125 protein-coding genes, 5 pseudogenes and 1 riboswitch (2 of these 131 cut by a window edge) are annotated in these 115,343 nt (G+C 32.0%); of the genes and pseudogenes, 86 read left to right on the top strand and 44 right to left on the bottom strand.

Features of this window, described 5'->3' with window-relative positions:
* The 8 genes from L987_RS01910 to L987_RS01875 form a co-directional block, all read left to right on the top strand.
* Positions 1-379 carry the 3' portion of a hypothetical protein gene (locus L987_RS01910; RefSeq protein ID WP_047502646.1) on the top strand. It extends 239 nt beyond the left edge of the window, so only the last 379 of its 618 coding nucleotides appear in the window; its start codon lies beyond the left edge, outside the window; it ends in the stop codon at positions 377-379.
* An 11-nt stretch (positions 380-390) separates the two neighbouring features.
* Positions 391-864, top strand: a complete 474-nt coding sequence (locus L987_RS01905; RefSeq protein ID WP_047502643.1) for a hypothetical protein — start codon at positions 391-393, stop codon at positions 862-864.
* A 1,152-nt stretch (positions 865-2,016) separates the two neighbouring features.
* Positions 2,017-2,490: a phage terminase small subunit P27 family gene (locus L987_RS01900; protein ID WP_047502640.1), complete on the top strand. Its 474-nt coding sequence runs from the start codon at positions 2,017-2,019 to the stop codon at positions 2,488-2,490.
* Positions 2,491-2,531: 41 nt separating this feature from the next.
* A complete protein-coding gene (locus L987_RS01895) occupies positions 2,532-3,068 on the top strand; it encodes a hypothetical protein (protein ID WP_047502638.1) in 537 nt (178 codons plus the stop codon).
* Positions 3,065-3,391 (top strand): hypothetical protein, encoded by a 327-nt coding sequence (locus L987_RS01890; RefSeq protein WP_197050267.1) that lies wholly within the window; start codon positions 3,065-3,067, stop codon positions 3,389-3,391. The genes L987_RS01895 and L987_RS01890 overlap by 4 nt, the downstream gene beginning before the upstream one ends.
* A complete protein-coding gene (locus tag L987_RS01885) occupies positions 3,388-3,726 on the top strand; it encodes a hypothetical protein (RefSeq protein ID WP_047502635.1) in 339 nt (112 codons plus the stop codon). Before L987_RS01890 ends, L987_RS01885 begins: the two co-directional genes overlap by 4 nt.
* A gap of 255 nt (positions 3,727-3,981) precedes the next feature.
* On the top strand, positions 3,982-5,034 hold the full coding sequence (locus L987_RS01880) for an Abi family protein (RefSeq protein ID WP_047502632.1): 1,053 nt from the start codon (positions 3,982-3,984) through the stop codon (positions 5,032-5,034).
* Positions 5,035-5,140: 106 nt separating this feature from the next.
* Positions 5,141-5,551, top strand: a complete 411-nt coding sequence (locus tag L987_RS01875) for a YolD-like family protein (protein ID WP_047502629.1) — start codon at positions 5,141-5,143, stop codon at positions 5,549-5,551.
* A 28-nt stretch (positions 5,552-5,579) separates the two neighbouring features.
* Here the strand turns inward: L987_RS01875 and L987_RS14000 are convergent, their stop codons facing one another.
* Positions 5,580-6,278 carry a hypothetical protein gene (locus L987_RS14000; protein WP_047502627.1) on the bottom strand — a complete coding sequence of 233 codons (699 nt, stop codon included), beginning with the start codon at positions 6,276-6,278 and terminating at the stop codon, positions 5,580-5,582.
* A 240-nt stretch (positions 6,279-6,518) separates the two neighbouring features.
* Here L987_RS14000 and fosB (L987_RS01865) point away from each other — a divergent pair, with 240 nt between their 5' ends.
* From fosB (L987_RS01865) to L987_RS01855, 3 genes are all read left to right on the top strand, one after another.
* Complete coding sequence (gene fosB / locus L987_RS01865; RefSeq protein ID WP_047502624.1) at positions 6,519-6,938, top strand: FosB/FosD family fosfomycin resistance bacillithiol transferase; 420 nt, start codon at positions 6,519-6,521, stop codon at positions 6,936-6,938.
* Positions 6,939-6,948: 10 nt separating this feature from the next.
* The gene (locus L987_RS01860) at positions 6,949-7,491 is read left to right on the top strand and encodes a GNAT family N-acetyltransferase (protein ID WP_047502621.1); all 543 of its coding nucleotides are present in this window, start codon (positions 6,949-6,951) and stop codon (positions 7,489-7,491) included.
* A 208-nt stretch (positions 7,492-7,699) separates the two neighbouring features.
* Positions 7,700-8,272, top strand: coding sequence for a hypothetical protein (locus L987_RS01855; protein ID WP_047502618.1), 573 nt, complete (start codon positions 7,700-7,702; stop codon positions 8,270-8,272).
* A gap of 306 nt (positions 8,273-8,578) precedes the next feature.
* Here the strand turns inward: L987_RS01855 and L987_RS14325 are convergent.
* Positions 8,579-9,577: pseudogene (locus tag L987_RS14325) on the bottom strand (tyrosine-type recombinase/integrase); the annotation flags it as partial.
* Between the two features lie 205 nt (positions 9,578-9,782).
* On the opposite strand from L987_RS14325, the gene L987_RS13995 reads away from it, so the two are divergent.
* Complete coding sequence (locus tag L987_RS13995; protein ID WP_225791497.1) at positions 9,783-9,974, top strand: hypothetical protein; 192 nt, start codon at positions 9,783-9,785, stop codon at positions 9,972-9,974.
* Positions 9,975-10,339: 365 nt separating this feature from the next.
* Here L987_RS13995 and L987_RS01835 read toward each other — a convergent pair whose 3' ends face one another.
* Entirely contained in the window at positions 10,340-10,741 is a 402-nt protein-coding gene (locus L987_RS01835) for a hypothetical protein (RefSeq protein WP_047502612.1), read from the bottom strand.
* A gap of 492 nt (positions 10,742-11,233) precedes the next feature.
* On the opposite strand from L987_RS01835, the gene L987_RS01830 reads away from it, so the two are divergent.
* On the top strand, positions 11,234-11,758 hold the full coding sequence (locus L987_RS01830; protein ID WP_047502609.1) for a hypothetical protein: 525 nt from the start codon (positions 11,234-11,236) through the stop codon (positions 11,756-11,758).
* Positions 11,759-11,873: 115 nt separating this feature from the next.
* On the opposite strand, the gene L987_RS01825 is transcribed toward L987_RS01830, so the two are convergent.
* Positions 11,874-12,053, bottom strand: a complete 180-nt coding sequence (locus L987_RS01825; RefSeq protein ID WP_047502606.1) for a hypothetical protein — start codon at positions 12,051-12,053, stop codon at positions 11,874-11,876.
* 119 nt (positions 12,054-12,172) lie between these two features.
* Between L987_RS01825 and L987_RS01820 the strand changes: the two genes are divergently transcribed.
* The 7 genes and pseudogenes from L987_RS01820 (at position 12,173) to L987_RS01790 (ending at position 16,245) form a co-directional block, all read left to right on the top strand.
* Entirely contained in the window at positions 12,173-12,364 is a 192-nt protein-coding gene (locus L987_RS01820; RefSeq protein WP_002455580.1) for a hypothetical protein, read from the top strand.
* Between the two features lie 9 nt (positions 12,365-12,373).
* Positions 12,374-12,694 carry a YolD-like family protein gene (locus L987_RS01815; protein ID WP_225791496.1) on the top strand — a complete coding sequence of 107 codons (321 nt, stop codon included), beginning with the start codon at positions 12,374-12,376 and terminating at the stop codon, positions 12,692-12,694.
* A gap of 211 nt (positions 12,695-12,905) precedes the next feature.
* Positions 12,906-13,373 carry a GNAT family N-acetyltransferase gene (locus L987_RS01810; protein WP_080983410.1) on the top strand — a complete coding sequence of 156 codons (468 nt, stop codon included), beginning with the start codon at positions 12,906-12,908 and terminating at the stop codon, positions 13,371-13,373.
* Between the two features lie 35 nt (positions 13,374-13,408).
* Positions 13,409-13,828, top strand: coding sequence for a FosB/FosD family fosfomycin resistance bacillithiol transferase (gene fosB / locus L987_RS01805; RefSeq protein ID WP_047502600.1), 420 nt, complete (start codon positions 13,409-13,411; stop codon positions 13,826-13,828).
* A 57-nt stretch (positions 13,829-13,885) separates the two neighbouring features.
* A pseudogene (locus tag L987_RS01800) lies at positions 13,886-14,306 on the top strand (GNAT family N-acetyltransferase).
* Positions 14,307-14,567: 261 nt separating this feature from the next.
* On the top strand, positions 14,568-15,266 hold the full coding sequence (locus tag L987_RS01795; RefSeq protein ID WP_107636899.1) for a DUF4396 domain-containing protein: 699 nt from the start codon (positions 14,568-14,570) through the stop codon (positions 15,264-15,266).
* A 277-nt stretch (positions 15,267-15,543) separates the two neighbouring features.
* A complete protein-coding gene (locus L987_RS01790) occupies positions 15,544-16,245 on the top strand; it encodes an alpha/beta fold hydrolase (protein ID WP_231558558.1) in 702 nt (233 codons plus the stop codon).
* Between the two features lie 343 nt (positions 16,246-16,588).
* Here L987_RS01790 and L987_RS13860 read toward each other — a convergent pair whose 3' ends face one another.
* The 4 genes from L987_RS13860 to L987_RS01775 all read right to left on the bottom strand — a co-directional run bounded on the left by L987_RS13860 (position 16,589) and on the right by L987_RS01775 (position 18,233).
* Positions 16,589-16,759, bottom strand: coding sequence for a hypothetical protein (locus L987_RS13860; protein WP_002483874.1), 171 nt, complete (start codon positions 16,757-16,759; stop codon positions 16,589-16,591).
* Between the two features lie 231 nt (positions 16,760-16,990).
* Positions 16,991-17,218 carry a CsbD family protein gene (locus L987_RS01785; protein ID WP_047502594.1) on the bottom strand — a complete coding sequence of 76 codons (228 nt, stop codon included), beginning with the start codon at positions 17,216-17,218 and terminating at the stop codon, positions 16,991-16,993.
* 141 nt (positions 17,219-17,359) lie between these two features.
* Positions 17,360-17,632, bottom strand: coding sequence for a hypothetical protein (locus tag L987_RS01780; protein ID WP_011303569.1), 273 nt, complete (start codon positions 17,630-17,632; stop codon positions 17,360-17,362).
* Positions 17,633-17,735: 103 nt separating this feature from the next.
* On the bottom strand, positions 17,736-18,233 hold the full coding sequence (locus L987_RS01775; protein WP_047502591.1) for a MepB family protein: 498 nt from the start codon (positions 18,231-18,233) through the stop codon (positions 17,736-17,738).
* A 153-nt stretch (positions 18,234-18,386) separates the two neighbouring features.
* On the opposite strand from L987_RS01775, the gene L987_RS01770 reads away from it, so the two are divergent.
* Together L987_RS01770 and L987_RS01765 are read left to right on the top strand one after the other, a co-directional pair.
* Entirely contained in the window at positions 18,387-19,202 is an 816-nt protein-coding gene (locus L987_RS01770) for an alpha/beta hydrolase (RefSeq protein WP_047502588.1), read from the top strand.
* Positions 19,203-19,309: 107 nt separating this feature from the next.
* The gene (locus tag L987_RS01765; protein WP_047502585.1) at positions 19,310-19,492 is read left to right on the top strand and encodes a hypothetical protein; all 183 of its coding nucleotides are present in this window, start codon (positions 19,310-19,312) and stop codon (positions 19,490-19,492) included.
* A 70-nt stretch (positions 19,493-19,562) separates the two neighbouring features.
* Here L987_RS01765 and L987_RS01760 read toward each other — a convergent pair whose 3' ends face one another.
* Positions 19,563-19,763, bottom strand: coding sequence for a helix-turn-helix domain-containing protein (locus L987_RS01760; protein ID WP_047502582.1), 201 nt, complete (start codon positions 19,761-19,763; stop codon positions 19,563-19,565).
* 210 nt (positions 19,764-19,973) lie between these two features.
* Here L987_RS01760 and L987_RS01755 point away from each other — a divergent pair.
* Positions 19,974-20,359, top strand: a pseudogene (locus L987_RS01755) (VOC family protein).
* An 80-nt stretch (positions 20,360-20,439) separates the two neighbouring features.
* The gene (locus L987_RS01750; RefSeq protein ID WP_047502579.1) at positions 20,440-20,880 is read left to right on the top strand and encodes a GNAT family N-acetyltransferase; all 441 of its coding nucleotides are present in this window, start codon (positions 20,440-20,442) and stop codon (positions 20,878-20,880) included.
* Between the two features lie 227 nt (positions 20,881-21,107).
* Here L987_RS01750 and vraX read toward each other — a convergent pair whose 3' ends face one another.
* Positions 21,108-21,272 (bottom strand): C1q-binding complement inhibitor VraX, encoded by a 165-nt coding sequence (gene vraX, locus L987_RS13855; protein ID WP_002483865.1) that lies wholly within the window; start codon positions 21,270-21,272, stop codon positions 21,108-21,110.
* Between the two features lie 408 nt (positions 21,273-21,680).
* Between vraX and L987_RS01745 the strand changes: the two genes are divergently transcribed.
* Positions 21,681-21,911, top strand: coding sequence for a hypothetical protein (locus L987_RS01745; protein WP_011303563.1), 231 nt, complete (start codon positions 21,681-21,683; stop codon positions 21,909-21,911).
* A 76-nt stretch (positions 21,912-21,987) separates the two neighbouring features.
* Here L987_RS01745 and L987_RS13850 read toward each other — a convergent pair whose 3' ends face one another.
* The 5 genes from L987_RS13850 to tsaT all read right to left on the bottom strand — a co-directional run bounded on the left by L987_RS13850 (position 21,988) and on the right by tsaT (position 25,082).
* Positions 21,988-22,164: a hypothetical protein gene (locus L987_RS13850; protein ID WP_002483863.1), complete on the bottom strand. Its 177-nt coding sequence runs from the start codon at positions 22,162-22,164 to the stop codon at positions 21,988-21,990.
* A 572-nt stretch (positions 22,165-22,736) separates the two neighbouring features.
* Entirely contained in the window at positions 22,737-23,702 is a 966-nt protein-coding gene (locus L987_RS01740; RefSeq protein ID WP_047502577.1) for an arsenic resistance protein, read from the bottom strand.
* 116 nt (positions 23,703-23,818) lie between these two features.
* Positions 23,819-23,953 (bottom strand): hypothetical protein, encoded by a 135-nt coding sequence (locus L987_RS14275; protein ID WP_011303560.1) that lies wholly within the window; start codon positions 23,951-23,953, stop codon positions 23,819-23,821.
* Positions 23,954-24,074: 121 nt separating this feature from the next.
* Positions 24,075-24,323 (bottom strand): hypothetical protein, encoded by a 249-nt coding sequence (locus L987_RS01735; RefSeq protein WP_011303559.1) that lies wholly within the window; start codon positions 24,321-24,323, stop codon positions 24,075-24,077.
* 576 nt (positions 24,324-24,899) lie between these two features.
* Positions 24,900-25,082, bottom strand: coding sequence for a type II toxin-antitoxin system toxin TsaT (gene tsaT / locus L987_RS01725; protein WP_011303557.1), 183 nt, complete (start codon positions 25,080-25,082; stop codon positions 24,900-24,902).
* A 255-nt stretch (positions 25,083-25,337) separates the two neighbouring features.
* Here tsaT and L987_RS01720 point away from each other — a divergent pair, with 255 nt between their 5' ends.
* The 3 genes from L987_RS01720 to L987_RS01710 all read left to right on the top strand — a co-directional run bounded on the left by L987_RS01720 (position 25,338) and on the right by L987_RS01710 (position 26,694).
* Positions 25,338-25,835, top strand: a complete 498-nt coding sequence (locus tag L987_RS01720; protein ID WP_011303556.1) for a hypothetical protein — start codon at positions 25,338-25,340, stop codon at positions 25,833-25,835.
* Positions 25,836-25,903: 68 nt separating this feature from the next.
* The gene (locus tag L987_RS01715; protein ID WP_002483856.1) at positions 25,904-26,110 is read left to right on the top strand and encodes a TM2 domain-containing protein; all 207 of its coding nucleotides are present in this window, start codon (positions 25,904-25,906) and stop codon (positions 26,108-26,110) included.
* 368 nt (positions 26,111-26,478) lie between these two features.
* Positions 26,479-26,694 carry a YozE family protein gene (locus L987_RS01710; RefSeq protein WP_047502576.1) on the top strand — a complete coding sequence of 72 codons (216 nt, stop codon included), beginning with the start codon at positions 26,479-26,481 and terminating at the stop codon, positions 26,692-26,694.
* Positions 26,695-26,706: 12 nt separating this feature from the next.
* Here L987_RS01710 and L987_RS01705 read toward each other — a convergent pair whose 3' ends face one another.
* From L987_RS01705 to L987_RS01685, 5 genes are all read right to left on the bottom strand, one after another.
* A complete protein-coding gene (locus tag L987_RS01705) occupies positions 26,707-26,943 on the bottom strand; it encodes a hypothetical protein (RefSeq protein ID WP_011303554.1) in 237 nt (78 codons plus the stop codon).
* Between the two features lie 540 nt (positions 26,944-27,483).
* On the bottom strand, positions 27,484-28,779 hold the full coding sequence (locus L987_RS01700; protein WP_047502573.1) for a CitMHS family transporter: 1,296 nt from the start codon (positions 28,777-28,779) through the stop codon (positions 27,484-27,486).
* A 183-nt stretch (positions 28,780-28,962) separates the two neighbouring features.
* Complete coding sequence (locus tag L987_RS01695; protein WP_011303552.1) at positions 28,963-29,229, bottom strand: hypothetical protein; 267 nt, start codon at positions 29,227-29,229, stop codon at positions 28,963-28,965.
* A gap of 231 nt (positions 29,230-29,460) precedes the next feature.
* On the bottom strand, positions 29,461-29,997 hold the full coding sequence (locus L987_RS01690; RefSeq protein ID WP_002483853.1) for a GNAT family N-acetyltransferase: 537 nt from the start codon (positions 29,995-29,997) through the stop codon (positions 29,461-29,463).
* Positions 29,998-30,473: 476 nt separating this feature from the next.
* Positions 30,474-30,899 (bottom strand): organic hydroperoxide resistance protein, encoded by a 426-nt coding sequence (locus L987_RS01685; protein WP_011303551.1) that lies wholly within the window; start codon positions 30,897-30,899, stop codon positions 30,474-30,476.
* Between the two features lie 158 nt (positions 30,900-31,057).
* Here L987_RS01685 and aroD point away from each other — a divergent pair, with 158 nt between their 5' ends.
* Both aroD and L987_RS01675 read left to right on the top strand, forming a co-directional pair.
* Positions 31,058-31,777: a type I 3-dehydroquinate dehydratase gene (aroD, locus tag L987_RS01680; RefSeq protein WP_011303550.1), complete on the top strand. Its 720-nt coding sequence runs from the start codon at positions 31,058-31,060 to the stop codon at positions 31,775-31,777.
* A 66-nt stretch (positions 31,778-31,843) separates the two neighbouring features.
* Positions 31,844-32,383, top strand: a complete 540-nt coding sequence (locus L987_RS01675; protein WP_002483850.1) for a nitroreductase family protein — start codon at positions 31,844-31,846, stop codon at positions 32,381-32,383.
* A 99-nt stretch (positions 32,384-32,482) separates the two neighbouring features.
* On the opposite strand, the gene L987_RS01670 is transcribed toward L987_RS01675, so the two are convergent.
* Positions 32,483-32,803, bottom strand: a complete 321-nt coding sequence (locus tag L987_RS01670; RefSeq protein ID WP_011303549.1) for a thioredoxin family protein — start codon at positions 32,801-32,803, stop codon at positions 32,483-32,485.
* Positions 32,804-32,945: 142 nt separating this feature from the next.
* Here L987_RS01670 and L987_RS01665 point away from each other — a divergent pair, with 142 nt between their 5' ends.
* From L987_RS01665 to L987_RS01635, 7 genes are all read left to right on the top strand, one after another.
* Positions 32,946-33,302 (top strand): arsenate reductase family protein, encoded by a 357-nt coding sequence (locus L987_RS01665; RefSeq protein WP_011303548.1) that lies wholly within the window; start codon positions 32,946-32,948, stop codon positions 33,300-33,302.
* Between the two features lie 172 nt (positions 33,303-33,474).
* Complete coding sequence (gene gcvH, locus L987_RS01660) at positions 33,475-33,855, top strand: glycine cleavage system protein GcvH (RefSeq protein WP_011303547.1); 381 nt, start codon at positions 33,475-33,477, stop codon at positions 33,853-33,855.
* A 265-nt stretch (positions 33,856-34,120) separates the two neighbouring features.
* Positions 34,121-34,513 carry a toprim domain-containing protein gene (locus L987_RS01655; protein ID WP_047502571.1) on the top strand — a complete coding sequence of 131 codons (393 nt, stop codon included), beginning with the start codon at positions 34,121-34,123 and terminating at the stop codon, positions 34,511-34,513.
* The gene (locus L987_RS01650; protein WP_011303545.1) at positions 34,510-34,809 is read left to right on the top strand and encodes a thioredoxin family protein; all 300 of its coding nucleotides are present in this window, start codon (positions 34,510-34,512) and stop codon (positions 34,807-34,809) included. The genes L987_RS01655 and L987_RS01650 overlap by 4 nt, the downstream gene beginning before the upstream one ends.
* 54 nt (positions 34,810-34,863) lie before the next feature.
* A riboswitch (SAM riboswitch) is annotated at positions 34,864-34,971 on the top strand.
* A gap of 89 nt (positions 34,972-35,060) precedes the next feature.
* A complete protein-coding gene (locus tag L987_RS01645) occupies positions 35,061-36,086 on the top strand; it encodes a methionine ABC transporter ATP-binding protein (RefSeq protein WP_011303544.1) in 1,026 nt (341 codons plus the stop codon).
* Positions 36,079-36,774, top strand: coding sequence for a methionine ABC transporter permease (locus tag L987_RS01640; RefSeq protein WP_037538908.1), 696 nt, complete (start codon positions 36,079-36,081; stop codon positions 36,772-36,774). Before L987_RS01645 ends, L987_RS01640 begins: the two co-directional genes overlap by 8 nt.
* Positions 36,775-36,797: 23 nt before the next feature.
* Positions 36,798-37,613 (top strand): MetQ/NlpA family ABC transporter substrate-binding protein, encoded by an 816-nt coding sequence (locus tag L987_RS01635; RefSeq protein ID WP_011303542.1) that lies wholly within the window; start codon positions 36,798-36,800, stop codon positions 37,611-37,613.
* Between the two features lie 368 nt (positions 37,614-37,981).
* Here the strand turns inward: L987_RS01635 and L987_RS01630 are convergent, their stop codons facing one another.
* From L987_RS01630 to L987_RS01620, 3 genes are all read right to left on the bottom strand, one after another.
* On the bottom strand, positions 37,982-38,404 hold the full coding sequence (locus tag L987_RS01630; protein WP_048787520.1) for a hypothetical protein: 423 nt from the start codon (positions 38,402-38,404) through the stop codon (positions 37,982-37,984).
* Between the two features lie 133 nt (positions 38,405-38,537).
* On the bottom strand, positions 38,538-39,560 hold the full coding sequence (locus L987_RS01625; RefSeq protein WP_047502569.1) for a hemolysin family protein: 1,023 nt from the start codon (positions 39,558-39,560) through the stop codon (positions 38,538-38,540).
* Positions 39,561-39,705: 145 nt separating this feature from the next.
* Complete coding sequence (locus L987_RS01620; protein ID WP_047502566.1) at positions 39,706-40,551, bottom strand: DUF368 domain-containing protein; 846 nt, start codon at positions 40,549-40,551, stop codon at positions 39,706-39,708.
* A 353-nt stretch (positions 40,552-40,904) separates the two neighbouring features.
* Between L987_RS01620 and sufC the strand changes: the two genes are divergently transcribed.
* The 5 genes from sufC to sufB all read left to right on the top strand — a co-directional run bounded on the left by sufC (position 40,905) and on the right by sufB (position 46,498).
* The gene (sufC, locus tag L987_RS01615; protein WP_002483838.1) at positions 40,905-41,666 is read left to right on the top strand and encodes a Fe-S cluster assembly ATPase SufC; all 762 of its coding nucleotides are present in this window, start codon (positions 40,905-40,907) and stop codon (positions 41,664-41,666) included.
* Between the two features lie 101 nt (positions 41,667-41,767).
* Complete coding sequence (sufD, locus tag L987_RS01610; protein ID WP_002483837.1) at positions 41,768-43,075, top strand: Fe-S cluster assembly protein SufD; 1,308 nt, start codon at positions 41,768-41,770, stop codon at positions 43,073-43,075.
* Between the two features lie 158 nt (positions 43,076-43,233).
* Positions 43,234-44,472: a cysteine desulfurase gene (locus tag L987_RS01605; RefSeq protein ID WP_037538939.1), complete on the top strand. Its 1,239-nt coding sequence runs from the start codon at positions 43,234-43,236 to the stop codon at positions 44,470-44,472.
* Positions 44,462-44,911 (top strand): Fe-S cluster assembly sulfur transfer protein SufU, encoded by a 450-nt coding sequence (sufU, locus tag L987_RS01600; RefSeq protein ID WP_011303539.1) that lies wholly within the window; start codon positions 44,462-44,464, stop codon positions 44,909-44,911. The genes L987_RS01605 and sufU overlap by 11 nt, the downstream gene beginning before the upstream one ends.
* Positions 44,912-45,100: 189 nt before the next feature.
* Positions 45,101-46,498, top strand: a complete 1,398-nt coding sequence (gene sufB, locus L987_RS01595; protein ID WP_002483834.1) for a Fe-S cluster assembly protein SufB — start codon at positions 45,101-45,103, stop codon at positions 46,496-46,498.
* A 286-nt stretch (positions 46,499-46,784) separates the two neighbouring features.
* Here sufB and L987_RS13355 read toward each other — a convergent pair.
* Positions 46,785-46,937: pseudogene (locus L987_RS13355) on the bottom strand (zinc ribbon domain-containing protein); the annotation flags it as partial.
* A 265-nt stretch (positions 46,938-47,202) separates the two neighbouring features.
* Here L987_RS13355 and L987_RS01590 point away from each other — a divergent pair.
* From L987_RS01590 to L987_RS01560, 7 genes are all read left to right on the top strand, one after another.
* Complete coding sequence (locus tag L987_RS01590; protein ID WP_047502562.1) at positions 47,203-48,222, top strand: hemolysin family protein; 1,020 nt, start codon at positions 47,203-47,205, stop codon at positions 48,220-48,222.
* 116 nt (positions 48,223-48,338) lie between these two features.
* Positions 48,339-49,406, top strand: a complete 1,068-nt coding sequence (locus L987_RS01585) for an NAD(P)H-dependent flavin oxidoreductase (RefSeq protein ID WP_047502559.1) — start codon at positions 48,339-48,341, stop codon at positions 49,404-49,406.
* 198 nt (positions 49,407-49,604) lie between these two features.
* Positions 49,605-50,453, top strand: coding sequence for a DUF72 domain-containing protein (locus tag L987_RS01580; protein WP_011303535.1), 849 nt, complete (start codon positions 49,605-49,607; stop codon positions 50,451-50,453).
* Positions 50,454-50,463: 10 nt separating this feature from the next.
* Positions 50,464-51,288: a sulfite exporter TauE/SafE family protein gene (locus tag L987_RS01575; protein ID WP_011303534.1), complete on the top strand. Its 825-nt coding sequence runs from the start codon at positions 50,464-50,466 to the stop codon at positions 51,286-51,288.
* 22 nt (positions 51,289-51,310) lie between these two features.
* Complete coding sequence (locus L987_RS01570) at positions 51,311-52,630, top strand: bifunctional metallophosphatase/5'-nucleotidase (protein WP_047502557.1); 1,320 nt, start codon at positions 51,311-51,313, stop codon at positions 52,628-52,630.
* Positions 52,631-52,711: 81 nt separating this feature from the next.
* Positions 52,712-53,653 (top strand): lipoyl synthase, encoded by a 942-nt coding sequence (lipA, locus tag L987_RS01565; protein WP_002483827.1) that lies wholly within the window; start codon positions 52,712-52,714, stop codon positions 53,651-53,653.
* A gap of 152 nt (positions 53,654-53,805) precedes the next feature.
* Entirely contained in the window at positions 53,806-54,195 is a 390-nt protein-coding gene (locus tag L987_RS01560) for a YutD family protein (RefSeq protein WP_037538900.1), read from the top strand.
* Positions 54,196-54,321: 126 nt separating this feature from the next.
* Here the strand turns inward: L987_RS01560 and L987_RS01555 are convergent, their stop codons facing one another.
* Entirely contained in the window at positions 54,322-54,588 is a 267-nt protein-coding gene (locus tag L987_RS01555) for a DUF3055 domain-containing protein (RefSeq protein ID WP_011303531.1), read from the bottom strand.
* Positions 54,589-54,736: 148 nt separating this feature from the next.
* Here L987_RS01555 and L987_RS01550 point away from each other — a divergent pair, with 148 nt between their 5' ends.
* The 8 genes from L987_RS01550 to dltD all read left to right on the top strand — a co-directional run bounded on the left by L987_RS01550 (position 54,737) and on the right by dltD (position 61,535).
* Positions 54,737-55,168 carry a DUF86 domain-containing protein gene (locus tag L987_RS01550; protein ID WP_002483824.1) on the top strand — a complete coding sequence of 144 codons (432 nt, stop codon included), beginning with the start codon at positions 54,737-54,739 and terminating at the stop codon, positions 55,166-55,168.
* A 6-nt stretch (positions 55,169-55,174) separates the two neighbouring features.
* Positions 55,175-55,954 (top strand): TIGR01457 family HAD-type hydrolase, encoded by a 780-nt coding sequence (locus L987_RS01545; RefSeq protein WP_002483823.1) that lies wholly within the window; start codon positions 55,175-55,177, stop codon positions 55,952-55,954.
* 10 nt (positions 55,955-55,964) lie between these two features.
* Positions 55,965-56,924 carry a 2-hydroxyacid dehydrogenase gene (locus L987_RS01540; protein ID WP_011303530.1) on the top strand — a complete coding sequence of 320 codons (960 nt, stop codon included), beginning with the start codon at positions 55,965-55,967 and terminating at the stop codon, positions 56,922-56,924.
* A 374-nt stretch (positions 56,925-57,298) separates the two neighbouring features.
* Positions 57,299-57,445 carry a teichoic acid D-Ala incorporation-associated protein DltX gene (locus tag L987_RS01535; protein ID WP_011303529.1) on the top strand — a complete coding sequence of 49 codons (147 nt, stop codon included), beginning with the start codon at positions 57,299-57,301 and terminating at the stop codon, positions 57,443-57,445.
* Positions 57,446-57,459: 14 nt separating this feature from the next.
* The gene (gene dltA / locus L987_RS01530) at positions 57,460-58,923 is read left to right on the top strand and encodes a D-alanine--poly(phosphoribitol) ligase subunit DltA (RefSeq protein WP_047502554.1); all 1,464 of its coding nucleotides are present in this window, start codon (positions 57,460-57,462) and stop codon (positions 58,921-58,923) included.
* Positions 58,920-60,134: a D-alanyl-lipoteichoic acid biosynthesis protein DltB gene (gene dltB, locus L987_RS01525; RefSeq protein ID WP_047502552.1), complete on the top strand. Its 1,215-nt coding sequence runs from the start codon at positions 58,920-58,922 to the stop codon at positions 60,132-60,134. Before dltA ends, dltB begins: the two co-directional genes overlap by 4 nt.
* Positions 60,135-60,153: 19 nt before the next feature.
* Positions 60,154-60,390 carry a D-alanine--poly(phosphoribitol) ligase subunit 2 gene (gene dltC / locus L987_RS01520; protein WP_002483818.1) on the top strand — a complete coding sequence of 79 codons (237 nt, stop codon included), beginning with the start codon at positions 60,154-60,156 and terminating at the stop codon, positions 60,388-60,390.
* Entirely contained in the window at positions 60,387-61,535 is a 1,149-nt protein-coding gene (gene dltD / locus L987_RS01515) for a D-alanyl-lipoteichoic acid biosynthesis protein DltD (RefSeq protein WP_047502549.1), read from the top strand. Before dltC ends, dltD begins: the two co-directional genes overlap by 4 nt.
* Positions 61,536-61,782: 247 nt before the next feature.
* Here the strand turns inward: dltD and L987_RS01510 are convergent, their stop codons facing one another.
* The gene (locus L987_RS01510) at positions 61,783-62,025 is read right to left on the bottom strand and encodes a NifU family protein (RefSeq protein ID WP_002483816.1); all 243 of its coding nucleotides are present in this window, start codon (positions 62,023-62,025) and stop codon (positions 61,783-61,785) included.
* 107 nt (positions 62,026-62,132) lie between these two features.
* Here L987_RS01510 and L987_RS01505 point away from each other — a divergent pair, with 107 nt between their 5' ends.
* Positions 62,133-62,444, top strand: coding sequence for a YuzD family protein (locus L987_RS01505; RefSeq protein WP_002483815.1), 312 nt, complete (start codon positions 62,133-62,135; stop codon positions 62,442-62,444).
* Positions 62,445-62,589: 145 nt separating this feature from the next.
* Here the strand turns inward: L987_RS01505 and L987_RS01500 are convergent, their stop codons facing one another.
* Positions 62,590-63,654 (bottom strand): NAD(P)/FAD-dependent oxidoreductase, encoded by a 1,065-nt coding sequence (locus tag L987_RS01500; protein WP_002483814.1) that lies wholly within the window; start codon positions 63,652-63,654, stop codon positions 62,590-62,592.
* Positions 63,655-64,074: 420 nt separating this feature from the next.
* Between L987_RS01500 and L987_RS01495 the strand changes: the two genes are divergently transcribed.
* The 6 genes from L987_RS01495 (at position 64,075) to L987_RS01470 (ending at position 69,823) form a co-directional block, all read left to right on the top strand.
* Positions 64,075-64,311 carry a YuzB family protein gene (locus tag L987_RS01495; RefSeq protein WP_002483813.1) on the top strand — a complete coding sequence of 79 codons (237 nt, stop codon included), beginning with the start codon at positions 64,075-64,077 and terminating at the stop codon, positions 64,309-64,311.
* Between the two features lie 12 nt (positions 64,312-64,323).
* Positions 64,324-64,683: a HesB/IscA family protein gene (locus L987_RS01490; RefSeq protein WP_011303524.1), complete on the top strand. Its 360-nt coding sequence runs from the start codon at positions 64,324-64,326 to the stop codon at positions 64,681-64,683.
* Between the two features lie 234 nt (positions 64,684-64,917).
* Positions 64,918-66,126: an NAD(P)/FAD-dependent oxidoreductase gene (locus L987_RS01485; RefSeq protein ID WP_037538897.1), complete on the top strand. Its 1,209-nt coding sequence runs from the start codon at positions 64,918-64,920 to the stop codon at positions 66,124-66,126.
* Positions 66,127-66,367: 241 nt separating this feature from the next.
* Positions 66,368-67,849 carry a M17 family metallopeptidase gene (locus L987_RS01480; protein ID WP_047502546.1) on the top strand — a complete coding sequence of 494 codons (1,482 nt, stop codon included), beginning with the start codon at positions 66,368-66,370 and terminating at the stop codon, positions 67,847-67,849.
* 249 nt (positions 67,850-68,098) lie between these two features.
* The gene (locus L987_RS01475; RefSeq protein ID WP_011303521.1) at positions 68,099-69,415 is read left to right on the top strand and encodes a Na+/H+ antiporter family protein; all 1,317 of its coding nucleotides are present in this window, start codon (positions 68,099-68,101) and stop codon (positions 69,413-69,415) included.
* Between the two features lie 30 nt (positions 69,416-69,445).
* Positions 69,446-69,823: a hotdog fold thioesterase gene (locus tag L987_RS01470; protein WP_002483808.1), complete on the top strand. Its 378-nt coding sequence runs from the start codon at positions 69,446-69,448 to the stop codon at positions 69,821-69,823.
* A gap of 168 nt (positions 69,824-69,991) precedes the next feature.
* On the opposite strand, the pseudogene L987_RS01465 reads toward L987_RS01470, so the two are convergent.
* The 9 genes and pseudogenes from L987_RS01465 to kapB form a co-directional block, all read right to left on the bottom strand.
* Positions 69,992-71,149: pseudogene (locus tag L987_RS01465) on the bottom strand (NAD(P)-binding domain-containing protein).
* 556 nt (positions 71,150-71,705) lie between these two features.
* Entirely contained in the window at positions 71,706-72,062 is a 357-nt protein-coding gene (locus L987_RS01460) for a Na+/H+ antiporter subunit G1 (RefSeq protein WP_011303519.1), read from the bottom strand.
* Positions 72,040-72,333, bottom strand: a complete 294-nt coding sequence (locus L987_RS01455) for a Na(+)/H(+) antiporter subunit F1 (protein ID WP_047502543.1) — start codon at positions 72,331-72,333, stop codon at positions 72,040-72,042. The genes L987_RS01460 and L987_RS01455 overlap by 23 nt, the downstream gene beginning before the upstream one ends.
* On the bottom strand, positions 72,330-72,812 hold the full coding sequence (locus L987_RS01450) for a Na+/H+ antiporter subunit E (RefSeq protein WP_011303517.1): 483 nt from the start codon (positions 72,810-72,812) through the stop codon (positions 72,330-72,332). Before L987_RS01450 ends, L987_RS01455 begins: the two co-directional genes overlap by 4 nt.
* Position 72,813: 1 nt before the next feature.
* Positions 72,814-74,310, bottom strand: coding sequence for a Na+/H+ antiporter Mnh1 subunit D (mnhD1, locus tag L987_RS01445; protein WP_047502542.1), 1,497 nt, complete (start codon positions 74,308-74,310; stop codon positions 72,814-72,816).
* On the bottom strand, positions 74,297-74,644 hold the full coding sequence (mnhC1, locus tag L987_RS01440; RefSeq protein WP_002483802.1) for a Na+/H+ antiporter Mnh1 subunit C: 348 nt from the start codon (positions 74,642-74,644) through the stop codon (positions 74,297-74,299). Before mnhC1 ends, mnhD1 begins: the two co-directional genes overlap by 14 nt.
* The gene (mnhB1, locus tag L987_RS01435) at positions 74,644-75,072 is read right to left on the bottom strand and encodes a Na+/H+ antiporter Mnh1 subunit B (protein ID WP_011303515.1); all 429 of its coding nucleotides are present in this window, start codon (positions 75,070-75,072) and stop codon (positions 74,644-74,646) included. Before mnhB1 ends, mnhC1 begins: the two co-directional genes overlap by 1 nt.
* On the bottom strand, positions 75,053-77,470 hold the full coding sequence (locus L987_RS01430; RefSeq protein WP_011303514.1) for a Na+/H+ antiporter subunit A: 2,418 nt from the start codon (positions 77,468-77,470) through the stop codon (positions 75,053-75,055). The genes mnhB1 and L987_RS01430 overlap by 20 nt, the downstream gene beginning before the upstream one ends.
* Positions 77,471-77,598: 128 nt before the next feature.
* The gene (kapB, locus tag L987_RS01425; RefSeq protein WP_100217402.1) at positions 77,599-77,982 is read right to left on the bottom strand and encodes a sporulation phosphorelay system protein KapB; all 384 of its coding nucleotides are present in this window, start codon (positions 77,980-77,982) and stop codon (positions 77,599-77,601) included.
* A 64-nt stretch (positions 77,983-78,046) separates the two neighbouring features.
* Between kapB and L987_RS01420 the strand changes: the two genes are divergently transcribed.
* The 5 genes from L987_RS01420 to L987_RS01400 all read left to right on the top strand — a co-directional run bounded on the left by L987_RS01420 (position 78,047) and on the right by L987_RS01400 (position 83,610).
* A complete protein-coding gene (locus L987_RS01420; RefSeq protein WP_002483798.1) occupies positions 78,047-78,640 on the top strand; it encodes a peptidylprolyl isomerase in 594 nt (197 codons plus the stop codon).
* A gap of 304 nt (positions 78,641-78,944) precedes the next feature.
* On the top strand, positions 78,945-79,325 hold the full coding sequence (gene ygs / locus L987_RS01415; protein WP_002483797.1) for a S1 domain-containing post-transcriptional regulator Ygs: 381 nt from the start codon (positions 78,945-78,947) through the stop codon (positions 79,323-79,325).
* A gap of 233 nt (positions 79,326-79,558) precedes the next feature.
* The gene (locus L987_RS01410) at positions 79,559-80,692 is read left to right on the top strand and encodes an NADH-dependent flavin oxidoreductase (protein WP_047502537.1); all 1,134 of its coding nucleotides are present in this window, start codon (positions 79,559-79,561) and stop codon (positions 80,690-80,692) included.
* A 372-nt stretch (positions 80,693-81,064) separates the two neighbouring features.
* Positions 81,065-82,255: an ornithine--oxo-acid transaminase gene (locus L987_RS01405; protein ID WP_002483795.1), complete on the top strand. Its 1,191-nt coding sequence runs from the start codon at positions 81,065-81,067 to the stop codon at positions 82,253-82,255.
* A gap of 110 nt (positions 82,256-82,365) precedes the next feature.
* A complete protein-coding gene (locus tag L987_RS01400; protein WP_047502534.1) occupies positions 82,366-83,610 on the top strand; it encodes a Glu/Leu/Phe/Val family dehydrogenase in 1,245 nt (414 codons plus the stop codon).
* 103 nt (positions 83,611-83,713) lie between these two features.
* Here L987_RS01400 and L987_RS01395 read toward each other — a convergent pair whose 3' ends face one another.
* From L987_RS01395 to L987_RS01385, 3 genes are all read right to left on the bottom strand, one after another.
* Positions 83,714-84,703, bottom strand: coding sequence for a glycerophosphodiester phosphodiesterase (locus L987_RS01395; RefSeq protein ID WP_011303511.1), 990 nt, complete (start codon positions 84,701-84,703; stop codon positions 83,714-83,716).
* A gap of 320 nt (positions 84,704-85,023) precedes the next feature.
* Positions 85,024-86,403 carry an argininosuccinate lyase gene (gene argH / locus L987_RS01390; protein ID WP_011303510.1) on the bottom strand — a complete coding sequence of 460 codons (1,380 nt, stop codon included), beginning with the start codon at positions 86,401-86,403 and terminating at the stop codon, positions 85,024-85,026.
* Positions 86,393-87,598, bottom strand: a complete 1,206-nt coding sequence (locus L987_RS01385; RefSeq protein WP_047502531.1) for an argininosuccinate synthase — start codon at positions 87,596-87,598, stop codon at positions 86,393-86,395. Before L987_RS01385 ends, argH begins: the two co-directional genes overlap by 11 nt.
* A gap of 341 nt (positions 87,599-87,939) precedes the next feature.
* Here L987_RS01385 and L987_RS01380 point away from each other — a divergent pair, with 341 nt between their 5' ends.
* The 9 genes from L987_RS01380 to L987_RS01340 all read left to right on the top strand — a co-directional run bounded on the left by L987_RS01380 (position 87,940) and on the right by L987_RS01340 (position 101,401).
* On the top strand, positions 87,940-89,271 hold the full coding sequence (locus L987_RS01380) for a glucose-6-phosphate isomerase (protein WP_011303508.1): 1,332 nt from the start codon (positions 87,940-87,942) through the stop codon (positions 89,269-89,271).
* A 239-nt stretch (positions 89,272-89,510) separates the two neighbouring features.
* A complete protein-coding gene (locus L987_RS01375) occupies positions 89,511-90,086 on the top strand; it encodes a TVP38/TMEM64 family protein (protein ID WP_011303507.1) in 576 nt (191 codons plus the stop codon).
* Between the two features lie 4 nt (positions 90,087-90,090).
* Entirely contained in the window at positions 90,091-90,609 is a 519-nt protein-coding gene (gene lepB / locus L987_RS01370) for a signal peptidase I (RefSeq protein WP_011303506.1), read from the top strand.
* 18 nt (positions 90,610-90,627) lie between these two features.
* The gene (gene lepB / locus L987_RS01365; RefSeq protein ID WP_011303505.1) at positions 90,628-91,203 is read left to right on the top strand and encodes a signal peptidase I; all 576 of its coding nucleotides are present in this window, start codon (positions 90,628-90,630) and stop codon (positions 91,201-91,203) included.
* Between the two features lie 310 nt (positions 91,204-91,513).
* Entirely contained in the window at positions 91,514-94,975 is a 3,462-nt protein-coding gene (gene addB / locus L987_RS01360) for a helicase-exonuclease AddAB subunit AddB (RefSeq protein ID WP_047502528.1), read from the top strand.
* Entirely contained in the window at positions 94,975-98,634 is a 3,660-nt protein-coding gene (addA, locus tag L987_RS01355) for a helicase-exonuclease AddAB subunit AddA (RefSeq protein WP_081979837.1), read from the top strand. The genes addB and addA overlap by 1 nt, the downstream gene beginning before the upstream one ends.
* A gap of 15 nt (positions 98,635-98,649) precedes the next feature.
* Positions 98,650-99,786 carry a DUF418 domain-containing protein gene (locus tag L987_RS01350; RefSeq protein WP_011303502.1) on the top strand — a complete coding sequence of 379 codons (1,137 nt, stop codon included), beginning with the start codon at positions 98,650-98,652 and terminating at the stop codon, positions 99,784-99,786.
* A gap of 117 nt (positions 99,787-99,903) precedes the next feature.
* The gene (locus L987_RS01345) at positions 99,904-100,809 is read left to right on the top strand and encodes a fumarylacetoacetate hydrolase family protein (protein WP_011303501.1); all 906 of its coding nucleotides are present in this window, start codon (positions 99,904-99,906) and stop codon (positions 100,807-100,809) included.
* A 202-nt stretch (positions 100,810-101,011) separates the two neighbouring features.
* Complete coding sequence (locus L987_RS01340; protein ID WP_011303500.1) at positions 101,012-101,401, top strand: YisL family protein; 390 nt, start codon at positions 101,012-101,014, stop codon at positions 101,399-101,401.
* 69 nt (positions 101,402-101,470) lie between these two features.
* On the opposite strand, the gene L987_RS01335 is transcribed toward L987_RS01340, so the two are convergent.
* Together L987_RS01335 and L987_RS01330 are read right to left on the bottom strand one after the other, a co-directional pair.
* A complete protein-coding gene (locus L987_RS01335; protein ID WP_011303499.1) occupies positions 101,471-102,793 on the bottom strand; it encodes a CoA-disulfide reductase in 1,323 nt (440 codons plus the stop codon).
* 26 nt (positions 102,794-102,819) lie between these two features.
* Positions 102,820-103,668, bottom strand: coding sequence for a Cof-type HAD-IIB family hydrolase (locus L987_RS01330; protein ID WP_011303498.1), 849 nt, complete (start codon positions 103,666-103,668; stop codon positions 102,820-102,822).
* Between the two features lie 113 nt (positions 103,669-103,781).
* Here L987_RS01330 and L987_RS01325 point away from each other — a divergent pair, with 113 nt between their 5' ends.
* From L987_RS01325 to clpB, 3 genes are all read left to right on the top strand, one after another.
* On the top strand, positions 103,782-104,090 hold the full coding sequence (locus tag L987_RS01325; RefSeq protein WP_002483779.1) for a metal-sulfur cluster assembly factor: 309 nt from the start codon (positions 103,782-103,784) through the stop codon (positions 104,088-104,090).
* Positions 104,091-104,314: 224 nt separating this feature from the next.
* Positions 104,315-106,147 carry an acyltransferase family protein gene (locus L987_RS01320; protein ID WP_047502525.1) on the top strand — a complete coding sequence of 611 codons (1,833 nt, stop codon included), beginning with the start codon at positions 104,315-104,317 and terminating at the stop codon, positions 106,145-106,147.
* A gap of 387 nt (positions 106,148-106,534) precedes the next feature.
* Positions 106,535-109,144, top strand: coding sequence for an ATP-dependent chaperone ClpB (gene clpB, locus L987_RS01315; protein WP_047502522.1), 2,610 nt, complete (start codon positions 106,535-106,537; stop codon positions 109,142-109,144).
* A gap of 294 nt (positions 109,145-109,438) precedes the next feature.
* Here the strand turns inward: clpB and L987_RS01310 are convergent, their stop codons facing one another.
* The gene (locus L987_RS01310; RefSeq protein WP_011303495.1) at positions 109,439-109,633 is read right to left on the bottom strand and encodes a YjzD family protein; all 195 of its coding nucleotides are present in this window, start codon (positions 109,631-109,633) and stop codon (positions 109,439-109,441) included.
* Between the two features lie 228 nt (positions 109,634-109,861).
* Between L987_RS01310 and L987_RS01305 the strand changes: the two genes are divergently transcribed.
* From L987_RS01305 to L987_RS01295, 3 genes are all read left to right on the top strand, one after another.
* Entirely contained in the window at positions 109,862-110,803 is a 942-nt protein-coding gene (locus L987_RS01305; RefSeq protein WP_047502520.1) for a beta-ketoacyl-ACP synthase III, read from the top strand.
* 11 nt (positions 110,804-110,814) lie between these two features.
* Positions 110,815-112,059 (top strand): beta-ketoacyl-ACP synthase II, encoded by a 1,245-nt coding sequence (gene fabF / locus L987_RS01300; protein ID WP_002483774.1) that lies wholly within the window; start codon positions 110,815-110,817, stop codon positions 112,057-112,059.
* A gap of 307 nt (positions 112,060-112,366) precedes the next feature.
* Positions 112,367-113,599, top strand: a complete 1,233-nt coding sequence (locus L987_RS01295; RefSeq protein WP_011303493.1) for an MFS transporter — start codon at positions 112,367-112,369, stop codon at positions 113,597-113,599.
* Positions 113,600-113,654: 55 nt separating this feature from the next.
* Here the strand turns inward: L987_RS01295 and L987_RS01290 are convergent, their stop codons facing one another.
* Entirely contained in the window at positions 113,655-114,029 is a 375-nt protein-coding gene (locus L987_RS01290; RefSeq protein ID WP_011303492.1) for a DUF3899 domain-containing protein, read from the bottom strand.
* A 246-nt stretch (positions 114,030-114,275) separates the two neighbouring features.
* Between L987_RS01290 and opp3b the strand changes: the two genes are divergently transcribed.
* Positions 114,276-115,202, top strand: a complete 927-nt coding sequence (opp3b, locus tag L987_RS01285) for an oligopeptide ABC transporter permease (protein WP_011303491.1) — start codon at positions 114,276-114,278, stop codon at positions 115,200-115,202.
* Positions 115,202-115,343: the 5' portion of an oligopeptide ABC transporter permease gene (opp3C, locus tag L987_RS01280; protein ID WP_002483770.1), read on the top strand. 926 nt of this gene lie beyond the right edge of the window; the window shows 142 of its 1,068 coding nt (coding positions 1-142); it begins with the start codon at positions 115,202-115,204; its stop codon lies off the right edge, out of view. The genes opp3b and opp3C overlap by 1 nt, the downstream gene beginning before the upstream one ends.

The raw sequence follows: 115,343 nt of genomic DNA, 5'->3' as shown, positions 1-115,343 counted from the left end.
GAATCATAAATTGTTAGATGAAGATATTAAATCATTTAACGATGCATACGATAAGGAAGTAAATGAATTACGTAATACGAATGACAAATTGATTCAAGAGTTCAATGATAAATTAAATGGTGCATATGAAGTATATGAAAAGATTGCAGCTAACAAAGTGGAAGCTATGCGTAGAGCAACAAGACGCAATTATTTGAACACAGCAATCAGTAATCCTGACCAATGGAGATTAAGTTTACAACGTAATACAAGTTTAGTTGATGATCCATTTAGAACTAATACAGACCCTAGAATAATAGCTAATAAATTTGAACAGAAGTTATTTAACATTAATGGTCGCGCAGATTCAGAATTTAACAACGGAAATAAAAAATGGTAGGGGGAATTTAAATGAGTTACACAGTTTTAAGTCCATTAGAACAAGATTACGCATTAGGGTTTGATGAAAAGAAAAATACTATTATTTTAAAACCACTATATTCAAATACGAAAGTTGGAATAGCTACGTCCGATGGTGTTGCAAATTCTAGTATTAATTATAAGAATGGTTCACTTACAAGAAGGGTGTTCAAAAACTTTAAAGATACTGACGGTATAAACATAGTATTGAATAACAGTGAGAATTCATTCGTTGCTAATAGTAAAGATAAGGGCGTGCTTACTGTTATTAATGAAGAATATATTGGCTTTGGTATTCAGGTGGATAAAGTTGAAGATAAAGGCGAAGGATTACAAGAATTAGTAGATATAGCCAAGAATAAAAAATCGGTATCAGTACAAAGCTATGCAAGTAAAATAGGGATGGATAATACAACGATAGGGAACATTGATAAGATAGAATTAATATCTGTTAATACAAAATAAATAACTTATAAAATAGTATTGTTATAATATGATTTATGTAGTATAATGTAAGTAGGTAGAAATCTACCATTGAATGCTTTATAAATCATTCAGTTAATTCTTCTGGTAACAATTTATTAAAACGCTTGTTCTTGAAAGTTGCACGTTTCCTTATACGCCATCATCACTTGTCCTACTCTTGTACTTGTGGTGGTGGCTATTTTAATATCAAGAGTTTGTGCATACTTATATAATTCAATAGACCATTCAGTCATCATATATAACTTATGATTGATGTGTGATTAACATATTGATATTGAACATAGTTAAAGCAAGAGAAAGAATATAAGTTGTTGTGATATTGATAATAGAAGTATTCAAGATAGAGAATATTATAAGTTGTATTGAATGATGAATAACAGATTGATTCATTGATGATTAAAGAATAAATAATTAGTTCAATAATGATATTGAGATAAGTAATTGTATTTAATTAAATGATTAGATCATATTAATCCTTTTACAATATCAATAGAAGATTGATTAAGTAAATAACTTTGATGAACATATTTAAAAGATAAATGATTTGTTCTTTTATTTGAAATTAAATTTAAAATAAATTATAAAAATAAAAATTAATAAACAATTATAAATAAACATTCAACATGAACATGAATACAAGAAGTATCTTCATACTAATTCATAGGTTAAATGCTAAATAGTGTTAATAGCTTTATAGCAAACAGTTTGCTAATACAAAGGTTATAAATTATTAAATAAGTATGATGTATTTAGAGGTTAAAAGAATCATATAATGTGGCTATTTGTAGATCTAAATAGAATCATGATAAATAACAAGTTACATGATGAATAAGACGATAAACACTTGAAAATCATACTTCATACAAGCCATTTAGAGCTTGTTTTAGAGCGTGTAACAACAGTGTGATAAAGGCGTTAAAAATAATAAATGCACGTCATTTTAGTGCTGCTATTACCAACTGAACAGCATCAATTTAAAAAAAGGGAGGCATCTATTAGCCCCCACTTGTTTTGAAGTTGTTTGTTATCGGTCGACAGGTAATCTCGCTAGAATGTTGAAAATGAAAGTTGAAAATGTGTAAAGAAAAGTAGCTTTACATAGTGGAAATAATTTAGAAAAGGGGAAATTGAATGGCTCAAAGAAAATTATTGTCGCAACAAAAGAGTAGATTAACTACAGAAGCACAAGAAAATAAACAAGCTACAGAAGAAGCATTACAGCAATTAACAAAACTACCAGCAGAACCACCAGAATGGTTAGATGATACAGCTACAAATGAATGGCATAGAATATTTCCTTTATTAGAAGAATTACCGATTGCCAGTTTAGATTTAGCGCTAGTTTCTGCATATTGCACAGCTTATTCAGATTATATCAATGCCACTATTCGTATGAAGAATGAAGATGCAATTATTGTCACTGAACGTGGTACAAAACTCAATCAAAACCATGCTATAAAAAGGGATGCATTATCGCAGTTAAATAGCATTGCGCCCAAATTAGGACTCACGATTGAATCAAGATTAAAGATATTAGATCCTTCAAAAGAAAAGACAAATGAGAAATCAGTTTTTGACATATTCGGTATGGATGATGATGAATAAAAAATAAATCTGTTTCATTATAAGAGTCTAGGAGGGCTACTATGAAATTAAAACGTTGTAAATCAGTTTTGTTGTATAAGGAAGAAATGAAAATTACTGAATACGAATTGTTAACTAGTTATAATCCTCAATTCATTAACAGTAAGATAAGAGCAATACAGGAACAAATCGATGCAATGTATCATTTAAACACGTCACATATGATGTGTGATGATGTAGCAGGCGTTATTACTGTTTCTTATCCATTAGAGAAATTAGTTATATGGATAATAGACCAAAAAGAAGAATTGAATCGTTTTAAAACTAATAGTACCAAGAAACTTAATTTATTAAAGAAACTTATCAGTAACTATACGGCAAAGGAACAAAATGAAGTGATGAGATACTTCAAATCTAATGGCAATAACAAGCCGATTAAGACGATTGATAAGTTACAGGTAGATTTATATAAAGTGCATCATCATAAGCGTTTAGAACGTAATAAACAACGTCAAAAAGAGAGTGGAATTATATATCAAAACTTTGTAGTAGAAGTTAAAGAATCCCTGAATAATGAGCGTGAGGAGTTGGTTGTGTGATTAAAAGTTTAGGAAAAGAAGATTATCCAATTTTAGAAAGATACATTCGAAACTACCGTAGTATGGTTGATACTTATAAGAATAAGCCTAGTGACATGAATGAACTTCAATATATGAATCTAGAATCAATTGTTAAGGGGATTACACAGGTGTATAACGATAGTGAAGTCAAAATACAGCAGATTATAAAGCTCACATGGTGGGATGATAAGAAGTATACAGATGAAGTGATTGCTGATGTAATAGGTGTGAGTGAGTTAACATTAAGACATGCTAGAGAGGTTATATTAAAACGTGTTGCAAAGGCAGTAGAATATATATGAAGTATGATAAAGCTACTGTAAAAAAATTTATATTAAACTACCATAAGACAATTGATAATAGCGAAACACTTGATGAAGATGTTGGAATAGATGACTTCTTTAATGTAAGTGATCAACCTGTAAATAATATGATAGATAATAGTAATTTTGAAGATGCGATATTTTTCAATGAATTAGAAACTATTGTTGAAAGGGTAGGAACTGATAGAGAGTTTTATTTGTTTCTACTGCTGTGTAAGGGAGTTAGTTATGAAAAGATAGGAAGTATATTTGATGTGCAGGCACAACGAGTTAGGCAGATGTTTAACCAGCTGTTGGATAAGTTGGCAAAATAAGTTGATAGGGTAGGCACTTATGTGCTTGCCCTATTTTTTTATTTTTTTCGAGAAAATATATTGACACAATATGTAGTGTTTTTTGTTTTTTTTATTTGCCTAAAACCTATTAATACATTTCGAAAAACAATATATAGTGGTTGCAAACCATAGTTTTAATTTATTTGAATATGTTATTATTGAAGTAAGCAATTAAGGCAAAGTGCCATGGCTCTACTTTATAAAGTAGGGCTTTTTTTTCGGAGTGATATAAATATGGGGTATAAAGAAAATTTTAATTTAAAATATACAAATTTTAATACATTATTCAAAAGTAATATAAAGATAATAGGAGATTTTTATAGAGACAAACCATATATATCTAAAAGTCATAGAATATTTCTTTTGAAACAGAGGGGTTTAAGTTTTAAAGATGAAAATAATGCGCACACTATTTTTCAAAATATCCCTTATTACAGATTAATAAACGGGTTTAAAGATACAATTTTAGAAAATAGAAATGAAGACTATTCTGGATTTTATTTTGAAGATTTGATTGATTTGTATGACTTTGATAGAGAAATAAGTTTGTTTCTGTTTAAATATATACAAATTTTCGAAGAATCATTATTAGCGACATTATCTAATGAAATCAGTTTGAACATTGGATATAAACAAAGTGATTATTTAAACAAAGCCAATTATAATTTAGGGAAGAAAACCATTAGTGGCAAAAGTGAACAAGATATTTTATTTCAAAATATAGATAAAATATTAGAGGATAACACAATACGACCTATAGTACATTATTCAAATATACATAAAAACATCCCACCTTGGATTTTATTTCAATATATGTCATTTGGTGATAAAAAGTACATGTATAAACTATGCAAAGAACAAGTTAAAAATTCAATATTATTACATTATTTCAATACTTCAAATGGCAATATTAAAGAGTTTATGGTTTATAGTTTAAATATAATGAACTGTTATAGAAATTGTGCAGCTCATGGAGAAGTCATTTCTAATAACGCGTTTTTGAATTTACCGAATCCCATTCATAAAAAAGCTTATGTTAATGCACTAAATTCTGAAAACTATAGATACAAGCATTATAACCATGGAATAGGTATTAATGGTATATTTTCATTAATTTTAGTATTAAACAGACTTTTTAGAAATAGATCTACAATTAAACCACAATTTATAAACGAATTGATTAGTATAGTAGATACATTTAAAAATAAAAACGCAAAACTATTTGATAAATTTTCACATAACACAAAGTTCCCAAAAAATTATAAAGTTTTGCTGAAAGATATCTAAAAATAATCACTCACCAACTGGTGGGTGTTTTTTTATGTCTATTTATATGTAATATACATCTTTACACATACGAACAAGTGTTCTATTATATTCATGAGGTGATTATATGAAACCAATCAATCCAGATGTACCAGATGAATATAAATATACAACCGACTACAGAGAGATACCTAGAGAGTATCTTAATCCACGTATACCAAAAGGGCGTGGAATCGTTAAGTGGCAAGCGTTTAAAACGTTGCCTGAACAATATGAGCAACTAGAACAATACATACAAGACCAAAATAAGATTGAAAAACCGATATTAGACGACGATCAATTGAATGAGCTTAACAATACATTAATTTTCAAAATGTATAACGACCCGTCAATTGAATTACGTTACTTCGAAAATGGATATATTAAAACTAAAGTAGGTTATATTCATAAAGTAGATGTTCATACAAAAACACTACATATGTATGAAGATACTGGAATGAGTGTTTTAAACTTAAAAGATATACTGGAGATAAAATAAAAAGGGCACAGTAGGGTGCCCTTGAATATTAATTAATTGGTTCTACTTCATCTAAAATTTCATCTTGCCTTTTTTCCATTGCCTCCATTTCTTCATCGCTGTATTCCTCATCACCGTACAATTTATCGGAAAGTCCAAAATATTCTTCTTGTAGTTTTTCTTCTTTAGCTTCTTGAGCTTTTTCTGCTTCTTGTTCTTTTGCACGTTCTTGTTGATAGAATCCTTCCATTTCATCAGAAGCATGTGCATCTGTTCCTTTATCGTTTTTTTCGTAGACTGATTCATCTTCGCCACTCTCAACTTTTAATGAACTTTCATATGCAGCACTGGCTGGGCCTTCCATAACATTTCCTTGAGGTATAACTCCGTTAGCTACAGCACTATTATATGCATTGATTTTTTTCATTTCGGAATAATTACCATATATAACAGACTCTAATACTGAACGGTCAGTTATGTTTGAAACATCAACTTCATTATTTTCTTGCGATTGAGGTGTTTCTTCTTTAGTTTGTTGTTCAGTGTTGTCATCTTGTGTAGCTACATCTTCATTAGAATTATCGTCCCGTTTGCTTTCTTTTTCTTCATCTTTCTTATCGTCTTTATTTTTTTCTTTTTCAGATGTTTTAGTTTCTTCTTTGTTGTCTTCTAACCTACTTTCTTCTTTATTCCCACATCCAGTTAATACTATGAAACTTGCCAATAATAAAAATAATACCTTTTTCATTCAACATTTCTCCCTTAAAAAAATAAATTATTAACTTAATTGTACTATATCTAAAAATTAAAAGAGATAACAAAAAGTTATGATTAAAAATATTATTTATGATTATACTTATATTAGATTTTGATAAAAAGATTAAGTAGCACTAACTGTTAAAGTGGTGTGATAATTTTAAGTAGTGGTTATTTTTGTATGAATTTATGTTAGAATATTCAGTAAAATAATTTTTTTAGGAGTATATATATGATTCAATCTATAAATCACGTGACCTATTCAGTGTCAGATATCAGTAAATCTATTAATTTTTATAAAAACATTTTAAAAGCAAAAATTTTAGTAGAAAGTGATAAGTCAGCTTATTTCTCATTGGGTGGTCTATGGTTAGCGCTTAATGAAGAAAAGGATATACCTAGAAATGAAATTCAATACTCGTATACGCATATAGCTTTTACAATTGATGAAAGTGAATTTGGTGAATGGCACCATTGGTTAAAAGATAACGATGTGAACATATTAGAAGGACGTAATAGAGATATAAGAGATAAACAATCAATATACTTTACTGATCCAGACGGCCACAAATTAGAATTACATACAGGTACATTACAAGATAGGTTAAATTATTATAAAGAAGAAAAGCCACATAAGAAATTTTATGAATAGGATGAAGTAGATGAAACAGACAATATTCGTGAATGACAACATAAAGTTAAGAGATGCGCTTGATGATGATGCAGAAGAATATTTTAAAATTCCATTTGATGAAGAACTATTGAAAATGTATGGTTCTGAAATGAATGTAAATAAAGAAAAGTCATTGGATAAAGCAAAGTTATTAGTTAATGAGATAAAGACTAACCCTTATGAATGGGCTGTTGAATATGAAGGAAAGTTTATTGGACAAGTTAGATTAACCATAGACGATGAAAATCATAAAGCAAAGTTTGCGATTGGTATATTCAATCCAAAATATTGGAATAAAGGAATTGGAACAAAGGTTTCAAATGCTATATTGAATTTCGGTTTTTCTGAATTAAAACTTCATAGAATATATTTGAAGGTACTTGCGTATAATAAAAGAGCTATTAAATCATATGAAAATGTGGGGTTTAAAGTTGAGGGTGAAGAAAGAGAAGGAGCTTATATTAATGGAAAATATGAAACTGATATTCACATGGGTATCTTAAAAAGCGAATATCAACAATCAAGCGTATAGTTATAAGCATACTCACTTCTCAATGCAGCACAGAGTGAATGTCAGAGTGAAAAATCATTAGTATTTGTCATGTTAAGATAAATACTTTGAATATAAACATGCAATTTAACAATATCTTAATGGTTTATTTCCTATGAAATAACATTGTTGAATAAATTTATTATTTAGCAGATAATTGAAGTAAATAAATTTTATGTAGGTGAAAAAAATGATAACGACTATATTAACTTCGGCAGTTATATCAGCCTTAGTAGGCGGCTCTTTTAATATTATAACTACTAAAAAAACAATAAAATCTCAAGTAGTATCAAAAGCTAGACATGAGTGGATACAGGAAGTTAGAAATTTAGTTAGTGAGTATTTATCTAAAACATATAATTTTTATATACTAATTATATTAAATGTAGATAATGAAACAATGATTTTAAATGAAAAGGACTATAAAATACTACAAGATAAACAATTAGAAATACAGAAATTGTCTGTCAAAATCAGGTTGTTTTTTGGAGAATATAAATATACCAAAACAGGTGAGGAAAAAGATAGCTTGAATATAGATTATAATAGTAAGATTAAAAAGATAGAAAGATTAACAGATGAAATAGAAACTATATTTCGTGAACGTACTTCTAAGGTAGAAGAAAGTGAAGAGGAAACAAAAGAAACTAGAGAAAGAGTTATAAAACTTAGAAAGGAGTTAGATTTATATATTGAAAACGTTACAGAATACACTTCGAAATATTTAAAAACAGAATGGGAGAAAACCAAAAATAATAAATAATTTCACACAATACGATAATATATACTAAATTATTGAATAAGTGTAGAGTGCACAAATTTATGTTGTTTTTGCAATTTTAACATTTTACACAGATGTACTAAGGCAATGTAAACATTGATATGACAATACTTATAGCAATTTCTAAATGTATACATAATCGCTTTAATCAACTCCCGCCGTCTCCACTATATAGTCTGCAACCCTTGTGGTTGTAGGCTTTTTATTTTTGTTGCATAGAAAGTGCACAGATAATACACAACAAATAAAAAACACCCTAAAATAAGGGGTGCTAGTTTTGCATATCATTTATTGAAAACGTTTAATTGTTTTTTTGATATTGCTTATTACTATTACTACATTAATTATTAAAATAGTTATAGAAAAAGATATTGAAAAAGTTATTAAGGAGTTTGAACCAAAGTCTAGTAAGTAATTTAATAAAAAAATTAAAAATATTATAATTAAACTTAAAATGGTAATGAAAAGTAAAGCTGTTATTAATAGTGATAAAGCTAGTTTTTGATTTTTTAACTTAAAAAGGTTCATTAAATCAAATTTACTTGTATTGTTTTTGGAATAATATTCAAGTTCAATTCCATCTAAATCATTGATATTTATTAAAACACGATTATAGCTTTTGGGAGAATCATAAGAACATATATATTTGTCTTTATACCGTTGTAATATATAGAGATTTCTATTAGTATTAAAATAATTATTAACAAAATAATTAGATTTGCTTTTCAAATCACCCATTGTCAAGCTTATATATATTATTAAAATAATTAGAATTATTGAAGTAACAACTGTAACATAGGTATAGCGATCTTTTGGATTAGCTATTATTTTTGTTGGGTTAATATTATAATGGTCAGCTAATTCAAGTGAAATTAACAAAATTAAAATAGTGCTAATGAAAAGGACTACTAATAAATTGATAATTTTTCCAACAGCAAATAACTGATTAATTTCAGTGACTTTTAAGTAACGATCTCTTGATATAGCAATTATAGTAAAGACTATGCCAATTACTATTGAAGCTGTCACTTTACCGTGATAGTCCGTTTTGTTTATATGGATATAATCATCGTCAAAGTTTATATCTTCCCATGTGAGTGCTCTAATCTCGCCCTTACGTGCGCCACTATAAAATAACAATTTGAAGAACAGTTTTTGTTGTATTGTAGGTAATATACCATAGAATTGATTAAATTGCTCTAACGTCCAATAATTTAAACGTTTTTGTATTTCAATTTCAAAGTTGCCTACTAACAATGCAACATTACGACCTAGATCATGATACTTTATAGTTATATCAAAACTTTGTAGTAGAAGTTAAAGAATCGCTAAATAATGAGCGTGAGGAGTTGGTCGTGTGATCAAAAGTTTAAGTAAAGAAGATTATCCAATTTTAGAATGATACATGCGCAACTATCATAGTATGGTTGATACTTATAAGCATAAGCCTAGCGACATGGATGAATTACAATATATGAACCTATAATCAATTGTGAAAGGCATTACAAAGGTGTATAACGAAAGTGAAGTTAAAATACAGCAGGTTATAAAGCTCACATGGTGGGATGATAAGAAGTATACAGATGAAGTGATTGCCGATGTAATAGGTGTTAGTGAGTTAACATTAAGACATGTTAGAGAGGTAATATTAAAGCGTGTTGCAAAGGCAGTAGAATATATATGAAGTATGATAAAGCTACTGTTAAAGAATTTATATTAAACTACCACAAGACAATAGAGAATAACGATATACGTGATGAAGATGTTGGTATAGATGACTTCTTTAATGTGAGTGATTAGCCAGTAAATAATGTAATAGATAATAACAATTTTGAAGACGCGATATTTTTCAATGAATTAGAAACTATAGTAGAAAGAGTAGGGACGGATAAAGAGTTTTGTTTGTTCCTACTACTTTGTAAAGGCGTTAGTTATGAAAAGATAGGAAGTATATTTGATGTGCAGGCACAACGAGTTAGGCAGATGTTTAATGCGTTGTTGGATAAGTTGGAATGAAAAAAGGGCTATTTTAAAGCCCTTTTTAAGTTACTATCTTTCATTAATTATGAAGTAAATGAATATAGTGATTATTATTAGCATAATCAAAGTACCAATAAATGGTACAGAGCTTAAAGATAATGTTGCAATGATAAAACCAATAGAAATTAATATTTGAAAAATCGCCGTAAGTGAAAAATCGCCCTTTAATATCAAATATGAGAAAAAAATAGTGGCACATAGTAATACTAAAGTAATAAAAATAAGACCTAAGATGCTTAAAGTTCCACTAAGATAACCGTCAACAAATAAATTTTTAATTTTTACTTTTGCACCATATTGAGAAACAAATGAATCAGCAGTAGATTTCAAAGTAAAAAATAAAAAGACTGAAATAATCAGTGTAATAAAGTTCCAAGCACTTTTTTTAATATCTTCTAAAATTTCATCCAAGTAAATCCCTCCAAATATTTTTATAAATAATTTATCATAATATTCTAAAAATAAAATGTTATAATTCCCAAATGTTGTATTTTTATTCTCAAATGTAATGTTTATTTATTAAAAAAACGATTGGGATATTAAAATGCACAAATATATGTTTGTTTAAAATCCAATCAAAAAAAGAATTTTTGCAGCAATTCCTAGATTTATTATTTTATGTAGTATTATAGAGGGGAAGTAAAAATTAATATAAAATCATTAGAGCACAGGCACTTATGTGCTCGCCCTATTTTTTTTATGGTATAATGTATTTACATGTGAATCGCTAGCCTTTTCTCAAATATCTTTTTATATCCACCACCCACACATGTCACTGGGTGGTTATTTGATGATTTTATACGTAGGTAGTACGAAATGTTAAAAAATCTACAAAAATATCAAATTAAATGTTATGATTAAATTCCTACTACTGTCTTCTAAAAATTAAAAAGGAGACTTAATATGATAAATATTATTTCAGCAATTGGATCACTAGGAACTTTTATTATGGCGTTATTTTATTTTGTATCGGTATCAGTTCAACTTTATCAAATGAAAATTAGTTTTATACCAGCTCTAGGGTTTAATCAAATCCTTTTAGAAAAAGATGAAAATAAAAATTTGAATTTAAGAAATACGACTTCAAATTCTGAAGAACACGAAGATTATTTAAAGTTATATAACCTTGGTGGAGGAGCTGCTAAACACATAACTGTTGAAGTTATCTTAGGTAAAGATAATGTAATTCAAAAGAAATATATAAATATGTTACCTAGCAAAGAAAGCTATATGTTACCTATTAATAAAACTGTATTTGATGAATTGGATGATACTATTCAAAATAATGGTTACGAATCAGATATGAATATTAGGCTAACATATTATCACAATGTGAGTAGAAAGAAACAAGAAGTAGTATTAAAAGGTCATATTGATAGTTTTAATTCTTATGAATGTAAAGAGATATATGAACTACAATTTATATAACTTTTATAGCTATAATTTGTTTCCAATAAGAAAATTGGGGTATTTAACTATCAAGCGACGTGGAACGCTTAACAAACTGTAATAAATTAGCCTATCTGATTAGATAGGCTGTTTTTTATTTATTTAAAAACTCATTGAGTAGTGGATTATTATTTTCTTTTTCAACAACCACTGATAGATCTTCGGTTACATCTTCTTTTATATCTATTACTTTTTCTTCGATTAAACTTTCAACTCGATTAGCTACTTCTTTTGTATTCCAACCTATTTTTTCAATTTCTTTTTTGTAATCCATATGTATTCTCCTTGATTGTCTGAATTTATCTAACGATTAATTATAATTTATTATAAGAAAAATAGATATTAAATTGATTTATATGAACAAGCGTTCTATTATATTCATGAGGTGATTATATGATTCCAAATTTAGATTGGAATAAAAACTTTCAAGAATTTCAAGAAATATTAAATTCTGGTATTAATCCAGAGTGGTTGTACAATGCCAAAGCGAATATGATTTTAAATCCTGCATACACAGGAGAAGGTAAACAATTTTTCTTCACAAAAGATATTATAAAAGCTAGTAAAACGATTCCGTTTTTTTGAGGTGATAATATGAAACCAATAAATCCAGATGTATCTCATGACTATAAATATACAAGTGACTATAGAGAAATCCCTATAGAGTACCTTAATCCACGTATGCCAAAAGGGCGTGTAATCTTTAAGTGGCAAGCGTTTAAGACAATGCCCGAACAATATGAGCAACTAGAACAATACATACAAAACCAAAGTATGATTGAAAAACTGATATTAGACGACGATCAATTGAATGAACTTAATAACACATTGATTTTCAAAATGTGTAAACACACAACTATTGAATTGCGTTACTTCGATAATAAATATATTAAAACTAAAGTTAGTTACATATAAAAAGTAAATGTTTATACAAAAACACTACACATGTATGTAGATACTGGAATGAGTGTATTGAATTTAAAAGACATATTGGAGATAAAATAAACACACCTAAATTAATAAATCTATTCTTATCGCTGATTTTATTTGATAGTTATTGTTATATACATTTATGTTAGAATATTCTGTGAATTGAAAATATTTTTAAGAAAATGAGGTGTGATATATAAGTTTTATAATTGAACTAACCAAAGATACTAAACTTCTAGCTGATTTAAATAAAGAAGTTCAAGATTTACATTTTCAAGAGTACCCAAAAATATTTAAGCCATATAATAAAGAAGATATCGAAAGTTTCTTTGATTTTATTATTAATAATACTGAAATGGTCGCAGAGTTACTATTAAATAATGGAAAAGAAGTAGGTTATATTATTTATCAAATAAAAACAGTGTCTGAAAATCCATTTAAATATGGGTATAAATCTTTATTTGTTGACCAAATTTGTATAAGAAACAATTTACAAAGAAAAGGATTTGGTAAATTGACTATGGAATATTTGGATAATGTGGCATATAAAAATGATTGTGATTTTATCGAATTAGATTATTGGGCAAATAATATCAAAGCAGAAAAGTTTTATGAAAAGTTAGGGTATATAAACATACAAAATTATATGATGAAACATATATAGTATTTTTTAATTTTAATTAAGGGTTAGGAGAATATATGATTCAATCTATAAATCACGTAACTTATTCAGTATCAGATATTAAGGCATCTATTACTTTCTATAAAGATATTTTAAAAGCTAATATTTTAGTAGAGAGTGATAAAACAGCGTATTTTACTGTAGGTGGTCTATGGTTAGCGCTAAATGAAGAAAAAGATATACCAAGAAATGAAATTGCATACTCATATACACATATGGCTTTTACAATTGATGAAAGTGAATTTGATGAATGGTATCAATGGTACAAAGATAACAACGTGAATATATTAGAAGGGCGTAATAGAGACGTAAGAGATAAAAATTCAATATATTTCACTGATCCGGACGTCCATAAATTAGAATTACATACTGGTACTTTGCAAGATAGGTTAGATTATTATAAAGAAGAAAAGCCACATATGAATTTTTATAAATAAGTAGGTTATATTATGACTATAAAAACAAGATTATTTTAAGAACAAGATTTAAATAAGATAAATGAATTATTAGTTTTATATGAAGAATTAGGTTATCCGACAAAAGCAGAAGATTTATTTAATCGTTTGAAAAAGATATATAATCATGGAGATTATTACTTGTTACTTTTATTAAAAGATGATGCGATAATCGAGTTGAGTGGTATGTGCAAAATGTTGTTCTATGAAAAGAATGGAGAATACATGCGCTTACTAGCGTTTGTTATAAACACTGATTATAGAGGGAAAGGCTATGGAACACTTTTGAACACTTTTATTAAACGAGTCAGAAATGTTAGCAACTCAATTAGGATGCAAAGCAATCACTTTAAATAGTGGTAACAGAACCGAAAGAGATAACGCACATAAATTTTATAAAAGGAATGGATTTGAAAACAAATCATCTGGTTTCGCAAAAAGTATTGATAATATAAAATAAAGCCAACTAAATGAGTAGCTAGTTTATTTTATATTAAATTTATTCTGAGAATTCAATGTCATCATATTTATTATAGACTTCATCAGCATTATCTCCGTCATAATAACCTTGTTCAATCGCTGTTTTTTTATTTGAAATATATAAAATATAGCATAATGAATTTAATAAAAGCTTTAGGGTAGTATGAATAGTATTATTCCTGACCGTGAATATGAGTTCGAAATTTTAACCTTTGAATATAAAATCTTAGGAGGTCTTAATATGTTTGTGACGATATCTTTAATATTTATTATAGTAGGAATATTACAATTTTTAATTATACTATTAGATATATTTAAAAATCCACAACGTCAAATGATGATTATGAATATTGTGTGGCCATTAACCGGCTTGTACTTTCCGATTTTAGGATTAATCGCTTATTATCGTTTAGGCAGAGAAAAAGAAGTTGATCACATGTCACACCAGCATGATCATCACCATGACACGATGCATCATCATGAACATCATAGTAATAAGCCATTTTGGAAAAGTGTCGTTGTTTCTACAACACACTGTAGTGCTGGTTGCTCATTGGGGGACTTAATTGGTGCGCCTGTTGTTTTCTTTACGGGGTTATTGTTTTTTAATAATCAAATGGTGACAGAGTTTATTATCGAATTTATATTAGCCTATATCTTCGGTTTAATGTTCCAATACTTCCACATGGAAATTAAACATGACCATCCAGGTAGAGATTTAGTAGACGCAATCAAAGCCGATACGCTATCGTTAATTGCTTTTGAAATTGGTATGTTTGGTTTTATGATTATTATGCATCTCTTTGTTAGTCCAACTTACATGCAGCCTAATCATGTTGAATATTGGTTCTTAATGCAAATTGCGATGTTAATCGGATTTATGACAAGTTATCCAATCAATTGGTATTTAGTTAAAAAGGGTATAAAACATGCAATGTAAATTTTATCTTATTAAAAATTTAAGTGTAGTTGCAAAAAAAGAAATGAGAAGTTAACGCAAAGAAATGAAGCTGTTAAATATGAAAGGCAGAAAATATTTTATCTTATTCATGTTTTAAGTATGACTCATTATTTATCGATATCAACAGGGGGTTCGTATACTATGACAACATATGGAGATAAAGGGTTTTTAAGGCTACGGGAGCTAATATTTATTTTGAATCGAAGGTCATGGTGAAAATATATTATTACTGCATGCTGGAATTGCAGATTCGCGCATGTGGGATAAAGAATTCCATTTACTATCAGAAAAATATCGAGTAGTTAGATTTGATCTTCCTGGCTTTGGCTTTAGTGATTTTACAGAAGGAAATTATGCTTATAGTAACATTATTAATGAACTACTGACACATTTGGACATCAAGGATACTCATATTTTAGCTGCTTCATTTGGTGGAAAATTAGCTATTGATTTTTATTTAGAAAATCCGGAAAAGTGTCTGAGCTTAGCACTATTGTCACCAGCTTTAGGTGGATGGAAAGGTTCATCTTTTCTCCAAAAATATGAGGAAGATGAAGAACGATTATTGCAAGAAGGAAAAATTGAAGAAACAGCAAAGTTAAACTATAAAACTTGGATACTAAGAAATAGGGATGCAGAACTTATCAACGTAGATGTAAAACAATTAGTGGTTGATATGCAAATGAAATTTTTAATTAAACCTGAAGCAAAAAATTCATGTGAGGAAATAAAAAACGAAGATCATATTTTACAGTTAAAAAATATACGAATTCCTGTATTAATTATTAATGGTGAGTATGATGTTGAAGATTTTCATGATATTTCGGAGGTAATGATTAAAGAAATATCATATGTAAAAAAGAATACAATGCCTAATACAGCACCTTTAGCTAACTTAGAATCGCCAAAGCAATTTTTAAATTTAATTTCAGACTTCTTTTTAGATAATGCTAATTAATTTTGAAAATAGCATTTAATATGATTTTGCTTATATACTTATTCAAAATCACCTAAGTATTTACTTTAATATTGAATGAAAAGCGAAAAAGGATATATTAATAACATTTTGAACCACTATATTATTAAGGCGACAATAGATAAACAAAGATATTCAATCTACAACAGTTTAAAAAAGAGAGAGTTCCTCCAATTATAATGGACGACTCTCTTTTTATATTTTGAACTTAATGAAATTTGATTTGGTTTTGTGTCCCTTTTGCTTATGGTCATTAGTATGGTTTTATAACACAACTATCTCTAGTATAAATATATATTTTAATCCGAATAGAACTTTCCGCTATCTAGATCTCTGCTTTTCGTTCATCAACATTAGTAGATAGTAACTTTAAATAACGTTCTACATTGTTAGATGGCGTGTCTTTTGGAAATGAATGTGTAAATATATGACCTTTAATTGTTTCAACTGTGTATCTTATGTCGATAGCGCCAATTTCATAGTTAATAATTTTCATAGAGATCCCCTTAAAATTGCATTTTGTAAAATTGAAGCTAGTGCTATGAAACTACAATGATACAATATTTGTGTTAGTCATCATTAACTATATGACATATAGAAATGATAAGATTTATTCAATTGTACTATACATAAACTTATTCGCAACTAAAAAGTGGGCAATATTTAGTTTTATCTATTTTAGCGTGTCCTTTGTAGTATATTGATTCAAAAATATCGACAAAGATAATCACTTTGCCGATATACGATAGCTACAAATAGATGTAGACACAATATTATTTTTTAATTTGTCTATAAAATCATTAACTTTATCTTTTGCATTTTCAGTTACTTCTTTTGCTTTGCCAGAAGCTTTATCTTCTTTACCTTCTTGTTCTAAATCTTTGTTATCCATAACATTGCCTGCTGTCTCTTTTACGTTACCTTTAACTTGTTCAAATTTACTTTCATCTGCCATGTTATTCACCTCAAAAATATATTTTTAAAAATTCTTATACTTATAATATACAAAATAATAAAATTTAACGCAATTAAAATCCATTTTGAAGTAAGCCGAACGATATTTTAAAAGTAAAAAACACATTCATGTAGAATGTGTTTACTCATCAAGTAGTTGCAGAATTTCGTTATACTTTTGTTCACTTAACGTACCTAATGGACTTTGTTCAATTTCAAATATTAGAAAATCATCGGTAGAAGTAAAGTAAGTTTTGATGTTTTCACAAATTGTAGTTTTGTCTAAATCACTTTTTAAAAGCCATAAGCCTCTGTATATAAATAAAGCACTTCCTAAATTATTTAATTGAGACGGTAATTTTTCGTAACCGTATGAAATGGAATTTAAATTATAAGACAATATATATTTTGACATCTATATCACGCTCCTATTTAATCATATCATTAACCGATATTAAAAAGTTGGGAGAACTATGATATTTAAACGATTTCCATTGCAAGAGCGATTCATTAAAGAATTAATCTTCAACAGTCATTAACTTTTTCAGTAAATGAAAGTCAGTGGTGTGTGTTAGATCAATGAAATATTGCGTTTGCCATTTTTGAGCTTTTTGAGCTGATGGGTTTAAATTGACCTCCCAAGGTGGGTAAACGCGCATTGCCATTTTCCCTTTATTATTTTCCGAATACAGTAAGCGTTGTGCAAGTAATTCAGATTTGGGGATGATAAAGAGACCTTTGTGCGTATGATCAAGCACCGTAATGATTAAGATATCTTTAGCTTCTTGATATGTAAATGGCCTATTGTTGTTATCGTGGTCTTTAGTCCAGAAAACAACAAAGTAACCAGATTTTGTTGGTGTTTTTTTAGCTAATCTGTGTCTATATCTACAATGATTAATTTGAAAACAATAGCTTTCGTATTCTGCATTATAGGTTTCGTATGTTAAGTGATCTAAAGCACTTATATTTAATGAATTAAATAATGTACGCATTAATGTGATTGATTTATACATGGTTATCCTTTGAAATACGTATTTTGTATAAATAAGTATAGCATTCAACTAGATGATATATAAGTAAATGCTATATATGTTTAACGTATGAATTATTTGAAAATAGGGTTATAATTAACGTATGAATAATTTCAATAAAATGGAGTGATTAATATGAATTATATTAAATATGTGAAGTCTAAAGATAATACGAAACTCTATATGAAAGTGAATGATGTTCAAGAAGCAAAAGCAAATATTATTATCGTGCATGGGGTAGCAGAACATTTAGATCGCTATGATGAGATTACAGGCTATTTAAATGACAATGGTTTTAATGTCATAAGATATGATCAAAGAGGACACGGGCGTTCAGAAGGAAAACAAACATTTTACAGCAATAGTGATGAAATTGTTGAAGATTTAGAAGCGGTCACAAATGATGTTAAGACACATATGGACGGTAAAGTATATCTAATTGGACATAGTATGGGCGGTTATACCGTTGCGTTATATGGAACACAGCATCCAAATAAAGTAGATGGCGTGATAACTTCAGGTGCGTTAACACGTTATAATAATGAACTTTTTGGTAATCCTGATAAAAACTTCTCACCGGACACATATTTAGAAAATAGTTTAGGTGAAGGGGTATGTTCAGAAAAAGAAGTAATGGAAAAATATGAACTTGATGACTTAAATGCGAAGCAAATTTCAATGGGGCTTATCTTTTCATTAATGGATGGTATTGAATACCTAAAAGCGCATGCTCAAAATTTTACAGATAATGTATTAATTTTACATGGAAAAGAAGATGGTTTAGTAAGTTATCAAGATTCTATACAATTTTTTCAAGAAATAGGTTCAGTACATAAGTCATTACATATCTACGATCGCTTACAACATGAAATATTTAATGAAAAATCTCAAAATAAATTTATTTTTGAAGAAATCGTTGAATGGCTTGAAAATGAATTAAATAAAAATTAAAAAAGTAAGGTTACAACAATTGAATTAAATAAAACTGATGTGATTTTGTTTGATTTGTTTTAGAAAAATGAAGAATTTATAATAAATAAAATAGAGGAGTGATTAATATGGAAATAAAAACATTGCATATGGAATATGAAGAAAGTTTTAGTGATTTTGATAAACGTGTCAATGAATTTTTACAATACGTCAATGATAAGCAACACTGGGAATTAGTAAGTGTGACACCATCTGTCACGGACAGTGTTGAAGGTATAGACTATATCATAACAGTTATCTTTAAAAATTAAGCATAATAAAAAGTGGGGAACGGACATGCGTTTCCCACTTAAATATACAAATAATTAAGTTCCCTTAAAATTAATTCATGAATTCTTTTTCAGAAACATTAAAGTAATCAGCTAAAATTGATGCGTTTTTATTTGAAACATTGCGATAGCCATTTTCCCAGTCCCAAATTTGGCAAATTCTAATATCTGTATTGTAGTTCGCGTTTAAATTAATTGCTAGTTTTGAAATACTTAAATTAGATTTTTCGCGCAATTCCATAAGATTTTTCATAACAAGTCACTCCTAAAAGAAATAGATAATCAACATCCATGTGCCATTGTAGTATATATTTCTGTAATACAAACTTATATTTTATTGAAAATACCACCATATCATATAATATTTTTTTAATTTTATTGTGTATATAAACAAAAAGTTATTATTTTAGATGTAAACCATATATTTGATATAAGAATGATTTCATAGATAAGGAGAATATAAATGAGAATTATAGCGACAAGCATTTTTGTAGATGATCAAGACAAGGCGCAACAATTTTATACTGAAAAACTAGGGTTTAAGACAAAACATAATATTGAAATTGGCGGTGGTTTTAGATGGGTAACGGTTACAGAAAAAATTCGACTAATACCGTTGAAATCGTATTAGAACCCAATGTCATTCCTATAGCTAAAGACTATCAAGAAGGACTATATGCGGCAGGGATTCCTGTCACAATGTTCGGCGTGGATAACTTGGATGGTGAACATCAAGCATTGATTGATAAAGGTATTACATTTCACACTGAACCAAAAGAAGTTGAAGGCATAAGGTATGCTATTTTTGATGATACATGTGGTAATTTGATTCAAATCGTTGAGCAATAAATATAAATAAGTGATACATTACTGCTATAAATAATTACTAAGGTTATGGTTTGTGTACGTGTGCTTTTGGGAGGTGAATAATGGAATTAAATATAAAACATACGAGAGATGTAACTAGTCAAGAGCTTATACAAATTTATCAAGCTCGAATTCGCGTGTTTGTCGTAGAACAAAAATGTATATATCAAGAGGTTGATGATTATGATCTAGATGCAATTCATGTCATATTGAGCAATGGGAATGACATTGTGGCTTATACAAGAATTATAACGTTTGAACAGTATATAAGTTTTGGAAGAGTTTTGGTTTCCGAAAATTATAGAAATCAAGGCTATGGACGCAAAATAATCAATGAGACAATCAATAAAATAAATGAAATGTATCAAAACACGACAATAAAAATTTCAGGGCAAGCACATTTAAAGCCATTTTATGAATCATTTGGTTTTCACAGTGTTTCGGATACATATATGGAAGATGGTATACCACATATTGTGTTTGAAATGCGTACACAAATTTAAATATAATATGGGTAGCGATGTAATCGTCGTTATATTTAAAAATCCACTTTGAATTTTTATTATAATCATATAATCTACAAAACAAAACGCCAACTAAGAAAAGTCATTTTCTAGTTGGCGCTAATAATTAATTGGATTAAATAGACGCAGTGTTCTATATTGAATTAAAATTGAAGCCCCTTGATTTTGAGGTTGGTGACAACATTGAAATGTTAATTGTTTTGCGATTATTTTTTCATTTTGTCAACATCTTGCGAAACGAGTAATAGTAGTTCCTCGGTTTCTGAATCTGTTAAATCATCAGATCCTTTGATTCTAATAACTAAGCCTTTATCTGTTTTGACATGATAAACAGGTTCGCCATCCTTATAAACTTTACGTAATACTTCCATTCCATCACCCTTTTTTATAAAAACATTTCAATGTAAATATCCATAACTTATCGAAATGTATGATATCTAATACTAAATTCAACTAGATAATTAATCTGTTTTTTTATTAATGCTTTATCTATAGGATAACTTTTTATTAAATTGTTTTCCAACAGTATGATTAATTTTATTAAAATTAATTTATTATCAACTGCCATTATTAAGTATTGAAAGTTAAATGTTTTCAAAGTAGCAAAAAATAAATTGTAGTTATTTTGATATTATTAGTTATTTGTGTTTTTATTTAATAAAAGTGGGTATATATAACTAAGCACAAGAAGTCCTCCAAACTCTAGTGCCGATTATATTTTCGAGGTTGACGCCACTTTTCGAAGTGGCGTGTTTTAATTTTAAAAAGGGATGTAACATATGAAATTATTAAATATATTTTCGCTTATTTGCAGTATATTCATCGGTATGATTATTATTTATGGTGTCGTTATGATGGTCGGAGATGCTTTAGGTATCACAACATTTAATAATCAATTATTAATAGTAGGTTTGTCTCTGGTCTTACTTAGTGGATTGTTAGGGAAAAGTAAACCAAGATTATCAACGTTTGTATTATTTATAGGATTTATTATTGTCATAATAAATTAATAAAAAACTAAGCAGCAACACTAAAATAACTTTAAAAAGTATATTTTAGCATTGCTGCTTTATATCATTATCGAAGTCATTCAACATTTTGTCTAAGCTTATCGTCCATTTCTTTAGATACGCTTTGTAATAGGTTATTTGTTTGATATTCGGATAAGCTGGCATCTGTTTTTACTTTAATGATAAGGCCTAAATCTGTCTGTATATGATAAATAATGAAGTTATTTTCGTTTATTTTTCTTAAAGTTTTCATATCATCACCTCAGGGTAAAATTTGCGAGGTCACATAAGTGTAAAAAGTAAATATATGATTATTTTAAATCATTAGCGTATAAAAAGAAATAAATTGAATTATCAAATGAGAACAGTGGCGTGGATCACTACTTCGATATTGTTATGGCGTCGATATAAACAAGTTCTCATTAAAAAGACAAGGCATCAACGGATGTCTTGTCTTTTGGTTTGTATATACTAAGTGAAAATGTATTAAAACTGACTCGTTTTTCTATCTTCATCAACGACATCTTCTTCTAATTCGTCATCAATGACAAGGTTTAATAATGGCTTAATCAAAAAACTAAGACTAACAATCCCCAATAATACTAAAATAATTTTTTTCATCATGCTCATCTCCTAAGTTAATTTAAGTATTTGAAAATGAAAAACATAGCGCTTATATGTCATTTTATATTATAAAGTAACATTTTACGATTCATATCAATTATACCAAATAATTTAGTTGTATCATGTTAAATTGTATAATAATAAAAAAATATACGCTTTATTTTAATTTTGGTGCTAAGTGAATAAGCAGGAATCAATGTATTACGATTTAATCAGCGAAGGTATCATTTTTATATAAAAAAGTTCACCTATCAATTCAATTAAAGTCTGTGTGATGATCACTGTTGTGGTTATTGTAACCCACTGATCTGGTAATGATAATGCTAGGGGAAGTACGACTAAGGCATTTCTAGTGCTTGTACTAAAGGCTAATGTCCGTAAAATGGATGGTTTTAAATGGAAAATTTTACCCGTGAAATATCCGATAAAAGGAGCGATTAGCATAAAGATAATATATAAAGGCGCTACTTTGACAACAACCGATAAGTCATTAGCGATTTTATTAATTTGTGAACCTACCACGGTAAATAATACCAGTGACATAAAGAGTTCAGGTAGCCAAGACGTTGCCTTTAAAGTCTGTGACATCACATAATATTTTTTACTCAATAATTGTAAAGTCAATGCGAGTAGTAATGGAATAATTATAAATGTGAAAAAAGAATGTATAAACGGCTCTATATCAATTATTGTAAGTATGGATTTATCTAAAAACATTGTTAAATACAGTGGTAATAATAAAATTTGTAAAACAAATAAAATGGGTGTTGAGATAAGCATATATTGAGCGTTGCCTTTACCTAAAGCAGTGAAAACAATGACGTAATCAATACATGGTGTTAATAGTACTAGAAATAGCCCAATTAATATTGCAGATGAGCTTATATTGAAAATAGAAATTAAAAAGTAAACGAGAATAGGTAGAATGACAAAATTAGCAATGATAAGTGCTGTCACAAATTTTAAGTTTAGGACACGCTTTTGTAATTCGAAAAAGGGGATCTGTGAAAACATACTAAACATAAGTATTGCGATACATATAGCTACTAAAGTTTCTAAAATGCTAGATATACCTGGGAAATTGGTCCCTATCAGTATGCCAAGTATTATTGCAGAAAAATAAATATAGATTTGAAAGTGTTCAATTTTTGTTTTGAAATGTTGCATAGTAACCTCACTTTACTGTATATATGACTGAAAATATGAATGGACATAGATTAAAATAAACCTCACAATTCTAAAGTTGATTGAACGAAAGAATGAGGTTTATTTAGTGTTACAGGTTATGATTTTTGTTCCGCTTGCACGTTTACTTTATTTTCAATTTTATCTTCATTTGAATTGTCGACACTCAATAATAAAGCGCGAACGACAAGTACACCAGTTAGCAATAGTAATAGATTTTTGAATAATTTCATTCCCATCACACACCTATCTTATTAAACTGAGTTACGCACTGTTTCATGACATGAGGTACCACAACTATAAAGTTATAACGATTATTAAATATATACCCGTTTTTAGTAATTATAAAGGCGTTTAAATATCCTTAATAACAATTTGTTTATTGGCTTTTTTGACTTCGGCAACAAGGGATTGACTATTGTTTTCGACTGAAGTATCAGTAACTTCGTCATTTTCAATAGTAAAAAATACTTGGCTTAAAATGCCCATAGCATAGTCGTTAATTGGACTGACTAAGGAAATTGAATTTTCATCTTCTTGAATAGCAAATGCTTGTTTACTTTGATTGATTAGCTGCCATTCAGGTAAATAAGTTAATTTCATAAATAACACTCCCTAAGGTGAATCTAAATGGTTAAATTGTATTGATTATATTATAAACTAAATGTATCAATGAATATACAATTTCAAGAGATTTACAATAGCGCAGTTAAATTGAATTTTTAAGGGAATAACATAGTGATAATAAAAATCATTAGAGGTGATGTTATGAATTTTCTTATTATTGTAATACTTAGCCTCATTTTTGCATTTTTAGCAACGATGCCATTCTTATTTATTAATACCAGGTTGCATGAAAATACTAATCACTCAAAAGATGAGGTTCAACATGAGAGGGTGCGAGCAGTTAAACGCTTTGTTTACTTTTTTATTTTAGCAATAGTGATTTTGTTAATTTACACTTTTTTAACTGATTAAAGATTAAAATATAAGATGAACGTATGAATTATAGCTGGATGCTTAAGTTAAACTAGCAAAAGTCATGCTATAGAAAGTATATTTTTAAATAATTTTAACTATGCTAGATTATAAAAAAGCCCTGCAAAGTCGTTTTCATTTAGTAAATGTCTACTTTGAAGGGCGCATCCGTATTAAATTAGAGATTCTTTGGTACAATATTTAACTAAATATGAGTGCAAATAGGATACCTACAACACCAAAAATAAGCAACATTACTGTAACGCCTAGTAATGATTCTTTTGCTTGTTCAGAACCTCTTAATTTGTATGTGATAAGTGAAACGATACCACAAATTAAAAAGACAAGAGATAGCCAAAAAACAATCATGAAATGTAGATTCAAATCACTACACCTCCTTTAATATGTTTAAATGTTTATAGTGAGTTCAATAAAATTAAATCATTGAACAAGTTTTGTTATATCTCATAGCCTTATCATCTTATCACTAATTAACAAACAGCAATAGGGAAAATATTGAAATTACTGTTTTATATTTAAGTGTAAGCAGCGATAATACAAATTATAGTGAAGTTTGAAAAAAGGGAAAATAGGTAATTTAAAACTGTGACACGCTTTTATAGGGGGATATCGAATTCAATGGAAGATAATAATTTAAAACAATTGAAACAAAGCATCGAATCACTACAATCCAAAAATATTGATGAATATCAAGAATCATTCGAAAAAGTTGAATCTGAAATTGTACAACAAAAAGTTGAGGTAAGAAATTCATTAATGCCTGATAATAATCAAGAAGATGAACGAATTAAGGATATTGCAAATAAGCTAAACGAACATATTAAGACTGGCTTTAGTGAGTTTGAAAAGGTAGATGAAATTCTGAATTATTTAGAACCTGCTTTTCAAAGAGGGAAGGTAGATAAAGCATATGGACGTGCACTTGTACTTTTAGTAGAAAATACAATGATTGAACAAGTGAAAATACATTTTGAACATTCAAAAGATAATGCCAGATTAATGGATTTTATCTTAGATAAGTTAATAGAATTAAGTGCAGAAATCATGCCAGATAATTATACAGAAATTTTGAGATTAGAAAAAAGATTCTTTGAGTTACGATATAGTGAAAAGTAATATACTTTAAATTAAGTAGCTGATTAATGTATAATATGAGTAATATAATGAAGATAGGAGATAGAACGATGAATGAAGTAAATAAAGTAATTTACATTGTTTTAGCCGTTTTCTTGGGTAGTTTTGGCATTCACAAGTTTTACGCAAGAAAAACAGGTATGGGTATTCTTTTCCTAGTATTTTGTTGGACAGGGATTCCACAAATTTTAGCGATTATTGGCGCAATTTTAACATTATTCAAACCAGCAGATCAAAACGGTAATGTCTTAGTCTAAAACCAATACAATTTAGGCTGAGTAAAACGAAATGAAATTTAGTTTTTGGATACAAACAAACCCTACGCATATGAATGCGTAGGGTTTGTTTTGTTAATATATTAATATATGACAATAAAAAGTGGGCTGATACGGATATTTCACTCAGCTTTAAAATATATTGTTAGAGATTAACATATAATTAAAAAAAACTTTATAAAATTTACAATTCTTAATTAAATCTTGTGGCGACAGTAAACAATTAAAAAACTTTTAAATTTTAAAATGTATCGTAATAGACAAATAGTTATTATTTGTTATGATTAAATAAAGATTTGAAAACGATTAACAGTGTAACGAATAAAATAAAGATGGTCGAGGTAACGCTTATGACATTTTATGATTTTGTAATTGGTTTTATTGAAGACGATACACCGTTAGGGCAACTTGCACATAATATCATGGGAGATAAAAATTTCCCTAGATATGAAACAAGTTCTATTAAGTTAAACTCGTATTTTTATAGTCATTATTTTGATCACGAAGTATTAGCATCCGCAAAAAGAGCATTGAGTTTATACCTTAATAATATTGAACTTAGATAATTAAAAAGAAGTTTACTTATCGTAATACCAATTTTGTTTTCTCAAAGCGTCTCTAATGTCTTGAGTTTTAAAATTTATTTCGTTATTTCTGATCGAGAAAGGTTCAATTATATTTTGAGCCATCCATGAGTTAATGAGTTCCTTAGGTAAACCATCTAGTTCCATATCACTTTTACTTACAACAAAGCATTCCCAATCAAGTGAAACTTTAGACGGATTAACGTAATTACATTCATTAAGTTGATTCATAAAAACACTCCTTAATATTGTAAATCCGACGTTAACTTTTACCCATGTATGTTGAAAATGAAACGATATTCATAAAATAAATTATTATTATGTCATTTTTTTGAATCATTCATAAAGCATATATAAATTTGAAAGTATTTTATAGAATAGTGCTGTTGCGGTTTAAAGAAATATAAGCTTAAATATAACTAATTTTGTGAACTTATTATAAAAAAATGACCCGAAAAATTTCGACATCTTAATAGTTGTAATTCAAACTGTCGGCAAAGTCTTGGCTTTGTTGGCAGTTTTTTACGCACTCTTTCCGCAATCACTGTCTTAGTTTGTAGATTTCGGCTAGCGCTGTTTCCATAGAAATTGGGTCAAATGACTGCCAATGCAATATGAAAAATATGTCCTGCACGATCTACATATATGAATAAATATAAAAAATAGACAAATCTTCCACAAATTAATGTGGTAGATTTGTCTATATCCAAACCTACGCTATCATAATAGTCGTAGGTATTTAAAATCTATTTTTTTGCTACTGTGTATGCTTTACCAAGGTATAATACCGAGGATACAGGCTACAATAATCATAAATAAACTGGAACCAATAGCCCATTTTATGACGATTCTTTGGTTTTGTCCGTATTCAATATCTAACATACCGACAAGTAAGTAACCTGCAGCATATAGTGGACTTAATACATGAAGCGGTTGTCCTAATACCGAAGCTCTTGCCATGTCAACTTTAGAGATACCAAATTGTTGCGCTGATTCAGCAAGTATTGGTAATACACCATAATAAAATGGATCATTTGCCATAAAGTAGGTGAATGGGCCACTAAGTATCGCAGTGATTAAAGCAAAATGGTTGCCCATTGCATCAGGAATAATGTGTACCAAGGCGTTAGCCATTTCATTGACCATCTTAGTACCATTCATTACACCAGTAAAGATACCAGAGGCAAATACTAAACTAATAACGGATAGTACATCGCCAGCGTGTTTTTTTACAACTGAATTTTGAATACTGAGATTTGGATAATTGAGTAAAATTGCAACGCCAAACCAAAGCATAAACATAACTGGGATAGGCATGATACCAATGACCAAACATACGATCAATGAAATGGTAAGCAAGGCATTTGGTATAAGCATTTTAGGTCTTTTAAGTAATGATTCTTCTTTTGTATCTGTAGGTTTAATATCATCTAAGTCAATATCTGTATAAGATGTGATATGTTTTTTGGCACGTTTACCTAATATGTATGCAACGCTAAAAGCGAAAACAATTCCGGCAATCATAGCAGGAATAATTGGTACAAATACTTCTTCAGTAGTGACTTGCAGTGAAGAAATTGCTCGTGCCGTCGGGCCACCCCAAGGTAACATATTCATAACACCTATGGATAGTAGTGCCAGCGTCGATAATGTATATAAACTCATGCCGATTTTTTTATAAAGTGGCATCATTGCAGTAACAGTGATAATGAAAGTCGTTGTCCCATCGCCATCTAATGCTACCATTGATGCTAAAATAACAGTACCAAAAGTGATTTTAACTGGGTCCCCTTTAACGACTTTTATAATTTGATTAATGACAGGTTCGAATAATCCCGCGTCGATCATCACACCAAAATAGAGTATTGCGAAAGTAAGCATAATCCCTGTTGGTGCAACGGTTTCAATACCATCTAGCATAAATTTACCGAGACCTGCGTAAAAACCACCAATTAATGCAAAAATTGTTGGTATAACAATTAACGCAGTTAAGGCTGACATTTTACGTGTCATAATTAATACCATGAATATAATAATCATGATAAAACCTAATATAGCTAAATTCATTTGTAATCCCCCCTATTTTTTATATTATAGCGCTTTCAGAAGATTTGTAAAATTAAAATATGCAAAAAACTTTATATTAATTAATAGGGCATATAATTTGAAAATAAAAAAGCCTCTATAATTAACTAAATAACTTTAGAATTATAGAGGTTTAAATATTATATTGAATTGATATGTAAGAGATTAAGCTATAAATCCAGAAATATAAGCTGTCCATATTGGATAACTTAATAAAATAAATGAAAAAATAGATACGCATATTGCAAAAATGTTCGCAATACGATCGCCACGTAGACAAGCGTAAATGTTAATTAATAAGACACCTAAGATAAATAAGCCACCTGCTAAAATAGGTAGGTTACCTTCTAAAACTTTTCCAATTGCAAGTAAAGGTGTTGCTAACGTAATTAACGACAAGAATAGTGACAATAAGGTTGTAGCATATTTCAAAGTATTCAGTCCTCTCTTGTATTTTAAAATGATATCAATTTAAAAAAATTAAAACTGTTTTGTACTTAATTAAAAATAATATTTGCTTATGCGTAGGATTGCAAGTTATTTTAAAATATTAAGAGGTAGAATGATATATTCATGTTAAATGAAACATAGTCAATCATTAATACAAACGCTTTATTCACCAATATATGGCGTATTTTAATTAATAGGTATCAACGGTATGATTTATTCGAATAACTCGATATCTTGCTTGTTAAAGTAGTAAATGAGCCAATGTTCATCTACGTAATAGTCTTCATATTTTCTAGCGTGTTGTTCTAAAACCAGTGTCTCAAAATTGAGATTGCTGAAAAATACTTTGCCACTAATATTATTTGAAACAAGGGAAGTCATTAAAATCTCAATTTGTTTTTCATCACATATTTCGAAGACTTTACGCATTAACAAGTTTGATATAGATGCTCGTGCGTTGTGATTTTCACCTTTTACACACATGTTTTCCAATGTAGCTTTATGCGCTATACTATATCGATTTGTATGAATTAATGTGACAGCACCAATTAATTCCTCACCATCAAATGCACCGATAATATTGTAGTCCGTAGTCTCCGGTGATAGGATTCTAGAAATATTTGCCTCTTCAAGACATTTTTTATTTTGCAGTTTCCATGCCATAACCTCAAGTTTCTTATCAATACCTTGTAGTAAAAGCGCGTGATATATAGGAAGATCTTCAATTGTTAAATAACGAATATGAGTCATTTATTCCCTCCTTATCCAGAAAACTAAATTATTAAGTATAAGTACTGTAGTTAAGCGATTTATATATAATATTAAAGGAAAAAATTTATTTGAGCAATACTATATTTAATTTTTTGTAAAGATATGTATAAATTTAGAATTCAAGTTATAAAAAAATATATTTTTATAAAGTTTAAACCATTCCTTAATATAATTTTTAAGTAACGAAATTAAATAGGATAATTATGCTATAATATGGTGAGTTATATAAATGAAAGCGGAGGCATAAATTATGGGGGCTTTAGTAACAATCATAGTTTCTTTAATCGTGCTTATTCTTATTTCTTTTTCAATATTAATTGTATGTCTGTATAACCAATATAAAGACAATTAAAAGTATTTAAAACATGAGACTTCACGAACAAGCAACAAGAACTGAATAGCAAAGAAAACCCCCGAAATTCAATTTAGAATTTCGGGGGAATTACATATTAATATTAATCTACAACTGCTACATTTAAGTCAACTTCTATATTACCACGTGTCGCTTTTGAATAAGGACAAAACTCATGCGCATCTTGTAAATATTTCTCTGCTTCTTCTTGAGATAATACGTTTTTAACTTTTGCATCAATAGAAACACTTAATTTAGGGCTCTCTGCTTCTGGATCATCTTCTAAACGAACAGTCAAAGTAACTTCTGGCTCAGCGCCTCTTACTTTATTTTGTTTTAAGATTAAATCGAAAGCACCATTAAAGCATGAAGCGTAACCTGCTGCGAACAATTGCTCTGGGTTCGTACCTTTTTCAGCATCGGCTTGAGCTGGTGGTACAATCGCTACATCAATTGCTTTATCATCAGTTTGAACGTGACCATTACGTCCACCTGTATTTGTTGCTTTTGTTTCATAATTTACTGCCATACTTATTACCTCCTAAAATTTTCATATTTATTCTTTACCCAACAAATAAAATTTAAATCATTCTAAGATATCAAGAAAATATAATTTAAGGATTATTTGTAATTTTTTTCGAAGTTGTTATACAATTATAAATATTATTAAAAAGAGGGCGTTTTTAAATGACTGAAGTAAAAGTTGCTGTAACCATTGCACCAGAACAAGAACTCTCACAATCAACGATAGATGATTTAATACAGTTTCAAGATTCAATTGATATTATTGAATTACGAATCGATCAATGGACAAATTTAAACGAAATTGCTATCGAAAAAGTTGTTGAAGATCTTCAAAGTTTAAAACTAAATAAAAAGCTATTAGTGACGTATCGAACTTCAAATCAAGGTGGTTTAGGTGATTTTGGGGAGGATGACTATATACAAATTCTAAGGAAAATTGCTAATTGCCAAAATATAGATATGTTAGATATAGAATTTGATCAAACCAGATCACTCAATATTTTACAAGAACTGATTGAACTAGCTCATAAAAATCAAGTTCAAGTCGTACTATCTCACCATAATTTTAAGGAAACACCAAAGCTTGAAGCGTTAAAGCATTTATTTTATAAAATGCAGCAGCTAGAGTCGGATTATATAAAAGTTGCTGTGATGCCTCATGGTAAACAGGATGTACTAAACCTATTGAATGCAATGTCTGATACTGCAGATGTTGTTTCGCAACATGTAGTGGGCATTGCCATGTCTAAGATTGGTTTAATATCAAGAACAGCACAGGGTGTATTTGGAGGGTCGATTTCATATGGCTGTTTAGACACACCCAAAGCACCGGGACAAATACATGTTTCCACGTTGAAAAAGCAACTTAGTATGTACGAGTAATTTGAAAATATATTGTACCTGTCTTATAATTGAAAATAGTTATCATTGACGAAAGGGCGATATATAATGGAACTACAAGAAGCAATTGCGAATCGTAGAAGTGTTAAAATTTTTAAAAGAGATATGACTATAGATGACGACGCTTTATACAAAGCAATCAAACAGGCTACAGATGCGCCTAACCATGGTCTAAGAGAACCTTGGAGAGTAGTTCATATTGCAAAAGATAGATTAGGAGATATGAGTAAACAATTATCAGAAATAGCATTTCCTAATTTACAGAAAAAACAGCAAAACCATTATGAAGTAGCCACACATTTAGGTGGTATGCTTGCTTTAATTGTCAAAGAAGATCCTAGACAAAAAGAAAACTTGGAAAATCATATGGCTTTTGGTGCATTTGCTCAAAATTTAATGCTGTTATTACACGAAGCAGGTATAGGTACATGTTGGAAATCACCTGCATATATTTTCACACCAGAAATTAGAGAACTCTTTGGGGTTAAAGATGATGAAAAATTAGTGGGCTTGTTATATTTAACAGATTTAGAAGACGAGTTACCTCATAGAGAGCGTCACTTTAATGAAATTATAGAAAAATTTTAATTGCTATAAGTACTGTGATGCATTGCATCATATTAAAAAGGAAGCTGAAACATAACTAAAGATGTTTCAGCTTCCTTTTATTGTTTAAAAATTAAGTGATTATTTAAACGTTTCTTCTAAAAATGATTCAACTTGATCTGGTGATTTCGCATTAGCAGAATGTAGGTGTGCTAATTTTTCACCATTTTTGAATACGAGTAAACTAGGGATGCCCATAACGTCATTTTCTGCTGCAACATCTTCTAATTCATCACGGTTAACAGTGAACCAACCATAATCATTGTATTTTTCTTGAATTGGATCAATCCACATATCCATTGCTTTACAATCAGGGCACCAACCAGCTTCGAATTTTACAATCACTGGATTATCGCTTTGAATTGTTTCTTTAAATGCATCATTTGTGTTAATAGGTTTCATTGATTTTGCTCCTTTTTTTGATATTAGTAATACCATTATAACGGACGATTGTATGTTATAAAAAAAATCAGCTTATTAATTAGAGCGTTTTTGTAACAAATTTGATATATTAGTGATAACTAGTTATAGGAGGTACAGAATCATGATAAAATTTTACCAGTATCCTAATTGTACAACTTGTAAAAAAGCAGCTAAATTTTTACAAGATTACGGTGTGAGTTTTGAACCCATAGATATCGTACAGCATACACCAACTAAAAATGAGTTTAAAGAAATACTAGAAGTAACTGATATCGATATTAATAAATTGTTCAATACGCATGGCGCTAAATATCGTGAATTAGGTTTAAAAGATAAACTTAAAGATTTAACAGATGATGAAAAGTTAGATTTATTATCTGCCAATGGCATGTTGGTTAAAAGACCGCTAGCGATTTCAGGTGACAAAGTAACTGTTGGATTTAAAGAAGACGAATATAAAGCAACTTGGTTGTCATAAAATAATAAAGGTGATTAAATTACGTTGGACTATTATTTTGACAAAATAATGAAAACGCTTTACCGGTGTTTTTCGAAAACATTATAATAATTTAAAGATGCCATTAAATAGTTGATTGTATGCTATTCATATGGCATCATTAATATGTAAAAACATTTAGGAGGGGATTCTCGTGGCAGTACCGAGTGAATTAAAATATTCTAAAGAACATGAGTGGGTAAAAGTTGAAGGTAATACAGTAACAATTGGTATCACTGAATATGCACAAGGTGAACTTGGCGATATCGTATTCGTTGAATTACCAGAAGTTGATGATGAAATTAATGAAGGCGACACGTTTGGTAGTGTTGAGTCCGTAAAAACAGTTTCAGAACTTTATGCGCCAGTATCAGGTAAAGTTTTAGAATCTAATGAAGAACTAGAAGACAGTCCAGAATTCGTAAATGAATCACCTTACGAAAAAGCTTGGATGGTAAAAGTTGAATTAAGTGACGAAAGTCAATTAGAGGAATTAATGTCAGCAGAACAATATTCTGAAATGATTGGTGAATAATATTACATAGAACTCCATGATATAACTATCTTGGAGTTTTTATTTTACCTTTTTTTATCTATATTCAAATGAGACTAATCAAAAAATTGTTAAGACTTTGTAAATGCAGACGTAGTCATTTGTTGTAGGTAAGTGTATTTAGCTGACAAAAATGGATTGCCATAATAAGATGAAATTAGAAAACTGTAAAGGATGTTTATGGTCACTCAGTATTGTGAAGAACTAAATAGAGAAATTTACTATCAACATTTAGAGGGTGGATGTCATGGCGATACTAAACCAAGTAATTATTGTAGAAGGAAAGTCAGACAAAAAGCGGGTAAAACAAGTAATCGATCAACCAATCGATATTATTTGTACTAATGGTACGATGGGTGTCAATAAAATTGATGAAATGATTGATACATTATACGATAAACAAGTGTATATACTTGTCGATGCCGATGATGAAGGTGAAAAAATTCGAAAATGGTTTAAACGATATTTAAGTGAAAGTAGACATATAAGAATAGATAAACAATATTGTGAGGTTGCACGTTGTCCTAAACGATATTTATCCAGAGTGCTTGAAAAGCATGGGTTTACGGTAAAGGATGAAGAAAAAGTAGCTAAAGCGAAATTGGATTATATAGCTGAAAGGGTAAGTTTATTAACATGAAGGTAACAAATCAACAACGCGTCAATATAGATGAACATATAAATCAGGAAAAATATCTTATATTTGGATACACACCGACATGTGGTACCTGTAAAGTTTCTGAAAGAATGTTAGACATTGCTAATGAAATATTAAAATTACCAATTACTAAAATCGATTTGAATTTTCATCCAGATTTTAGTCAGGAACATGAAATACAATCTGTACCTGTGTTGATGTTGATGTCAAAAGGTGAAGAGCAAAAAAGAATTTACGCATTTCAATCCGTCCCTAATTTGTTAGAAAATTTAAAATAATTATTGACGAATCATTAGTGCGATGGTAGGATTAAAAATAATTAAATAACGAAACTCTTATCACGAGAGGTGGAGGGATGTGCCCTTTGAAGCCCGGCAACCGTCTGTAACAGAAATGGTGCCAATTCACATAAAGTTCATAGAAACTTTAGAAGATGAGAGAAGCAAACGTTGCTTTCTCTATTCTTCAATGAACATAGGGAAAGCATTTTTTATTTAATTGAAACAAAGCAATACGAGGAGGCAACAGAATGATTGAGTTAAATCAAATAGTCAAAAGGTACAAAACGAAAAAACAGGACGTACTTGCTGTAGATCATGTTGATTTAAGTATTCAATCAGGCTCAATTTTTGGTGTTGTTGGTTTTTCAGGTGCGGGGAAAAGTACATTAATAAGACTTTTAAATCATCTTGAGCAACCAACATCAGGAGACGTTATTATAGATGGTGACACTATAGGTAAGCTATCAAAATCGGACTTAAGAAAAAAACGTCAAAAAGTGAGTATGATTTTTCAACATTTCAATTTATTATGGTCACGTACTGTATTAAACAATATTACATTCCCATTAGAAATCGCAGGGATTTCACGACAAGAAGCCAAGCAACGTGCGCTTGAGTTAGTGGAATTGGTCGGATTGAAAGGGAGAGAAGATGCTTATCCTTCAGAATTATCAGGTGGGCAAAAACAACGTGTGGGTATTGCGAGAGCATTAGCTAACGAACCATCTGTATTATTATGTGATGAAGCGACAAGTGCATTAGATCCACAGACAACAGATGAAATCTTAGAACTATTATTGAAAATAAAAGAAGAAAGAAACTTAACCATCGTTATTATTACACATGAAATGCATGTCATTAGACGTATTTGCGATGAAGTTGCAGTAATGGAAAATGGTAAAGTGATAGAACAAGGCAAAGTTTCAAGTGTATTCGAAAATCCACAACACGATGTGACAAAACGCTTTGTGAAGGATGACTTAAATGATGACTTCGACGAATCAATTAGTGAACTCGTGTCACTTAATGAAAATGATTACGTTGTGCGTTTGAATTTTACTGGGAACAACGCAACGGAACCATTAGTGTCATACATAACGAAGACACACAATTTAGATGTCAATATTTTGGAAGCTAATATTAAACATACAAAAGACGGTTCTATCGGATTTTTAATCATACAATTTGCCGTTGCAAATTCAGAAAAATTTGAAAAATTCAAAAATGATTTAGAGGCACAACATGTATCTGTGGAGGTGGTTAAACATGGGTAATTCATTAAGCGATATCCTCCGAGAAATGTTTACAATGCCAAACGTAAGCTGGGAAGAAGTTTGGGTTGCAACATATGAAACCATCTATATGACGGTAATAGCAACAATATTTGCATTTGTTTTAGGAATTATTTTAGGTGTCTTGCTCTTTTTATCAGCTAAAAGTAAGTCACCAGTCGCTAGAGTATTTTATAGCATTGTTTCATTCATTGTGAATTTATTCAGAGCGATTCCGTTTATCATTTTAATCTTATTGTTAATTCCATTTACAAGTTTAGTATTAGGCACAATCAGTGGTCCTACAGGTGCATTGCCAGCATTAATCATCAGTGCAGCACCATTCTATGCAAGATTAGTGGAAATCGCATTTAAAGAAATTGATAAAGGTGTAATCGAAGCGGCTTGGTCAATGGGAGCGAGTACTTGGACTGTAGTGAGAAAAGTACTTTTACCAGAAGCAATGCCAGCATTAGTATCTGGCATCACAGTGACAGCCATCGCATTAGTTGGTTCTACAGCAGTTGCAGGTGTCATCGGTGCAGGTGGTTTAGGTAACTTAGCTTATTTAACAGGATTCACACGTAATCAAAATGATGTCATATTTGTTTCAACTATTTTAATACTTATTATTGTGTTCATTATTCAATTTATTGGTGATTGGGCAACAAATAAAATTGATAAAAGATAAATTCATAAAGGGGAGATTTTTATATGAAAAAGTTATTAAGTTTAGCTTCGGTCGTTGTGCTTGCGCTTGTTCTAGCTGCATGTGGTAACGGTGGTGGCGGTAAAGATAAGACGATTACTGTTGGTGCTTCACCAGCGCCACACGCTGAAATTCTTGAAAAAGCAAAACCGTTATTAAAAGATAAAGGTTATGATTTAAAGATTAAAACAATCAATGATTATACAACACCTAATAAATTATTAGATAAAGGAGAAATTGACGCAAATTTCTTCCAACATACACCTTACTTAAACACTGAGAAAAAAGATAAAGGCTATAAGATTGAATCTGCAGGTAATGTTCATTTAGAACCTATGGCCGTATATTCTAAAAAATATAAAAGTTTAAAAGATTTACCTAAAGGTGCTACTGTCTATGTTTCAAATAATCCTGCTGAAGAAGGTCGTTTCTTAAAATTCTTCCAAGACGCTGGACTTATTAAAATTAAAAAAGGTGTTAAAATTGAAGATGCTAAATTTGATGATATTGTAGAAAATAAAAAAGATATCAAATTTAACAATAAACAATCAGCAGAATATTTACCAAAAATTTATCAAAAGGAAGATGCAGATGCCGTCATCATTAACTCTAACTTTGCCATTGATCAAAAATTAAGCCCTAAAGATGATTCTATTGTCTTAGAAAAAGCGAAAGATAATCCATATGCAAACCTAATTGCAGTTAAAGATGGACATAAAGACGATAAAAAAATCAAAGCTTTAATGGATGTATTACAATCTAAAGAAATTAAAGATTACATCAACGATCATTACGATGGTGCGGTTGTACCAGCAAAATAATATTGAATTAATTAACAAACCCTTTAACTCCAATAGTTAAAGGGTTGTTTTTGTGTCTAGGATATTGTAAAAGGGCATTATTTAAAACTACAACTACAAAGTAAAAGACGAGTGTTAGTTATTTTTTACGTTCCACACGTAAACAAAGCATAGTTACTATACGCTTGTTTTTCGTTATTATTACTAAACGCGCTATAGTTTGAAGTATTTGTGATATAGAAAAGCTCAAATGAATGGCTAAATTTAATTTTAATGTCTTTCAAAAAATTTGATATTTGGAAACTAATATTAAATTTTGCTCTGTAATGTTCATTAATTCCTAAAATTTAAATACCAATTAAAAACACTTTAGTTTTTCAATTTTTAAATCAAATTAACCATTGGAAACTTTGTATAATGTCTTTACTTAAATTAAATGAGTTCGGTTGATGCTTTAATCGTTTTTTATATAATTTGCCTGCATCTTCTTCTTTGATTAGGATGTCCATACCAGCTTTTGTTACTAAAGTGGAAGAAAATTGAATAATAAGTATGTCGGAATCTAAATAAATAATACGCCACTTGCTAGAGAAACATCGTAACAATCCTTTGCCTGTCCAAGTAAATTGATCGTCCTTTAATTTATCGTAACCTAAGATAGATTTTGTTTTGTATTTTGTTTGATACTGTACTTTGTCTAGCAATATTAATGGTTCCTTTTCTATTATTGAATAAGAGATAGAAGGATTTGCTTTTTTGCCAGAAGTCCACATATTAAACGTTGACGCAATAATCTTCCATTTACCAGGCAAATGTTTAATGTATTGAATATTGATCGCTCCTCTGCATAAGTTATTTTGTTATATAGAATTAAATTTACAAAAAAGCGCAATAGGTCACGTCTTATGATATGTGCCTATTGCGCCTATGTTTTATTATTTTATGTTAATCGTGTTCATCTTTAATATCGCCGACGATATTTTCTAAAATGTTTTCCATTGTAATGATACCTATAGCTTGTTGATTTTCATCTTCAACAAGGGCGATATGAATTTGTTGCGATTTCATTTGTTCAAGTACCTGATGATATTTTGTAGTCAATTTAATTTTAAGGATATCGTGTGTGATTTCCTGAACTGAAGTGACACTGTCATTTAATAAATCTTTTGAATGAATGTAGCCAACAATGTTCGTTGGATTATCTTTGATTACCGGAAATCTAGTATAGTTTGCATTGTTTACATAAGGTTTTGTTTCATTTATATCGCTATTTATATCGATAACAGAAACTTTTTCTAAAGGTAGATAACCGTCTTTTATTTTCATTTCATCAAAAGCGAAAGCACGATTAATATGAGTTAATTCGTTTTCAGAGATTTCTCCACCTTCGTGACTTTCTTTAATTAATAGCTTTAACTCTTCTTCTGAATGATACAATTCACTTTCTTTAGCAGGTTGCATGCCGAACATTTTTAAAATTAAACGCGCCGAACCATTAAGGGTATATATAAATGGATAAAATATTTTGTAAAACATAATGATTGGTTTGGCAATGATTAATGTGATTTGTTCAGCTTTTTGAATTGCAATGGTCTTAGGTGCCATTTCTCCAACAACAACGTGTAAGTAAGTCGCAATAACAAAAGCACTGATTAAGGTGAATATATGGATCATTGTTTCAGAAAGTCCAATACTACTAAATAAGGGATGTAATAAAAATTCGAAAGTGGATTCACCGACCATACCTATTCCTAGAGCGGTAATTGTGATACCTAATTGACAAGCAGCTAGGTATTCATCTAAATGCGTTACGACTTTTTTAGCGGCAATCGCATTTTTATTATTTCCACTAGCAAGTGAATTGATACGAGATGAACGTACTTTGACGATTGCGAATTCTGTCGCAACGAAGAATGCAGTTAATGCAAGTAATACTATAAATGTGATTAAACTAATAAGGGTTCCCAAAAATTAATTAATTCCTCCATTGATTTGTTATTCAATCTATACCGATTGATATTCTATTATATAAAAATTAAGAATTCATGGCTAGTGTAACGTATTACACTGAGTGATTTTTTTTGAAGCATGATTATAATTTAGGTTGAAACTGTTAATCGGCGGTCACCCTACCTAATCTATAACTGATCACAAAACCTAATAACAGCGTAACGATTGATACAATCCAAATCATTATTGTACTTGGTAAACCGGGGAATACAGCATATAGTGAACCAATTACAAATCCTATGATTAATGCGTATGTTAAATAAGTATAATAAGACAATAAATATTGGATTAATTTACTAGAACACAAGAATCCAAATAATACACCACAACCGACAGTGATTAAAATAGGTAAGGCTGCAAAGTTAAGTGAAACAAATTCAGAAATAGCATACATGATTGTACCGTAAACACCGAATACGAGTAACATAAATGATCCTGAAATGCCTGGTAATAACATCGCACTTGAAGCACATGCGCCAGCAATAAAATATTTTAATATAAGGCCTGTTGAAAGTGATAGTGTTTCTCCCGCATGCTTATCACCACTATTCATCACAGTCATCATTACTATGACGATAATGCCTACAACTAATAATAAATAATGCGGTGTTGTAAAAGTGTGTTTGAATCGAGAAGTTTTTAATAAATAGGGGATGATACCACCAATTAAACCTACAAAGAAGAACATTGTTGGAACAGTATGCGTACTAAGTAAATAGTTTATTAGTTTACTAAGTAAACCGATTGCAACTACCATGCCGATACCGATAGGCAGTAAAAACTTTAAACTTTCCCAAAAACGTTTTGAAAAAAGACCACTGATAGAATGTATGAAATCATCGTATATACCCAGTAAGAGCGCGATTGTACCACCACTAACACCAGGTACGAGATCTGTCGTCCCCATCGCAAAACCTTTCCAAAGATTTGACCATTTGATTTTTGACATATTCAATTCCTTTCTTAAATAAAATGTATTAATGATAATAGCATAATATGGCCTATTACAATAATGAAACACGTAAAATAAAAAGGATGTAAAAAATATATTTTTGATTATATTGCGAAAAATTACCATTGAGAACATGATATCGTTTTTTATCAGTTAAGAAATACTTACTATTATTATCGAAAATGATTGTGTTTTAATAACGATTTTAATTTAGCACTTGAAAAGGTTTATATTCACTTATAACTACGTTATAATGAGATGATGTAACAAGGGCTCAGTCTTTTGACTGTAGATTAAAATTATTATAAACTAGATAGGAAAACATATCATATAATACGGAGGGAATATGTATGCCATCAACATTAGAAATTAAAGACCTACATGTGTCTATAGAAGATAAAGAAATCTTAAAAGGTGTTAACTTAACAATTAACACTGGTGAAATACACGCAATTATGGGGCCAAATGGTACGGGTAAATCAACATTATCATCTGCAATCATGGGACACCCTAGCTTTGAAGTAACTCAAGGGGAAGTTATCTTAGATGGCGTCAACATCTTAGAATTAGAAGTTGACGAACGTGCGAAAGCAGGTCTTTTCTTAGCAATGCAATATCCATCAGAAATCACTGGTGTAACTAATGCAGATTTCATGCGTTCAGCAATTAATGCAAAGCGTGAAGAAGGCGAAGAAATTAACTTAATGCAATTCATTAAGAAACTTGATAAAGAAATGGACTATTTAGATATAGATCAAGATATGGCTCAACGTTATTTAAATGAAGGTTTCTCAGGCGGAGAGAAAAAACGTAATGAGATTTTACAATTAATGATGTTAGAACCTAAATTTGCTATTTTAGATGAAATTGACTCTGGTTTAGATATCGATGCGCTAAAAGTTGTTTCTAAAGGTATCAACCAAATGCGTGGTAAAGAGTTCGGTTCATTAATCATTACGCACTATCAACGTCTATTAAACTACATCACACCTGATCACGTTCATGTAATGTATGGTGGTAAAGTAGTTACTTCAGGCGGTCCTGAATTAGCGAAACGCCTTGAAGAAGAAGGTTACGAATGGGTTAAAGAAGAGTTCGGTGCTGCAGAATAAGTCTCAACTCATATTAAATATATTAATTTAGATGAAGATTTAAGGTCTTGATTTAAGCCGATGAATTAAATCATATAATCATCAAATGGGAGGAAAATAGTATGACGACTGAAACTTTGAACATTTCTGAAGCGCAACTTGTTGAGTATTCACAAGCCCATAATGAGCCAGCTTGGTTAACAGAATTACGTAAAGAAGCGTTGAAATTAACCGAAACTTTAGAAATGCCAAAACCAGATAAAACAAAAATTAATAGATGGGATTTTGACTCATTTAAACAACATGAAACGACAGGCGATGTATATCAATCATTAGAAGCATTGCCAGAAGCTGTTAAAGAGATTATTGATATTGAGAACTCAGAAAATTTAATTATCCAACATAATAATACACTTGCTTTTTCTAAAGTTTCTGACTCTGCAAAAAATGACGGTGTCATTGTAGAAGGCTTAGCAGATGCGTTAGTAAATCACCCAGATTTAGTGAAACAATATTTCATGAAAGAAGCAGTAGTTGTAGATGAGCATAGATTGACTGCGTTACACACAGCGTTATTAAACGGTGGTATGTTTGTTTACGTACCTAAAAACGTTGTCGTGGAGCATCCTATTCAATATGTTGTGTTACATGATGACAACCAAGCAAGTTTTTACAATCATGTTATTATTGCTGCTGAAGAAAGTGCGGAAGTAACGTACGTAGAGAACTATTTATCAAATGCAGACGGTGAAGGCAATCAACTAAACATTATTTCAGAAGTAATTGCTGGTGCTAACTCAAAAATCACTTACGGATCAGTTGATTATTTAGATAAAGGCTTTACAGGTCATATCATTCGTCGTGGTACAGCAGATGCCGATGCGAAGATTAATTGGGCTTTAGGTCTAATGAATGAAGGTAGTCAAATTATTGATAATACAACCAACTTAATCGGTGATCGTTCTGAAAGTGAATTGAAGTCCGTGGTAGTTGGAACTGGAAGTCAAAAAATCAATTTAACTTCTAAAATTGTTCAGTATGGTAAAGAAACGATTGGTTATATTTTAAAACACGGTGTTATGCTTGAAAGTGCGTCAACTGTATTTAATGGTATTGGTTATATTAAACATGGTGGTACGAAATCAAATGCAAACCAAGAATCTCGTGTATTAATGCTATCTGAAAATGCTCGAGGAGATGCTAACCCAATCTTATTAATTGATGAAGATGATGTAGAGGCTGGACATGCAGCTTCTGTTGGTCGTGTAGATCCAGAACAACTTTATTACTTAATGAGTCGTGGTATTTCTCGTCAAGAAGCTGAACGTTTAGTTATTCACGGTTTCTTAGATCCAGTAGTACGTGAATTACCTATCGAAGATGTAAAACGCCAATTGCGTGAAGTAATTGAACTTAAAGTAAACAAATAATTAACAAAAATAAATGTAGTCAAGGACAGTAGTAATTAAATTGTGATGTCAAAATTTGAACGTATGTAAATGGTTATTAAATACGTTTTACAAGTTATGATTGAACCTTTACTAAGGTCTGATTATTGATTCTTAATTAAGGAAGGCCTGTGAATAATTTGACTGATACATTAAATGTTACTGAAATTATAAAAGATTTTCCGATTCTCAACCAACAAGTGAATGGAAAAAGATTAGCGTATTTAGATACAACGGCCACTAGCCAAACGCCTGTTCAAGTGATTGATGTTATGGCGGATTATTACAAACGTTATAACTCAAATGTGCATCGTGGTGTTCACACACTTGGTTCATTAGCAACAGATGGTTACGAGAGTGCACGTGAAACAGTCAGACGTTTCATTAATGCTAAATATTTTGAGGAAGTCATTTTTACAAGAGGTACAACGGCTTCTATTAATATTGTTGCACATAGTTATGGTGACGCACATGTTTCTGAAGGTGATGAGATTGTTGTTACTGAAATGGAACATCATGCAAATATTGTGCCGTGGCAACAATTAGCTAAACGTAAAAATGCACATTTGAAATTTATACCAATGACTGAAGATGGACAATTAGCGTTAGAAGATGTTAAGGCAACAATCAATGATAATACGAAAATTGTTGCGATTGCACATGTTTCTAATGTCTTAGGTACGATTAATGATATTAAAGCAATTACTGAAATCGCACACCAACACGGTGCAATTATCAGTGTTGATGGTGCACAAGCTGCGCCTCATATGGCACTAGATATGCAAGCGTTAGATGTCGATTTCTATAGCTTTAGTGGCCATAAAATGCTAGGGCCAACAGGTATTGGTGTTCTGTATGGTAAACGTACGCTACTTAATAAAATGGAGCCTACCGAATTCGGCGGTGACATGATAGATTTTGTAAGTAAGTACGATGCTTCATGGGCAGATTTACCGACTAAATTTGAAGCTGGTACACCATTAATTGCACAGGCAATTGGTTTGGCCGAAGCAATTAGATATTTACAAAATATTGGCTTCGAAGCGATTCATCAACATGAATCAGAATTAACTGCATACGCTTATGATAAAATGTCAGAAGTAGATGGTATTGAAATTTATGGACCTGCCAAAGACAAACGTGCAGGTGTCATTACTTTTAATATGGTTGATGTTCATGCACATGACGTTGCGACTGCAGTAGATACTGAAGGCGTAGCAGTAAGAGCAGGACATCATTGTGCACAACCACTTATGAAATGGTTAAACCAATCTTCTACAGCGCGTGCAAGTTTTTACATTTATAACACGAAAGAAGATATTGACCAATTCGTTGAAGCATTGAAACAAACGAAGGAGTTTTTCTCATATGAATTTTAATAATTTAAATCAGTTGTATCGTTCAGTTATAATGGATCATTATAAAAGTCCTAGAAATAAAGGCACTTTAGACAATGGTTCTATGACGGTAGACATGAACAATCCAACTTGTGGGGATCGCATTCATCTAACGTTTGATATCGAAGATGGTTTCATTAAAGATGCTAAATTTGATGGTGAAGGTTGTTCTATTTCTATGTCGAGCGCTTCTATGATGACAGAAGCGGTCAAAGGTCACACATTGGCTGACGCTATGAAAATGAGCCAAGAATTTTCAAAAATGATGCTTGGTGAAGAATATGAAATTAGCGAAGATATGGGCGACATTGAAGCGTTACAAGGTGTTGCGCAATTTCCAGCAAGAATTAAATGTGCCACATTAGCTTGGAAAGCACTTGAAAAGGGTACAGTTGAAAAGGAAGGCAATACAGAAGAGTAAAGATTCATTCGAATTGATACGTTGACATTGTGTAAAATTCCATTCAAACTGGAAAGAACAACAAGATAAATAAACGTGAATATGTATAGATAGAATAATAGTCTCTATGAGATAAAGTAAAAAATGCAAATAACAGACAAATCAATTAGCACGTTAGTCGTTTTTTAATATATAAAAGGAGTGATTTAAATGGCTAAAAAAGCACCTGATGTTGGGAATTATCAATATGGTTTCCACGATGAAGATGTTTCCATTTTTAGATCAGAACGCGGTTTGACGGAAAATATTGTCCGTGAAATTTCAAATATGAAAGAAGAACCAGAATGGATGCTAAATTATAGATTGAAATCATTAAAACAATTTTATAAAATGCCTATGCCACAATGGGGTGGGGATTTATCAGAATTGGATTTTGATGATATCACTTACTATGTTAAGCCATCAGAGAACACTGAACGTTCTTGGGATGAAGTACCAGAAGAAATCAAACGTACATTTGATAAACTTGGTATTCCAGAAGCAGAGCAAAAATATCTTGCTGGTGTTTCAGCACAATATGAGTCAGAAGTTGTTTACCATAATATGGAAAAAGAACTTGAAGATAAAGGCATTATCTTTAAAGATACAGACAGTGCTTTAAGAGAAAACGAAGAGTTATTTAAGCAGTATTTCTCAACGGTTGTGCCAGCTGCAGATAACAAATTCTCAGCGTTAAACTCAGCTGTATGGTCAGGTGGTTCATTCATCTACGTACCTAAAAATATTAAATTAGATACACCATTACAAGCTTATTTCCGTATTAACTCAGAAAATATGGGACAATTCGAACGTACTTTAATCATTGCAGATGAAGGTGCTTCAGTGAACTATGTTGAAGGTTGTACTGCCCCTGTTTACTCAACAAGCTCATTACACTCAGCTGTTGTTGAAATTATTGTTCATAAAGATGCACACGTGCGTTATACAACAATCCAAAACTGGGCAAACAATGTTTATAACTTAGTAACGAAACGTACATTAGTATACGAAAATGGTAACATGGAATGGGTTGATGGTAACTTAGGTTCTAAATTAACTATGAAATATCCAAACTGTGTACTAATGGGTGAAGGCGCTAAAGGTAGCACATTATCGATTGCATTTGCTGGTAAAGGACAAGTTCAAGATGCAGGCGCTAAAATGATTCATAAAGCACCTAATACATCTTCAACGATTGTCTCTAAATCTATTTCTAAAGATGGCGGTAAAGTTGTTTATCGTGGTATCGTTCATTTTGGTCGTAAAGCGAAAGGTGCACGTTCAAACATCGAATGTGATACTTTAATTTTAGATAATGAGTCAACTTCAGATACAATTCCTTATAATGAAGTATTCAATGATAATATTTCTTTAGAGCATGAAGCGAAAGTTTCAAAAGTTTCTGAAGAACAATTATTCTACTTGATGAGTCGTGGTATTTCTGAAGAAGAAGCTACAGAAATGATCGTAATGGGCTTCATTGAACCATTCACGAAAGAACTTCCAATGGAATATGCTGTTGAAATGAACCGTTTAATTAAATTCGAAATGGAAGGAAGTATTGGTTAAGATTTTCTAATCTCTAACTTTCTTTTATAAAATAATAAAACACGAGTAATACCTATGGTTAAAGTGTGCATCAAGTGATACTTTAACTATAGTGTATACTCGTGTTTTTTTGATATGATTTCAGTGTAAACATACAGGTTCAATGTTGGAAGTAATCATATGCATTGCTTGCCATATTACATAGTGTATAAACTTAGTGTCATTTACGCCAACTATCTAATTTTGCCATGAATTTTTTTGTGTACATTTTGTTTAAAAAGAATTTTTGAACTTTATTCATATCGGATTATTGGAATCTTTTCAGGTTATATGCGTACATTGCATCAAAATCTAGGTTCATTGTAAAAGCACCATCTTGGTAACAATGAAGACAGTATTTTTTCGATAAAATACCATCACTTTCTGTACCAGCTGGTGTTTTTTTATCAAGTGGCATACCACAACTTTGGCATTATTGAACTTTGGCCATAGAAATACTCTTGTCTGTTATTTAAATTTGTAGAGCAAATTATGGTGATAAAGTAGTTTAACATGAGGATGATGAAAAAGTGAAGCTACACCGTATAAGCTTTATTTCGGTTTTAGATATATGCTATATCATTTAATCTATCAGGTGGAAGCGTGTTTATCATATATAGGATTAGGGAATAAATTATCAAAATATAAAGTTTTTTAATAATGATTGCTAAAGGAGTCTTGCACTGATGATTATTGCTATAATCATACTTTTGTTTGCTTCATTTTTCTTTTCAGGAAGTGAAACAGCTTTAACTGCTGCAAACAGGATGAAGATACAAACAGATGCACAACACGGAAACAAAAAAGCCGGAAAACTCGCAAAGTTATTAAGTAAACCGAGTGAATTTATAACTACGATTTTAATAGGTAATAATATTGCAAATATTATTTTACCGACACTTGTAACAATTCTTGCAGTTGATATGAGGGTTAATGTTGGGTTAGCTACAGCAGTAACTACGATAGCAATTATCATTATTTCGGAAGTTATACCCAAATCTATCGCCGCCACTTATCCTGACAGAATGTCGCGTTTGATTTATACACCAATTTCATTTTTTGTATTTATTTTTAAACCAATCACTAAGATATTAAATGCATTAACAGATTTGATAAATAAAGCACTATCAAATGGTACAGATGAGACAAAGCGCTTTTCTAAAGAAGAAATTAGACAGATGGTGACGATTGCAGGCAGTGAAGGTGCGTTTAATGAAATAGAACGAAATCGCATACAAGGTGTCATGGATTTTGAGCAATTAAAGATTACAGATATAGATACAACACCACGCATCAATGTTACAGCTTTTCCATCAGATGTTTCATACGAAGATGCATATGAGACAGTCGTATCAAAGCCTTACACTAGATATCCAGTCTATGATGAAGATATAGATGATGTGATAGGTATTTTCCATTCTAAATACTTACTTGCATGGAGTCGTGAACCAGATAATGATATTTTAAACTATACATCTGAACCTTTATTTGTGAATGAGCACAATAGAGCCGAGTGGGTGTTAAGAAAAATGACAGTTTCAAGAAAGCATTTAGCGATTGTGTTAGATGAATATGGTGGCACCGATGCGATTGTTTCTCATGAAGATCTGATTGAAGAGATGCTCGGAATGGAAATTGAAGATGAAATGGACGAAGAAGAAAAGGAAAAATTAGAATTACAGAAAAAAGCATATAGTGAAAAATAGTTTTTGAGGAAGTATCCATCTAGTGTGAATTTGAGTTGGTTGCTGATCAAATCAAAACGGATAAGGTAGTCTGCGTCTCGACTTGCCTTAGACGTGTATTAAAGGAGTATGTTGGTATGAAATTATCTACAAGAGTTACTGGGTTATTGAATGTGAAATATCCAATTATTCAAGCGGGCATGGCTGGTTCAACGACACCTGAATTAGTTGCAACTGTGAGTAATGCTGGTGGATTAGGTACAATTGGAGCAGGATATTTTAGTTCAGATAGATTAGAACAAGAAATTACTTATGTTCAAGAATTAACGGATTTACCTTATGCAGTCAATTTATTCGTACCAAGTGATAAATTATACATCCCTGAAAAAGTGGAACATATGAATGCATGGTTAAAGCCCTATAGACGTGCATTTAATATAGAAGAGCCTGTAATCAATATGACTGAAAAACAGCAATTTGAAGATGCGATTGACCTAGTTATTGAAAAAGGTGTGCCTGCGGTTTCATTTACATTTGGTATTCCAGAACAAACAGTTATTGAAAAATTAAAAGAACGTCATATTAAATTAATTGGCACAGCAACAAGTGTTGAAGAGGCAATAGCCAATGAATCTGCAGGAATGGATATGGTCATTGCGCAAGGTAGTGAAGCAGGTGGTCATAGAGGCGCGTTTTCTGAAACTGCAAGCCAACTTACACCGCTTATTGGCACCATGTCTTTAGTTCCTCAAATGGTTGATCAAATCAATATCCCAGTCGTAGCAGCAGGCGGGATTATGGATGGTAGAGGATTAGTGGCTAGTATGGTATTAGGCGCAGAAGGTGTTCAAATGGGCACAGCATTTTTAACATCAGATGAAAGTGGTGCAAGTCAACTATATAAGCATGCAATTAGTCAAAGTAAAGAAACGGATACAGTTGTCACTAATGTTATTACTGGTAAACCAGCAAGAGGCATAGAGAATGAATTTATTCATAAAATGAATGAATATGATGATGAAATTCCAGATTATCCGATACAAAATCAACTGACAAATGCATTGCGCAAAGAAGCCGCAAATAAAGGTAATGCGCAGTGGACACATTTATGGAGTGGTCAAAGTCCAAGGCTTGTACAACATATGTCGGCTTGGGCACTAATAGAAAATGTGGTTAAACAAGCAAATGAAATAATGAATCGATAACTGCAACGCCATATATGAAAAATTATCAAAGACGAGACTAGAAGGCTTAATGAATTATTAAGTTTCTAGTCTCATCTTTTATGATACATAGTAAATCATTTGAAATAAAAATCTTTAGTTTTTTAAAGTTATCGTAAATTGAATTTAATCAAGTGAATATCATAAATCATCTGTGGTATCATTAATTTGGTGATACATATGATAAATATTGGATTAACAGGTTGGGGCGACCACGATACATTATATGAGGATTTGCAACGAAAAACAGATAAATTAATTACATACGCAAGTCACTTTCCAATAGTGGAACTTGATGCAACTTATTATGCCATACAACCTGAAAGGAATATAAGAAAGTGGATTAAAGAAACACCAGAACGCTTTGAATTTATTGTTAAAATACATCAAGCACTAACACTTCATGCTGATTTTCATGATTATGCAGAAACAAGACAAAGCCTTTTTGATCAATTTAAGGATATGTTACAACCGCTAATGGATGAAAGTAAACTCGCTATGATATTAGTTCAATTTCCACCATGGTTTGATTGTACCGTACCGAATATTACATATATAAGATACGTGCGAGAACAATTAAAAGACTTTCCGATATGTGTCGAGTTTAGGCATCAATCGTGGTTTAATGATCAATTTAAAGAAGAAACATTGGCGTTTTTAACGCAACAACGCATCATCCATGCTGTTTGTGATGAACCACAAGCAGGTCAAGGGTCTATACCGCTCGTCAATAGAATCACGCATGAAAAAGCATTTGTACGTTATCATGGGCGGAATGTTCACGGGTGGACGAAAAAGGACATGACCGACGAGGCATGGCGCGACGTGAGATATCTATATGATTACAGTGAATCTGAACTACAAGATTTAGTGAATAAAGTTAAAGTATTAGAACATAAAGCCAAAAAAATTTATGTTGTATTTAATAATAATTCTGGTGGTCATGCAGCACAAAATGCTAAAACATACCAACGCTTGTTGGGCATAGATTACGAAGGATTAGCACCACAGCAATTAAAATTATTCTAGGAGCGATAAGATGTTAACAATTATATTATTGATTTTAATTGGTGGTTTGTCAGCGGTCATAGGCTCTTTAGTAGGTATTGGTGGCGGCATAATAATAGTTCCGACAATTGTATATTTAGGTGTGGATAATGATTTGTTACACGGCATAACACCTCAAATTGCTATCGGAACATCTTCTGTTATATTAATTGTAACCGGCTTATCTTCCACACTTGGTTATCTTAAGACAAAACAAGTTGATGTTAAGAATGGATCGATATTTTTATTTGGCTTACTACCAGGTTCATTAATTGGTTCAATCATAAGTCGTTATCTGACATTAGAATCATTTAATTTATATTTTGGTATATTTTTAATCTTAGTTGCCATCCTATTGATGGTAAGAAATAAAATTAAGCCTTTAAAAGTATTTGCGAAACCACAATATGAAAAAACCTATGTGGATGGTCATGGGGAAACATATCACTATCACGTACCACCATTGGTTGCATTTGTGGCTACATTATTTATTGGTATTTTAACAGGACTCTTTGGTATTGGTGGCGGTGCTTTAATGACACCACTAATGCTCATTGTATTTAGATTCCCACCGCATGTTGCGGTAGGTACGAGTATGATGATGATTTTCTTTTCAAGTGTTGTCAGTTCAGCAGGTCATATCGTACAAGGTCACGTAGCCTGGGGTTATGCAATCATCTTAATTATAGCAAGTTATTTTGGTGCTAAATTAGGTGTCAAAATTAATCGATCCATTCAATCGAATACTGTCGTTACATTATTGCGTGCAGTCATGCTCATAATGGGTATATATCTAATCATTAAATCATTTTTATAAAATAAGAGGAGGGAAAACATAGATGAAATTAACAATTTATCATACGAATGATATACACAGTCATCTACATGAATACGCACGTATCACTGAGTATTTAGCTCAAGAGAGACCTAAATTGAATCATCCCTCGCTCTACTTAGATATAGGTGATCACGTTGATTTGTCAGCGCCTGTGACTGAGGCAACGATGGGTATCAAAAATGTTGAATTATTAAATGATGCACATTGTGATTTGGCTACGATTGGTAATAACGAAGGTATGACGATATCTCATGATGCATTAAACACATTATACGATAATGCAAAATTTGATGTGACTTGTGCCAATGTTTTTGATGAACGCGGTCAATTACCAAATAATATCTCTTCATCATTTATTAAGGTAATAGATGGTGTGCGTATATTATTTGTGGCTGCTACAGCTCCATTTACGCCGTTTTATAGAGCGCTAGACTGGGTTGTGACGAATCCATTAGAAGCAATTAAAGACGAAATAAGTGCTAATGAAGGTGCTTATGATTTATTAATTATTATGAGTCATGTAGGGGTCTTTTTTGACGAAAAGTTATGTCAGGAAATACCTGAAATTGATTTAATTTTAGGAAGTCATACGCATCATTATTTCGAAAATGGTGAATTTAATCATGACGTGCTTATGGCAGCTGCAGGTAAATATGGTTATTTCTTAGGTGAGGTTACTTTAGAGATTGAAGATAATGTTGTAGTGCATAAAGAAGCAACGATTCACCCTATAGAAAAGCTGCCTGAAGTAGAAACACATTTTGAAGCGGAAGGCAAGGCACTCCTTAGTGACGCTGTCATAGATTATCCTATCCAATTACCTAGAAGAACGAACATGATTTCACAAACATCTTATATGCTAGCAGAGAGTTTGTTTGAATTTACGAATGCAGATTGTACGATTATTAATGCTGGTTTAATTGTACAAGGAATGGATGGTAATCAAATTACAGAATATGATATTCATCAAATGTTACCGCATCCAATTAACGCAGTGCGTATTAAATTAAGTGGTCAAGAATTAAAGCAAGTAATTATTAAAAGTCAAAAGCAAGAATATTTGAATGAACATGCGCAAGGTTTGGGTTTTAGAGGTGATATTTTTGGCGGTTATATTTTATATAACCTTGGATTTATCGAATCGGAATCACGTTATTTTATCAATGGTGAAGAAATAGATAATGATGGCACGTATATCTTAGGAACAGTTGATATGTATACATTTGGTAGATATTTCCCAATGTTAAAAGACCAAGCCATAGATTACTTAATGCCAGAGTTTTTACGAGATATTTTCAAGGAAAAATTGTTAGAATATTAAATTGTTGTAATAATACGTTTTAATTTGTTGGAAATTTCGTTATAATGATTAGAGATTTCAAATCGGGAGGATTGTCATGTTATGGCTACTAAAAATGAAGAAATTTTACGTAAACCAGATTGGTTAAAAATAAAACTAAATACTAACGAAAATTATACTGGTCTTAAGAAAATGATGCGCGAAAAGAATTTACATACAGTTTGTGAAGAAGCAAAGTGTCCTAATATACACGAGTGTTGGGGTGAGCGTCGTACTGCAACATTTATGATTCTTGGTGCAGTTTGTACCCGAGCTTGTCGTTTCTGTGCAGTTAAGACTGGTTTACCTAACGAATTAGATTTAGATGAGCCGGAACGCGTGGCAGAATCTGTAGAGTTAATGAATTTAAAACATGTTGTTATTACTGCAGTTGCGCGTGATGATTTAAGAGATGCAGGTTCAAATGTATACGCTGAAACAGTGCGTAAAGTACGTGAACGTAATCCATTTACATCAATTGAAATCTTACCTTCAGATATGGGCGGAGATTATGATGCATTAGAAACATTAATGGCATCAAAACCGGATATCTTAAACCATAACATCGAGACAGTTCGCCGTTTGACACCGAGAGTTCGTGCTAGAGCGACTTACGATCGTACATTAGAGTTCTTGAGACGTTCTAAAGAATTACAACCTGATATTCCTACAAAATCAAGTTTAATGGTGGGATTAGGTGAAACACACGAGGAAATTTATGAAACAATGGATGACCTTCGTGCTAATGATGTGGATATTTTGACAATAGGTCAATATTTACAACCTTCACGTAAACACTTAAAAGTTGAAAAATATTACACACCTTTAGAATTTGGTAAATTAAGAAAAGTAGCAATGGATAAAGGTTTTAAACATTGCCAAGCTGGTCCACTTGTAAGAAGTTCTTATCATGCAGATGAACAAGTAAATGAAGCTGCAAAAGAAAGACACCGCATCGGAGAAGAAAAACTTGGTAATGAAATTGGTACAGATACGAATAACTAATTAAAATAAGGCTTAGTTCATTTTAGATGATTGCGTGTATCGCACTATATGAACTAAGTCTTTATTAGAAATATGATATAAATATGTGAGTCATTTTAATATTTTATTATTTATAATTGAGTTTATGAAATGACATAGATTAGGTGAATGATATGATAAAAGTAAATGGACAATACTTTGAGATAATAGAGGAATATAGAGCGTGTTTTGAAGAAGAAACGTTTGCTAACAGATACTCAGATATTTTGGATAAGTATGATTTCATTGTTGGTGATTTTGGATATGACCAATTGAGATTAAAAGGGTTTTATAATGATAATAATAAAAAGGCAGAGTTAAGTAAACGATTCTCAACAATACAAGATTATCTATTAGAGTATTGTAATTTTGGCTGTCCTTACTTTATTTTAAGACGTATTCCAGAAAGTGAAATTAAGACACAGTTAGATGAAAGCGAAACAACAGAAAGTGACGCGATACTTGAAGAAGATAAACTGCATGATGTTAAAATTCAGCCCAGTATCCAACAATCAGAGAAATAATATAAGCTGGCAAACAGTGAATAGATATTTCCATTTTAACAAAACAAACCAAAGGCGATTATACGCTTTTGGTTTGTTTTTATTGATTAATATTTTGAGGCATAGCGCAAGTACTATGGCATCATGTTATTGAATGACTTCATTTAAATATGCTGTAATCTCGTTACCTTCGATTTCAGACACACCAAGAATATGTGCGATATAGCCTTCTTCTTCTAAGTCATCTGTGCCAATAATGCCAAATTTATTTGTTTGCATATTAAGGACGATTGTTTTCCCAAAATGGCGGTTGGTTTGAACTAGCATTAAATCATAACGGCTGTGTTCACCAACAAAACCAACAAATTGGACTTGTGCAGATTCATCATCATCATATAGATACATATCAATCATGTTTAGGCTCCTAACAATATAAGTATTTAGTTTAAATTAGCTTATTTAAAGCAATTTTGATCTTACTAAAAGTCTTGATTTACAGTATAACCATAAATGAATTTGTCTGCAAAGTTATGGTATGATGAGATGGATAGGGGTGACTAAAATGTATTTTGTTAATAAAGAACAATTGAATACTAAATTAAATTATTTACAACAATTAATTCAAGATTATCCTAGCCATAAAGATAATCATTATGCATTTGAACGTATTGCGCAAATGTTTATTGAATCAGCGGTAGACATTGGTAATATGATTATAGACGGCTTTATACTTAGAGATCCTGGTAATTATAAGGATGTTATAGATATTTTAGCGTTAGAAAAAGTGATATCTAAAGATACACAACATCAAATTAATCAAACCGTTGATGTAAGAAAGCAATTTGTTCATTATTATGATGAACTTAATACGACGACATTGATACCCATCTTTGATGAAGCAGTGCCATTTTATCAAAGTTATATTGATGAAGTAATTCAGTTTTTAAAAAATGAAAATGTTCCAATCACAGCTTTTGGTAAAAAAGGAGAATAAGTCATAATGAAAAATTATAAAGCGTATTTAATCGATTTAGATGGAACGATGTATAAAGGGAATGAAGAAATTGATGGAGCAGCCCAATTTATTTCTTACTTAAATAATCAAAATATTCCACATTTATACGTGACAAATAATTCAACGAAAGAACCAGAAGAAGTAGCATCAAAATTAAATACAATGGGTATTGTCGCACAAGCTGATGAAGTTGTTACATCAGCTTTGGCAACCGCAGAATTTATCGCAGAAGAATCACCTGGAGCAACTGTATACATGTTAGGTGGAAGCGGGTTATCCAATGCTTTAACTGCACAAGGATTGGTACTCAAAGACGATGAATTCGTGGATTACGTAGTGGTTGGTTTAGATGAGCAAGTTACCTACGAAAAGCTTTCAACTGCAACGTTAGGTGTGCGAAATGGTGCTAAGTTTATCTCAACAAACCAAGATGTCTCTATACCAAAAGAGAGAGGATTTTTACCAGGTAATGGAGCGATTACAAGTGTCGTGTCAGTTTCGACAGGTGTCCAACCCGTATTTATTGGCAAACCAGAGCCGATTATTATGAATAAAGCCTTAGAAATTTTAGACTTAGACCGTTCAGATGTAGCGATGGTAGGAGATTTATATGATACAGATATTATGTCTGGTATTAATGTTGATATAGACACGATTCATGTACAAACTGGTGTCACAACTAAAGAAGAAATAGAGAAAAAATCAGTACCACCGACTTATACTTTTAAGGATTTAAATGAAGTGATTAAAGAACTTGAAAAATAGGAGTGTTCGTATGGATAAAATCATTGTTACTCGAAAAATTCCGCAACCTTTTATAGAACAATTAGAAGCGCTTGGACAAGTAGAAATGTGGGATGAGTCACTTATTCCGATGCCTAGAGCGCAATTTTTAGATGCCATCAAAGATGCAACGGCTTGCTTTATAACTTTGAGTGAAAAAATAGATGAAGAAGCCCTGGAAGCAGCACCTAACCTGAAAATTATTGCAAATATGGCAGTTGGTTTTGACAATATTGATATTGATCTCGTAAATAATAAAGGTATTATCGCAACGAATACACCGAGTGTCTTAACTGAAACGACTGCAGAATTAGGATTCACATTAATGTTGGCAGTAGCAAGACGAATTGTAGAAGCTGAGAAATATGTTCAAAATGGCGAGTGGCAAAGTTGGGGCCCATATTTGTTTGCGGGCAAAGACTTGAGTAATGCGAATGTGGGTATTTATGGCATGGGTGATATTGGTAAAGCTTTTGCTAGAAGATTAAAGGGCTTTAATACTAAAATCATGTATCATAATCGCTCTAGACATGAAGATGCCGAAAAAGAGTTAGGGGCATTGTATGTACCATTTGATACACTATTAGAACATAGCGATTTTATAATATGTACAGCACCACTCACAAAGGAAACTCAAAATAAATTTAATGCTACAGCATTTAAAAAAATGAAAAACGATGCGATTTTTATCAACATAGGACGCGGCGCAGTTGTCGATGAACAAGCACTAATCGCTGCTTTAGAAAATGGTGACATCGCAGCTTGTGGTTTAGATGTTCTACGTGAAGAACCGATAGATATGAAACATCCACTCTTAGCGATGGCTAATGCCGTGATTGTACCTCATATTGGTAGTGCGTCTGTAATAACAAGAAATCGTATGATTCAACTATGCGTTGATAATATTCGATTAGTATTAAACAATTTACATCCTAAAACACCAATAAAATAATAAAAAGTATCTTGTATTTAGGGATTGGGACTTTCAATACATACGTCCCAATTAAAAAGAGTCTGCGAACATCTATGGATGTTTGCGGGCTCTTTTTTTGATAGCAAAAAACTGATGTATAAAGATAACTGATTTTTAAACCGTTTAGTTTCACTGATTATAAGTGTATTAAATATAATTGTATTTTGAGCGTTTTAATATTTTAAACCATCTAACATTTTTGTTATATATAAAATACTTTATTCGATTGTCACACCATCATAAAAAATGTATAATAAGTTGGTAAAATGTTAAAATATTGTAAATAGCCTTACAACCAAAAATATTGTTATGTAATAAAAAAATAATAGTATAAATAATAAAAGAGGTGGATGATGAGTAAAGAAATGAATAAAAAGCCTACCTATCAAAAAATGAAGCCATGGTTATTAACATTATTATATCTTGCTATTTTTATAGCCTTATACTTAATTTACGGTTCTGGAGATACGCATAATAACTTTATTTATAATGAATTTTAATCGAGGAGAAAATTATGAAAGATATTGTATATTCATTAATTGAAAATGAAAAGAATTACCCCGACCAAATTGCAATAAGACATAATGATGAAACAATCAATTATCGAGAACTTAATCAATATACGAATAGACTAGCAGAATTAATAAAAGACAGTCAAAGTCCATTGATCGTATATGGACATATGTCGCCTTATATGATTGTAGGGATGCTTGCAAGTTTAAAAGCAGGTTGTGGTTATGTACCCATAGATGTTTCAATGCCTGAAGATCGAATTAGTTCTATTATTGAAAAAGTAGAACCTGACTATATTTTAAATACGACAGAAAGTTTATTAGACATAAAACATAATCATATTTTTGATTTGAATATATTTAATGACATGGATACATCTATTAAATTTAATGCGCTGATTGAAGATAAAAATATTGCTTATACGATTTTTACTTCTGGTTCAACAGGTGAACCTAAAGGTGTACAAATTCGTTATGATAGTTTAAATCAGTTTACGCAGTGGATGGTCGACCTCAATCAATTAGGTGAAAACCAACAGTGGTTAAATCAAGCGCCTTTTTCATTTGATTTATCAGTAATGGCGATTTATCCATGTTTAGCTACGGCAGGCACGTTAAATTTAGTAGACAAAGCAATGATTAATAAGCCTAAACTATTAAACCAAATGCTAGAAGCAACACGCATTAATGTATGGGTCTCAACGCCTTCATTTATGGAAATGTGTTTAATGTTACCAAATCTTTCAGAAAATCAATATGATAGTTTAAAAGAATTTTTCTTCTGTGGTGAAATTTTGCCACATAGAACGGCAAAAACGTTATTACAGCGATTCCCATCTGCGTATATTTACAATACATACGGGCCTACTGAAGCAACGGTTGCAGTTACAAGCATACGGATTACTGAAGATATCATAAATCAATATAATCCATTACCTGTTGGCGTACCGAGACCAGGCACAATATTGTCTTTAGCTGAGAATGACGAGTTAGTGATAACTGGTCAATGTGTGAGTGCTGGATACGTTAAAGATGAAATGCGCACTAAGGCGGTATTTAAAACATCCAATGGACAGCCAAGTTATTACACAGGTGACAAAGCGACGAAGAAGCATGAGCAATGGTTTATCAATGGTCGCATAGATTTTCAAGTTAAACTTAATGGTTACCGTATGGAATTAGAAGAGATTGAATTTCAATTACGACAGGTTAATGTTATAAAAGAAGCGGTTGTTGTTCCAATTTATAAAAATAGTAAAGTTGTGCAATTGCAAGGTGTAGTCATTTTAAATGAGGAAGTAGATATCGATGCTGAACAAGCTATGATACATAACATTAAACAAGCGCTTAAAAAATCAATTCCAGATTATATGATTCCTAAAAAAATAATATTTAAAGATAAATTTCCATTAACGGCAAATGGAAAACTAGATAGAAAACAAATCGCTGAGGATATACAAGCATGATTCCATATGGCACATTTACATTTTTTCTCATAGCGTTCATTGTACTATTACCTGTCATTATCATGGGGTTAGTTGGCAAGAGAAGTCGAATTTATAATGGTATCAGTACCATGGTGATGATTGTTCTCATTTTTTCTTCAGAAAAACAAAATCTTTTTGGACTATCATTTTTAAGTGTACAGTTAATTAATTTTATCTTATACATTCTCTGGCAAGTAGCCATTATCATGTTTTACTGGAAATCACGTGCAAAAAATAATACATTCAGTAAATTTTTTGTCGTTATTGTTTTATCGATATTGCCGTTAGTGGTTGTCAAAGTCATGCAAAGCTCGTGGTTTGGTGCAACACAATTGAAATTACATGAAAATAAAGTTATTGAATTTATTGGCTTTTTAGGTATTTCATACGTCACGTTCAAAAGTGTACAACTATTAATGGAAATACGAGATGGTTCGATTAAAGAAGTTAAAGTATCGAAAGTATTTCAATTTATATCGTTCTTTCCAACCATTTCATCAGGTCCGATAGATCGTTATAAACGATTTGTTAAAGATGAAGCAAAGATTCCATCCAGTGACCAATATCAAGAATTATTACATAAGGCAATTCATTATATTATGCTTGGATTTTTATATAAATATATCATTGCCTATTTAATTCAAGTTTATGCTATAAACCCACTGTTGTTGGATTTTAATAGTTTTACTACTAAATGGCTTTATATGTATGCGTATAGTCTGTATTTATTTTTTGACTTTGCTGGTTATTCTTTATTTGCTATGGCCTTTAGTTATTTATATGGAATACAAACACCGCAAAACTTTAAACAACCCTTTAAAGCAAAGAATATTAAAGATTTTTGGAATAGATGGCATATGTCATTGTCATTCTGGTTTAGAGATTGTATTTATATGAGATCGTTATTCTTTATGTCGAAAAAGAGATTGTTAAAAAGTCAGTTCACGATGTCTAATATTGCCTTTTCATTAAACTTTTTAATAATGGGAATTTGGCATGGCATTGAAGTTTATTATATTTTGTATGGGTTATATCATGCAGTTTTATTTATTGGTTATGGTTATTATGAAAAATGGCGTAAAAAACATCCGCCAAAATGGTCAAATCAATTTACGGCACTATTAAGTATCATCGTTACATTCCATTTTGTAACATTTGGCTTTTTCATCTTTTCTGGGAAATTGTTTTAAAATTTAGGAGGAAAATATTATGGAATTTAGAGATCAAGTATTAGATTTATTAACTGAAGTAGCTGAGACTAATGTGATTAAGGAAAATCCTGATGTGGAATTATTCGAGGAAGGTATTATTGATTCATTCCAAACGGTAGGGTTATTACTAGAAATTCAAAATAAATTAGATATTGAAGTTTCAATTATGGATTTTGACAGAGATGAGTGGGCGACACCTAATAAGATTGTAGCGGTATTAGAAGAATTACGATGAAACTAAAATCATTTATACCAATCATTGTAAGTCTTGTGCTATTTGGCATCTTTGTAATATTGCCAGCGAGTTGGTTTACTGGTTTAATCAATTCCAAAACATTAGCTACGCAACGTGTTGCTCTGACTGATCAAGTATTAAAAGGTACTTTAATACAAGATAAAATGTATCAATCCGATGCATATTATCCTATTTATGGGTCCAGTGAATTAGAAAAAGATGATCCATTTAACCCGGCGTTTTTACTAAATGGTAGAAAAGATGTTCCGAAGCAACCGTTTTTAATTGGGACAGGTGGATCAACCGACTTAGTCAATGCCGTGGAACTTGGTTCGCAATATGAAAACTTAAGAGGCAAAAAGATGGCCTTTATTGTGTCACCACAGTGGTTTACAAAACATGGATTAACACATGATAATTTCAAAGCACGAATTTCAAAGGGACAATTAAATCGATTATTTAATCAAAATCAATTAAGCCCTAAGTTGAAACAACGTTATGCGAAACGTTTATTACAGTTCAAAGATGTTGAAAACAGACCTTATTTAGAAAAAGTAGCAGCAGGCCATATGCCAAAAGAAACTCAATATCTTTCAAAATTTCAAGATAATCAATTGAAAAAAATTGAAGCAATTAAATCAATATATCCATTAAGAACGTCACCTTTATCACATATCGATCCTGTTACACATAAAAATAGTTCGTGGCATAACATTGAGTCAGCAGCGGAATCATACGGTGAAGCGCGTACCAAGTCAAATCAATTTGGTATTCGAGATGAATATTGGGGTTTAATCAAACAGCATAAACGTAAAATTAACCGAAATTACGAATTCAGACAAAATTCTCCTGAATTTAATGATTTAAAATTACTTGTAGATACGTTACGTGAAGGTGGCGCAGATGTTGAATATGTGATTTTACCTTCTAATGGTAAATGGTATGATCACATCGGAATCAAACAAGAGAGACGTCAAAAAATATATGACAAGATTGACAATACGATTATTGATCATGGCGGACATACCTATAATATGACCGATAAAGATTATGAACCATATGTGGTAAGTGATGCGGTGCATATTGGCTGGAAAGGCTGGGTTGATATCGCAGAACGTATTGAGCAACACATGCATAAAAAATAACGTATAAAATTAAACAATCCTTTCAAATTTCACAGTTTATGTGAATTTTTGAAAGGATTATTTAATGGGTTTAAAACGTAAAATAAGCTAAATAACGTCATATTATAAATGTATAAAACATTTAGTTTAAAATGGATGGTGAAATATTAAAATTAAAAAACCTAGTACACAGTTTTCGTGTTCTAGGTTAAAAAGTGTTCGAAAGCCATTCAATTTTTGATGTTATTATATATAGTAAGTCTATCAATTAGAATACTTGTTCTACTTCGATTACTCCTGGTACTTCTTCATGCAAAGCACGTTCGATACCTGCTTTTAATGTGATAGTTGAACTTGGGCATGTACCACATGCGCCATGTAATTGTAATTTAACAATACCATCCTCTACATCTACAAGTGAACAGTCACCGCCATCGCGTAATAGGAAGGGACGTAGTTTTTCGATAACTTCTGCTACTTGATCAAACATCGTTACGTTTTCAGTTGGCATAAAAATGCCTCCTTTCAAGTAAATTATTTCATTTTCTACTTATCTTTTTATTATAATAGAAAAATAGGGAAAAATCTATAAATCAAAACAAAAGGGGAGAAAGATATATGGATAAAGTGAGCGTCGTTGTTTATGGAGCAGATGTTGTATGTGCGAGTTGTGTCAATGCACCTACTTCTCGTAACACATTTGATTGGTTACAGCCTTTATTAAAACGTAAATATCCGGACAAACAATTTGAATTTACGTATATCGATATAGAAAAAGATGTAGAAAATCTAACAGATCATGATCAACAATATATTGAACGCATCCAAGAGGATGAATTATTTTATCCCTTAGTTACGATGAATGACGAATATGTTTCAGATGGTTATGTTCAGTTAAAAGATATTACTAAATTTATGGAATTACAGTAAAAAAAGAAGGCGTCTAGGTCATTTGATGATGTGTCCTAGACGCCTCTAAAATTAGCTGTAAATATATTGATCTCAGTGATCATTAGCATTATTTGATAAAAAACTAAGCCAAGATAAAAGGCTTAGTTTGGAGCTTCAAAACGATTTAACCGTTATGGTATTTATACATCCATAGGACGCCTGATTTTAGGATAGAAGCTAGACGACCAGTAACGGTGCGGTCCATAATGTATGCGAACCCTTTTTTATCACCAAGTGATCCAAGGAACCCTTGAATTTTAATTTCTGGCATTTTTTCAGGAAGTGGTTTGTTTTGCCATTGTAATTTCATCACATCAGCAATTTGATCACCTTGAGCTTCCGCCAATTGCGCGCTTGGTGCATGAGGTAAATCTGCACAATCGCCGACTACGTAAACATTTTTGTAAGTAGGCACCTGATGATATTGATTTAAAATGACGCGCCCGCCTTTACTGATATCAATAGGTAGGTTTCTAACTAATTCTACTGGTTGGATACCTGCAGTCCACACGATTAAATCAAGTTCTTCTGGTACGTCATTATTGTAAATACAACCGGGTTCAACACGGTTGATATCAGAGTTTGGTACAACTGTGACATCATGTTTTTTGAACCATTTCTCTATATATTTACTTAATTTTTCAGGGAAACGACGTAAAATACGTTCTCCTCTATCATACAGGAAAATTTGTAAATCACTGCGACTTTCACGTAATTCACTAGCTAATTCGATACCGCTTAAACCTGCACCTACAATACCTACTTTAGCACCATTTGGAAGTTCACTAATATGATGGAATGTTTCACGCGATTTAGAAAGTGTTTGAATACTATGTGTGTATTCTTCTGCACCTGGCACATTATGATATTTATCTTCACAACCAAGTCCGATAACAAGTTCATCATAATCAACCTTGGTGTGCCCTACAGATACGATTTGGTCATCCAAATTAATATCAGTAATTTCGCCATAAACGTTATTGATTCTATCTGAATCAGGAAAACTCATGCGGATATCTTTGTCAGATTTTGTTCCCGCAGCTAATTCATAAAATTCTGGTTTTAAACCATGGTATGGCATGCGATCAATTAATGTAATTGAATAATTTTCTGGAAGTGCTGATGGTAAAATATGAGACATGATGCGCATATTACCATAGCCACCACCTAGTAATACTAAGTTTTTCATTTGTGATACCCCTCTAATAAAAATTGTATTGAGCAGAAAAGATATGATAAATTTTTAAATCATTGTAGAACATGTCCATTGCACTTCAATGTAAATAAAATGTGATTAAATCATGCTTTATTCTGCATCGATATACCAATTTTCTATAATCAGCTTACTTAGATATATTATATGCTTTTTTGTTTACTACTACAAATAAAGTAGACGCATTCTAATTTGTCATCACAAAATTTTTAGATAAGTAAATATTAACTTTGAAAATCAAATAATCAAATGTGATTGAGACTGGGCATACATTGATAAAGGTCAACTCAATGATCAATTGAAGCGTTAATCAAAATTTCTGTAAGCTAGTATGTAGATATAGCCCCAGTGTTTTTGTTATAATTGTCTAACTGATAATTAATGAGAGGGTGTAATATGAATCCAATAGTTGAGTTCTGCATTTCGAATTTAGCGAAGGGCGGAGATTATGTATACAATCAGCTTGAAAATGATCCAGGCATAGATGTTTTAGAATATGGGTGTTTACAAAATTGTGGTATATGTTCTAGCGGCTTGTATGCATTAGTGAATGGTGATATCGTTGAAGGTGAATCTCCAGATGATTTATTACAAAAAATATACGCACATATAGAAGAAACATGGATTTTTTAGGAGGTAATTGTTATGACAGTGATTAATATGACAGAGTCAGCAGCTTATGAAGTTAAAGACATGTTACAACAGAACGATATGCCTGATGGCTATTTAAAAGTGAAAGTAAATGGTGGTGGCTGTACAGGCCTAACTTATGGCATGTCTGCTGAAGAAGAACCTGGCGAGAACGATGAAATATTCGAATTTTATGGTTTGAAAGTATTAGTTGATAAGTACGATAAACCAGTATTAGATGGTACGACAATCGATTTTAAACAATCTTTAATGGGAGGCGGCTTCCAAATAGATAACCCGAATGCCATTGCAGCTTGTGGTTGCGGTAGTTCGTTTAGAACTGCTAAAGTGGCTGGGACGCCTGAAGATTGCTAATTAAATAAATTGATAAAAAGGCTATGGTTCACTTAAACAATAAGTGTAAACTATAGTCTTTTGTACGTTTATGTGAAATAATAAACAATATGGTCGTTAGCGCTTGAAAATCAACGATAAAAACTATAAAATTGGTATTGGATGAAAATTGTCTTTTTTGTGAATTACTTTTTAAAGATTGGGTAAATAAAAGACGATTGCAACAAAAAAATTATGAAAGCTTAGGTGAATGAAATGGCTCAAGATCGTAAAAAAGTATTAGTTCTAGGCGCTGGTTACGCTGGTTTACAAACTATTACAAAATTACAAAAGCAAATTTCAGCAGATGAGGCTGAGGTTACATTAATTAATAAAAATGACTACCACTATGAAGCAACTTGGTTACATGAAGCTTCAGCAGGTACAATTAGCTATGAAGATTTACTATATCCAGTTGAAAGTGTTGTTAACAAAGATAAAGTTAACTTTGTAAAAGCAGAAGTAACTAAAATTGATCGCAATGCTAAAAAAGTTGAAACTGACGCTGGAATCTTTGATTTTGATATTTTAGTAGTTTCATTAGGTTTCGAAAGTGAAACATTTGGTATCAAAGGTATGAAAGATTATGCTTTCCAAATTGAAAATGTATTAACTGCACGTAAATTATCTCGTCACATTGAAGACAAGTTTGCTAATTATGCATCTTCAAAACAAAAAGATGATAAAGATTTAGCTATTATTGTTGGTGGTGCTGGATTTACTGGTGTGGAATTCTTAGGTGAATTAACAGACCGTATTCCTGAATTATGTAACAAATATGGTGTAGAACAAAGCAAAGTGAAAATCACTTGTGTTGAAGCAGCACCAAAAATGTTACCAATGTTCTCTGATGAATTAGTTAATCATGCGGTAAATTACTTAGAAAACAAAGGTGTAGAATTTAAAATTGGTACACCAATCGTTGCTGCTAACGAAAAAGGTTTCGTAGTAAAAGTAAATGATGAAGAACAACAATTAGAAGCTAATACAGTAGTATGGGCTGCTGGTGTGCGTGGTAGCAAATTAATGGAAGAGTCATTTGAAGGCGTTAAACGTGGACGTATTGTTACTAAACAAGATTTAACAATTGAAGGATACGATGATATCTTTGTTATTGGTGATTGTTCTGCGTTTATTCCTGCAGGAGAAGAACGTCCATTACCAACTACAGCACAAATTGCTATGCAACAAGGTGAACACACAGCTAAAAATGTTAAAAACATTTTAGAAGGTCAACCTACAAACGAATTTGAATACGTTGATCGCGGTACTGTATGTTCATTAGGCGCTCATGATGGCGTTGGTGTTGTTTATGGTAGAGATATTCAAGGTAAAAAAGCTGCCTTCATGAAGAAAGTAATCGATACACGTGCGGTATTCAAACTTGGCGGTATTGGTTTAGCGTTTAAAAAAGGTAAATTTTAATAAATAAATCCATTGAGATACATTTTTGAATGTGTCGTATGAGATGCAATGAGGCCGGGACATATCATTATGTTCCGGCCTCATTAAGCATATAGATGTTTTTATTTGAATTACATAAGCAGTATCAAGAAATTACTTTAGACAAATATAATTTCTGTTTTTAATCTACAGAAAATAGAAATTTTGAAAATTACATAAACAATATAAGATATTAATTAAGCAGAAAAGAGGAGAAGCTATTATGAAATTTAATATTAGTAATCATCAAGAAAGTGACACGGATACATTAGTAATCGGAGTACCTGAGCATTTAAATCAACTAGAAACAGTAGTCGTTGGAAATGAAAACTTAAATGACAAGCTTAAAACATTAAAGCAACATCAAATTATAAGTACAAATATTGCTGCTATTTCTACAACAATGATCAATTTAAATGATAAATTTGTAAAATTAATTACGGTTGGCTTAGGTAATGTAAAATCAACCCATCACAGTGATTATTTAAAAGTATTTGGTCATTTATTTCAATATTTAAAGAAAAACAGAATTAGTCATGTTTCATTATTGTTTGATACATTTCAAGCGCATGAGTTACCAAGAGAAACAATTGCTGAAATATTAGGTCAACAAAGTATGCAGTCAATTTATGAATTTGATAATTATAAAACCGATAAATCTGCACCATATCAAATCGATTTAGATATCAGTACTTCCAAAGAAGGGGGTATAGAGGCTGCAATTGAACATGGACAAGCTATTGCATCAGCCATCAATATTGCTAGAGATTATAGTAATATACCCCCTAATATATTGACACCAAGCTTTTATGCTGAAATGATACAGAAACATTTCAATCATACTGAGGTTAGCGTTGATATAAAAGATAGTAAAACACTTCAAGAAGAAGGATTTGGCTTAATACATGCTGTTGGAAAAGGCTCTAAGCATGGTCCTAGAGTCATTACTTTGTCATATAACGGTGGCAACGTAAATGATGCTCCGATTGCATTGGTTGGAAAAGGTATTACATATGATTCTGGCGGTTATTCTATTAAATCTAAATTAGGTATGCAAACTATGAAATATGACATGTGTGGCTCTGCAAATGTCGTAGCCATGATTGACGCAGCACGTAAACTTGAACTAAAGATTAATATTGTTGGTGTTATTGCTGCTGCTGAAAATATGGTTAATGAAATCGCGATGAAACCGGATGATGTATATACTGCATTGAGTGGTGAATCGGTTGAAGTATTAAATACGGATGCTGAAGGTCGTTTAGTATTAGGAGATGCAGTATTTTATGCGAATCAATTCCAACCTAAATTGATTCTTGATTTTGCAACATTAACTGGTGCTGCAGTAGCAGCATTAGGCGATGATAAAGCGGCTGTGTTTAATCATAATGCAGACGAAACTTTACAACATATACTAAACTGCGCACGTCAAATGGATGAATTCGTTTTTGAATTACCAATGACTTCAACAGAGCAAAAATTAATTAGAAATAGTGATGTTGCAGACCTCGTTAACCATACGAATGGTCAAGGAAAGGCATTATTTGCGGCAACATTTATTAATCATTTTGCGGGAGAAACGCCACATATGCACTTTGATATAGCTGGTCCAGCAACGATAAATAAACATACACATAAAGGTCCTAAAGGGCCGACAGGTTATCTTGTTCCTACTATTGTAGAATGGATGCGTCATCTGAAATAGTAAGATTTGTAATATTTTAATACCATAAAAATGGGCAACATGATGTAATTAACGTTAATGGTTGTCCATTTTTTTGTTATTAATGTCTATAAAAGACAATGACTTAAAGATAGATTTATAAACCAAGTTTACATAGTCTTTTAAATAATAATATTAAAGTTAATAATGTGTTTGACAAGTACTATCGTTATTGATATTATAAATCACATGATACTTTAGTTCGATAACGTGATAAAGGAGTTATGCTTTGTGATAAATGCAGTTGTTATAGCCGTTGTATTGATGATTGTCTTATGTTTATGTAGATTAAATGTAGTTATTAGTTTATTTGTCAGTGCACTTGTAGGTGGATTAATAGCGGGTATGAGTGTTTCTGAAATTGTATCCGTATTTGGTAAAAATATAGTAGATGGTGCAGAGGTGGCACTTAGTTATGCATTGCTTGGTGGGTTTGCAGCATTGATTTCTTATAGTGGTATTACTGACTTCTTAGTGAATAAAATTATAGACGGAATTCATGCAGAAAACAGTAAGATATCACGAGTTAAAGTGAAAATCATTATTATCATTGCTTTACTTGTCATGAGCATAATGAGTCAGAATTTAATTCCCGTACATATTGCATTTATTCCAATTGTCATACCTCCATTAATTAGTTTATTTAATGAACTTAATGTGGACAGAAGACAAATCGCTATTATCATTGGTTTTGGTTTGTGTTGGCCTTATGTATTATTACCTTTTGGTTTTGGTCAAATTTTTCACCAAATCATACAAAATGGCTTTACCAAAGCACATCACCCAATTGAGATGGGTATGATTTGGAAGGCTATGATTATCCCATCGTTAGGTTATATTGTTGGGTTGATATTAGGTATTTATTATTATAGAAAACCAAGAAAATATATCCAACATGAAGAAATTAAAAATAATGATTCAATTGTCATCAAACCTTACGTACTTATAGTAACTGTGATTTCAATCTTAGCTACTTTTTTAGTACAACTCGTTACGGATTCAATGATATTTGGCGCGCTCGCAGGTGTGCTTGTATTCTTTGTTTCAAGAGCGTATAAATGGACGGAATTGGATAAACAGTTTGTTGATGGAATCAAAATTATGTCATTTATCGGCGTAGTCATATTATCTGCAAATGGTTTTGCAGGTGTAATGAATGAAACAGGGGATATCAGCAAATTAGTGGATAGTCTAAGTGGTGTTGTAGGAGCCAATAAATTATTGAGCATTATTGTTATGTATATTAGTGGATTAGTGGTCACATTAGGTATAGGTTCTTCATTTGCCACAATACCAATCATTGCCACATTGTTTGTGCCACTAGGAGAGTCATTAGGTTTAAGTACGATGGCGCTTATTGCATTAATAGGTACTGCGAGTGCCTTAGGTGATTCAGGGTCACCAGCGAGTGATTCAACACTTGGACCGACAGCAGGTTTAGATATTGATGGACAGCATGATCATATTAGAGATACATGTATACCTAATTTTGTGTTCTATAATATACCATTGATTATTTTTGGAACAATTGCAGCTATGATATTATAGTATTAATTCTATGCAAATGAGGTGTACGTTATGGAAAATATGCTAGATGCTTTAGATATTAAAGTAGAAAAGCAAGAACGTGGATTAATGGTGATGTCAATGCCGGTAACAGATAAGGTGAAACAACCTTTTGGCTATTTACACGGTGGTGCGAGTCTTGCGCTCGGAGAATCTGCTTGTTCTATGGGAGCTGCTTATTTAATCGATACTGAAAAGTATGTTCCCCTTGGATTGGAAATGAATGGTAACCATATTGGTTCAACAACCGAGGGAACCATATATGCGACAGCAACAATTATTCATGAAGGAAAAACAACACAAGTTTGGAATATAGATATTAAAGATGACACAGATAGGTTGATTTGTGTGATGCGTGGAACGATTGCGATTAAACCGCTTAAACGCTAAAAGATATTTTACAATAAAAATTGAAAAACAAACACAAATCATTTTATTTTCTAATCAAATCATAGCAATAATAATGAAAGCGTCCGAGACAAAATACATGTCTTGGACGCTTTTTTATATTTCAGGATTCAAGTAAATCAATATATTTAGATGACATAGTTTTATGTTTTAAATAAATGTGGCGTCGTTTGAAGTTGTCTTTTCATAGACTTCTGAAATACGTAAAGCAGCTTCTCGTCCGCCCATAATATTTCTAGCAAATGGACCTAATTCCAAATCAGCTAAGCCGCCACTGACAAAAAGATTTGGCAGCCATTCTAAATTAGCATTAATGGATGGCAAACCACAGTGAGTAATGGGGGCTTGGTAACTATCGACAAGTTGTTTGATCACTGGCTGTTGCATGATACTTTCTTTAAAACCCGTAGCAAGTAGTAAATGGTCATAATACATACAATATTGTTTCGTATGTATAGCATGGTTGGCTATATCTGTGATTTCATTTTTATGAATGATTAAGCGACCTTGTGCAATATATTTTTTTAATCTTAGTTCCAGTTCTTTTGGCATAGAGCCTTTGTGTCTTTCTTTATTAATCAAATTAAAGCGCGCCTTTGAAGATGTCATTTGGCTAAAGTATTTCATATTTTTGGGGCCTAACCAGCCTGGATCAGCATCAAAGTCATGTATGGTAATGTCTTTTTTCATCCATAAATGTATTGGTTCAGTGTTATTCTTTTTTAATAATTTTAATGTAAGGTGTGCAGCAGAAATGCCACTACCTATAATGTGAGATGCATGATGGGTCAAACAATGCTCGTTTTGAAATATATGCGTAACATCTGGTTGATTATGGAATAATTCAGGTATAAAGGGGTCATGATTGCAACCAAATGCGATAACTAAATGTGTTGATTTGATCCATTGATTATGACACAGTATGTGCCATTGCGATTGTACGCGTTTAATTTGAGAAACAGTACCCTGAACGTGACAATCATTTAAATTGTAGCTATGTATTAAATCGTGTGTATGTTCCATAAAGATGTCGCGATTCGGTCTCTTATATGGACCATATGAAGCATGGGTTTATTGTTTTTTCTTACCATACTGTTTTAAGTGAAAAGGGTCGGGATGTACATGATGTACACATGGTGAGCGTAAATAAGGCATATCAATGCTTTTTGTGAAATGATCAAATTGCTCACACAAATTGGTATGTGGGTCTATAATTGTTAACTTTGTGCAATCTAGACCAAGCGATCTTAATTTGATTGCAATTGTCACGGCGTGGATGCCACCGCCGATAATTGTCCATGATGACAAATAAAAACACTCCTTTTTAAATCGTAATAATTACGATTTAATATATCGTGGACTGCTAACGATGACAATAGTATGTTATAAACATTTTTGAACATTTACATGCATCTTATTACGACTAGACAAAGTGTCGATGCATAGATGCGTAATTTGAGCACGAACATTTTACTTCGATACATAACTTTGATAACCATGCGATGCGTGGTCAAGTGCATAAGATTTTAAAAACAAAGAGGGGAGTGGGACAGAAATCAAATTTTTTAATAGAGATTTCGTAATCCCACCTATGCAATCAAGGCAAGGATGATTAGGATAAAGGTTTACCTGAGCTAACGCTCATGCATAAGTCTCACTAGCATTTTTATGTGACATACCTCATATACTTTTGCATAAGAACTACTCATTTTCATAAAATAAGTAATTCTTTAAAGCAGTGAGACTTTACATTTTCATTCAGTCATCTACTGCCTAAACGAAAAAGAGTCTGAGACAACTATTTATGTCCCAGACTCCTCAATTTTGAGAATAGGTATATTCCAAGTTCTAAAAATACCCTGTATTATAATTTTGTATTTTTTAAATCTTTTTTGATTTCATCGTGCTTCGTTCTTTTGGAAGCGGGTGTATTTAAATTATATGCAGATTTAATAATAAGGTGACTGGCTAATGGTCCGGTAATTAAAATAAACAAGATACCGACGATTAATTGCATATTAACGTACCCTTCACGTCCAATAAAGAATAAGAACACACCACTGATTAATAACATTGCGCCTAATGTTGCAGCTTTACCTGCCGCGTGCGCTCTAGCATAGACATCATCCAGACGTAAGATACCAATGGCAGCAAGAGCACTGATGAGTGAACCTATTATAACCAAGATAAGCGCTATGCTAATGACGATCGTTGTTATCATGTTCAATCACCTTACCTTTATCCATATACTTAGCAAATACTGCTGTACCAAGGAATGCAAGTATACCTATTAATAAAATAGCAACCATCATATATTTAGTACCTAAGAAAATACTAAATAAGGCGACAATGGCCATTAATTGAATACCCATCGCATCGAGTGCAACAACCCTATCAGCTAGAGAAGGGCCGATAATTACACGAACTAACATGCCTAGCATTGACAACGCAACGATAACTAATGCAATTATTAATATGATATTATAGTTCATTCATTTTCTCCTACCTCTCTGACCACTTTTTCAAGGGAAGACTTGATGCTTTCAACTTCTTCTTCTTTCGTACTGAAATCGATACTATGAATATAAATTTTTGTTCGATCATCACTAATTCCTAAAACAATTGTACCAGGCGTTAGTGTAATTAAATTGGACAGTAATACAATTTGCCAATCTTTTTTTAAATCTGTGTTGTAAGTAAAGAATGCAGGTTCATTATCAATGTTAGGTTTAACGACAATACGTATGACATCGATATTGGCTTTGATGAGTTCTATTAAAAATACAAGGAAAAGTTTTATGATTTTATATACTGTAATGAGATAAAATCTACCCGGTAATACACCACGCATGATATAAACTAAAAGTAATGCGAATAAATAGCCTAAAATGAAGTTATTAAAATTATAACTACCTGTAACAAATAACCAAAATACAGATAAAATTAAATTCACTAATATTTGAATCGCCATTTTATTTTCCCCCCAATACGCTGTCAGTGTATACACTTGGATTGTAAAACGTTTCTGCTGCATCTTTAATGATTGGTTGTAACCAATCTGCAGAAAGTCCAAATATTACAGAAATAACGACAGCAACAATGGATACAGTAAGAATCCCTTTATATTGTAATTTAGGATTTACTTGATAACCTTCTGATTTACCGAAGAACCCTTGTAAAAAGATTCGTATCACAGAATAAAGTACAACCAGACTTGAAAGTAAGACTAAAATACCACTTAAATAAAATCCTTTTTCAAAAGTAGCTTGAACGATATAGTACTTACCATAAAATCCACTAAGAGGGGGAATACCAGCTAAACTAAGTGCTGCTATAAAGAAAGTCCAACCTAGCACTGGGTAGTCTTTAATAAGACCGCCATATTTACGTAAGTCATGTGTTTTTGTAATTTTATACATGACACCAATTAGGAAAAATAAGGCTGCTTTGATTAACATATCATGTAGCGTATAGTAAATCGCGCCCATCATACCAGTTTGATTCATCATCGCTACACCGACAAGAATGACACCTACAGCAATCATGATATTATAGAGTATGATTTTTTTAGTATCAAAGTAACTTATGGCGCCAACACAACCAAAGATGATTGTGAGTAGGGCGAGAAACAGTATAGTATAGAATGAAAAGTTCGATGTATCTCTAAAAAATAGGCTGGCAGTTCTAGCAATGGCATATATGCCTACTTTAGTTAATAAGGCACCGAAGAAGGCAATAATTGCAATAGGTGGTGCGTAATAAGCACCTGGCAACCAAATATACATTGGAAAAGCACCAGCTTTTGTAGCAAATACAAAGATAAATAAAATAAATATAATGGTTACAATGCCACTATCTTGTGATGGTAGTTGACTTAACTTTTCGCTGATATCAGCAAGGTTCAACGTGCCTACTACCGAATAAAGCATAGCTACAGCAATAACGAAGAATGCTGAAGAAGTCACATTTACAAGAACATATTTAATCGTCTCACTCAATTGTACTTTTGTGCCGCCAATAACTAAGAGAATATAGGAAGCCATCAAGAATACCTCGAAGAATACGAACAAGTTAAATATATCGCCGGTAATAAATGAGCCTATGACTCCAGTTAGCATAAACATAACAGCGAAGTAATAGTAATATGTTTCGCGTTCAATACCTACAGATTGATAGGAATATAAAATGATGAGCATTGTGACGATGAGGCTTGTGATGACAAGTAATGCACTGAATATATCAAGTACAAAGACAATACTATAAGGTGCATCCCATGAACCAAGCTCTAAAGTAATTGGACCATCTTTTAAAACATTATTTAAATTAATAAAAGCGAATATTAAAGTTAATGCCGTACCTGCTAAGGCAACATAACGTTTGATTTTAGGACGTTTACCAATGAAAATGAGTGCGATAATAGTGATCATTGGTATGACGAGTAATGAAATGATTAAGTTACTCTCTATCATCTTCTAGCACTCCTTTCATACTTTCTACGTTGTCTGTGCCTAATTCTTTATAACTTCTAAAAGCAAGTACTAAGAAAAACGCTGTGACTGAAAATGAAATAACAATAGCGGTTAAAATTAATGCCTGTGGTATAGGATCAACGTAAGAAGTAATACCTTTCTCATATATAGGTACTTCACCTTTTTTTAAACCGCCCATTGTAATTAAAAATAAGTTTGCAGTATGTGTTTGTAATGTAGTCCCAATAATAATGCGTATCAAACTCTTAGAAAGAATGAGATAGACACTCATTGCAGTGAGAATACCACATACGAAAATCATCAATATTTCCATTACTCATTCTCTCCAATCGATAAGATTATAGTCATTACTGTACCTACAACTGCACACATAACACCTAAATCAAAGAAAGTAGCTGTGTGCATCTCCATTGGTGGTAAAATACCTAATGGAATTTCAAACGGCGTATGCGTGAAGAAGTTTTTATTATAAAACCAACTTGCCATTGGTGTTGCTAAACAAAATAATAAGCCGATACCGATTAATATTTTAAAATCCCAAGGGAATATCTTACGCATTGTTTTAATATCAAAAGCGACCGTAATAATAACGAGAGCACTTGATAACAATAGACCACCAACGAAACCACCACCTGGTGTATAGTGTCCGGCCAAGAATAAAGATAGACCAAACATTACTATGAGGAAGAAGATAACAACTGCTGAATATTGAAAAATTAAATTATTCTTCTGTCTGTTCAACGTTTTTACCCCCTTCATCAGATTTATCATTTTTCGCACGTAATTTAATCATGGTATAAACACCTAATCCAGCAATACCCAACACGGAAGACTCAAATAATGTATCGGTACCACGGAAGTCAACCAATATGACGTTAACCATGTTTGTACCATGTGCTAAGTCATAGACATGCGTTTTATAAAATTCTGCGATAGAACCGAAGTGTCTGTTACCATAAGCGATTAATCCAAGTACGGTAACGACAATACCAGCACCAACAGAAATAACAATATTAACCAATTTGAATGAACGTGTTTCTTTATGTCTATTTAGATTAGGTAAATGATAGAAACATAATAAGAATAATGCAGTAGAAATGGATTCAACTACAAATTGTGTAAGTGCTAAGTCTGGCGCACCGAAGAAAATAAAGAATATAGCAACAGAATAACCGACAGCACTGGCCATAATTATACTGAATAGTCTGGATTTAGCGAAAATAATCATTGAAGCTGCTGTAATAATGAGCACTACAATAATTAATTCGAAAGGACGTATCGCACTGACATCTTTAAAATCAATATTGAAAGGTGTAACTAATAATGTAACTAAGGCAATAACAATGAGAGATGCAAAGATAATGACTAAATTATTACGTGTGAATCCAGTAACATACGTATCTGTAAATTTGCTAGAGTATCTAGGTGTTACATCTCCAAATTTGTTATACCAGTAATTAATTGTCAGTTTAGTTGGTTGTTTTTGTAATAAATAAATCCAATAACTGAATGTAATGATTAATACAATACCAACAATATAAATGCCTAATGTAGAGAAGAAGGCTGGTGTAAAGCCATGGAACATATGAAATTCCGCTGTCGAATTTGTTGTTTGACCAATTGCATTCACCGCGGGTTCTATAATAGAACCTGAAAGTATCGCAGGGAATAACCCAAATACGATAACTAAAATGGCTAAAATTGACGGAGAAATGAGCATTAATGGTGAAACTTCATGTGCTTTTTTAGGTAATTTATCTTCTTTATAACTACCTAAGAAAATTTGGCCAATAAACCTTATTGAATATACAAATGTAAACACACTACCGATAATAGCGGTAATTGGAATTAAAATACCGAGTGTATCTAAACTAAATAAGTTTACATTAGTAACTTCGATCATACTTTCTAAAAATTTTTCTTTAGATAAAAAACCATTAAATGGCGGTATGCCTGCCATACTTAAAGAAGTGATTAATGTGATGGTAAACGAAATAGGCATAATGGTTAATAAACCGCCCAGTTTTTTGACATCACGGGTACCAGTTGAATGGTCAACAGCACCAGTAATCATAAATAGTGCACCTTTAAAGGTAGCATGGTTAATCAAGTGGAAGATGGCTGCCGTAAATGCTGCGATGTAAATTTGACTTTCAGCACCTTCAAAATGAAAGCTTACTGCGCCTACACCGAGCATTGCCATAATCATACCTAGTTGAGATACAGTAGAAAATGCGAGTATCCCTTTCAAATCTTGTTGTTTTGTTGCATTTAATGATGCCCAAAATAGTGTGATGAGGCCAACAGCAGTCACTGTCCAAATCCAACCTTGAGACACTGCGAATATAGGTGTCATACGTGCCACTAAGTAAAGCCCAGCTTTAACCATAGTTGCTGAGTGAAGATATGCACTAACAGGTGTTGGTGCTTCCATCGCATCTGGTAACCAAACATAAAATGGAAATTGTGCAGATTTAGTCATTGCACCAATTAATACCAGAATCATAGAGAAAATAAAAAATGGACTTGTTTGGATTTCTGAGGCATTATTTATCAATTCTTGAATACTTGTTGTTCCACCGGCAATGGAAAGTAAGATAATACCACCCAAAAGTGATAAACCGCCAAATACAGTAACGAGCATTGATTTTTGTGCTCCGTAAATTGAGGCTTGTTTATCACGCCAAAATGAAATAAGAAGGAAACTTGAAAATGAAGTTAATTCCCAGAATAAATATAAGATAATTAAATTATCAGATAATACAAGACCTAACATTGCACCCATAAAAAGCAATAGGTAACAATAAAAATGTCCTAATTGCTCTTGTCGACTTAAATAGCTTATAGAATACAGTACAATTAAACAGCCAATGCCAGTTATAAGTAAACTGAATAATAAACCAAGACCATCTACATACAAATTAAAGTTCATACCAAAATGCGGCATCCAATTTGCTTTTTCCATAATGGTATTGCCTGACATCGTTGTTGAAATATATGATAAAAAATATATAAATAAGACGACGGGGATAGGTAACACAAACCATCCTAAATGTATCCGTTTATAGAACCGATATACAAATGGAATAATGAGTGCAAATATCAACGGTAATAGTACCGCTATATGTAACAAACTCATTATATTTTCCTCCTTTTAAAATTTATTATAAATTCATTATACATGAATTGAAGAGTTCTGAAAAACGTGTTTAAGCCTTGAAGGACTTGAAATATATGTGTTGTTAAATAAGAAGAAACACGGTATTTTTATTCAAAATTTTGTTTATATTGAAGTGAATAATCTGCTTTGAGACGCTGTAGATTTTCAAGCGACATTGTTGCGTGCAATGTATTTTCAGCTTTTAATTTTTCTTCTAAATGTGTAATAGCTTGTTGTAAAGATACTTTATATGGTAATGGTTCTACATTAAAAGGTCTTAAATGCGATTTTTTAGTGTAACGCTTTTCATATTGACTCAGTGCTTTTCTTTCGTGAAAGAAAACATTTTCTGTTTCTGTTGGATTATGTAAATCCCCTTGTTTAGGGTGTTTAATGACTTGTTCAACTTGTACGAGTACTTGATTTTCATCTTCTTCCTTAATGGTAACGCCGTAACTGCCAGTTTTATGTGAAAAACGATATAACATGATTCATTCCATCCCTTCTTTTATGTTAGAATACATATATCATCTTAACATGAAATGGAGAATAAAAATGACGAACTATCCTCAGTTAAATACAGAAATTAATGGTAATGAAATTAAATTGATTATGCACACAAATAAAGGAGATATGACCTTTAAACTATTACCTGATGTAGCACCAAAAACTGTAGAAAATTTTGTGACACATGCGAAAAATGGTTACTATAATGGTGTAACATTCCATCGTGTCATTAATGATTTTATGGTACAAGGTGGCGACCCAACAGCTACAGGTATGGGTGGAGAAAGTATTTATGGTGAACCTTTTGAAGATGAATTTTCAAAAGAAGCCTTTAATATTTATGGTGCGTTATCTATGGCAAATGCTGGTCCACATACGAATGGTTCACAATTCTTTATCGTACAAATGAATGAAGTACCTGAATCAATGTTGAGTCAGTTAGCTGACGGTGGTTGGCCAGAGCCAATCGTTAAAGCATATGCTGAAACGGGTGGCACACCATGGTTAGATCAAAAACATACAGTGTTTGGTCAACTGATCGAAGGTAAGGATACTTTAGAAGACATAGCAAACACTAAAGTAGGACCACAAGATAAACCATTACATGATATAACAATCGATTCAATTGAAATAGTCGAATAATACGAATGACATTGTAAATTAAAGTACGAATTGAAAGCCTAGATCAACCCAATAAATCGTATGGGTATATCTAGGTTTTTTTATCGACGACTTTTAAAGGCATAGACATCGTTGGCAGTAATGTATCAATGTAATAATCAGCGTGGCATACGTATGTTTTATCCATTGCTGTAATCATGATGAACCACTGATTTATGTCTGCCTATGAATGAAATGTGAAATTTTTCTACTATAATATTAGTGCCATCGTATAATGTATGCTATTATAATAGTGTTAAGAAAAACGAAATAAGGGGTTATCACGTTGAATAATCACTATAAAGTAGGTCAACATGTCAAAGTTCGTGTGACTGGTATTCAACCGTATGGCGCTTTTGTAGAAACCCCTGACAATGCTGAAGGTTTAATTCATATTTCTGAAATTATGGATGATTACGTCCATAATTTAAAAAAATTTTTATCAGAAGGGCAAATTGTAAGAGCGAAAGTGATTTCAATTGATGATGAAGGTAAACTGAATCTTTCTTTAAAAGATAATGACTATTTTAAAAATTATGAACGTAAGAAAGAAAAACAGTCAGTGTTAGATGAAATTAAAGAGACCGAACGATATGGGTTTCAAACAATTAAAGAACGCTTACCGGTTTGGATAAAGCAGTCCAAAAACGCGATTAAAGATGAGTAATTTATCTTTTGAAAAAGCTGCCATTTCATGATTGAAATGGCAGCTTTTTTGTTTATAACATTTTAGCAAATATGACAATAAAGTGAGTATTTGTTTTAAAGTATGCGAATATGGCTATACAAAAATATATGCGTGAGCATATTTATTTTAAATTAAAACTGAGGTAGCTAAAATAAAAAAGTATTAAAAATTATCCAAACTTTTTAAAAGTACATTTAGGAGGAACAGTAAACATGAATCAAAAATTCCAACCATTATTTGAAAAATTAACTTTACCGAATAAAGTTGAATTAGATAATCGTTTTGTATTAGCGCCATTAACACATGTATCATCTAATGATGATGGCTCTATTTCTAATGAAGAAGTCGTATATATGGAACAACGCTCAAAAGATGTAGGATTAGCCATTTCCGCAGCGAGTAACGTTACCGATTTAGGAAAAGCATTCCCTGGTCAACCATCTGTTGCACATGATTCGAATTTAGAAGGTTTAAAACGTTTAGCGCAAGCTATGAAGAAAAATGGTGCTAAAGCAATTGTTCAAATTCATCACGGTGGTGCACAATCATTACCTAATTTAACACCGGGTGGAGATGTTGCTGGACCTAGTCCGATTTCAATGAAAAGTTTTGGTGAGCAAGAAGAACACCATGCACGTGAAATTACAGTAGATGAAATTAAAGAAACAATTAAAGCATTTGGAGAGGCAACGAAGAGAGTCATTGATGCTGGATTCGATGGCGTAGAAATTCATGGTGCCAACCATTATTTAATTCATCAATTTGTTTCACCTTATTACAACCGTCGTGATGATGAATGGGGAGAAGACCGTTTGAAATTCGCTTCAGAAGTGATTGATGAAGTAACCGAAACGGTTAAAAAGTATGGTAGTAAAGATTTTATTGTTGGCTATAGACTTTCACCAGAAGAAGCAGAATCTCCAGGTATAAGCATGGAAATTACTGAAACATTGGTTAAGCATTTAATTGAAAAACCATTAGACTATCTACATGTATCATTAATGGATATACATTCTAAAACACGTGAAGGTAAATATAAAGGTCAAGAACGTGTACAATTATTATTAGAATGGATGGACGGCCGTATGCCATTAATTGGAATTGGTTCAATCTTTACTGCTGATCAAGCAATTGAAGCAATTGAGTCTACGAAAGTTGATCTTATTGCTTTAGGTAGAGAAATATTACTAGATCACAACTTTATTAGTAAAATTAAAGACGGTAAAGAAGATGAAATCATTTCACAATTTGATCCTGAAAGAAAAGATAGACATCATTTACCACCAAATTTATGGGATCAATTCAATCGAGGATTCTACCCATTACCAAGAACAGATAACAAATAAATAACACATTTGAACGCATAAATTTTCTGATGAATGAATCCAGAAGATTTATGCGTTTTTTTTACGAATATAATGCTTAAACATACAATTAAATGCAAAAATAATAATAGTTAATTTTATTTTTAAATTTAAGGAAATTTTCTTGTAATCATAGTTAGGATTATGTCATTATATATGTAAGGGCTTACATAATTTTGACAATTGTATATATGAATTTAACAATGCAAAAAATAGCGTATTTAAGACGTTGAACAGTGATTGAGTAAGCTGTTTTAGAAAATAGTTTCAGTTCACGTGTAAATACGTTATGCTATGAGTGAGTATTGCTTAGGAGTCATTTTTGCTCTTAAATTTTTACAAAGGGGAGATATCATGTCAAGATCAGAAGAAATCATTGAAGTAACAAATCATTATGGTGCACAAAACTATGTACCACTTCCAATTGTTATCTCGGAAGCGGAAGGCGTATGGGTCAAAGACCCTGAAGGAAATAAATATATGGATATGTTATCTGCATATTCAGCTGTAAACCAAGGTCATAGACACCCTAAAATTATCCAAGCTTTGAAAGAACAAGCGGATAAAGTTACATTAGTTTCACGCGCTTTCCATAGTGAAAATCTAGGTGAATGGTATGAAAAAATTTGTAAGCTTTCTGGCAAAGCAAAAGCTTTACCGATGAACACTGGTGCGGAAGCAGTTGAGACTGCATTAAAAGCAGCACGTCGTTGGGCTTATGATGTTAAAAATATACAACCAGATAAGGCAGAAATTATTGCTTTCAATGGTAACTTCCATGGTCGAACAATGGCGCCTGTTTCCTTATCGTCTGAACCTGAATACCAACGTGGGTATGGCCCGTTATTAGATGGTTTCCGTAAAGTAGATTTTGGTGATATTGAGGCTGTTAAAGCAGCAATTAATGAAAATACTGCAGCTATTCTGATTGAGCCGATACAGGGAGAAGCAGGTATTAATGTACCTCCAGAAGGTTATTTGAAACAAATTAGAGAATTATGTGATGAGCATAACGTTTTATTTATCGCTGATGAAATTCAAGCTGGTCTTGGACGTTCAGGTAAATTATTTGCAACAGATTGGGATAATGTAAAACCGGATGTTTATATTCTAGGTAAAGCTTTAGGTGGCGGTGTATTGCCAATTTCAGTGGTATTAGCAGATGAAGAAGTATTAGGTGTATTCACACCTGGTTCACACGGATCAACATTTGGTGGTAATCCACTTGCTTGTGCAGTATCAAATGCAGCGCTAGATGTCATTATCGATGAAGATTTACCAGGACGTTCTTTAGAGTTAGGTGATTATTTTAAATCAGAATTAGAAAAAATAGACCACCCAGCAATCAAAGAAGTACGTGGACGTGGATTGTTTATCGGAATTGAACTTAATGAAGCAGCAAGACCATTCTGTGAATCTTTAAAAGAGCAAGGTTTATTATGTAAAGAAACGCATGATACGGTAATTAGATTTGCACCACCACTTATTATTTCTAAGGAAGAATTAGACTTTGCATTAGACAAAGTTAGAAGTGTTTTTGAGTAAATTCACACTTCTGTAACATATGTTCTGAAACCCCTTTAAAAAGGTGAATCTTATGTTACAATTATCATGAAAGCGAAATCATTAGTAACGAAAAAGAGGCGAAATGAATCATGACTGAGAATAATAATTTAGTTACTTCTACGCAACAAATTATTAAGGAAGCATTGCATAAATTGGGATTTGACGATGGTATGTATGATTTGGTAAAGGAACCTTTACGTTTCCTACAAGTTAGAATTCCTGTACGTATGGATGATGGTACTGTACAAACATTTACTGGTTATCGTGCACAGCATAACGACGCTGTTGGACCAACAAAAGGTGGGGTTCGTTTCCACCCAGAAGTTGATGAAGAAGAAGTTAAAGCATTATCAATGTGGATGACATTGAAATGTGGCATTGTAGATTTACCATACGGTGGTGGTAAAGGTGGTATCGTTTGCGATCCACGTCAAATGAGTATTCATGAGGTAGAGCGTCTATCTCGCGGATATGTTCGTTCAATTTCTCAATTTGTTGGACCGACAAAAGATATTCCAGCACCAGACGTATTTACAAACTCTCAAATTATGGCATGGATGATGGATGAGTATAGTTCGCTAGATAAATTTAACTCTCCAGGGTTTATCACTGGTAAACCGATTGTATTAGGTGGTTCACAAGGACGTGACCGTGCTACTGCACTAGGTGTTGTCATTGCTATCGAACAAGCGGCACAAAGAAGAGGACTAAATCTTAAAGGTGCGCGTATTGTCATCCAAGGATTTGGTAACGCTGGTAGTTTCTTAGCTAAGTTCTTGTATGATATGGGTGCAACAATTGTTGGGATTTCAGATGCGTATGGTGCACTACATGATCCAGAAGGTTTAGATATTGATTACCTATTAGATAGAAGAGATAGTTTTGGTACGGTTACGAACTTATTTGATGAAACAATTTCAAATAAAGAATTATTTGAAATTGATTGTGATATCTTAGTTCCTGCAGCCATTGCGAATCAAATTACTGAAGACAATGCTCATGATATTAAAGCTGATATTGTTGTTGAAGCGGCAAATGGACCAACTACACCAGCTGCAACACGCATATTAACTGAACGTGATATTCTACTCGTACCTGATGTATTAGCAAGTGCTGGTGGAGTTACAGTTTCATACTTTGAATGGGTGCAAAATAACCAAGGTTATTATTGGTCTGAAGAAGAAGTTAACACGAAAATGCGTGAAAAGCTTACAACAGCCTTTGACACAATTTATGAATTATCTCAAAATAGAAAAATTGATATGCGCTTAGCTGCATATATTGTAGGTATTAAACGTACGGCAGAAGCTGCACGTTACCGTGGTTGGGCTTAAGCCAATACAGATATAACAAAAACGACAATTGCTGTTTTTATCAGCAATTGTCGTTTTTTCGTATGTTGTTTAATGGATTTAAAAATAAAGGAATAAACAAAAATTAATATTTATTCTGTTCTCCTTCATTTATTACTTGTTTGTATAGATCTGGATAATTTGTAAATACACCGTCAACACCATAATGATTCAATCGCTTCATATCTTCTGGGTCATTAACTGTAAATGGGTGTACAAGTAAACCAGCTTTTTTAAGATTTTTAACATTTTGTTTTGTTAAATCAGAGGCTTCAGGGCCTACACCAATTGCATAATTTCTAATTTCATTAAAATCTTGCTGAGATAAAGCTAATAATTCACCTTTATCAAGTAAACGGATTAATGGCACATTTGAGTTTAGTTTCTGCATTTTAAGTAAACTTTCTTGTGAAAAAGATTGTACTAAAACTTGACCATTATTAAGTGATTGTTTATTTAACATATGATGTTTATTAAGGGAATCCAATAATTTTTCTTCCATACCTGGATAAACATCAGGCGATTTTGTCTCAATGTAGTAATTAGCTGATGTTCCATAACGCTCTAAAATTTCATCTAGGGTTGGAATTTTTGCACCTTTATAATTTGAATTAGCATATTGCGGATTTTGGCTATTAAATTTACTGCCAGCATCTAATTGTTTTAATTCTTTTAATGTATATTGATCCACTCTACCTGTTCCATTTGTTGTACGATCTACTGTTTCATCATGCATTGCAACTAAATGGCCATCTTTAGTCATCTGTAAATCAATTTCTATGTATGAGGCACCTATGGCATTATGACTCTTATCATATGAGAAAAAAGTATGTTCCGGTGCATATCCGCTCGCACCTCTGTGTGCAATTGTCGTGAATTTTTCGCCTGTCAAATTTTGTACTTTCTTTTGGTTATGTTGTGATTGATTACTAGACCCGCTTTGTTGCTTTGTAGTGTTTGACTGTTCTGTATAGGTATTACCGTTTCCCGAAGCTTCAATAAATGATGAAGTACACAAACCCGATAATGTTAAAGCAGTTATACTAGAAACGATTAGCTTATGTGTATGTTTCATAATGACGACACTCCTTAATATGAACTATATGCTCACAGTACATAAAAAAGAGGGGGATGAGAATAGAATTTACAGTATTATAATTCAAAATAAATAAAATTAATTTTAAGCTTACAATTTTAAAAGAAATATATAGTTATAGAATCTAAAGTGAAGACAATGGAAACTTTTAAAATAAAGATGAAACTGAACCTCAAATTTCTAATAGAGTTTTCCTAGTCATCTATTACCTAATTGAAGAAGAGTCTGGAACATCTATTTTTGTCCCAGACTCTAACTATTATATGTGACCTAATGACATATTAAAAATCTATGCATGTTTAGTCACTGAGTTCTTTATGAATGATGTCGAGTTGTTGTTGTACCGATGATTGACCCGTCGAACCGTAACTAATTCTTCTGCTTACACAATTTTCTGGTTTTAAATAATCATAGATATCCGCTTCTATCAGTTCATTTGCACTCTGATATTGTTCTAAAGGAACATCTAATAAATATATATTATGTTGAATAGACCAAAGCACAATTTTACCAACAACCTCGTGTGCGCTCCTAAAAGGGACACCTTTATTCACAAGATAGTCTGCGAGTTCAGTCGCATTTGAAAAATCATTGTATACCGTTTGTTGTAGACGTTCGACATTAACTGTCATTGAATCTATCATACCGTCAAATATGCGTAATGATCCTTTTAAGGTGTGAACGGCATCAAATAATCCTTCTTTATCTTCTTGCATATCTTTATTGTATGCTAAAGGTAGACCTTTGAGTGTCATCAACATACTCATCAAGTGACCAGTTGTACGTCCAACTTTGCCTCTTATAAGTTCAGCCATATCTGGGTTCTTTTTTTGAGGCATAATGGATGAGCCAGTTGAAAAAGCATCTGATAAGGTAATAAAATTTGCTTCAGCTGAAGACCAAAAAATAATTTCCTCAGCAAAACGTGACAAATGTACCATTGTTAATGAAATATTATGCAATGTTTCAACAATATAATCTCTATCACTCACAGCATCCATACTATTTTCATATATGGCACTAAAATCCAAAAGTGATTGCGTTTCATGACGATCAATCGGATAGGTAGTACCACTTAATGCGGCCGCACCTAAAGGAGAAATATCAATACGTTTTAAACTATCTTGAAAACGTGATTTATCTCTTTCCAACATCCAATAATAAGTTAGTATATGGTGCGCGAATGAAATAGGTTGTGCTCTTTGTAAATGTGTATAGCCTGGCATAATAGTGTTAATATGCGATTCAGCAGTATTTACAATTGTATGTTGAAACTGTGTAATTAATTCAATCAAAGCATTGACTTCAGCTTTTGTATAGAGATGCATATCTGTAGCAACCTGATCATTTCTACTACGACCAGTGTGTAATCTACCTCCAGCATCACCAATACGCTTAATTAATTCATGTTCAATATTTAAATGAATATCTTCTAACGAAGTATCCAATTCTAAATTATCTTGTTCATAATCCTTCAATATGGCATTTAAACCTTCAATAATTTGGTCGCAGTCTGAATCTGTAATGATATCTTGTTTCGCTAACATTTTTGCATGTGCAATACTCCCTTGCACATCATACTGAATTAACGTCTTATCGAAGTGGATAGAGGCATTGAATTCATCAACCCAATCCTCAGGTTGCTCGCTAAATCTACCACCCCATGCTTTATTGCTCATCTTTATAGCCACCGTGTAACATTGAATTGACTTTTGTAGGTAAACCAAAGATATCAATAAAACCAACTGCGGATTCTTGATTAAATGCGTCTTCTTTTGTATAAGTTGCTAATTTTTCGTTGTATAACGTATAAGGTGATTGTCTACCATTGACGATAGCATTGCCTTTGTACAATTTAAGACGTACATCACCAGTAACGTGTGCTTGTGTACTATCAACAAATATTTTTAAACTATCTGTAAGCGGAGAGAACCATAGGCCATTATATATTTGTTCAGAAAATTGTTTTTCAATAACTGGTTTGAAATGTGCAACATCTTTTGTCAGTGTTATTGTTTCTAGCGCTTTATGTGCATTCATAATTACTTCTGCTGCGGGTGTCTCATAGACTTCTCTTGATTTGATACCAACGAGTCTATTTTCTACGTGATCTATTCTACCAACCCCATGTTTACCTGCGAGTTTGTTTAATTCTAAGATGAGTTCACTTAATTTATAAGCTGTGCCATCTAAAGAGACAGGGATACCTTTTTCAAAAGAGAGTACAATTTCTTCGGCTTCATCTGGCGCGTCTTCTAATTCGTTTGTTAAATCATATGCATCTTTTGGTGGTGTAGCATAAGGATCCTCAAGAATGCCACATTCATTACTTCTACCCCATAAATTTTGGTCAATTGAATAAGGAGAATCATGTTGAATAGGGACTGGAATATTATGCCTAATTGCATAATCGATTTCTTCTTCACGGCTCCATGCCCATTCTCTTACTGGTGCAAATACTTTTAATTCAGGGTCTAATGCTTTAATTGCAACTTCAAAACGTACCTGGTCATTTCCTTTACCTGTACATCCATGCGCAATACCTACTGAGTTTGTTTTGCTAGCAATTTCAACGAGTTTTTTTGAAATTAAAGGTCTTGATAATGCTGATACTAAAGGATATGTTCCTTCATACATTAGATTGCCTTTGATTGCATACGATACATAATCTTGGCTGAATTCTTCTGTAGCATCAATAATATGACATTCTATAGCCCCCATATCTAATGCTTTTTGATGTACTAATTCTAAATCTTTACCCTCACCGACATCTAAGCAACATGCAACCACATCATAACCTTTATCTAATAACCATTTAACTGCCACACTAGTGTCTAAACCACCTGAATATGCTAATACGATTTTCTCTTTCATAGTGCCACCTCATTTAATTTGATTGAATTTGTCTTTTTTATGAATTTGATATGGATAGTATAGCAGATGATGAATGAAAATAAAACCATTATTTTACATAAATATGCATATAATATTTTGACCTTCAGTATGAAAGTCGATTTATAGGGCTTTGAATATGAATTTATGTTATAGGAAGGGGAAATGTAATGTATATAATAGTGAATAAACTATAAAGCTCATTATTCTTGGATGATAAGGTTTAACTATTATTTTTGATAAACGATAGGCTAGTTGTTTGAATAGTCAAAATAAACTTAGTAAAATAATAATGAAATTAAAAACACTGGAGGCAATTCAATATGACGCATATTCAATTAGATTATGGTAAAACTTTAGAATTTTTTGGCGAACATGAACTACAACAACAAAAAGATATAGTTAAATCAATTCATAATACTATCCATAAAGGTACTGGCGCAGGCAGCGACTTTCTTGGTTGGATTGATCTTCCTGTTGATTATGATAAAGAAGAATTCTCACGTATTTTAGAAGCTTCAAAACGGGTCAAAGACAACTCGGAAGTATTTGTAGTTATTGGTATTGGTGGTTCTTATTTAGGTGCACGTGCTGCGATTGAAATGCTAACTTCTTCATTTAGAAATAGCGATGAATATCCTGAAATTGTATTTGTTGGTAATCACTTATCATCTACTTATACTCAAGAATTAATAGATTATCTAGACGGTAAAGATTTTTCAGTAAACGTTATTTCTAAATCTGGTACTACGACTGAACCAGCCGTATCATTCAGATTGTTTAAACAACTTTTAGAAAATAAATATGGTAAAGAAGAAGCGAAAAAACGTATCTTTGCTACTACAGATAAAGAAAAAGGTGCATTGAAGCAATTAGCTACAAATGAAGGTTATGAAACATTTGTAGTGCCAGATGATATCGGTGGCCGTTATTCAGTATTGACAGCTGTTGGTTTATTACCAATTGCAGTTGCTGGTATTGACATTAAAGCAATGATGGAAGGTGCAGCGAAAGCACGTGAAGAATTGTCATCTGAGAATTTAGAAGATAATATTGCTTATCAATATGCAACGATTCGTAACGTTTTATATGCAAAAGGTTATGATACAGAAATGTTAATTAACTATGAACCATCAATGCAATATTTCAATGAATGGTGGAAACAATTATTTGGTGAATCTGAAGGTAAAGACTACAAAGGTATTTATCCATCAAGTGCAAACTACACAACAGATTTACACTCACTTGGACAATATGTACAAGAAGGTCGTCGTTTCTTATTTGAAACTGTTGTTAAAGTAAATAATCCAAAACATGATATTACGATTGAAGAAGATAGTGATAATTTAGATGGTTTAAATTATTTAGCTGGAAAAACAATCGATGAAGTAAATACAAAAGCGTTTGAAGGTACATTATTAGCGCATACTGACGGTGGCGTACCTAATATCGTTTTAAATATACCTCGTCTTGATGAAGAAACATTTGGTTACGTTGTTTACTTCTTTGAATTAGCTTGTTCAATGAGTGGTTACCAATTAGGTGTTAATCCATTTAACCAACCTGGTGTAGAAGCATATAAACAAAATATGTTCGCTTTATTAGGTAAACAAGGATTTGAAGATAAAAAAGAAGCATTAGAAAAACGTTTATAATATTTTCTAGTAGTTTGAAGTTAGATTGCTTACATTAAAATATGTAATGACAATGAAAAAGAGTGTGACGTTTATAGCGTCGCACTCTTTTTATGCATTTTTATCGTATGCATACATCTAATACATGATAGCAAGCTCATTCCTGAGACCGATTTATCATATGCTGAATACTTTATAGTTTTAAATAAGCAACTTTACACTTATAATTATATAGAATAGTTATAATGAGGGTTGATTTAATGACAGAGGAGCAAGTACAGCATTGGTTTGATATGTTTGGTAGTTTAGGTTATATTGCAGGTTTCCTGCTACCTTTTATTGAAGCTTTTATTCCGATTTTACCAATCATTGTGTTTATCATTGTAAACGTCAATGCTTTTGGGTGGTTTATAGGTACTGTATTAGCTTGGGCTGGGACAGTTGCAGGGAGTTATATTGTCTTCTTGTTTTTCAGAAGATTAAATAATACAAAGTATATGAAAAAGGTTCAGCAACGTACTTCTGTGCAGAGGTTGATTCATTTTATCGATCGAAGAGGCGTTATTCCTATCTTTATTTTAATGTGCTTTCCATTTACACCAAGTGCACTCGTAAATATCGTTGCAAGTATGTCTCATATTAAAGCGCATGCTTATCTAACTGTGCTGATTATTTCTAAGTTTATCATGATTGGACTCGTTGGTTGGTTAGGCAATGATATTACGACTTTATTCTCTAATCCAACACGATTGATTACAATTGTGGTTGTCATTATCATCGTTTGGTTCGTTGGAAGGAAGATTGAGAAACATTTTATGAGTTCGTCGGAGGAGTGACAACTTGCGAAAAATATTAAAACATTTGATTTCAATTATAATTGCGATTATTATAGTACTGTTGATTCAAGCTTTTGTTATTACTGGTTCAGTGGTGAAAGATAATACAATGTCTCCGAATCTAAAGGAAAATGATCGTATATTTGTAAATAAAATAAAACCAACATTTGATTTGTTAGATAATAATGATATTATAATGTATCGTAATGGTGATGATATCCAATATAGTAGAATTATTGGCAAGCCTGGGCAGTCGATTGCTTTTAAAGGCGGTAAGCTTATTAGAGATGATAGGCAAGTTGATGAACCTTTTACCCAAAACAGCATAGAAAATTTATCACTTAGGGATATAAAAAATTCTGAAAGTGATATCATACCACCAAATGCTTATTTTGTGCTCAATGATCAACGTACGAATAAGCATGATTCTAGGATATTGGGCTATATTAAGAAAGAAGATATTATCGGTAATGTTAGTATGAGATATTACCCATTTAAAAAATTCACGGTAGACTTCAATTAAATAGACGAGGTGTAAAAATTGAGAAAAGAGATAATCGAATGGATTGTATCCATTGTAGTAGCAGTTGCATTAGTATTGCTGATTGTTAACTTTGTGGCTAAACCGTATACAGTTAAAGGTGACTCTATGGATCCGACATTGAAAGATGGAGAACGTGTGATTGTAAATTTATTTTCTAAAAATTTAAGCGGCATTGAAAAAGGAAATGTTGTTGTATTCCATGCTACAAAAGAAAATGATTATGTAAAACGTGTGATTGGTACAGAAGGTGACAACGTAGAGTACAAGAAAGATGAATTGTACGTTAACGGTAAAAAAGTAGATGAACCTTACTTGGATTATAATAAGAAGCATAAACAATATAATTACATTACAGGAAGCTTTGAAACTAAAGATATCAATCAAGTAGATGAAAAGAATAAAATTCCTAAAGGTAAGTTGTTAGTGTTAGGAGACAACCGTGAAGTAAGTAAAGATAGTCGTTCGTTTGGTTTAATTGACGAAGATCAAATAGTCGGTAAGGTATCATTCAGTTTCTGGCCGCTAAATGAAATGAAATTTGGATTCAATCCTGATACAGATTATGGAAAGTAGATAAATTGCGTAAGAGATAGAACGCTCGCACCAATAGATGATTTCATAGTCTATTACAATAATTTAAAAATGAACTGGAGACCAAGTAGGTTTCCAGTTCATTTTTTATATTTTAAGTTTGTACAGTCTTATAATAAAGTGAATAAAAAAATAGTGAATGGTAAGTAGATATGTAAATATTACTACATTGCTTATAGACGTATATAATAAGTAAAATGTTTATGGTAATTAATTAACTATGATAGGTGTAAGAAGTCATAACAGGTAGCTTTATATGTTAAAATGTGAGTCAAAGGAGTTGGCGTAGATAATGGAATTAAATGCGTATATCGGTAGAGCAGGTACTGGGAAATCAAAAGCGATTATTGAAGAAATTAAAGAAAAAATGAAACAAGATCCATTAGGAGATCCGATAGTATTAATTGCGCCTACGCAAAATACGTTTCAACTTGAACAAGCATTTGTAAACGACAAAACATTAAATGGTAGTTTGAGAACAGAGGTATTGCACTTTGAACGTTTGAGCTATCGTGTATTTCAAGAAGTCGGCGGATTGATGGAACAACAATTATCAAAAGCAGGAACAGAAATGATGATATATGACATCATACAACAACATCAGTCTGAATTAAGGTTATATCAATCACAGGTAAAATATTATGGTTTTAGCGAGAAACTATATGAACAAATACAGGATTTTAAAAAATATGCGGTATCGCCACAACAATTAGAAACGTATATTGCGGAAAATAATTTACAAACGAGAACAAAGCATAAATTACAAGATATAGCATTGGTATACAAACACTTAGAAGATAGAATCAATGGTGAATATGTATCAACAGAGGATAGTTTGCAGCGGTTTATAGAAATGATGGACCAATCTGAGTGGCTTAAACGCGCAGAAATTTATATAGACGGTTTCCACAACTTTTCAACATTAGAGTATCAAATCATACAAAGTTTAGTAAAATATGCGAAAAAGGTGACGATTGTATTAACGACTGATGGTGATAGAGATCTTTTTAGTTTGTTTAGAAAACCCTCTGAATCATTGACGCATATAGAAGAAATTGCGAATAATTTAAATATACAATTACATAGCAGACAGTTTTTGGATGTGCAGCGATTCATACACAACGACTTGAAACACTTGGAACAAAATTTCAATGCATTACAGTTTGAGCCTATTCCAACAGAAGGTAATGTTGAAATTCTAGAAGCTTCTGGCATGCGTGAAGAAATTAACGAAGTTGCGCGACGTATCTTAAGAGAAAATCGTGAACAAGGTCGTCGTTTCCAAGATATTGCTATTTTATATAGAGACGAATCATATGCTTATTTAATGGAATCTATATTGCCACAGTACGATATACCATACAACATAGATGTGAAGTCATCTATGACGCATCATCCAATAATGGAAATGATACGTTCACTTATAGAAGTTATCCAAACTGGATGGCAATTTGATCCATTAATGCGTTTGTTTAAAACAAATATTTTAACTAAAAAATTTAAAGATAGCCAATATCTTATTGATATATTAGAGAACTTTGTATTAGAGCGCGGTATATATGGCAAGCGTTGGATAGACGACAAATACTTTGATATAGAACAATTTAGAAAAATGGGTTTGAAACGCCAGCCATTAACAGATGAAGAACGCGAAACCTTTGAGCGTGTCATTCAATTAAAAAATGACGTAATGAAAAAAGTCATGTTATTTGAGGAGAAAATAAATAATGCTAGCACAGCGATCGCTTTTGCGACTGCATTTTATGAAGCGATGGAAGCATTTGATTTGCCAAGTCAATTAATGACAGATAGAGATACATTAGACGTTAATGGTGAACATAAAAAAGCCGAAGAGATAGATCAAATATGGAATGGTCTTATACAAATACTAGATGATTTAGTGACAGTATTTGATGATCAAAGCATGTCAAAAACGCGCTTCTTAGAACTCTTTGATATTGGATTAGAACAACTAGAATTTATTATGATTCCTCAGACATTAGACCAAGTGAGTATTGGAACTATGGATTTAGCGAAAGTGGATAATAAACAACATGTTTACCTTGTAGGGGCTAATGATGGCGTGTTGCCACAAACGGTGACTGCATCTAGTTTAATTACAGATGAAGAGAAAAAGTATTTCCAAGAGCAGTCATCAATCGAATTAAGTCCCACAGCTGATATTTTACAAATGGATGAAGCATTTGTTTGTTATATTGCTATGACAAGAAGTCGTGCGCATGTCACATTTTCATATGCATTGATGGGAGCGAGTGGTGATGTGAAAGAGCCGAGTCCATTCTTACATCAAATTCAGCAATTGTATACAAATCTAGAAGTACAAAATATTCATCATCAACATCAAGCAGAGCCTTTAAGGTTAATGGAACATCCTCATCAAACTAAGATTGCGCTTTTTGAATCTTTGAAGGCATGGCTAGATGATGAATTGGTAGCTGAAACTTGGTTAGATACGTATCAAGTGATGAGAGATGATACGCGCTTAAATGATGGTTTAACTTATTTACTTTCTGCTTTAACATACGATAATCAGACAGTTCAACTCAATCCATCATTATCCAAAGCATTATATGGCTCAACCATTAATGCAAGTGTGTCTCGTTTTGAAGGATATCAGGCGTGCCCATTTAAACATTTTGCTTCTCATGGTTTAAGACTTAATGAACGTACAAAATATAAACTAGAAAATTTTGACTTAGGCGACATATTTCATCGGGTTTTAAAATTCATTTCAGAAAAAGTAAATGGTGATTTTAAGAATTTAAATCCAAAACAAATACACAAGCTAACGACAGAAGCATTGAGTGAAATATTACCAGAAGTTCAATTTAATTTACTTAATTCAACGGCGTATTATCGCTATTTGTCGCAACGCATTGGTGCCATTGTTGAGACGACATTGACTGCACTTAAATACCAAGGAAGTCATACTAAGTTTACACCACAACGTTTTGAAGCTAGCTTTAGAAGAAAACCTAAAGATCAAAGTGAGTTATTAGCAGCACCATTGCAAACGAAACAAGGTATACCAATCAATATTCGCGGTCAAATCGACCGTATCGACACATACCAACAAGGCGATGAAAGTTTTGTAAATATTATAGATTATAAGTCATCTAAGTACAGTGGTACACTAGATTTAACTAAAGTATATTATGGCTTGCAAATGCAAATGATGACTTATATGGATATTGTTCTGCAAAATAAATCAAGACTTGGTTTAACAGATATGACTAAACCAGGAGGTCTACTATATTTTCACGTACATGAACCACGTATTAAATTAGCTTGGAATCAATTAAGTGAAGATAAAAGAGACACCGAATTTATTAATTCGTTTAAACTCAGTGGTTTATTAAATAGTGCCACATCTGTCTTAGATGCGTTTGATACACGATTAGAACCAAGTTACAATTCCGATATTGTACCATTAGGTTTGAAAAAGGATGGCGGAATTAAAAGTAATAGTAAAGTTGCCGATGAACAGACAATTTATAAATTAATTAAACATAATAAACAGAACTTTATTGAAACAGCGTCAAATATTATGGATGGTCATACCGAAGTTGCACCAATGAAATATAATCAAACATTACCATGTGATTTTTGTAATTATAAATCAGTCTGTCATGTAGATGGCATGATTGATAGTAAACGATATCGTACAGTTGACGAATCAATCAATCCGCTTGAAGCAATCCAAGATGTAGATTTAGAAAGTGAGGGTGAGTAATGATGAATGCCATTCCAGTGAAACCAACAGGGACACGATGGACTGATAACCAATGGAAGAGTATCTATGCCAAAGGCCAGGATATTCTTGTTGCAGCTGCAGCCGGTTCGGGTAAAACAGCAGTACTTGTTGAACGCATCATTCAACGCATTATCAGAGATGAAATTGATGTTGATAAATTGCTTGTGGTTACTTTTACAAATGCAAGTGCACGTGAAATGAAACAACGTGTAGATCAACGCATTCAAGAAGCTTCAATTGAAAATCCGGACAATGCACATTTGAAAAATCAACGTGTCAAAATACATCAAGCACAGATATCTACATTACATAGCTTTTGCTTGAAACTCATTCAACAACATTATGATGTCTTAGATATTGATCCTAATTTTAGAACAAGCAGTGAAGCGGAAAATATATTATTACTAGAGCAAACAATCGATGAAGTGCTAGAACGTCATTATGATATATTGGATCCTCATTTTATTGATTTAACAGAGCAATTATCATCTGACCGTAATGATGATCAATTAAGGAATACCATTAAAGAAATGTATTACTTTAGTGTTGCTAACCCAAATCCATTAAATTGGCTACAACATTTGTCAACACCATACGAAGATGAATCACAGCAAGAAACATTATTCAATTTGCTTAATGATTTAGCGATGATATTTATGAATTCTGCGTTAGAGGCACTCAATAAGAGTTACGATTTATTTATGATGTTGGAAGAAGTAGATAAACAAGTCGCTGTATTAGATAAAGAACGCCGTTTCTTAGCAGAAGCGATGGAAGGTGGCTTGTTAAATACGCAGAAAATTGCTGAACATCAATTTGAATCACGTTTTCCTGCAAAAAATAAAAAGATAAAAGAAGCTAATGAAATGATGATCGATGCTTATGATGATGGTAAAAAGCATTATGATGATTACAAAGCGTTAGTGAGTAAAGTTCAAGAAGATTATTTTTCACGTGAAGCCGCTGACTTAAAAACTGATATGCAACGTTTAGCGCCAAGAGTCGCTTATTTAGCGCAAGTTACAGCAGATGTGATTGAACAATTTAATCAGAAAAAACGAAGTCGTAACTTACTGGATTTTTCTGATTATGAACATTTTGCCTTGCGTATTTTAATGGATTCAAACGGTAATCCGTCAGAAATTGCGGATATGTATCGCAAGCAATTTGAGGAAATCCTTGTAGATGAATATCAAGACACCAATCGTGTGCAAGAAAAAATCATTGCATGTATTAAACGTGGCGACGAAGCGGATGGTAATTTGTTTATGGTTGGTGATGTGAAACAGTCTATTTATAAATTTAGACAAGCAGACCCAAGTCTTTTTATAGGGAAATATAATCGTTTTACGCTCGATGGGTCTGAACATGGTATGCGTATAGATTTGTCTCAGAACTTTCGATCAAGGGAAGAAGTATTAACAACGACGAATTATTTATTTAAGCATATGATGGACGAGGCAGTTGGAGAAATTGTTTACGACGATGCAGCACAGTTATATTATGGGGCGCCGTTTGATCATAAACCACATGATGTACAGTTGAATATGTTAATTGAAGATGCATCATCAGACTTAAATGGGTCAGAACAAGAGGCAGAATATATTGTACAGCAAGTTGAAAAAATAATGTCGCAACATGAAATTTATGATATTAAAACGGAACAATATCGAAAACCGAGCTATAAAGATATTGTGATTTTAGAAAGATCATATGGACAAGCGCGTAAAATTCAACAAGCATTTAAGGATCATAATATCCCATTTCATGTGAACAGCAAGGAAGGCTATTTTGAACAAACTGAGGTGCAATTGATTTTATTGTTTTTAAGAACTATAGATAATCCTTTACAAGATATTTATTTAGTCGGTCTCATGCGCTCTGTTATTTATCAATTTACTGAGGATGAGTTATCTAATATACGTGTATTTAGCCCAAACGATGATTACTTTTATCAATCGATAAAGCATTACATGGCCAATGATGTAGCTAATAAAAAATTAGTAGCTAAACTTGCGTCATTCCTTGAAGATATCGAACAATATCAAGACTATAGTCAAAGTCATCCAGTTTATCAACTCATCGATAAATTTTATAATGATCACTACGTCATACAGTACTTTAGCGGCATTATTGGTGGTAAAGGTCGTCGTGCGAATTTATATGGATTATTTAACAAAGCGGTCGAATTTGAAAACTCAAGTTTTCGTGGATTGTATCAATTTATTCGTTTTATTGATGAACTTATTGAACGTGGTAAAGATTTTGGTGAAGAGAATATAGTCGGACCGAACGATGATGTTGTTAGAATGATGACAATTCATAGCAGTAAAGGGCTAGAGTTTCCATTTGTTATATATTCTGGGCTTTCTCGTAAGTTTAGACGTGATGATTTACATCGGCCGGTTATATTAAATCAGAGTTATGGTTTAGGTATGGCGTATTATGATGTTGAAAGTAATTTATCTTATCCGTCGTTATCTTCAGTGACATATAAAGCGATTGCTGAAAAAGAGATGGTTTCAGAAGAAATGCGACTCATTTATGTTGCTTTAACACGAGCAAAAGAACAACTTTTTTTAATTGGTAGAGTTAAAGATGAAAAAACACTTTCACAGTTTGAACAAGTATCCGTATCGGAATCCCATTTACCGGTGAGTTATCGCATAACAGCACAACGACCGATTGATATGATTTATCCAATACTAGCCAAATACCAGTCTTCATCATTGCCAAATGAGTTGCGCTTTGAACAGACGATAGAGGACGTTGATCAAGCCATGCGACCATATGTACAATTAAACACTGATTTTTATGAAGATATTGCGTCAGAAACAGTTACTGATGTAAGCGAACAGCGCACGGTAGCAGATATAGAAATGAATCATTCGAAAAATGAAGCACTTCAAGCTCAAATTCATAATCAATTAAGCTATGAATATCCATATCAATCAGCTATAGAAAAGCCCTCAAAGCAATCGGTTTCGGAGTTGAAGCGTCAGCATGAGACGGAACAATCAGATACGAACTATGATAGAGTTAGACAATATCGTATTGGTTCTACTTCATATGAGAGACCGGCATTTTTAAGCCGTAGTAAGCAAAGAAAAGCGAATGAAATAGGTACATTAATGCATACAGTTATGCAACACTTACCTTTTAATAAGGATAGATTAACCGAAGAAGATGTAAACCGTCTCGTAGATCATCTGATAGCGCAACATATTATTCCTGAAGATGCCAAACAAGATATCCGATTTGATGATATCTACAATTTTATAGCAAGTGACTTGTATCAATTAATTGCTGAAAGTGACGAAATATATCGCGAGTTGCCATTTGTTGTTAATCAAAATGAGGTTGACCATAACAAGCATAGTGAAGAAGATGCTTCAATTATTCAAGGGATGATTGACCTTATATTTGTGAAAGAGGGACAATATTATTTTGTAGATTATAAGACGGATGCCTTTAATAGACGAAGAAATATGTCAGATGAAGAGATTGGTGCTCAATTGAGAGAACGCTATAAGGTTCAAATGAATCATTATCGTAATACATTAGAAACAATATTGAAGACCGATGTGAAAGGATTCTTGTATTTCTTTAAATTTGGTCAGTTATCTATAGAAGGATAAAAAGGAGCGTTACACGTGCCTGTGAAACAAAGAATGTTTGAATTAGATGCTTTGCGAGGAATAAGTCTTTTCGGCATTATTTTAATGAATATTTTAGTTTTTAGTCTTCCGTACGAGATGGCTTCAATGTCTCAGACAGTAAAAGGCTTTAATGCTGTATTACTCCATTTGATTACACTGTTTGTTATAGGTTCATTTTATCCGATATTCACTTTTTTATTTGGGTATGGACTTGGTATGATGTTTGAGCATAGTCGAATCAGAAAAGTTCGATTTTATCCAATGATCTACAGAAGACTTAGCTTTTTATTAGTCATCGGTGTAATTCACGGTATGTTTATCTTTTCAGGTGATATCCTATTTGGTTATGCATTTACAGGGCTATTCGCAGTACTGTTTATTAAAATGAAAGCCCAAAAGCTAATTAAAATAGCTAGTATTTTATTTGTGTTTAAAATCCTTATCTTTGTGGTGCCTTTTGCCATTTTAAATTATACGCAAGGTGTTTATGAGAAAAATAACTATCTAGGTATATCTCTGCAACAATTTATCGATGTTAAACAGAATGGACACTATGATTCATTTTTAAAGTTGAACGTTCTTGAGAATCTATATAGTATGTTGGATATTTTAATGGGATCTGCATTTCTGGAATTTTTACCTTATGCCCTTTTCGGTATTGCTGCATATAAGATGAATTTAATTGAACTTATTCGAACAAAAAGCTCATCCTTTTTGAAATGGGGGAGTTTAATAGCTATTTTAGGCTATTGTATTAAAATGCCTTTTGCTATTGATTATGATAATGGTTCATTCGCTGTTATCAATGCTGTAGGTGGCCCGATTGTATCTGCAGGGTATATTATACTCATAGTATATTTATGTCAAAGTGTTCATGGTGCACAAATCATGCGTATATTTAAGTATCCCGGTAAATTGAGCTTATCGGTTTATATTACTCAAAGTATCATGTTTACATTTATTTTTATGGGCTTTGGCTTAGGGTTATATAACAAGTTGCCATTATATCAATCCTATCTCATTGTTATCATTTTTTATAGCTTACAAGTCATTGGTTGCTATTTTTATTTGAAAAAATTCAGTAAAGGTCCAATAGAATGGTTATGGCGAAAAGTCACATATTTGAAGTAATCGTTTTAGTTTAGGTAAAAGGTCTGAATTTTTGGCTTATACTAGTTATATATTTGTTATTTAGTGGTAAATATAGTTATAATATGAAATAAGATATAGATGAGGAGCTGATAATGAATGAAATTCCTATCATTCAGACATGAAGGACAGACATCATATGGTGTGAAAGTAAAACGTGAAGAAGCTGCATGGGACTTGAAGAAAGTATTTGCAGATTTTGCTGAAGGTTCATTTCACCCTAAAACGTTATTAAATGGTCTTCAACAAAATCAAGTCGTAGATTTTCAAGAACAAGTTCGTAAAGCGGTTGTTGCAGCGGAAGACAGTGGTAAAGGTGAAGATTACAAAGTTCAGTTTAGCGACATTGAATTTTTACCACCAGTCACGCCAACTAATAATGTAATTGCCTTTGGACGTAATTATCAAGATCATGCGAATGAGTTAAATCACGAAGTACAACGTTTGTATGTTTTTACTAAAGCTGCTTCGTCATTAACTGGTGATAATAGCACGATACCAAATCATAAAGATATTACGGATCAACTAGACTATGAAGGTGAGCTTGGTATTGTCATTGGCAAATCTGGTGAGAAAATACCTAAAGGTCTCGCTTTAGATTATGTTTATGGTTATACAATTATTAATGATATAACAGACCGTAAAGCTCAAAATGCACAGGACCAAGCATTCTTATCTAAAAGTTTAACAGGGGGTTGCCCTGTAGGACCATATATTGTAACAAAAGATGAATTACCTACGCCAGAAGATGTCAATATTGTAACCAAAGTTAACAATGATATTCGTCAAGATGGCAATACAGGTCAAATGATTCTTAAAATTGATGAATTAATCGAAGAAATTTCAAAATATGTAGCATTACATCCAGGAGATATTATTGCGACTGGCACACCAGCGGGTGTTGGTGCAGGTATGAATCCACCGCAATTCTTACAACCTGGTGATGAAATTAAGGTAACAATAGATAATATTGGTACGTTAACAAACTTTATTGCAGATAAATAATCATTGATTATTGTTAACTGGTTAATCCATGGCGGGTTAACCAGTTTTATTTTTTTGTAAATTAGTAATGTAGTTTTTTTGAATTGTACAGTTATATTGAGTATGATAAGAGATGTAATCTTTTGACTTCAAAGTTAAAAGGGGACAACATACTTCTGTTTTATATATTTTTGAAGTAAAAATTGTGTGGGGGTAATCAAGTATGTTACATATGCATATTGCTAGTTGGGTTTTATTAATCATCTTGTTCTTTGCTGCTTATTTTAATTTTTCAGAAAAACAAGGTGCATCACCATATTTCAAACCAATTCATATGCTATTAAGACTATTTATGCTATTAGTCTTAATTTCTGGATTTTGGGTTTGGATTCAATCATTTTCATCAGGAGCTGCTGGTGGGCACATGTTACTTACATTGAAAATGATATGTGGTGTGGCTGTAGTTGCATTAATGGAAGTAACAATTACTAAACGTAAAAAAGGGCAACCTAGTCATGGCTTAATGTGGACGACGATTGTAGTAATCATCTTAACGATGATTATAGGTATTATTTTACCTATGGGTCCAATTACGCAAATGTTTGGTTTATAAACGTAAGTGTATAACAATAATAAAAGCCGTACAATTCCATTAGGAAATGTACGGCTTTTATTTATATAGTTATTTATTTCGTGCTTTATAACCTATCATATTAATAATATCTTTGGGTCTACTGTATGGTGGTGCATAAGCTACTTCAAATTCAACTAATTCATCGATAGTGAGTTTATGCATCATAGCCATTGATAGTACATCAATACGTTTGTCGACACCTTTCATACCTACTGCTGCAGCACGAATGATACGTCGATTTGTCTTATCAAAGTAAACGCGTAAGTGCAGCTTGGTATTTCCTGGGTAATAACCGGCATGTTCACCTTGATTTGCTTCGACCATTGCATAATCAAAATTTGAAAGCTCTTTCGGTGATACACCGACACTAGCAAATGTATAATCGAAGAATTTTACGATATTTGAGCCTAAATAACCTTTAAAGTGTATCTTGTGATCACCAGCTAATTGTTCGGCGATGACACTAGCACCACGATGTGCACCCCAAGCTAAAGGAACGTGTGCATTTAAATCAACATGGCGATAATGGGACGTAATGATATCACCTAGTGCATAAATATTTGGAATGTTCGTTTGAAATTGGTCGTTTACTGGAATATAGCCTTTATCATCTAAAGTAACGTTTGAATTTTTTATAAATTCTGAGTTTGGTTTAACACCAACGCCTTCGATAATTAGGTCATAATTTTCAACTTTACCAGATTCAAAATGCACTGCATTGCCCACAACTTTTGAAATTTCTTCGTTGAATCTATAATGAATATCTCTCTTATCCATTTCATCGAGGATTGCTTGATTCATGTCTTGATCCATTAGTTTATTAATATGTGTTGAACGATGGATGAGTGTAGGGGAGATACCTCTTTCATATAGATTATCTAAAATTTCAAGACCGATATATCCAGTACCTACGACAAGTGCGTTTTTAACTTGATTTTCTTTGATGAATGTTTCAATTGCATCTGTATCTTCCATGTTTCTTAATGTAAACGCAATAGGACTATCTAAATTTAATGAATTGGCACTACAGCCAGGACTTAATATTAAAGTATCATAATGTGTCTCAAAATACGTATCCTGTATACGATCATAGACAGTAATTGTATTCTCTGTGTCATTTATTGATGTTACTTTGTGACAAGGTTTGACAACAATATTTTTAGCTTCATAAAATGATTCAGGTGTTGCTTCAAGCACCTTATTGCGCGAATCTACCACGTTACCTAAATAATAAGGCAGGGCACAATTAGCAAAACTCATATCTCTATCTTTTTCAAAGACAACAATTTCGCTTTCTTGATCAAGTCTTCTAATTTGACTGGCTACCGTTGCACCACCTGCAACTGCACCTACTACTACAATTTTATTCATAATGAAAAGCCTCCTTAAGTATCTATCTATGATTCTATACTAGATTTTACTGATTCTTCATAAGGCATATTTAATTGGAAATAGTCGTTTAAATAACGTCCAATGCCATCCTCATTATTAGAATATGTAGTTTGATTTGCAACGTGTTTAAGTTCATCTAAACCATTGTCCATCGCGATACCGTGTTTCGCATATTTAATCATTTCCAAATCGTTATCTTCGTCTCCAAAAGCAATGATATGATTTCTATCAATATTTAAATATGATTTCACATAATCAATCCCACGTGCTTTGCTAATACCTTGCTTAACAATTTCTATTACTGGGAATGGTGAACCCCATCGACGATGTTCAATATTTTCAGCGTAAAAACGTGTGAGCATTTGTTTGACTCTAGGAATCATAAATTCTTCTGCTTCAACTAAAATCGATGTTGGAGACTCAGTTAATGAGTTAAGTAAATCGCCTGTTTCAACTTTTGGATTTCCCATAGAGAACCCATCGAATAATTTTTGATCGTAATTATTAATAAAAACATAATCTTTAACTTCAGCAATCATGTTTGTTACGCCATAATCATTCAGTGATTCAATGATGTTTTTAGATAAATCTAAGTCCAATACTTCATGCATTGGCTCAAACTGATCGTCTTTTGGATGATGAACAAAGGCACCATTGAAATTAACAACCGGTGTATCCATATTTAATTCATGGTAATATATTTGACTGGCTCTATAAGGTCTACCAGTAGCAATCATTAATTTATGACCTTGTTGTTGTAGTGTTGTTAAAACGTTTTTTGTATATGGTGAGATTACTTTTTCATCTGTTAATAACGTGCCGTCTAGATCTAGACAAATTAAATAAGATTCCATTTAATTCTCCTTAATGTTTTTTATTGATGTATTGAATATCATAGCATTTTATTGGCGTTTTGTAAGATATTTGATATATTGTTAGTATCATTAAATTCGAAGAGGTGATATGAATGGATGAAGGATTAAAAGATAGCATATTAAATGCGTTAGAAATGGTTATTGACCCTGAGTTAGGTATTGATATTGTCAACTTAGGTTTAGTATATAATGTTGATGTTAATGACGAAGGTTTATGTACAGTTGAAATGACATTAACATCTATGGGATGCCCAATGGGACCACAAATTGTTAACCAAGTTAAAATGGTTTTAGCTGAGATTCCAGAAATAGCAGATACAGAAGTGAATATTGTTTGGAGTCCACCATGGGGTAAAGACATGATGTCTCGTTATGCTAAAATTGCATTAGGCATCGGCTAACGCTACTAATAGTAATTGAAAATACTAGCTTAAAGATCGATAATGGTCTATAGGCTAGTATTTTTTTGAAAAATTTAAAGCATGCTGACAATCTTAAAATAAAATTTTTCTATAGTGCAAATCATTAAAATAATTGCAGTTATGTTACGAAAGTATTACAATAGCTTGGTGTAAAACATTAAAAAGCAAAAGTAATATATTCGGAGATGAAAGTATGGTAGTAAATGAACAGAAATTCTAATAATCGTAATCAAACCAACCGTCACACGCGTTATATGCCTGGTTTAGATGGACTTAGAGCAATTGCAGTTATAGGTATTATTATTTATCATTTAAATAAGCAATGGTTATCTGGTGGGTTTCTTGGTGTAGATACATTTTTTGTAATTTCGGGCTACTTAATTACAAGTTTACTTTTGTTTGAGTATGAAAGTACCGGCATTATCAATTTGAAGCAGTTTTGGTTACGGCGAATTAAACGTTTGATACCGGCCGTATTGGTATTAGTTGTTACAGTAACTTTAGCGACACTCATTTTTAAGCCTGAACAAATTATAAGTATAAAGCATGATGCATTTGCAGCCATTTTTTATGTATCAAATTGGTGGTATATTGCAACTGATGTAAATTATTTTGAACAGTTTGCCTTTATGCCATTAAAACATTTGTGGTCATTAGCAATTGAAGAGCAATTCTACATAGTTTTTCCAATCGTTTTGATAGCATTATTATTAACAATTAAGAAATACCGAAATGTAACACTTATTTTTTGGATTATTTCACTGATTTCATTACTTTTAATGGTTTGGATTTCTCAACCACATATGCAACATTCTCGTGTTTATTTTGGAACAGATACAAGGTTACAAACGATGTTGCTCGGTGTTATATTAGCCTTTATTTGGCCGCCATTTAAATTAAAGCAGAACCCTAATCCTAGTCTCAGGTTCATTATTGATAGTATAGGTGCAATAGGGATTTTAATACTCTTATTACTTTTCATTAAAGTCGATGATAATAGTGATTGGATCTATAATGGTGGTTTTTACCTTATTTCCGGTATCACTTTATTTGTTATCATTAGTGTAGTGCATCCATCGGGGTATTTCGCTAAATTAATTGGAAATCCTTTCTTTGTTTATATTGGTAAACGCTCTTATAGTTTATATTTATGGCATTTCCCAGTCATAAGCTTTTTACATTCCTATTATGTTGAAGGCCAAGTCCCATTATATGTATATGCTCTAGACATCTTATTGACTATTTTCTTTGCTGAAATATCATATAGATTCATTGAAACACCGTTTAGAAAACAAGGATTCAAGGCCTTAAGTATTAATAAATATAAAAAGTCCGCATTAATCAGAACTATACTACTAGGCGTGATACTGCTACCAACCATTTTTATTTTTGCGGGGACATTTGATCGTTTAGGAAAAGACCAAATTAATAATAAATCAATGTCATATAATACAGCAGAAATTGATAAGTATATGGTTAGACCCATACCGGTCGACCATGTTAACTTTTTAGGAGATTCAAATTTTAAAAAAGATAAAGATAATGAGGTATATACTGATTTGAGTCCACTGCTTATTGGTGATTCGGTTATGGTTGATATTGGAGAAACTTTTAAAACGCACGTTCCCAATGCAACCATTGATGGTAAAGTCGGACGTAATTTATATGAAGCTATACCATTAACAGATGAAAAATATAAATCTTACAATTATAAGTCTAAGCAAGTGATTTTAGAATTAGGAACGAATGGAGATTTTTCTGAAGCACAGCTGGACGAACTGATAGGCAAATATGGTAAAGCCAATGTGTATTTGATTAACACGCGTGTACCAAAAAGCTATGAAGGTCATGTCAACCAAGTTATGTCAGACGCAGCTAAAAAGCATCATAATGTAACATTGATTGATTGGTATCAACGTTCGAAAGGCCATAGCGAGTACTTTGCACCAGATGGTATTCATTTAGAGCCTTCAGGTGTAAAAGCATTAACAGATGAAATTTTAAAACATATTGCAACGAAATCAACTGCTAAGTAGCAAAATTAAATATGAAATTGAGTCAATTTAATAAATTTAATTAGAGTGTGATTTGCATGAAATAGACTGCTAAAACACAATAAAAGGCATAACCGCTTAATGAACAAGAGGTTATGCCTTTTAATTTATTGAGTGTCATGAATATTCATATCTAAGGGGTGTTTATATATCATGTTTAAAATGAACAAAGTCATTGTTTAGAATATAAAAATTATGGGCAAAACATAGGTATATAAGGCATTACACGCAGCTAAAATAATTTAAAATTTATAGTCATATTGGTTGATAAAAGTGAACAATAGGATTATAATAAAATTAAGGTCAAAGAAAGTCAAAGTCAAACTTACTTTGTTCTTGATCAAAGACTAAATGGTGAGGTGAATCATTTTGGATATTAATCAAATGACCTATGCAGTTCAAGGTGCTTTGCAAAAAGCAATAGAGCTAGCAAAAGATAACGAAAATCAAAATATCGAAATAGAAGCAATATTAAAAGCAGCACTTGAAGAAAGTGAAAGTTTATTTAAAAGTGTATTGGAAAGAGCAAACATAGAGACCGAACTTTTAAATAAGGCTTACGATGAAAAATTGAAAAATTATCCTTCAGTACAAGGGGATAACGTACAATATGGTCAATATATTAGCCAGAAAGCAAATGAATTAATAAATAAAGCTGAAACGTATATGAATACTTATGAAGATGAGTATATTTCTATGGAACATATCATTTTAGCTGCAATGGACATAGATGATACAACAATTAAATTTGTCGATAATAAAAAAGAAGTTATTGTAGAAATCATTAAAAAAATTAGAGGAGGAAATCATGTGACGTCACAAAACCCAGAAGCAAATTATGAAGCTTTAGAAAAATATGGTAGAGATTTAGTTGAAGAAGTCCGTCAAGGTAATATGGATCCTGTCATTGGACGTGATGAAGAAATAAGAAATACTGTGAGAATCTTAAGTAGAAAGACTAAGAATAATCCAGTATTAATCGGTGAACCAGGTGTAGGTAAAACAGCAATTGTTGAAGGCCTTGCACAACGTATTGTGCGTAAAGACGTGCCTGAATCACTTTTAGATAAAACAATATTTGAATTAGATTTAAGTGCGCTTGTTGCAGGTGCAAAATATCGTGGTGAATTCGAAGAACGTTTAAAAGCAGTACTTAAAGAAGTGAAAGACTCAGACGGTAGAATTATATTATTTATAGATGAAATTCACATGCTTGTTGGTGCAGGTAAAACAGAAGGCGCGATGGATGCAGGTAATATGCTAAAACCAATGCTTGCACGTGGCGAATTACACTGTATCGGTGCAACAACACTCAATGAATATAGAGAATATATTGAAAAAGACTCTGCATTAGAGCGTCGTTTCCAAAAAGTAAATGTGTCTGAGCCAGATGTAGAAGATACAATTTCCATTTTACGTGGACTGAAAGAACGTTATGAAGTTTATCATGGTGTACGTATTCAAGATAAAGCATTAGTAGCTGCGGCAGAACTATCAGATCGTTATATTACTGATCGCTTCTTACCGGATAAAGCGATTGATCTTGTGGACCAAGCGTGTGCAACGATTCGTACTGAAATGGGTTCAAATCCAACAGAGTTAGACCAAGTTAATCGTCGCGTCATGCAATTAGAAATTGAAGAAAGCGCATTGAAAAACGAATCAGATAACGCGAGTAAACAACGCTTACAAGAATTACAACAAGAATTGTCTAATGAAAAAGAAAAACAAAACGCAATTCAATCACGCGTAGAAGAAGAAAAAGGCAAAATTGCAAAACTACAAGAAAAACGTACTGAATTAGACGAAAGTAGAAAAGCCTTAGAAGATGCAGAAAACAATTATAATTTGGAAAAAGCGGCAGAATTACAACATGGTAAAATTCCTGAATTAGAAAAAGAATTACGCGAGTTAGAAGCTGCATTCCAAAATGAGCAAAATAGTGACAATGAGCGCATTATACGTGAGATTGTATCAGATGAAGAAATTGGTGATATTGTTAGTTCATGGACAGGTATCCCTGTTTCTAAACTTGTAGAAACAGAAAGAGAGAAGTTATTAAATCTTTCAGACATTTTACACGAACGTGTCGTTGGTCAAGATAAAGCTGTAGATTTAGTTTCTGATGCTGTTGTCAGAGCGCGCGCTGGCATTAAAGATCCAAATAGACCAATAGGTAGTTTCTTGTTCTTAGGACCTACAGGTGTTGGTAAAACAGAATTAGCCAAATCCTTAGCGTCAACTTTATTTGATTCAGAAAAACATATGATACGAATTGATATGAGTGAGTACATGGAAAAACATTCAGTTTCCCGTTTAATTGGTGCACCTCCAGGCTATGTAGGTCACGATGAAGGTGGACAATTAACTGAAGCGGTTCGTCGTAATCCATATTCTGTTATATTATTAGATGAAATTGAAAAAGCACATTCAGACGTATTTAATGTATTGTTACAAATACTTGAAGAAGGTAGACTTACTGATTCTAAAGGTCGTGAAGTTGATTTTAAAAATACAATTATCATTATGACTAGTAACATTGGCTCACAAATCCTATTAGAAAACGTAAAAGATGCTGGTGTGATTACTGATGATACAGAAAAAGCTGTTATGAATAGCTTAAACCAATACTTTAAACCAGAAATTATTAACCGTATGGATGATATTGTATTATTTAAACCATTAACAATCAGTGATATGAGTTCTATAGTAGATAAAATATTAACTGAATTGAATATTAGATTAATGGCACAACGTATTTCAATTAATGTGTCAGATGAAGCTAAAGCGTGGTTAGGTGAAGAAGCATACGAACCACAATTCGGTGCAAGACCGTTGAAACGTTTTGTGCAAAGACAAATAGAAACACCACTTGCACGTAAAATGATTAGAGAAAATTTACCTGAAGACACAACAATAGACATCGACCTATCAGAAGATGGTTTAAGATTTACTGAAAACAAACCAGAAATCGATTAGTAAGTATAATTGAATTTAACAAAACGGTGTGGCGCAGAAACCTTAATTTTTACATTGGTTTCTGCGCCACTTTTTTAATTATAAAATCGGGGAACAAGATTGTAAGTTAATATATCATATCTCAACAAACCAATAAGTTTATTTTTTAATATTGAAAATAAAAAAACTGCCAACGTCAGTCAGAAGACTTTGTTGACAGTTTAAAGATTCTAGGACATAAATCAATGTTTCAAACTTTACATTTCATTAAAATGAGTCGTTCTTAAACATAAGCTAAACCATTATCCTAGTCATCTAATGTTGTTCGTTTGTATTATTATGTTTAGGTTTAATTACCAAATCAAATAAGATAATAATAATCGTAAATACAACAGCGCCCATGATTGGTGTAATGAGGTTCAGTGCACCGCCACCATTTAAGCTGTTAAGTACGAAATTAACCATTTGTAATAAGACAATAGACCAAAATAAAACTGCGAGGTATTTCATTATGTAATGCCTCCAATATCGTATATATATCTACATTATAAATAATAAAGTGTAGTTTGTATAGTAGGTTAGTAATAATTGTGGTTATACTTTGTGATAATTAGCTAAGTCATTTATAATTATTTGTGGAAAACACGCAATGAAATATGTATAGTTCTTGTATTTGAAATGTGTATTATGTTAAATTAATACCTGGTATTAAAATTAAATTTAAGAAGGTGTACAACCATGGACGTGGGTATTAAAGGTTTTGGTGCATACGCACCTGAAAAAGTTGTAGAAAATACCTATTTTGAATCATTTTTAGAAACATCAGACGAATGGATTTCTCAAATGACTGGTATTAAAGAACGTAGATGGGCTGGTGAAGACGAAGAAACTTCAGACATGGCTTATCAAGCTAGTTTAAAAGCAATTGAAGATGCAGGTATAGGAGCATCAGAAATAGATATGATTATTGTTGCGACATCAACAGGGGATTTTCCATTCCCAACAGTTGCCAATATATTACAAGAAAGATTAGGCATCGGCAAAGTTGCTTCTATGGATCAATTAGCCGCTTGTAGTGGTTTCATGTATTCAATGATAAATGCTAAACAATTTGTTCAATCTGGTGATTATAAAAATATTTTAGTAGTTGGAGTGGACAAATTATCTAAAATCACAGATTTTACAGACCGTTCAACAGCCATTTTATTTGGTGATGGAGCTGGAGCTGTAGTAATCGGTGAAGTATCTGAAGGTCGAGGTATCTTAAGTTATGAATTAGGTTCAGACGGCTCAGGTGCTAAGCATTTATATTTAAATCCAGAAAACGGAAAAATATTTATGAATGGCCGTGAAGTTTTTAAATTTGCTGTAAGAATTATGGGTGAAGCATCTAACAACGCAGTAGCAAAAGCTAATTTAACTGCAGATGATGTAGATATGTTTGTACCTCATCAAGCAAATATAAGAATTATGGAGTCAGCGAGAGAACGTTTAGGTATACCAAAAGAAAAAATGAGTGTATCTGTTGATCGCTTTGGTAATACTTCAGCAGCGTCAATCCCATTAAGTATAGGACAAGAGTTAGAAAATGGTAGGATTAAAGATGATGATGTCTTAGTGTTAGTAGGTTTTGGTGGCGGCTTAACATGGGGCGCTGTGACACTAAGATGGGGAAAATAGGAGGATAAATTATGAGCAAAGAACAACGTGTTGTTATTACAGGAATTGGCGCATTATCACCTATAGGAAATGATGCTAAGTCTACTTGGGACAATGCATTAAAAGGTGTAAGTGGTATAGATTCGATTACACGCATAGATACAACGGATTACAATGTCCATTTAGCTGGAGAGTTAAAAGACTTTGATATTGAAGAGCATATTCCTAAAAAAGAAGCGAGACGCATGGATCGCTTTACACAATATGCAGTTGTAGCTGCAAGAGAAGCCGTTAATGATGCTAAACTTGAAATTAATGATAGTACTGCGGATAAAATTGGCGTATGGATTGGTTCAGGTATTGGTGGTATGGAAACATTTGAAATTTCACATAGCCAATTATTAAATCGTGGACCAAGACGTGTGAGTCCGTTCTTCGTACCTATGCTGATCCCAGATATGGCGACAGGTCAAGTATCAATAGATTTAGGTGCTAAAGGGCCGAATGGTTCGACGGTTACTGCTTGTGCAACTGGTACGAACTCAATAGGTGAAGCATTCAAGATTATTCAACGTGGCGATGCAGATGCAATGATTACTGGTGGTACAGAAGCACCGATTACACATATGGCATTAGCTGGCTTTAGTGCGAGTCGTGCATTATCTACAAATGATGATAAAGAAACTGCATGTCGTCCTTTCCAAGAAGGTCGTGATGGATTTATCATGGGTGAAGGTGCAGGTATTGTCGTTTTAGAATCACTTGAATCAGCGAAAGCTCGTGGTGCGCAAATTTACGCTGAAGTCGTAGGTTATGGATCAACTGGTGACGCATATCATATAACAGCCCCAGCTCCAGAAGGTGAAGGCGGTTCACGTGCTATGCAAGCGGCAATAGATGATGCTGGTATTGAAGCGAAAGACATTCAATATTTAAATGCACATGGAACAAGCACTCCAGTAGGTGACTTAACTGAAATTCAAGCTATTAAGAATACTTTCGGTGAAGCGGCGAAATCATTGAAAGTAAGTTCAACTAAATCAATGACAGGTCATTTACTAGGGGCTACAGGTGGATTAGAAGCTATTTTCTCTGCACTTTCAATTAGAGATAGTCGTATTGCACCAACGATTCATGCTGATTCACCAGATCCTGAATGCGATTTAGATATCGTTCCAAACAAAGCAGAAGATTTAGATATTACCTATGCAATGAGTAATAGTTTAGGTTTTGGTGGACACAATGCTGTACTTGTATTGAAAAAATTTACTGATTAATGTAGATAAGTTATATTTTGAAAAGCAAGATCATCTCAATCGGATGATCTTGCTTTTTTTGTAAATATCGAACTTAAGAAAGTTAGAGAAATGATAACAATAATAGAGAGGCTTATAGTTTATTATAATAACTTTTTAACGGTTGAATATTTAAAATTCTTGTAAAACATAAAATTTATATTGTGAAATGTTTAGAAAAAGTTAAAATATAAAGTGAAGATAATTTTATATTTATAAAATGTCTATTCAAGACATACATTTAGTGTATAATGTAAATTATTAGATTATAAAGTGGGGTGTAATTAAGATGAAGCAATTTCTAACATTATCTACAACGTTGAAAACAAGAATGATAGCAGATTTCATCTTAATTATAGCGAGCCAAGCGATTTTACCCTTTATGGCATTATATTTAACGAGTAAAGTAAATGCTGTATTTGCTGGTACATTTTTAATTGCCAATATCATTGTAAGTTTTGTAGTGTCCTTCGTAGGTGGATATTTAGGAGACAATTATAATAGGAAGAAAGTAGTCAATTTAATACATTTTATCTACGCTGTGTGTCTGATTATTTTAAGTATTACGGTGACTATGGATGGTTTAGGTTTAATCATATTTTGTATAACGGTATTTATCTTTGAATTATTGTTTGCTGCGAGTGAACCTATTTTTGAAGCAGCAATTATGGATGCCATTTATGAAGAAGTTCGCGAGTACGTTTATCAATTAAATTATTGGATGTTTAATATTGGTACGGCGATTGGCATGGCATTAGGCGCGTTGTTATATTTAGGACATAAGCATTTATTATTTGTATTATTTTTCATTGCTATGCTGATAAGTTGGTATTTATTTGAAAAATATTATGACGTGGAGCAAGTTATTACTAAAAAAGAAGATCTAACCTCTAAATTTAAACATTTCGTAGATAGTTATCATGTTGTCATTAAGGATAAATACTATATGTTGCTTAATATTGGGTTTATGATGGTCATCATGGCTGAACTCAGTTTGAATTCTTATGTAGTTGTAAGACTAAAAGAAGCGTTTGAACCTTTACATTTTTTAGGCTTTTATATTGATGGTGTCCGAATGTTTACAGTAATTATGATCATCAATACACTTGTAGTGGCGACATTAACTTTTACGGTTAATAGAATTGTAGATAACACCTCAAAGAAAATTGTATTTATGATAGGTATTGTTTTATATACCGTTGGTTATAGTGTTTTGATGTCAGCTTCTGAATTTTGGATATTATGCTTATTTTCTATTATAGCTACATTAGGTGAATTGATTTATTCCCCAATTCAAAATGCGCAACGTTTCTTGATGATTCCTGAAGATAAACGAAGTACTTATAATACATTTGGGATGATTTCATTCTATGGAGGGAATATATTGGCACGTTTAGGATTAATAATTGGTGCGTTTATTCTGCCTTGGATGATGTCAGTATATGTAGCTGTTATAGTACTTTTAGGATTTATCCTCTTGTATTACGCATTATTTCATAACCCTAATATTGAAACAAAATAATGAAAAGACTGTATTCGTTTATTGTGAATCATCACAATAGCTGATACAGTCTTTTTTATATAATAAATGAAATGGCAATCGAAATAAGTAAATATAGCAAATTAAAAACAAAGCCCACTTTAATCCATGGATTTACAAAGTAGGATGATTTTTTGGCTTGTGTAGGTTTAAAAAAATCATCATTTTCTAGCGTATCTTTGTGTTTTTTATTCGTTAGCTGATACTTTAGTCTTCTAAAACCGTAACTCGTAGGATCTAATATACCTTCTTGAACAATGATTAAACTAAATAGGATAATCACAAATATAAAAGATACATAGAATATGATATTTAAATACTGAGTTAATTGATGTGAGGCAAAGAGCCAACATAAGAATGAAATCAATGGTGTAAATAATAGCCAAAATAGATAAGTGGTAAATTTCCTCATATTTATTGTCTCCTTTATTTAATAAATTTATTGTAACTTAAAATAACTAAAAAATGAATAATTTGCCTTATAAATTCTTTTATATCAACACTTTTAAAGAGAAAGAAAATTAAATAAAATTCATTTACTTTAATAAAGTAAAGCAAAACAATATTGATTAAAATATGAACTATAAGTATACTGTTATTAAATATTTCTGAATATTTCGAAGGGAATGTTTATTCTGAAATCAAAGGGGGATAAAAAATGCTTAAGTATGTTTTGAAGCGTTTAGGCTACATGATTTTATCACTGTTCATTATCATTTCGATAACATTTTTCTTAATGAAGCTGATGCCCGGTTCACCATTTAATGATGAAAAATTAAATGAAGAGCAAAAGCAGATTTTAAATGAAAAATATGGTCTCAATGATCCAGTACCAGTGCAGTATGTTAGTTATTTGAAGAATGTCGTTACGGGGGACTTTGGTAACTCATTCCAATATGATAACCAACCTGTATGGGAGTTAATTAAACCGAGGTTAGTTCCGTCGCTTGAGATGGGGTTAACGGCAATGGTGATAGGTGTAATTATAGGTTTGATACTAGGCGTTATTGCAGCAGTACGGCAAAATACTTGGGTTGATTATACAGCAACGGTCATCTCAGTTATTGCAGTTTCAGTACCATCGTTCGTGTTAGCGGTATTGTTACAATACGTATTTTCAGTTAGATTACAGTGGTTTCCAGTCGCAGGTTGGGAAGGTATATCGACAGCTGTACTACCTTCACTGGCATTGTCAGCAGCAGTATTAGCAACAGTTGCAAGATACATAAGAGCGGAAATGATAGAAGTTTTAAGTTCAGATTATATCTTGTTAGCACGTGCAAAAGGGAATTCAACGATGAGAGTGTTGTTTGGTCATGCATTAAGAAATGCATTAATCCCAGTCATCACAATTATTGTACCGATGTTAGCAAGTATATTAACGGGTACATTGACAATTGAAAATATATTCGGTGTGCCTGGTTTAGGGGATCAATTTGTACGTTCAATTACGACAAATGATTTCCCAGTAATTATGGCGACAACGATTTTATTCAGTACACTATTTATTGTTTCTATTTTCCTTGTAGATATTTTATATGGTGTGATTGATCCACGTATTCGTGTACAAGGAGGTAAAAAATAATGGCTGATAAAAGAGATGAAAAATACAATGATGACCATTCAAATGCAGTTATGACACATACCTCAGAAGCGATACCAGCTTCGGATTTTATTAGAAGTAAAAACGATTTAGAAAAAGAACCAGAAATGCAAAGAGAAAGTA

Source organism: Staphylococcus sp. ZWU0021 (assembly GCF_000798895.1).
In the GTDB taxonomy this organism is placed as follows: Bacteria; Bacillota; Bacilli; order Staphylococcales; family Staphylococcaceae; genus Staphylococcus; species Staphylococcus saprophyticus.
The sequence above is the reverse complement of the archived record's forward strand: the minus strand, read 5'-3'. Positions and strand labels throughout refer to the sequence as shown.

Coding starts and splice junctions, on each gene's coding strand:
- L987_RS01715 (WP_002483856.1), top strand. CDS start 25,904: ATGAATGAAGTAAATAAAGTAATTTACATTGTTTTAGCCGTTTTCTTG.
- L987_RS01690 (WP_002483853.1), bottom strand. CDS start 29,997: ATGACTCATATTCGTTATTTAACAATTGAAGATCTTCCTATATATCAC.
- L987_RS01470 (WP_002483808.1), top strand. CDS start 69,446: ATGGAAAATATGCTAGATGCTTTAGATATTAAAGTAGAAAAGCAAGAA.
- mnhC1 (WP_002483802.1), bottom strand. CDS start 74,644: ATGGAAATATTGATGATTTTCGTATGTGGTATTCTCACTGCAATGAGT.
- L987_RS01405 (WP_002483795.1), top strand. CDS start 81,065: ATGTCAAGATCAGAAGAAATCATTGAAGTAACAAATCATTATGGTGCA.
- L987_RS01410 (WP_047502537.1), top strand. CDS start 79,559: ATGAATCAAAAATTCCAACCATTATTTGAAAAATTAACTTTACCGAAT.
- L987_RS01535 (WP_011303529.1), top strand. CDS start 57,299: ATGAGTAAAGAAATGAATAAAAAGCCTACCTATCAAAAAATGAAGCCA.
- L987_RS01650 (WP_011303545.1), top strand. CDS start 34,510: ATGAAGGTAACAAATCAACAACGCGTCAATATAGATGAACATATAAAT.
- L987_RS01685 (WP_011303551.1), bottom strand. CDS start 30,899: ATGGCAGTAAATTATGAAACAAAAGCAACAAATACAGGTGGACGTAAT.
- L987_RS14000 (WP_047502627.1), bottom strand. CDS start 6,278: ATGAAAAAGGTATTATTTTTATTATTGGCAAGTTTCATAGTATTAACT.
- L987_RS01645 (WP_011303544.1), top strand. CDS start 35,061: ATGATTGAGTTAAATCAAATAGTCAAAAGGTACAAAACGAAAAAACAG.
- L987_RS01665 (WP_011303548.1), top strand. CDS start 32,946: ATGATAAAATTTTACCAGTATCCTAATTGTACAACTTGTAAAAAAGCA.
- L987_RS01380 (WP_011303508.1), top strand. CDS start 87,940: ATGACGCATATTCAATTAGATTATGGTAAAACTTTAGAATTTTTTGGC.
- L987_RS01545 (WP_002483823.1), top strand. CDS start 55,175: ATGAAAAATTATAAAGCGTATTTAATCGATTTAGATGGAACGATGTAT.
- L987_RS01575 (WP_011303534.1), top strand. CDS start 50,464: ATGTTAACAATTATATTATTGATTTTAATTGGTGGTTTGTCAGCGGTC.
- L987_RS01375 (WP_011303507.1), top strand. CDS start 89,511: ATGACAGAGGAGCAAGTACAGCATTGGTTTGATATGTTTGGTAGTTTA.
- addB (WP_047502528.1), top strand. CDS start 91,514: ATGGAATTAAATGCGTATATCGGTAGAGCAGGTACTGGGAAATCAAAA.
- L987_RS01325 (WP_002483779.1), top strand. CDS start 103,782: ATGGATGAAGGATTAAAAGATAGCATATTAAATGCGTTAGAAATGGTT.
- L987_RS01335 (WP_011303499.1), bottom strand. CDS start 102,793: ATGAATAAAATTGTAGTAGTAGGTGCAGTTGCAGGTGGTGCAACGGTA.
- addA (WP_081979837.1), top strand. CDS start 94,975: ATGATGAATGCCATTCCAGTGAAACCAACAGGGACACGATGGACTGAT.
- L987_RS01500 (WP_002483814.1), bottom strand. CDS start 63,654: ATGAAAAACTTAGTATTACTAGGTGGTGGCTATGGTAATATGCGCATC.
- L987_RS13860 (WP_002483874.1), bottom strand. CDS start 16,759: ATGAAAATTATTAACTATGAAATTGGCGCTATCGACATAAGATACACA.
- L987_RS01795 (WP_107636899.1), top strand. CDS start 14,568: ATGTTTGTGACGATATCTTTAATATTTATTATAGTAGGAATATTACAA.
- L987_RS01585 (WP_047502559.1), top strand. CDS start 48,339: ATGAAATTATCTACAAGAGTTACTGGGTTATTGAATGTGAAATATCCA.
- mnhD1 (WP_047502542.1), bottom strand. CDS start 74,310: ATGATAGAGAGTAACTTAATCATTTCATTACTCGTCATACCAATGATC.
- L987_RS01820 (WP_002455580.1), top strand. CDS start 12,173: ATGATTCCAAATTTAGATTGGAATAAAAACTTTCAAGAATTTCAAGAA.
- L987_RS01485 (WP_037538897.1), top strand. CDS start 64,918: ATGGCTCAAGATCGTAAAAAAGTATTAGTTCTAGGCGCTGGTTACGCT.
- L987_RS13850 (WP_002483863.1), bottom strand. CDS start 22,164: ATGAAAACTTTAAGAAAAATAAACGAAAATAACTTCATTATTTATCAT.
- L987_RS01290 (WP_011303492.1), bottom strand. CDS start 114,029: ATGAGGAAATTTACCACTTATCTATTTTGGCTATTATTTACACCATTG.
- L987_RS01620 (WP_047502566.1), bottom strand. CDS start 40,551: ATGTCAAAAATCAAATGGTCAAATCTTTGGAAAGGTTTTGCGATGGGG.
- L987_RS01895 (WP_047502638.1), top strand. CDS start 2,532: ATGAAATTAAAACGTTGTAAATCAGTTTTGTTGTATAAGGAAGAAATG.
- L987_RS01900 (WP_047502640.1), top strand. CDS start 2,017: ATGGCTCAAAGAAAATTATTGTCGCAACAAAAGAGTAGATTAACTACA.
- L987_RS01540 (WP_011303530.1), top strand. CDS start 55,965: ATGGATAAAATCATTGTTACTCGAAAAATTCCGCAACCTTTTATAGAA.
- L987_RS01505 (WP_002483815.1), top strand. CDS start 62,133: ATGGATAAAGTGAGCGTCGTTGTTTATGGAGCAGATGTTGTATGTGCG.
- L987_RS01420 (WP_002483798.1), top strand. CDS start 78,047: ATGACGAACTATCCTCAGTTAAATACAGAAATTAATGGTAATGAAATT.
- sufB (WP_002483834.1), top strand. CDS start 45,101: ATGGCTAAAAAAGCACCTGATGTTGGGAATTATCAATATGGTTTCCAC.
- lipA (WP_002483827.1), top strand. CDS start 52,712: ATGGCTACTAAAAATGAAGAAATTTTACGTAAACCAGATTGGTTAAAA.
- L987_RS01510 (WP_002483816.1), bottom strand. CDS start 62,025: ATGCCAACTGAAAACGTAACGATGTTTGATCAAGTAGCAGAAGTTATC.
- L987_RS01400 (WP_047502534.1), top strand. CDS start 82,366: ATGACTGAGAATAATAATTTAGTTACTTCTACGCAACAAATTATTAAG.
- fabF (WP_002483774.1), top strand. CDS start 110,815: ATGAGCAAAGAACAACGTGTTGTTATTACAGGAATTGGCGCATTATCA.
- L987_RS01490 (WP_011303524.1), top strand. CDS start 64,324: ATGACAGTGATTAATATGACAGAGTCAGCAGCTTATGAAGTTAAAGAC.
- L987_RS01655 (WP_047502571.1), top strand. CDS start 34,121: ATGGCGATACTAAACCAAGTAATTATTGTAGAAGGAAAGTCAGACAAA.
- L987_RS01385 (WP_047502531.1), bottom strand. CDS start 87,598: ATGAAAGAGAAAATCGTATTAGCATATTCAGGTGGTTTAGACACTAGT.
- L987_RS01700 (WP_047502573.1), bottom strand. CDS start 28,779: ATGAATTTAGCTATATTAGGTTTTATCATGATTATTATATTCATGGTA.
- L987_RS01710 (WP_047502576.1), top strand. CDS start 26,479: ATGACATTTTATGATTTTGTAATTGGTTTTATTGAAGACGATACACCG.
- L987_RS01635 (WP_011303542.1), top strand. CDS start 36,798: ATGAAAAAGTTATTAAGTTTAGCTTCGGTCGTTGTGCTTGCGCTTGTT.
- L987_RS01570 (WP_047502557.1), top strand. CDS start 51,311: ATGAAATTAACAATTTATCATACGAATGATATACACAGTCATCTACAT.
- sufD (WP_002483837.1), top strand. CDS start 41,768: ATGACGACTGAAACTTTGAACATTTCTGAAGCGCAACTTGTTGAGTAT.
- L987_RS01760 (WP_047502582.1), bottom strand. CDS start 19,763: ATGAAAAATCTTATGGAATTGCGCGAAAAATCTAATTTAAGTATTTCA.
- L987_RS01675 (WP_002483850.1), top strand. CDS start 31,844: ATGGAACTACAAGAAGCAATTGCGAATCGTAGAAGTGTTAAAATTTTT.
- L987_RS01750 (WP_047502579.1), top strand. CDS start 20,440: ATGGAATTAAATATAAAACATACGAGAGATGTAACTAGTCAAGAGCTT.
- L987_RS01480 (WP_047502546.1), top strand. CDS start 66,368: ATGAAATTTAATATTAGTAATCATCAAGAAAGTGACACGGATACATTA.
- L987_RS01905 (WP_047502643.1), top strand. CDS start 391: ATGAGTTACACAGTTTTAAGTCCATTAGAACAAGATTACGCATTAGGG.
- vraX (WP_002483865.1), bottom strand. CDS start 21,272: ATGGAAGTATTACGTAAAGTTTATAAGGATGGCGAACCTGTTTATCAT.
- L987_RS01735 (WP_011303559.1), bottom strand. CDS start 24,323: ATGAAATTAACTTATTTACCTGAATGGCAGCTAATCAATCAAAGTAAA.
- L987_RS01560 (WP_037538900.1), top strand. CDS start 53,806: ATGATAAAAGTAAATGGACAATACTTTGAGATAATAGAGGAATATAGA.
- L987_RS01785 (WP_047502594.1), bottom strand. CDS start 17,218: ATGGCAGATGAAAGTAAATTTGAACAAGTTAAAGGTAACGTAAAAGAG.
- L987_RS01765 (WP_047502585.1), top strand. CDS start 19,310: ATGGAAATAAAAACATTGCATATGGAATATGAAGAAAGTTTTAGTGAT.
- L987_RS01460 (WP_011303519.1), bottom strand. CDS start 72,062: ATGATAACAACGATCGTCATTAGCATAGCGCTTATCTTGGTTATAATA.
- L987_RS01875 (WP_047502629.1), top strand. CDS start 5,141: ATGAAACCAATCAATCCAGATGTACCAGATGAATATAAATATACAACC.
- aroD (WP_011303550.1), top strand. CDS start 31,058: ATGACTGAAGTAAAAGTTGCTGTAACCATTGCACCAGAACAAGAACTC.
- L987_RS01395 (WP_011303511.1), bottom strand. CDS start 84,703: ATGAAACATACACATAAGCTAATCGTTTCTAGTATAACTGCTTTAACA.
- L987_RS01590 (WP_047502562.1), top strand. CDS start 47,203: ATGATTATTGCTATAATCATACTTTTGTTTGCTTCATTTTTCTTTTCA.
- fosB (WP_047502624.1), top strand. CDS start 6,519: ATGATTCAATCTATAAATCACGTGACCTATTCAGTGTCAGATATCAGT.
- L987_RS01580 (WP_011303535.1), top strand. CDS start 49,605: ATGATAAATATTGGATTAACAGGTTGGGGCGACCACGATACATTATAT.
- dltC (WP_002483818.1), top strand. CDS start 60,154: ATGGAATTTAGAGATCAAGTATTAGATTTATTAACTGAAGTAGCTGAG.
- L987_RS01815 (WP_225791496.1), top strand. CDS start 12,374: ATGAAACCAATAAATCCAGATGTATCTCATGACTATAAATATACAAGT.
- L987_RS01670 (WP_011303549.1), bottom strand. CDS start 32,803: ATGAAACCTATTAACACAAATGATGCATTTAAAGAAACAATTCAAAGC.
- L987_RS01495 (WP_002483813.1), top strand. CDS start 64,075: ATGAATCCAATAGTTGAGTTCTGCATTTCGAATTTAGCGAAGGGCGGA.
- L987_RS01330 (WP_011303498.1), bottom strand. CDS start 103,668: ATGGAATCTTATTTAATTTGTCTAGATCTAGACGGCACGTTATTAACA.
- L987_RS01825 (WP_047502606.1), bottom strand. CDS start 12,053: ATGGATTACAAAAAAGAAATTGAAAAAATAGGTTGGAATACAAAAGAA.
- L987_RS01880 (WP_047502632.1), top strand. CDS start 3,982: ATGGGGTATAAAGAAAATTTTAATTTAAAATATACAAATTTTAATACA.
- dltA (WP_047502554.1), top strand. CDS start 57,460: ATGAAAGATATTGTATATTCATTAATTGAAAATGAAAAGAATTACCCC.
- L987_RS01305 (WP_047502520.1), top strand. CDS start 109,862: ATGGACGTGGGTATTAAAGGTTTTGGTGCATACGCACCTGAAAAAGTT.
- dltD (WP_047502549.1), top strand. CDS start 60,387: ATGAAACTAAAATCATTTATACCAATCATTGTAAGTCTTGTGCTATTT.
- sufU (WP_011303539.1), top strand. CDS start 44,462: ATGAATTTTAATAATTTAAATCAGTTGTATCGTTCAGTTATAATGGAT.
- L987_RS01345 (WP_011303501.1), top strand. CDS start 99,904: ATGAAATTCCTATCATTCAGACATGAAGGACAGACATCATATGGTGTG.
- L987_RS01430 (WP_011303514.1), bottom strand. CDS start 77,470: ATGAGTTTGTTACATATAGCGGTACTATTACCGTTGATATTTGCACTC.
- L987_RS01640 (WP_037538908.1), top strand. CDS start 36,079: ATGGGTAATTCATTAAGCGATATCCTCCGAGAAATGTTTACAATGCCA.
- L987_RS01720 (WP_011303556.1), top strand. CDS start 25,338: ATGGAAGATAATAATTTAAAACAATTGAAACAAAGCATCGAATCACTA.
- L987_RS01320 (WP_047502525.1), top strand. CDS start 104,315: ATGAACAGAAATTCTAATAATCGTAATCAAACCAACCGTCACACGCGT.
- L987_RS01450 (WP_011303517.1), bottom strand. CDS start 72,812: ATGGCGATTCAAATATTAGTGAATTTAATTTTATCTGTATTTTGGTTA.
- L987_RS01860 (WP_047502621.1), top strand. CDS start 6,949: ATGAAACAGACAATATTCGTGAATGACAACATAAAGTTAAGAGATGCG.
- L987_RS01550 (WP_002483824.1), top strand. CDS start 54,737: ATGTATTTTGTTAATAAAGAACAATTGAATACTAAATTAAATTATTTA.
- opp3b (WP_011303491.1), top strand. CDS start 114,276: ATGCTTAAGTATGTTTTGAAGCGTTTAGGCTACATGATTTTATCACTG.
- sufC (WP_002483838.1), top strand. CDS start 40,905: ATGCCATCAACATTAGAAATTAAAGACCTACATGTGTCTATAGAAGAT.
- L987_RS01775 (WP_047502591.1), bottom strand. CDS start 18,233: ATGTATAAATCAATCACATTAATGCGTACATTATTTAATTCATTAAAT.
- L987_RS01455 (WP_047502543.1), bottom strand. CDS start 72,333: ATGAACTATAATATCATATTAATAATTGCATTAGTTATCGTTGCGTTG.
- L987_RS01770 (WP_047502588.1), top strand. CDS start 18,387: ATGAATTATATTAAATATGTGAAGTCTAAAGATAATACGAAACTCTAT.
- L987_RS01855 (WP_047502618.1), top strand. CDS start 7,700: ATGATAACGACTATATTAACTTCGGCAGTTATATCAGCCTTAGTAGGC.
- L987_RS01790 (WP_231558558.1), top strand. CDS start 15,544: ATGTGGGATAAAGAATTCCATTTACTATCAGAAAAATATCGAGTAGTT.
- L987_RS01830 (WP_047502609.1), top strand. CDS start 11,234: ATGATAAATATTATTTCAGCAATTGGATCACTAGGAACTTTTATTATG.
- L987_RS01885 (WP_047502635.1), top strand. CDS start 3,388: ATGAAGTATGATAAAGCTACTGTAAAAAAATTTATATTAAACTACCAT.
- argH (WP_011303510.1), bottom strand. CDS start 86,403: ATGAGCAATAAAGCATGGGGTGGTAGATTTAGCGAGCAACCTGAGGAT.
- fosB (WP_047502600.1), top strand. CDS start 13,409: ATGATTCAATCTATAAATCACGTAACTTATTCAGTATCAGATATTAAG.
- L987_RS01740 (WP_047502577.1), bottom strand. CDS start 23,702: ATGCAACATTTCAAAACAAAAATTGAACACTTTCAAATCTATATTTAT.
- L987_RS14275 (WP_011303560.1), bottom strand. CDS start 23,953: ATGAAATTATTCAAAAATCTATTACTATTGCTAACTGGTGTACTTGTC.
- L987_RS01340 (WP_011303500.1), top strand. CDS start 101,012: ATGTTACATATGCATATTGCTAGTTGGGTTTTATTAATCATCTTGTTC.
- L987_RS01705 (WP_011303554.1), bottom strand. CDS start 26,943: ATGAATCAACTTAATGAATGTAATTACGTTAATCCGTCTAAAGTTTCA.
- L987_RS01780 (WP_011303569.1), bottom strand. CDS start 17,632: ATGTCAAAATATATATTGTCTTATAATTTAAATTCCATTTCATACGGT.
- L987_RS01745 (WP_011303563.1), top strand. CDS start 21,681: ATGAAATTATTAAATATATTTTCGCTTATTTGCAGTATATTCATCGGT.
- L987_RS01295 (WP_011303493.1), top strand. CDS start 112,367: ATGAAGCAATTTCTAACATTATCTACAACGTTGAAAACAAGAATGATA.
- L987_RS01310 (WP_011303495.1), bottom strand. CDS start 109,633: ATGAAATACCTCGCAGTTTTATTTTGGTCTATTGTCTTATTACAAATG.
- dltB (WP_047502552.1), top strand. CDS start 58,920: ATGATTCCATATGGCACATTTACATTTTTTCTCATAGCGTTCATTGTA.
- L987_RS01555 (WP_011303531.1), bottom strand. CDS start 54,588: ATGATTGATATGTATCTATATGATGATGATGAATCTGCACAAGTCCAA.